The sequence below is a fragment of the Croceitalea sp. W27 genome (assembly GCF_055693185.1).
In genome coordinates this window covers 1,210,711-1,326,053 of the sequence record NZ_CM146327.1, presented here as the reverse complement: position 1 = coordinate 1,326,053, position 115,343 = coordinate 1,210,711, and the positions used below count along the sequence as shown (strand labels likewise).

General features: G+C 36.2%; 99 protein-coding genes and 2 tRNA genes (2 of these 101 only partly in view). 63 read left to right on the top strand and 38 right to left on the bottom strand.

The features are described 5' to 3' along the window. A protein-coding gene (locus ACZ1GR_RS05915; protein WP_472611281.1) for a sensor histidine kinase crosses the window boundary here: on the top strand, positions 1-1,328 show its 3' portion. 193 nt of this gene lie to the left of the window's left edge; the window shows 1,328 of its 1,521 coding nt (coding positions 194-1,521); its start codon lies beyond the left edge, outside the window; its stop codon occupies positions 1,326-1,328. Position 1,329: 1 nt separating this feature from the next. After that, positions 1,330-1,746, top strand: coding sequence for a response regulator (locus tag ACZ1GR_RS05910; protein ID WP_472611280.1), 417 nt, complete (start codon positions 1,330-1,332; stop codon positions 1,744-1,746). On the opposite strand, the gene ACZ1GR_RS05905 is transcribed toward ACZ1GR_RS05910, so the two are convergent. Next, the gene (locus ACZ1GR_RS05905) at positions 1,743-2,174 is read right to left on the bottom strand and encodes a carboxypeptidase-like regulatory domain-containing protein (RefSeq protein ID WP_472611279.1); all 432 of its coding nucleotides are present in this window, start codon (positions 2,172-2,174) and stop codon (positions 1,743-1,745) included. The genes ACZ1GR_RS05910 and ACZ1GR_RS05905 overlap by 4 nt on opposite strands. A 165-nt stretch (positions 2,175-2,339) precedes the next feature. Here ACZ1GR_RS05905 and ACZ1GR_RS05900 point away from each other — a divergent pair, with 165 nt between their 5' ends. Then, the gene (locus ACZ1GR_RS05900) at positions 2,340-3,419 is read left to right on the top strand and encodes an OmpA family protein (protein WP_472611278.1); all 1,080 of its coding nucleotides are present in this window, start codon (positions 2,340-2,342) and stop codon (positions 3,417-3,419) included. Positions 3,420-3,471: 52 nt separating this feature from the next. Beyond that, positions 3,472-5,091, top strand: coding sequence for an amidohydrolase (locus tag ACZ1GR_RS05895; RefSeq protein ID WP_472611277.1), 1,620 nt, complete (start codon positions 3,472-3,474; stop codon positions 5,089-5,091). A 179-nt stretch (positions 5,092-5,270) separates the two neighbouring features. Here ACZ1GR_RS05895 and ACZ1GR_RS05890 read toward each other — a convergent pair whose 3' ends face one another. Continuing rightward, positions 5,271-5,810 carry a DUF2911 domain-containing protein gene (locus ACZ1GR_RS05890; RefSeq protein ID WP_472611276.1) on the bottom strand — a complete coding sequence of 180 codons (540 nt, stop codon included), beginning with the start codon at positions 5,808-5,810 and terminating at the stop codon, positions 5,271-5,273. A 241-nt stretch (positions 5,811-6,051) separates the two neighbouring features. Between ACZ1GR_RS05890 and asnB the strand changes: the two genes are divergently transcribed. From asnB to ACZ1GR_RS05875, 3 genes are all read left to right on the top strand, one after another. Then, positions 6,052-7,722: an asparagine synthase B gene (gene asnB / locus ACZ1GR_RS05885; protein ID WP_472611275.1), complete on the top strand. Its 1,671-nt coding sequence runs from the start codon at positions 6,052-6,054 to the stop codon at positions 7,720-7,722. A 320-nt stretch (positions 7,723-8,042) separates the two neighbouring features. After that, positions 8,043-9,971, top strand: a complete 1,929-nt coding sequence (gene gyrB / locus ACZ1GR_RS05880; protein WP_472611797.1) for a DNA topoisomerase (ATP-hydrolyzing) subunit B — start codon at positions 8,043-8,045, stop codon at positions 9,969-9,971. Positions 9,972-10,042: 71 nt separating this feature from the next. After that, a complete protein-coding gene (locus ACZ1GR_RS05875) occupies positions 10,043-11,074 on the top strand; it encodes a DUF6588 family protein (RefSeq protein ID WP_472611274.1) in 1,032 nt (343 codons plus the stop codon). A 94-nt stretch (positions 11,075-11,168) separates the two neighbouring features. Here ACZ1GR_RS05875 and ACZ1GR_RS05870 read toward each other — a convergent pair whose 3' ends face one another. After that, complete coding sequence (locus ACZ1GR_RS05870; protein ID WP_472611273.1) at positions 11,169-11,540, bottom strand: hypothetical protein; 372 nt, start codon at positions 11,538-11,540, stop codon at positions 11,169-11,171. 231 nt (positions 11,541-11,771) lie between these two features. Here ACZ1GR_RS05870 and ACZ1GR_RS05865 point away from each other — a divergent pair, with 231 nt between their 5' ends. Together ACZ1GR_RS05865 and secDF are read left to right on the top strand one after the other, a co-directional pair. Next, positions 11,772-12,698, top strand: a complete 927-nt coding sequence (locus tag ACZ1GR_RS05865; RefSeq protein ID WP_472611272.1) for a malate dehydrogenase — start codon at positions 11,772-11,774, stop codon at positions 12,696-12,698. 160 nt (positions 12,699-12,858) lie between these two features. Then, the gene (gene secDF / locus ACZ1GR_RS05860) at positions 12,859-15,813 is read left to right on the top strand and encodes a protein translocase subunit SecDF (protein WP_472611271.1); all 2,955 of its coding nucleotides are present in this window, start codon (positions 12,859-12,861) and stop codon (positions 15,811-15,813) included. A 100-nt stretch (positions 15,814-15,913) separates the two neighbouring features. On the opposite strand, the gene ACZ1GR_RS05855 is transcribed toward secDF, so the two are convergent. The 7 genes from ACZ1GR_RS05855 to folE all read right to left on the bottom strand — a co-directional run bounded on the left by ACZ1GR_RS05855 (position 15,914) and on the right by folE (position 21,749). Beyond that, complete coding sequence (locus ACZ1GR_RS05855) at positions 15,914-17,167, bottom strand: ABC transporter ATP-binding protein (protein ID WP_472611270.1); 1,254 nt, start codon at positions 17,165-17,167, stop codon at positions 15,914-15,916. A gap of 41 nt (positions 17,168-17,208) precedes the next feature. After that, positions 17,209-17,733 carry a GNAT family N-acetyltransferase gene (locus tag ACZ1GR_RS05850; RefSeq protein WP_472611269.1) on the bottom strand — a complete coding sequence of 175 codons (525 nt, stop codon included), beginning with the start codon at positions 17,731-17,733 and terminating at the stop codon, positions 17,209-17,211. After that, positions 17,733-18,221: a DUF192 domain-containing protein gene (locus ACZ1GR_RS05845; protein WP_472611268.1), complete on the bottom strand. Its 489-nt coding sequence runs from the start codon at positions 18,219-18,221 to the stop codon at positions 17,733-17,735. Before ACZ1GR_RS05845 ends, ACZ1GR_RS05850 begins: the two co-directional genes overlap by 1 nt. A gap of 4 nt (positions 18,222-18,225) precedes the next feature. Beyond that, the gene (lgt, locus tag ACZ1GR_RS05840; protein ID WP_472611267.1) at positions 18,226-19,185 is read right to left on the bottom strand and encodes a prolipoprotein diacylglyceryl transferase; all 960 of its coding nucleotides are present in this window, start codon (positions 19,183-19,185) and stop codon (positions 18,226-18,228) included. 179 nt (positions 19,186-19,364) lie between these two features. After that, positions 19,365-19,586 carry a membrane protein insertion efficiency factor YidD gene (yidD, locus tag ACZ1GR_RS05835; RefSeq protein WP_472611266.1) on the bottom strand — a complete coding sequence of 74 codons (222 nt, stop codon included), beginning with the start codon at positions 19,584-19,586 and terminating at the stop codon, positions 19,365-19,367. Position 19,587: 1 nt separating this feature from the next. Beyond that, positions 19,588-21,069: a cysteine--tRNA ligase gene (cysS, locus tag ACZ1GR_RS05830; RefSeq protein ID WP_472611265.1), complete on the bottom strand. Its 1,482-nt coding sequence runs from the start codon at positions 21,067-21,069 to the stop codon at positions 19,588-19,590. Further along, positions 21,069-21,749 carry a GTP cyclohydrolase I FolE gene (gene folE / locus ACZ1GR_RS05825; RefSeq protein WP_377765556.1) on the bottom strand — a complete coding sequence of 227 codons (681 nt, stop codon included), beginning with the start codon at positions 21,747-21,749 and terminating at the stop codon, positions 21,069-21,071. The genes cysS and folE overlap by 1 nt, the downstream gene beginning before the upstream one ends. Before the next feature lie 134 nt (positions 21,750-21,883). Between folE and ACZ1GR_RS05820 the strand changes: the two genes are divergently transcribed. Both ACZ1GR_RS05820 and ACZ1GR_RS05815 read left to right on the top strand, forming a co-directional pair. Continuing rightward, on the top strand, positions 21,884-23,686 hold the full coding sequence (locus ACZ1GR_RS05820) for a T9SS type B sorting domain-containing protein (RefSeq protein ID WP_472611264.1): 1,803 nt from the start codon (positions 21,884-21,886) through the stop codon (positions 23,684-23,686). Positions 23,687-23,819: 133 nt separating this feature from the next. Then, positions 23,820-25,256: a T9SS type B sorting domain-containing protein gene (locus ACZ1GR_RS05815; RefSeq protein ID WP_472611263.1), complete on the top strand. Its 1,437-nt coding sequence runs from the start codon at positions 23,820-23,822 to the stop codon at positions 25,254-25,256. 44 nt (positions 25,257-25,300) lie between these two features. On the opposite strand, the gene ACZ1GR_RS05810 is transcribed toward ACZ1GR_RS05815, so the two are convergent. Together ACZ1GR_RS05810 and ACZ1GR_RS05805 are read right to left on the bottom strand one after the other, a co-directional pair. Next, a complete protein-coding gene (locus ACZ1GR_RS05810; protein WP_472611262.1) occupies positions 25,301-26,809 on the bottom strand; it encodes an OmpP1/FadL family transporter in 1,509 nt (502 codons plus the stop codon). 24 nt (positions 26,810-26,833) lie between these two features. Next, positions 26,834-28,195 (bottom strand): hypothetical protein, encoded by a 1,362-nt coding sequence (locus ACZ1GR_RS05805; RefSeq protein ID WP_472611261.1) that lies wholly within the window; start codon positions 28,193-28,195, stop codon positions 26,834-26,836. A gap of 97 nt (positions 28,196-28,292) precedes the next feature. Here ACZ1GR_RS05805 and proS point away from each other — a divergent pair, with 97 nt between their 5' ends. The 4 genes from proS to rpsT all read left to right on the top strand — a co-directional run bounded on the left by proS (position 28,293) and on the right by rpsT (position 30,418). Beyond that, positions 28,293-29,771 (top strand): proline--tRNA ligase, encoded by a 1,479-nt coding sequence (proS, locus tag ACZ1GR_RS05800; protein WP_472611260.1) that lies wholly within the window; start codon positions 28,293-28,295, stop codon positions 29,769-29,771. Positions 29,772-29,883: 112 nt separating this feature from the next. Beyond that, positions 29,884-29,955 (top strand) — tRNA-Glu (locus ACZ1GR_RS05795). A 68-nt stretch (positions 29,956-30,023) separates the two neighbouring features. Continuing rightward, positions 30,024-30,095: transfer RNA gene (locus ACZ1GR_RS05790), tRNA-Glu, on the top strand. A gap of 71 nt (positions 30,096-30,166) precedes the next feature. After that, complete coding sequence (gene rpsT / locus ACZ1GR_RS05785; protein ID WP_472611259.1) at positions 30,167-30,418, top strand: 30S ribosomal protein S20; 252 nt, start codon at positions 30,167-30,169, stop codon at positions 30,416-30,418. Positions 30,419-30,482: 64 nt separating this feature from the next. Here rpsT and ACZ1GR_RS05780 read toward each other — a convergent pair whose 3' ends face one another. From ACZ1GR_RS05780 to rho, 4 genes are all read right to left on the bottom strand, one after another. Further along, positions 30,483-31,160, bottom strand: a complete 678-nt coding sequence (locus ACZ1GR_RS05780) for a hypothetical protein (protein WP_472611258.1) — start codon at positions 31,158-31,160, stop codon at positions 30,483-30,485. 9 nt (positions 31,161-31,169) lie between these two features. Beyond that, positions 31,170-31,853, bottom strand: a complete 684-nt coding sequence (locus ACZ1GR_RS05775; protein WP_472611257.1) for a hypothetical protein — start codon at positions 31,851-31,853, stop codon at positions 31,170-31,172. A 2-nt stretch (positions 31,854-31,855) separates the two neighbouring features. Continuing rightward, positions 31,856-32,494: a hypothetical protein gene (locus tag ACZ1GR_RS05770; protein WP_472611256.1), complete on the bottom strand. Its 639-nt coding sequence runs from the start codon at positions 32,492-32,494 to the stop codon at positions 31,856-31,858. A 137-nt stretch (positions 32,495-32,631) separates the two neighbouring features. After that, complete coding sequence (gene rho / locus ACZ1GR_RS05765; RefSeq protein WP_472611255.1) at positions 32,632-34,224, bottom strand: transcription termination factor Rho; 1,593 nt, start codon at positions 34,222-34,224, stop codon at positions 32,632-32,634. Between the two features lie 191 nt (positions 34,225-34,415). Between rho and ACZ1GR_RS05760 the strand changes: the two genes are divergently transcribed. Continuing rightward, positions 34,416-34,826: a DUF4293 domain-containing protein gene (locus tag ACZ1GR_RS05760; protein ID WP_472611254.1), complete on the top strand. Its 411-nt coding sequence runs from the start codon at positions 34,416-34,418 to the stop codon at positions 34,824-34,826. A gap of 98 nt (positions 34,827-34,924) precedes the next feature. Here ACZ1GR_RS05760 and ACZ1GR_RS05755 read toward each other — a convergent pair whose 3' ends face one another. From ACZ1GR_RS05755 to ACZ1GR_RS05745, 3 genes are all read right to left on the bottom strand, one after another. Beyond that, complete coding sequence (locus tag ACZ1GR_RS05755) at positions 34,925-35,788, bottom strand: DUF6503 family protein (protein ID WP_472611253.1); 864 nt, start codon at positions 35,786-35,788, stop codon at positions 34,925-34,927. 68 nt (positions 35,789-35,856) lie between these two features. After that, on the bottom strand, positions 35,857-36,795 hold the full coding sequence (locus tag ACZ1GR_RS05750; RefSeq protein WP_472611252.1) for an MBL fold metallo-hydrolase: 939 nt from the start codon (positions 36,793-36,795) through the stop codon (positions 35,857-35,859). A gap of 2 nt (positions 36,796-36,797) precedes the next feature. Further along, entirely contained in the window at positions 36,798-37,292 is a 495-nt protein-coding gene (locus tag ACZ1GR_RS05745; RefSeq protein WP_472611251.1) for a metallophosphoesterase family protein, read from the bottom strand. Between the two features lie 88 nt (positions 37,293-37,380). Between ACZ1GR_RS05745 and truA the strand changes: the two genes are divergently transcribed. Together truA and ACZ1GR_RS05735 are read left to right on the top strand one after the other, a co-directional pair. Further along, positions 37,381-38,124 (top strand): tRNA pseudouridine(38-40) synthase TruA, encoded by a 744-nt coding sequence (gene truA / locus ACZ1GR_RS05740; RefSeq protein WP_472611250.1) that lies wholly within the window; start codon positions 37,381-37,383, stop codon positions 38,122-38,124. Then, positions 38,121-39,896: an ABC transporter ATP-binding protein gene (locus ACZ1GR_RS05735; protein ID WP_472611249.1), complete on the top strand. Its 1,776-nt coding sequence runs from the start codon at positions 38,121-38,123 to the stop codon at positions 39,894-39,896. The genes truA and ACZ1GR_RS05735 overlap by 4 nt, the downstream gene beginning before the upstream one ends. A gap of 1 nt (position 39,897) precedes the next feature. Here the strand turns inward: ACZ1GR_RS05735 and ACZ1GR_RS05730 are convergent, their stop codons facing one another. From ACZ1GR_RS05730 to folP, 3 genes are read right to left on the bottom strand one after another with little or no spacing between them, the layout of a single operon-like run. Then, the gene (locus ACZ1GR_RS05730) at positions 39,898-40,635 is read right to left on the bottom strand and encodes a DUF3667 domain-containing protein (RefSeq protein WP_472611248.1); all 738 of its coding nucleotides are present in this window, start codon (positions 40,633-40,635) and stop codon (positions 39,898-39,900) included. A gap of 26 nt (positions 40,636-40,661) precedes the next feature. After that, the gene (gene cdaA, locus ACZ1GR_RS05725) at positions 40,662-41,447 is read right to left on the bottom strand and encodes a diadenylate cyclase CdaA (RefSeq protein WP_472611247.1); all 786 of its coding nucleotides are present in this window, start codon (positions 41,445-41,447) and stop codon (positions 40,662-40,664) included. Between the two features lie 41 nt (positions 41,448-41,488). After that, positions 41,489-42,325 carry a dihydropteroate synthase gene (folP, locus tag ACZ1GR_RS05720; RefSeq protein WP_472611246.1) on the bottom strand — a complete coding sequence of 279 codons (837 nt, stop codon included), beginning with the start codon at positions 42,323-42,325 and terminating at the stop codon, positions 41,489-41,491. An 89-nt stretch (positions 42,326-42,414) separates the two neighbouring features. On the opposite strand from folP, the gene ACZ1GR_RS05715 reads away from it, so the two are divergent. The 18 genes from ACZ1GR_RS05715 (at position 42,415) to ACZ1GR_RS05630 (ending at position 69,757) form a co-directional block, all read left to right on the top strand. Next, complete coding sequence (locus tag ACZ1GR_RS05715) at positions 42,415-42,951, top strand: DUF1599 domain-containing protein (protein WP_472611245.1); 537 nt, start codon at positions 42,415-42,417, stop codon at positions 42,949-42,951. Then, on the top strand, positions 42,951-44,615 hold the full coding sequence (locus tag ACZ1GR_RS05710; RefSeq protein ID WP_472611244.1) for a BT_3928 family protein: 1,665 nt from the start codon (positions 42,951-42,953) through the stop codon (positions 44,613-44,615). The genes ACZ1GR_RS05715 and ACZ1GR_RS05710 overlap by 1 nt, the downstream gene beginning before the upstream one ends. Positions 44,616-44,649: 34 nt before the next feature. Beyond that, positions 44,650-45,399: a triose-phosphate isomerase gene (gene tpiA, locus ACZ1GR_RS05705; protein WP_472611243.1), complete on the top strand. Its 750-nt coding sequence runs from the start codon at positions 44,650-44,652 to the stop codon at positions 45,397-45,399. Positions 45,400-45,409: 10 nt separating this feature from the next. Then, positions 45,410-46,240, top strand: coding sequence for a 50S ribosomal protein L11 methyltransferase (prmA, locus tag ACZ1GR_RS05700; protein ID WP_472611242.1), 831 nt, complete (start codon positions 45,410-45,412; stop codon positions 46,238-46,240). Positions 46,241-46,326: 86 nt separating this feature from the next. Beyond that, a complete protein-coding gene (locus tag ACZ1GR_RS05695; RefSeq protein ID WP_472611241.1) occupies positions 46,327-47,187 on the top strand; it encodes a zinc-dependent metalloprotease in 861 nt (286 codons plus the stop codon). Between the two features lie 136 nt (positions 47,188-47,323). Next, complete coding sequence (locus ACZ1GR_RS05690; protein WP_377765515.1) at positions 47,324-47,602, top strand: ATP-dependent Clp protease adaptor ClpS; 279 nt, start codon at positions 47,324-47,326, stop codon at positions 47,600-47,602. Positions 47,603-47,663: 61 nt separating this feature from the next. Continuing rightward, positions 47,664-50,474, top strand: coding sequence for a helix-turn-helix and ligand-binding sensor domain-containing protein (locus tag ACZ1GR_RS05685; RefSeq protein ID WP_472611240.1), 2,811 nt, complete (start codon positions 47,664-47,666; stop codon positions 50,472-50,474). Between the two features lie 266 nt (positions 50,475-50,740). Then, the gene (locus tag ACZ1GR_RS05680; protein WP_472611239.1) at positions 50,741-53,935 is read left to right on the top strand and encodes a glycoside hydrolase family 2 TIM barrel-domain containing protein; all 3,195 of its coding nucleotides are present in this window, start codon (positions 50,741-50,743) and stop codon (positions 53,933-53,935) included. Positions 53,936-53,946: 11 nt separating this feature from the next. Beyond that, positions 53,947-55,350 (top strand): glycosyl hydrolase family 16, encoded by a 1,404-nt coding sequence (locus ACZ1GR_RS05675; RefSeq protein ID WP_472611238.1) that lies wholly within the window; start codon positions 53,947-53,949, stop codon positions 55,348-55,350. A 22-nt stretch (positions 55,351-55,372) separates the two neighbouring features. Beyond that, positions 55,373-56,200 (top strand): glycoside hydrolase family 16 protein, encoded by an 828-nt coding sequence (locus ACZ1GR_RS05670; RefSeq protein ID WP_472611237.1) that lies wholly within the window; start codon positions 55,373-55,375, stop codon positions 56,198-56,200. A gap of 30 nt (positions 56,201-56,230) precedes the next feature. Next, positions 56,231-59,353, top strand: a complete 3,123-nt coding sequence (locus ACZ1GR_RS05665; RefSeq protein ID WP_472611236.1) for a carbohydrate binding domain-containing protein — start codon at positions 56,231-56,233, stop codon at positions 59,351-59,353. 150 nt (positions 59,354-59,503) lie between these two features. Then, on the top strand, positions 59,504-62,920 hold the full coding sequence (locus tag ACZ1GR_RS05660; RefSeq protein ID WP_472611235.1) for a hypothetical protein: 3,417 nt from the start codon (positions 59,504-59,506) through the stop codon (positions 62,918-62,920). A 26-nt stretch (positions 62,921-62,946) separates the two neighbouring features. After that, a complete protein-coding gene (locus ACZ1GR_RS05655; RefSeq protein WP_377765503.1) occupies positions 62,947-64,224 on the top strand; it encodes a glycoside hydrolase family 17 protein in 1,278 nt (425 codons plus the stop codon). 92 nt (positions 64,225-64,316) lie between these two features. Then, on the top strand, positions 64,317-65,756 hold the full coding sequence (locus ACZ1GR_RS05650) for a glycoside hydrolase family 30 protein (RefSeq protein ID WP_472611234.1): 1,440 nt from the start codon (positions 64,317-64,319) through the stop codon (positions 65,754-65,756). 33 nt (positions 65,757-65,789) lie between these two features. Beyond that, positions 65,790-67,355, top strand: coding sequence for an MFS transporter (locus ACZ1GR_RS05645; RefSeq protein ID WP_472611233.1), 1,566 nt, complete (start codon positions 65,790-65,792; stop codon positions 67,353-67,355). Positions 67,356-67,381: 26 nt separating this feature from the next. Further along, a complete protein-coding gene (locus ACZ1GR_RS05640) occupies positions 67,382-68,290 on the top strand; it encodes a glycoside hydrolase family 17 protein (RefSeq protein WP_472611232.1) in 909 nt (302 codons plus the stop codon). 100 nt (positions 68,291-68,390) lie between these two features. Then, positions 68,391-69,047 carry a hypothetical protein gene (locus ACZ1GR_RS05635; RefSeq protein WP_472611231.1) on the top strand — a complete coding sequence of 219 codons (657 nt, stop codon included), beginning with the start codon at positions 68,391-68,393 and terminating at the stop codon, positions 69,045-69,047. A 110-nt stretch (positions 69,048-69,157) separates the two neighbouring features. After that, positions 69,158-69,757 (top strand): Crp/Fnr family transcriptional regulator, encoded by a 600-nt coding sequence (locus ACZ1GR_RS05630; RefSeq protein ID WP_472611230.1) that lies wholly within the window; start codon positions 69,158-69,160, stop codon positions 69,755-69,757. Between the two features lie 3 nt (positions 69,758-69,760). On the opposite strand, the gene ACZ1GR_RS05625 is transcribed toward ACZ1GR_RS05630, so the two are convergent. Beyond that, positions 69,761-70,630, bottom strand: coding sequence for a bile acid:sodium symporter family protein (locus ACZ1GR_RS05625; RefSeq protein ID WP_472611229.1), 870 nt, complete (start codon positions 70,628-70,630; stop codon positions 69,761-69,763). Positions 70,631-70,763: 133 nt separating this feature from the next. Between ACZ1GR_RS05625 and ACZ1GR_RS05620 the strand changes: the two genes are divergently transcribed. Genes ACZ1GR_RS05620 through ACZ1GR_RS05560 form a run of 13 tightly spaced genes read left to right on the top strand, consistent with a single transcriptional unit; the run spans position 70,764 to position 83,221 of the window. After that, positions 70,764-72,575: an acyl-CoA dehydrogenase gene (locus ACZ1GR_RS05620; RefSeq protein ID WP_472611228.1), complete on the top strand. Its 1,812-nt coding sequence runs from the start codon at positions 70,764-70,766 to the stop codon at positions 72,573-72,575. A gap of 19 nt (positions 72,576-72,594) precedes the next feature. Further along, complete coding sequence (locus ACZ1GR_RS05615; RefSeq protein ID WP_472611227.1) at positions 72,595-73,368, top strand: SDR family NAD(P)-dependent oxidoreductase; 774 nt, start codon at positions 72,595-72,597, stop codon at positions 73,366-73,368. 9 nt (positions 73,369-73,377) lie between these two features. Then, positions 73,378-74,595: an acyl-CoA dehydrogenase family protein gene (locus tag ACZ1GR_RS05610; protein WP_472611226.1), complete on the top strand. Its 1,218-nt coding sequence runs from the start codon at positions 73,378-73,380 to the stop codon at positions 74,593-74,595. Between the two features lie 2 nt (positions 74,596-74,597). Continuing rightward, positions 74,598-75,677, top strand: a complete 1,080-nt coding sequence (locus tag ACZ1GR_RS05605; protein ID WP_472611225.1) for a phosphotransferase family protein — start codon at positions 74,598-74,600, stop codon at positions 75,675-75,677. 5 nt (positions 75,678-75,682) lie between these two features. Then, positions 75,683-76,069 carry a hypothetical protein gene (locus ACZ1GR_RS05600; RefSeq protein ID WP_472611224.1) on the top strand — a complete coding sequence of 129 codons (387 nt, stop codon included), beginning with the start codon at positions 75,683-75,685 and terminating at the stop codon, positions 76,067-76,069. A 15-nt stretch (positions 76,070-76,084) separates the two neighbouring features. Then, positions 76,085-76,840 (top strand): SDR family NAD(P)-dependent oxidoreductase, encoded by a 756-nt coding sequence (locus ACZ1GR_RS05595; protein ID WP_472611223.1) that lies wholly within the window; start codon positions 76,085-76,087, stop codon positions 76,838-76,840. Between the two features lie 3 nt (positions 76,841-76,843). After that, a complete protein-coding gene (locus tag ACZ1GR_RS05590) occupies positions 76,844-77,617 on the top strand; it encodes an enoyl-CoA hydratase/isomerase family protein (RefSeq protein WP_472611222.1) in 774 nt (257 codons plus the stop codon). 11 nt (positions 77,618-77,628) lie between these two features. Beyond that, positions 77,629-78,630, top strand: a complete 1,002-nt coding sequence (locus ACZ1GR_RS05585; protein ID WP_472611221.1) for an NADP-dependent oxidoreductase — start codon at positions 77,629-77,631, stop codon at positions 78,628-78,630. Next, a complete protein-coding gene (locus ACZ1GR_RS05580; RefSeq protein ID WP_472611220.1) occupies positions 78,630-79,607 on the top strand; it encodes an NADPH:quinone oxidoreductase family protein in 978 nt (325 codons plus the stop codon). Before ACZ1GR_RS05585 ends, ACZ1GR_RS05580 begins: the two co-directional genes overlap by 1 nt. 6 nt (positions 79,608-79,613) lie before the next feature. After that, positions 79,614-80,351, top strand: a complete 738-nt coding sequence (fabG, locus tag ACZ1GR_RS05575) for a 3-oxoacyl-ACP reductase FabG (RefSeq protein ID WP_472611219.1) — start codon at positions 79,614-79,616, stop codon at positions 80,349-80,351. A 4-nt stretch (positions 80,352-80,355) separates the two neighbouring features. Next, entirely contained in the window at positions 80,356-80,820 is a 465-nt protein-coding gene (locus tag ACZ1GR_RS05570; protein WP_472611218.1) for a MaoC family dehydratase, read from the top strand. Positions 80,821-80,869: 49 nt separating this feature from the next. Then, on the top strand, positions 80,870-81,376 hold the full coding sequence (locus ACZ1GR_RS05565) for a DUF4442 domain-containing protein (RefSeq protein WP_472611217.1): 507 nt from the start codon (positions 80,870-80,872) through the stop codon (positions 81,374-81,376). Between the two features lie 21 nt (positions 81,377-81,397). Then, positions 81,398-83,221: an AMP-dependent synthetase/ligase gene (locus ACZ1GR_RS05560; RefSeq protein ID WP_472611216.1), complete on the top strand. Its 1,824-nt coding sequence runs from the start codon at positions 81,398-81,400 to the stop codon at positions 83,219-83,221. A gap of 348 nt (positions 83,222-83,569) precedes the next feature. On the opposite strand, the gene ACZ1GR_RS05555 is transcribed toward ACZ1GR_RS05560, so the two are convergent. Genes ACZ1GR_RS05555 through ACZ1GR_RS05545 form a run of 3 tightly spaced genes read right to left on the bottom strand, consistent with a single transcriptional unit; the run spans position 83,570 to position 85,980 of the window. Beyond that, positions 83,570-83,947 (bottom strand): hypothetical protein, encoded by a 378-nt coding sequence (locus tag ACZ1GR_RS05555; RefSeq protein ID WP_472611215.1) that lies wholly within the window; start codon positions 83,945-83,947, stop codon positions 83,570-83,572. Between the two features lies 1 nt (position 83,948). Continuing rightward, positions 83,949-84,851 carry a M28 family metallopeptidase gene (locus ACZ1GR_RS05550; RefSeq protein ID WP_472611214.1) on the bottom strand — a complete coding sequence of 301 codons (903 nt, stop codon included), beginning with the start codon at positions 84,849-84,851 and terminating at the stop codon, positions 83,949-83,951. A gap of 10 nt (positions 84,852-84,861) precedes the next feature. Next, positions 84,862-85,980, bottom strand: a complete 1,119-nt coding sequence (locus ACZ1GR_RS05545) for a serine hydrolase domain-containing protein (protein WP_472611213.1) — start codon at positions 85,978-85,980, stop codon at positions 84,862-84,864. Between the two features lie 205 nt (positions 85,981-86,185). On the opposite strand from ACZ1GR_RS05545, the gene ACZ1GR_RS05540 reads away from it, so the two are divergent. After that, positions 86,186-86,986 carry a sensor histidine kinase gene (locus tag ACZ1GR_RS05540; RefSeq protein WP_472611212.1) on the top strand — a complete coding sequence of 267 codons (801 nt, stop codon included), beginning with the start codon at positions 86,186-86,188 and terminating at the stop codon, positions 86,984-86,986. Then, positions 86,983-87,660 carry a LytR/AlgR family response regulator transcription factor gene (locus tag ACZ1GR_RS05535; RefSeq protein WP_472611211.1) on the top strand — a complete coding sequence of 226 codons (678 nt, stop codon included), beginning with the start codon at positions 86,983-86,985 and terminating at the stop codon, positions 87,658-87,660. Before ACZ1GR_RS05540 ends, ACZ1GR_RS05535 begins: the two co-directional genes overlap by 4 nt. Before the next feature lie 579 nt (positions 87,661-88,239). Here ACZ1GR_RS05535 and ACZ1GR_RS05530 read toward each other — a convergent pair. Next, a complete protein-coding gene (locus tag ACZ1GR_RS05530) occupies positions 88,240-89,601 on the bottom strand; it encodes an ATP-binding protein (RefSeq protein WP_472611210.1) in 1,362 nt (453 codons plus the stop codon). A gap of 469 nt (positions 89,602-90,070) precedes the next feature. On the opposite strand from ACZ1GR_RS05530, the gene ACZ1GR_RS05525 reads away from it, so the two are divergent. From ACZ1GR_RS05525 to ACZ1GR_RS05505, 5 genes are all read left to right on the top strand, one after another. Continuing rightward, positions 90,071-90,406: a single-stranded DNA-binding protein gene (locus ACZ1GR_RS05525; protein ID WP_472611209.1), complete on the top strand. Its 336-nt coding sequence runs from the start codon at positions 90,071-90,073 to the stop codon at positions 90,404-90,406. A gap of 71 nt (positions 90,407-90,477) precedes the next feature. After that, a complete protein-coding gene (locus ACZ1GR_RS05520) occupies positions 90,478-90,927 on the top strand; it encodes a JAB domain-containing protein (protein ID WP_472611208.1) in 450 nt (149 codons plus the stop codon). 610 nt (positions 90,928-91,537) lie between these two features. Continuing rightward, positions 91,538-92,065, top strand: coding sequence for a BfmA/BtgA family mobilization protein (locus ACZ1GR_RS05515; protein WP_472611207.1), 528 nt, complete (start codon positions 91,538-91,540; stop codon positions 92,063-92,065). After that, on the top strand, positions 92,066-93,094 hold the full coding sequence (gene mobB / locus ACZ1GR_RS05510; RefSeq protein ID WP_472611206.1) for a MobB family relaxase: 1,029 nt from the start codon (positions 92,066-92,068) through the stop codon (positions 93,092-93,094). Positions 93,095-93,189: 95 nt separating this feature from the next. Beyond that, the gene (locus ACZ1GR_RS05505) at positions 93,190-94,527 is read left to right on the top strand and encodes a type IV secretory system conjugative DNA transfer family protein (protein WP_472611205.1); all 1,338 of its coding nucleotides are present in this window, start codon (positions 93,190-93,192) and stop codon (positions 94,525-94,527) included. 125 nt (positions 94,528-94,652) lie between these two features. Here the strand turns inward: ACZ1GR_RS05505 and ACZ1GR_RS05500 are convergent, their stop codons facing one another. The 5 genes from ACZ1GR_RS05500 to ACZ1GR_RS05480 form a co-directional block, all read right to left on the bottom strand. Then, a complete protein-coding gene (locus ACZ1GR_RS05500) occupies positions 94,653-97,424 on the bottom strand; it encodes a carboxypeptidase regulatory-like domain-containing protein (RefSeq protein WP_472611204.1) in 2,772 nt (923 codons plus the stop codon). Further along, positions 97,421-98,140 carry a GLPGLI family protein gene (locus tag ACZ1GR_RS05495; protein ID WP_472611203.1) on the bottom strand — a complete coding sequence of 240 codons (720 nt, stop codon included), beginning with the start codon at positions 98,138-98,140 and terminating at the stop codon, positions 97,421-97,423. Before ACZ1GR_RS05495 ends, ACZ1GR_RS05500 begins: the two co-directional genes overlap by 4 nt. Positions 98,141-98,523: 383 nt before the next feature. Next, positions 98,524-99,021, bottom strand: a complete 498-nt coding sequence (locus ACZ1GR_RS05490; RefSeq protein WP_472611202.1) for a hypothetical protein — start codon at positions 99,019-99,021, stop codon at positions 98,524-98,526. 60 nt (positions 99,022-99,081) lie between these two features. Then, positions 99,082-99,750 (bottom strand): hypothetical protein, encoded by a 669-nt coding sequence (locus tag ACZ1GR_RS05485; RefSeq protein WP_472611201.1) that lies wholly within the window; start codon positions 99,748-99,750, stop codon positions 99,082-99,084. A 16-nt stretch (positions 99,751-99,766) separates the two neighbouring features. Next, the gene (locus ACZ1GR_RS05480) at positions 99,767-100,897 is read right to left on the bottom strand and encodes a hypothetical protein (protein WP_472611200.1); all 1,131 of its coding nucleotides are present in this window, start codon (positions 100,895-100,897) and stop codon (positions 99,767-99,769) included. A 248-nt stretch (positions 100,898-101,145) separates the two neighbouring features. Here ACZ1GR_RS05480 and ACZ1GR_RS05475 point away from each other — a divergent pair, with 248 nt between their 5' ends. Further along, positions 101,146-103,329, top strand: coding sequence for a lantibiotic dehydratase family protein (locus ACZ1GR_RS05475; RefSeq protein WP_472611199.1), 2,184 nt, complete (start codon positions 101,146-101,148; stop codon positions 103,327-103,329). After that, entirely contained in the window at positions 103,322-104,185 is an 864-nt protein-coding gene (locus ACZ1GR_RS05470) for a thiopeptide-type bacteriocin biosynthesis protein (RefSeq protein WP_472611198.1), read from the top strand. Before ACZ1GR_RS05475 ends, ACZ1GR_RS05470 begins: the two co-directional genes overlap by 8 nt. Positions 104,186-104,193: 8 nt before the next feature. On the opposite strand, the gene ACZ1GR_RS05465 is transcribed toward ACZ1GR_RS05470, so the two are convergent. The 6 genes from ACZ1GR_RS05465 to ACZ1GR_RS05440 form a co-directional block, all read right to left on the bottom strand. Next, entirely contained in the window at positions 104,194-104,346 is a 153-nt protein-coding gene (locus ACZ1GR_RS05465; RefSeq protein ID WP_472611197.1) for a hypothetical protein, read from the bottom strand. A 5-nt stretch (positions 104,347-104,351) separates the two neighbouring features. After that, complete coding sequence (locus tag ACZ1GR_RS05460) at positions 104,352-105,629, bottom strand: HlyD family secretion protein (RefSeq protein ID WP_472611196.1); 1,278 nt, start codon at positions 105,627-105,629, stop codon at positions 104,352-104,354. Positions 105,630-105,640: 11 nt separating this feature from the next. Then, positions 105,641-107,827: a peptidase domain-containing ABC transporter gene (locus ACZ1GR_RS05455; RefSeq protein WP_472611195.1), complete on the bottom strand. Its 2,187-nt coding sequence runs from the start codon at positions 107,825-107,827 to the stop codon at positions 105,641-105,643. A gap of 14 nt (positions 107,828-107,841) precedes the next feature. Beyond that, on the bottom strand, positions 107,842-109,359 hold the full coding sequence (locus tag ACZ1GR_RS05450; protein WP_472611194.1) for a S8 family serine peptidase: 1,518 nt from the start codon (positions 109,357-109,359) through the stop codon (positions 107,842-107,844). A gap of 135 nt (positions 109,360-109,494) precedes the next feature. Then, a complete protein-coding gene (locus ACZ1GR_RS05445) occupies positions 109,495-109,650 on the bottom strand; it encodes a hypothetical protein (RefSeq protein ID WP_472611193.1) in 156 nt (51 codons plus the stop codon). Between the two features lie 71 nt (positions 109,651-109,721). Beyond that, a complete protein-coding gene (locus ACZ1GR_RS05440) occupies positions 109,722-111,416 on the bottom strand; it encodes a helix-turn-helix domain-containing protein (protein ID WP_472611192.1) in 1,695 nt (564 codons plus the stop codon). Positions 111,417-111,641: 225 nt separating this feature from the next. On the opposite strand from ACZ1GR_RS05440, the gene ACZ1GR_RS05435 reads away from it, so the two are divergent. From ACZ1GR_RS05435 to ACZ1GR_RS05415, 5 genes are all read left to right on the top strand, one after another. After that, positions 111,642-112,478, top strand: coding sequence for an RteC domain-containing protein (locus ACZ1GR_RS05435; protein ID WP_472611191.1), 837 nt, complete (start codon positions 111,642-111,644; stop codon positions 112,476-112,478). A gap of 241 nt (positions 112,479-112,719) precedes the next feature. After that, a complete protein-coding gene (locus ACZ1GR_RS05430) occupies positions 112,720-112,998 on the top strand; it encodes a helix-turn-helix domain-containing protein (protein WP_147743721.1) in 279 nt (92 codons plus the stop codon). Positions 112,999-113,166: 168 nt separating this feature from the next. Continuing rightward, positions 113,167-113,535, top strand: a complete 369-nt coding sequence (locus ACZ1GR_RS05425; RefSeq protein WP_472611190.1) for a hypothetical protein — start codon at positions 113,167-113,169, stop codon at positions 113,533-113,535. Further along, a complete protein-coding gene (locus tag ACZ1GR_RS05420) occupies positions 113,532-114,194 on the top strand; it encodes a DEAD/DEAH box helicase family protein (RefSeq protein WP_472611189.1) in 663 nt (220 codons plus the stop codon). The genes ACZ1GR_RS05425 and ACZ1GR_RS05420 overlap by 4 nt, the downstream gene beginning before the upstream one ends. Positions 114,195-114,343: 149 nt before the next feature. Then, positions 114,344-115,343 carry the 5' end (the start) of an ATP-dependent nuclease gene (locus tag ACZ1GR_RS05415; protein ID WP_472611188.1) on the top strand. 1,031 nt of this gene lie beyond the right edge of the window, so 1,000 of the gene's 2,031 nt are visible here — the first part of the coding sequence; it begins with the start codon at positions 114,344-114,346; the stop codon falls past the right edge of the window.

Here is a 115,343-nt window from a genome sequence, read left to right as displayed (position 1 = left end):
TTGTTTGCACAATTCTAATGATTATTGGTCTCATTCTGTCACCGGTTGCCGTTGAAGAAGATATTGATCGTATATGGGGGGTAAATTTTATTATTTCTTTGATTGTACTATGGGTTTCCGTTGCTTTGGTCTCTGCCGCGAAAAAAGGTTATGAAGGCGTGCAAAACACGCTTGATTCCATGGAAGAAAAAGTAATTGAGCGTACCAAAGAACTTTATCAGAGTAAAAAAGATTTAGAGGTAAGCGAAAAATTATATCGCTACCTATATGAACACGCCAATGAAATGCATGTAAGCGTAGACCCAAAGACGGCAAAAATTATAAGATGTAATGAAACCATAGGTATAAAACTTGGTTACACAAAGGAAGAACTGATTGGTGAAGAAGTATTTAAGGTATATCATCCAGAATGCATGGCGGAAGTACATAAGGCATTTAAAAAATTTCAAAGAACCGGAACAATCAAAAACGCTGAACTACTATTAAAAACCAAAACAGGAAAGAAAATAGATGTAATACTTAATGTCAGTTCGGTCAAAAATGCAGATGGCGAAATTTTGTATAGCCGATCAAGTTGGACGGATATTACTAAATTGAAACGAACAGAACGGCAACGTATTCTCTATGCCGAGAAATTAGAATCACAAAATAAAGAATTGGAACAATTCGCTTTTATTGCTTCTCACGATCTTCAAGAGCCCTTGCGAACAGTGACGAGCTTTACCGATTTGTTGGCAACCGAGTATCAAGATAAGTTTGATGAAACAGGTTCAAAAAGCCTGCAATTTATATTAGAAGCCACAGGCAGAATGCGCAATCTGGTCAAAGGGCTTTTAGATTATAGCAGAATTGGCAAAGATACCGAGAAGACCATTGTAAATATTAAAAAAACGGTAGATGAAATAGAACAAGACCTAGGCGTCAAAATTGCTAAGGCCAAGGTTGAAATAATGAAACAGAATTTACCTGTAAAAGTGATAGCCTTTGAAACAGAGATAAGACAATTATTTCAAAATTTAATTAGTAATGCGATCAAATTCAGAAGAGAAGGTGTTCCGCCAAAAGTGGTAATATCCTCAAATGAATCGGCAGAAAAGCACTTTTTTTCCATAGCCGATAACGGAATTGGTATTGCAAAAGAGCATCATGAGAAGGTTTTTCAGATATTTAAAAGACTTCACAATAGAAGTGATTATGAAGGAACCGGTATTGGATTGGCACATTGCCAAAAAATTGTCGACCTTCACGGAGGTAAAATTTGGATGGAATCCGAACTGGAAAAAGGAACAACATTTCATTTTTCCATACCAAAACAATTAAAATCATAAAATGAAAAAAAAGCTGAATTGTATTTTGTTGATAGACGACGATGAAGCCACCAACTTCATTCATGAAATGGTCATTAAAAAGAGTGGTTGTGCAGAAAAGATAATGGCGGTACAAAGCGGATATGATGCCCTTGATTACTTAACGGAGACAAAAAATGGAATCTACCCGCAACCAGATGTTATTTTTTTGGATATCAATATGCCCGGTATGGATGGCTGGGAATTTTTAGAAGCCTACGAAAAGCTTGAAGATGGACAGAAAGGCCATATTGTCGTGGTAATGCTTACTACCTCGTTAAATCCTGATGATGAGAAAAAGGCCCAAAGTCTCGGGCTTATCAAAGGTTTTAAAAATAAACCTCTAAAAGAAGAGATGATACACGATATTGTTGCCGAACATTTTCAGCATTACCTCTAATTGCCTACAGGCTTAACAACAAATGTTACTGCCAACTCTTTTTTTGGTTTTTTGAATAAGAATGGTTTTTGAAACGGGTTTAGAGGAAATCTTGGTAATAGACTCGAAGAACCTCCTAATAATTTCTTCATTTCTGCATCATACTCGAGCACCAAACTTTCCGTTTTACCGCCACCTAGCACAAAAAAAGATTCCGATTTATAGCCTTTTGATTTGATATTCACTTTCCAATGAAAATCCTTCTTGCTGGTAAGTGTAAACTCCCCTTCATAATTGGTATAGGTAATGTCGTCTGTTTGGTCAATTTCAACAGACGCCATATAAATTGGCAGACCTAGCTCATCAACAACTTTTCCAGATATGGTATTTTGGGAAATACCAAAAAACGGAATATAGGTTAATAGGAGCACAAGGGTTAATTTGTGCATTTCAATAAGATTTGGACTAGTATAACGTATTTTATTGATAATTAGTATGTTTTTGCAGTCTTGGTTGCAGGTAATGTTATCGCTACAAAAGTTTGTAGACAAACAATAATACCATAAAACCAGCGTTTTTTATGCGGAACGAGAACCAAAAATTAACATAGAGGTATGGTGCATTTTTATTCTCGTCTAGTATTAGGGTTCATTTTTTTATCAAGTATTTCGCTCTCAGCGCAAAACTTGATTCTTAATCCAAGCTTTGAAAACTACAAAGCGTGTCCTTCTAACATTACCAATTTTAACACTCTTGTCGAAGATGTATCATTGCCAACTTCCAGTTCGGGCGATTACTTTAATGAGTGTGGTACCGGTGATTTTTCGGTTCCTGAGAATTTCAAGGGAGCACAAAAGGCTGTTGAAGGTAAAGGATACGCCGGGCTGTATTTTTATGCATTGAACGATTACCGTGAATATATTCAGTTAAATACGGCAAAAACCCTACGAAGTAAATTCCCTTATAAGGTTTCTTTTAAGGTAAGTCTTGCCGAAGCATCAAGTTTGGCATTAAAGGGTATGTCAATAGTATTGACCAATGCAAAGGTTAGAGTGCCTAACAGTTCTGCACTTACCCCTTCAAAATTGGATTTACAAGAAGGTGTAGAATTTTATGAGGTAAAGCTCACCCCGAATAACTCAATGGCAGATACCGAAGGTTGGGTAACATTATCTGGCGAGTTTGAGGCAAAGGGCTTTGAAGAACATATCATTATAGGTAATTTTCAAAATAACAATAGCACGGCACTCTTAAATAAAACAGGGCCTGTTTTATCCAAAGATTTCTCTTATTATTATATAGATGATTTTATGCTTGAAGAACAGCCGAGAATCAACTACGAAAAAGATAAAATTTACGTTTTAGAGCGTAACCCATTTGAACCTAAAGGCTATGAGCTCGATAAAGAAGCCGTGGCCAGCGTAAAGAAAATCTTTAAGTTTCTTAAAGAGAATGCTGAGGTGCAAATGAAGATTACCGGGCATTCTGATAATGTTGGAAATCCTGAATACAACAAGTTTATTTCTTCACTAAGAGCTAGAGCGGTTGCACTATATCTTAAAAAGTTAGGTATTGATGACAATCGTGTTGTTTGGGAAGGTGCAGGTGATACAAAGCCCCTTAGAAACGGAAAGATTAAGGAAAAGGCTAACCGTCGCGTAGAATTTGTGATGACCACCATAGAGAACCAATAGAAAAAGCTAACATTATATCTGATTGTGTATTTTTGGGGAAAGTCAATTCCTAATGAAAATACACATTCTTTCTTTTTTATTTTTAGTCCTATTTTTTTCTTGCAATTCAAAAGAAGAAGTCGACCTTATCGTTTACAACGCCAATATTTATACGGTGGATGATAGTTTTTCGACAGCAAATGCCATAGCCATAAAAGATGGTGAATTTGTAGCGGTTTCCGAAGATAATTTGGAAAACTACATGGCCAAAGAAGAAATAGATGCAAAGGGCAAAACTATAGTTCCAGGTTTATTTGATGCGCACTGTCATTTTTATGGTTTGGGATTAACCCAACAAGTTGTCAACCTGCGAGGAACAACTAGTTATGATGATATTCTTCAAAAAGTTGCCAATTTTCATAAAGAAAAGCCTTCAAACGTTATTCAGGGTCGTGGCTGGGACCAGAATGATTGGGAAGAAAAGGAATTCCCGACAAAAGACAAACTAGATAAATTATTCCCAGATACCCCTGTAGTACTAGAGCGTGTAGATGGTCATGCCTATTTGGTCAATCAAAAAGCTTTGGATTTAGCAGGAATAAACAATGAAACCAACGTGGAAGGTGGCGAAATAGTTAAAGACAATAGTGGAAATATCACTGGAGTTTTGGTAGACAACCCTATGGGTTTGATAGACGCCGTAATTCCTAAACCCACAAGGGCAACACAGATTCAGGCGCTAAAAGATGCGCAAGAACTTTGTTTCGATTATGGTTTGACTACGGTTAACGATGCAGGTCTAAACAAAGAGACCATAGAATTAATAGATAGCCTACAGCAAGCTGGTGAATTGGATATTCGGGTGTATGCCATGATCAGCAATAACAAAGAAAATTTAGATTATTACTTATCAAAAGGTATCGTAAAAACGGATAAATTAAATGTACGTTCTGTAAAAGTATATGGTGATGGTGCTTTGGGGTCGCGAGGAGCTGCCTTACGTGAACCCTATTCAGATAAACCTGGGCATTTTGGAGCCATGATTACTCCTGTAGATACCATTGAGTCATTGGCAAAAAGGATAGCTGCTTCAGATTACCAAATGAACACCCATGCTATTGGAGATTCTGCAAATATTGCGGTATTAAGGGCCTATGCGAAAGCCTTGCCCGATGGTGCCGATAGAAGATGGAAAATAGAACATGCACAGGTAATTTCTGAGCCTGACTTTCAATATTTTAGCAGTGGTATTATTCCATCAATACAACCCACACATGCCACTAGCGATATGTACTGGGCAGAAGATAGGTTAGGCGAAGAGCGTGTAAAAGGAGCTTATGCTTTTAAGACACTGCTTAATAATGCCGGGATGGTTGTTTTAGGAACTGATTTTCCGGTAGAAAAAGTAAGCCCGTTTTTGACATTTTATGCCGCGGTGGCAAGACAAGATTTAGAAGCTTATCCCGATGGAGGATACCAAATGAAGGATGCTTTGTCTAGAGAGGAAACTTTAAAGGGAATGACGATATGGGCCGCCTATTCTAATTTTGAAGAAAACGAAAAAGGAAGCATAGAAGTGGGTAAAAAAGCAGACTTCGTGATTTTGAGTGATAATATTATGGAAGTTCCAGCTTCGCAGATTCCAAATCTAAAAGCGGAACAGGTTTTTGTTGGGGGCGAGAAGGTGAAATAATAAAGTTTTGAGAGTTTATAAAGGGTCATTTCGAAATAAAATTCGAAGCATTGATTGAGAAATCTGTTAAGCTGAATAAGATTTCTCATATGCATTCGAAATGACAAAAAGTGAAAGATTGTTACAAAAAAAGCCCCCAAACAACTGTCTGGGGGCTTTTCGATTTTATAAAATTTCGCTTAAAACATAATCGGTGTAGCTACACGTGTAGTGCCCCAACCCATTACGAGATGTGCTCCGCCCTTTACTTCTTTAAAAGCGATAGAGAATGCTTCTAAAGATTCAGAATCAGAACTCACTTTAGAACTAACTCGAACCACATCGGCAGCATTATCATAAGAATAAGCGCCCCATTGGTTTAAATTGTTGCTTAAAATTACGGTCCATTCACCGTTTCCAGGTATAGTAAACAAAGCATACGTACCTGCTTTTACACTTTTACCTCCAAAGCTAACGTCTTTGTAAAATGTAATTTCAGGAGCCTCGTTTGCTCCAGTACGCCATACTTTACCGGCAGGTGCCAAGTCAGACATGGTACGTCCTTTTAATTGAGGTCTGCCATAGGTAACTTTTACAGCTTTATCAGATACTTTGTAACTGGACGGAAAAGCGGCAATGTCTGCGGGGCTTTTATCCAAGCCACCAAATTTCTGGGCTCCGGCTTCGGTACTAAAAATTAAGGTCATTGCAAAAAATGCAATAGCAACTATTTTTTTCATAATTAAGATTATTTATTAAGTTTCAAAACTACCTGATATTTTGGGCCACTTGCTATAAAAAGAAGTTAAAGTTTGGCTTCTTCTAAAATGAAATATTTTAGTTTTTTTCATTCATTTATTGTTCCGGATAATGTATAAAAGTTATTTTTTAGTTATAATATGTAAGTATATTTTAATACTATGTTTTATTAATGTAATAATTAGGTGATTTTTGTCTCTTAATTGTTATCAAGAAAAGATTATGTGTGGTATTGTTTGTGCATTTGATGTAAAAGAGCCCGTTGAGTTGCTTAGGCCTCAACTATTGGAGATGTCAAAGAAAATTAGACATCGTGGTCCGGATTGGAGTGGAATATTTGCTAACGATAATGCTGTCATGGCTCATGAACGGCTAGCGATTGTTGATCCGGCATCCGGAAAGCAACCTTTATTGAGTACTGATGGAAAACTTGTTTTGGCCGCTAACGGAGAAATATATAACCATACCGAGCTGCGAGAACAATTTCAAGGAAAATATGATTTTAAAACAGCATCCGATTGTGAGGTCATTCTAGCCTTATATCAAGAAAAGGGAGTTGATTTTTTAGATGAAATGAACGGTATTTTTGGTTTTGCGATATATGATACAGAGAAAGACGAATATTTTATCGCCAGAGATCATATGGGTATAATTCCGCTATATATCGGATGGGATAAGAACGGAACATTCTATGTAGCTTCAGAACTTAAAGCTTTGGAAGGGACTTGCTCCAAGATAGAGTTGTTTCCTCCCGGTCATTATATGCATAGTGCTAACGGTGAATTTGTGCGATGGTACAAACGCGATTGGATGGAGTATGAAGCTGTAAAAGAAAATGAAACCAGTATTCAAGAGATTCATGATGCTTTGGATGCCGCGGTGAAAAGACAGTTGATGTCAGATGTGCCTTATGGCGTTTTACTTTCCGGAGGTTTGGATTCTTCCGTTACATCGGCACTAGCAAAAAAATATTCACAAAAACGAATTGAATCAGGTGGTACTAAAGATGCTTGGTGGCCACAACTGCACTCATTTTCTGTTGGCCTAGAAGGCTCTCCGGATCTTGCTGCTGCACAAAAAGTGGCGGACCATATTGGCACGGTACACCATGAGATAAAATTTACCATTCAAGAAGGTTTAGATGCCATAAAAGATGTCATCTACAACCTAGAAACTTATGATATAACGACAATAAGGGCTTCCACACCTATGTACTTAATGGCACGTGTCATAAAATCTATGGGTATAAAAATGGTACTTTCTGGTGAAGGGGCCGATGAGCTTTTTGGTGGGTATTTATATTTTCACAAAGCTCCAAGTCCAAAAGATTTTCATGAAGAGACGGTTCGTAAATTGGACAAGCTTCATATGTACGATTGTCTAAGGGCCAATAAATCGCTCGCTGCTTGGGGCATTGAGGGTAGAGTTCCGTTTTTGGACAAAGAATTTATGGATGTTGCCATGCGTATCAATCCCAAAGATAAAATGATCAATGGCGAGCGAATGGAAAAATGGGTGGTTCGTAAAGCATTTGAAGCTTACCTGCCAGAAAGCGTAGCCTGGAGACAGAAAGAACAGTTTTCTGACGGCGTGGGCTACAGTTGGATAGACACCTTGAAAGAGGTGGTGAATGCTGAAGTGAGCGATGAGCAATTGAAGAGTGCCAATTTTAGATTCCCTATCCAGACACCAACTTCTAAAGAAGAATATTATTACCGTTCTATTTTTGAAAGTCATTTTCCGTCAGATGCGGCAGCATTGAGCGTTCCTCAAGAACCTTCAGTGGCTTGCAGTACTAAAATCGCGCTTGAATGGGATGAGGCATTTAAGAACATGAACGACCCTTCGGGCAGAGCTGTGGCCAATGTGCACGATGATGCCTATGTAAAATAATTTGTTTTCATATGTGAGCGTGAGAACATCATTTTTATTAGCTAATAAGAAGCGACAGATACTGTCGCTTCTTTTGTTTTAGAAGTATTTTTTCTCGGATAAATTTCAACGAAATATAGCATAATATTTTCCACAATCATTGTTAATAACTTAGAGGTGTCAAAATATCACAAACCCCTAATTCTACTGGGTATTGGTTATATTTGTAAGATTTGAAAAACGCAAGATAATTTAGTTATAAAACTATGAGCGAAGAAGCTAAAAACGAAGACGAAGAAATCAAAAAAAATAGCGATTCTGGGCAGAAAGATGACACTCCTATGAAAGACTATTCCGCAGACAGTATTCAGGCTCTAGAGGGTATGGAACATGTGCGAATGCGTCCGTCCATGTATATTGGTGATGTTGGAGTTAGAGGATTGCACCATTTGGTATATGAAGTAGTGGATAATTCCATAGATGAGGCCATGGGAGGGCATTGTGATACCATAAGCGTCACCATTAATGAAGATAACTCCATAACAACTAGGGATAACGGTAGGGGTATTCCTGTTGGTATACATAAAAAAGAAGGCGTTTCGGCACTTGAGGTTGTAATGACCAAAATTGGTGCAGGTGGTAAATTTGATAAAGACTCTTATAAGGTATCAGGGGGTCTGCATGGTGTTGGTGTATCTTGTGTGAACGCATTGTCAAGCAAATTGAAGGCCACGGTTTTTAAAGAAGGCAAGATTTGGCAGCAAGAGTATGAGCGAGGTAAAGCAATGTACCCTGTAAAGACCATTGGAGAATGCAAGGAGGAAGATAGGGGTACAGAGGTTACTTTCTTGCCCGATACCACTATTTTCACACAAACTATTGAGTATAGCTATGAAACGCTTTCAAATAGAATGCGTGAGCTTTCTTTTTTGAACAAAGGGGTTACCATTTCGATTACCGATAGGCGTCAAAAAGACGAAAAAGGAGAATTTGTTTCTGAAGTATTTAGCTCTACGGAAGGTTTAAAGGAATTTGTTAAGTTTTTAGATGCCACTCGTGAACCGTTGATTCAGAGTGTGATTTCGATGGAAGGAGAGAAAAACGGAATTCCTGTTGAGGTAGCTATGATCTACAATAATGGGTATTCTGAAAATTTACATTCCTACGTGAATAATATCAATACCCATGAGGGAGGAACACACTTATCTGGTTTTAGAAGGGGATTGACTTCTACTTTGAAGAAATATGCCGATAATTCTGGAATGTTAGATAAGCTTAAGTTCGAAATTCAAGGTGATGACTTTAGGGAAGGGCTTACGGCCATTGTTTCTGTTAAGGTTGCCGAACCTCAGTTTGAGGGTCAGACCAAAACAAAATTGGGTAACAGAGAGGTTTCTTCGGCAGTTAGCCAAGCAGTTTCTGAAATGTTGACCAATTATTTGGAAGAACATCCTGATGATGCGAAAATTATTGTACAAAAAGTAATTCTTGCCGCTCAAGCAAGACATGCCGCAACAAAGGCCCGTGAAATGGTACAGCGGAAAACCGTAATGAGCGTTGGCGGCTTACCGGGAAAATTATCTGACTGTTCTGAGCAAGATCCTGCACTTTGTGAAGTGTTTTTGGTAGAGGGTGATTCTGCAGGTGGCACTGCTAAGCAAGGTCGCGATAGAATGTTTCAGGCTATTCTGCCTTTAAGGGGTAAAATCCTTAACGTAGAGAAAGCTATGCAGCATAGGGTTTTTGAGAACGAGGAAATAAAGAATATCTACACGGCCCTTGGTGTAACCATTGGTACTGAAGAGGACAGTAAGGCATTGAATCTTGAAAAATTGCGTTACCATAAAGTGGTAATCATGTGTGATGCCGATGTTGATGGTAGCCATATTGAAACTTTGATTTTAACGTTCTTCTTCCGTTATATGAGAGAATTGATAGAAGGAGGTCACGTTTACATTGCTACACCTCCGCTATATTTGGTCAAGAAAGGCTCTAAAAAGCGTTACGCTTGGACGGATGCCGAACGTGACGAAATAGTAGAATCAATGAACGGCGGAGCGGGTATTCAGCGATATAAAGGTCTCGGTGAGATGAATGCGGAGCAATTGTGGGATACCACTATGAATCCTGCTTTTAGAACGCTAAGACAAGTTACTATTGATAATGCTACCGAAACGGACCGTATTTTCTCCATGCTAATGGGTGATGAGGTACCTCCGCGAAGAGAGTTTATAGAGAAAAATGCCGTTTATGCGAACATTGATGCATAGATAACGACAGTTCACAACAAAAACTCGCTCCTACAGGGCGAGTTTTTTAGTTTTAGGAAAAATTTTACAAAATGAAGAGAATAATTCTTTTTGGTATAGTAGGTGTTTTTTCCTTAGGGCTAAGTGCGCAATCAGATTTTAGTGATGTTTTCGCTGCTGGTGTAGAAGATGCCGAACGTTTTAGTAACGATTATTTCGGGCCTATGTCCGAAGCCGCCATTTATAGTATGGCGAACGGATGGTATAACTCTGCAGATTCAAAACCGCTCGGCGGATTTGAAATCTCGCTTGTGGGTAATATCACCGGTTTTAAAAATAAAGGGGATAAGAAAGCATTTTTATTTGATGAAGCAGATTACACCAACTTGCAATTGGTTGGGGGCAATGATACAAGAACCGACACCCAATTGGTTTCGTCAGTACTTGGTGACATCGAAGGAGTGCGTGTCTTTGTTGAAGCAGAAATAGCTCCGGGTGTTACGGAGACCAGTGAATTTACCTTGCCTTCTGGACTTGCCTCCGAAGGGTTGAATTTTGTGCCTTCGGCATTTTTACAGGCTAGTGTTGGCTTGGTAAAAGGCTTGGAAGTAAAAGCTAGATTCTTGCCAAACATAAATTTTGATGATGATGTTGAATTTGGGCTTTTTGGTGCAGGATTACAATATGATTTTACAAAAATTCTACCAGGAGATAAAATTCTACCTGTTGCCTTATCCGCAGTTATTGGGTATACCAATTTGAATGCTTCCTATGATTTTACCGATCAAGGCTTGCTAGCAGGAGAAAATCAAAGAATAGAAACAACATTCAATACATGGACTTTTGCCGCGGTGGCATCCACTAAATTACCTATAATAAATTTTTATGGTGGTTTAGGCTATATTACAGGAAACTCTGAAACAGATGTTTTAGGCACTTACCAGGCAGGTTTTGGCCCTTTTCAAGAAACGGTAACCGATCCTTTTTCTCTTCGAAGAGAAGTAAGTGGTGTTACGGCCAACGTGGGAACCAAATTAAAATTAGGGTTCTTTAGGTTAAACGTAGATTATAACATTGCAGAATTCAATACGCTAACAGCTGGTATAAACTTTGGTCTTAGGTAGGTTAAGGTAGAAGAATTTAAAACAAAAAATAAGAAGAAAAGCCCATAGTAATTAAACTAAGGGCTTTTTCCTTCATTCGCATCCAGTGTCTATGCTATTCCCTAATGGCAAATATATCTCCGTCTTCAAGCGCCAGCTTTTCTGGTGTAGCTGCTTCTTCAAGATTTACCTGTACCTTAGGTTTATCCGTTCCGGTATAAATTATAGTGTAGGTTTCACCTTCTAAGCTCCAACTAAAATCTGTGTAGAAATCTAAATCACCGTTGGTGTAATTGTGGTATCGGCCTAGGTAGGCATCGTTGAAAATCCATTCTTGTCGAACCTTTTCTCCACTTTCTTCACCTTCCGATGCAATTTCTGATTTGGACCAAATGCCTAGAATAGGGTCGTTGTTTTCGGGTATTTCCGAACAATTGCTCACAGCAATAAGGGCCAAAATGGCCAATAATGAAAAGAACTTTTTCATGATTAAGTAGGTTATGTCTTTTAATTTGGGACTATTAGAACGGTCAGAATCGAGTAGGTATTGCAAAAATTCGATGTATGACCACTTTTAGACAATTTCTTCGTTAAAGGGTATTTTTTTTTAACATATCTATGAAATTATGTAGTCTTTAATAATCAAAGTCTTCACCTATTTTGACCTAAAAAATCCATATTTTTGCCCCAAATTCAAGAACTTCTTAAAAACACACAAATGAAAGTTACCGTAGTTGGAGCTGGAGCAGTTGGCGCAAGTTGCGCTGAATACATAGCTATCAAAAATTTTGCATCAGAAGTAGTATTGTTAGATATTAAAGAAGGTTATGCCGAAGGTAAAGCCATGGATTTAATGCAAACCGCTTCTTTGAATGGATTTGATACTAAAATTACAGGAAGCACAAGCGATTATTCTAAAACCGCAAACAGTGATATTGCAGTAATCACATCTGGTATTCCTAGAAAACCGGGTATGACCCGTGAAGAATTGATAGGTATCAATGCAGGTATTGTAAAAACAGTATCGCAAAGTTTAATAGCGCATTCTCCAAATGTGATATTGATTGTGGTCAGTAATCCGATGGATACAATGACCTACTTGGTTCATAAAACCACGAACCTTCCAAAACATAAAATTATAGGTATGGGCGGGGCACTGGATAGTGCACGTTTTAAATACCGTTTGGCTGAAGCTTTAGAAGCTCCTATTTCTGATGTAGACGGCATGGTAATCGGAGGCCATAGTGATAAAGGCATGGTACCTTTAATTAGTCACGCTACGCGCAATAGTGTAAAGGCTTCAGAGTTTTTATCTCAAGACAAATTAGATTATGTAGTTCAGGAAACTAAAGTCGGCGGCGCTACCTTAACAGGTCTATTGGGCACTAGTGCCTGGTATGCACCAGGGGCAGCGGTTTCTGGTTTGGTACAAGCGATTGCTTGTGACCAGAAGAAAATGTTTCCATGCTCTACCTTTTTAGAAGGTGAATATGGCCTAAACGATATTTGTATCGGGGTTCCTGTAATTTTAGGGAAGAATGGTATCGAAAAAATCGTAGCTATCGATTTAAGTGATGCCGAAAAAGCGAAGATGCAAGAAAGTGCCGAAGGGGTTACAAAGACTAACGGATTGTTGCAGTTGTAATAAAAACAATTGTTTAAAAAATAAATGCCATTTCAAACCCAAAAGGGTATGAGTGGCATTTTTGTTTGTTGCACAGCTCGTTACAAATAAGAGAATTCTATTGGCAAATCCTATTTGAAATGATATATTTGCACGCTGTTTAAGAAAAATATCGTAATCAATGCAGAATAAAGGACTTATAAAGCTTTTCGCATTCCTTTTTGGTTTGGTGAGCATCTATCAATTATCATACACTTTTATCACAAGCAAGATTGAAGGTGACGCCGAGACCTATGCGGTAAATCAGATTTCAGAGGGAGAAGAAGACTATGTAGCAAAGAGAGAAGCTATCGAAACTTCTTATCTAGACTCCATTGGTGCAAATCCTATTTTAGGATACACCAGCTATGATGATGCCAAAAAACGTGAACTCAACAAGGGTCTTGACCTTAAAGGTGGTATTAACGTAACCCTTCAGATATCCGTAAAGGACATTTTAAAAGGATTGGCAAACAACACCAAAAGTCCAATTTTTAATAAGGCCATTGCTGATGCTGACGAAGCTTCAAAAAGCAGTGATGACACCTATTTGGATTTGTTCTTTGACGCTTTTGACAATGTAAAGGGAGATTCAAAACTTGCCTCTCCAGACATTTTTGCCAATAAGGGACTAAGTGATGTAATCAATTTTCAAATGTCAGATGATCAGGTTAAACCTGTTATCCGTAAAAAAATTGATGAATCTATCGTTTCTGCATTTGAGGTTCTTAGAGAACGTATCGATGGTTTTGGGGTAACACAACCGAATATTCAAAGAGAAGGTAATTCTGGACGTATTTTGGTAGAGCTGCCTGGAGCACGTGATATCAATCGTGCACAAGAACTGCTTTCAAGTACGGCACAATTAGAGTTTTGGGAAACCTACCCACAGAACAATCCAAGTTTAGGTCAGTTTTTTGTCAGTGCTAATGAGCGTCTTCGTGATATTCTAAAGCCCGAAGAAAAAGAACAAGAAGTAGCGACCCCAGAAAGTGAAATAGATTCTTTGCTGTCGGATGTTGCTCAAGATTCTTTGGATTTGACTACAGAAGCCAATCCGCTATTAAGCAAACTATTGCCAGGCACAAACAATGCAATAGCTAGAGTTGCCATTTCTGATATGGAGGCAATTGATTCATATTTAAAAATGCCGCAGATTAGAAGGTTGCTTCCTGCTGATATTCAATTCGTAAAGTTTGCATGGGAACGCCCTGCTGCAGAATCTGAACTTGTAGGCCTTTATGCTTTACAATCCAATCGTGATAATACACCAAGAATTAGTGGTGATGTGGTTTCTGATGCGCAGGATACATTTGACCAATTCAATAAGCCTGCGGTTAGCATGACCATGAATACCCGTGGTGCCAAAGAATGGGAACGTTTAACAGGTGACGCTTTCAATAACCAAACTGGCATTGCAATTGTTTTAGATAACAAAGTATATACTGCACCAGGTGTTTCTACCGGGCCAATCTCTGGTGGTCGTTCAGAAATAACAGGAACCTTTACAGTTAACGAAACAAAAGATATTGCAAACGTTTTAAGAGCGGGTAAATTACCGGCTTCAGCAGAAATTATTCAATCAGAAGTTGTTGGCCCTTCTTTAGGTCAAGAAGCAATTGATAGTGGTTTTATGTCATTTATGATTGCAATGGCCTTTGTTTTACTATGGATGATTTTCTACTATGGTAAAGCTGGTATTTTTGCCGACATTGCCCTGATTTTCAACATTGTGCTGATTTTTGGCGTATTGACCAGTTTGGGCGCTGTATTGACCCTACCTGGTATCGCGGGTATTGTCTTGACCATTGGTATGTCGGTTGATGCCAACGTACTTATTTTTGAACGTATTAAAGAAGAGTTGGATAGAGGTAAAGGCAAGGCGCAAGCCGTAGCCGATGGTTTTAGTAACGCGCTTTCTTCAATTTTAGATGCAAACATCACAACAGGTTTAACAGCAATTATTCTTTTCATATTCGGTTCCGGACCCATCAAAGGTTTCGCAACTACTTTATTAATAGGTATTGTAACCTCACTGTTTACTGCGATTTTCATTACAAGATTGTTAGTTGACTGGTATATCTCTAAAAAAGGAAGGGACCTGCAATTCTCAACCGGTATTACCAAGAACTTGTTCAAGAACATGAACATTAACTTCTTAGGCAAAAGAAAGATTGCATATGTTATCTCTTTAATTTTAGTTGGTGTTGGTGCGTTTTCGTTAGTAACAAAAGGCTTACAGCAAGGTGTTGATTTTGTTGGTGGACGTTCGTACCAGATTCGTTTTGAACAGGCAGTAAATCCTTCCGAGATTGCATCTGAATTAAATGATGTTTTTGGAAGTGCTACCGTAAAAATATTTGGAGAATCAAACCAGATAAAAGTTACTACGGCATATAAAGTTGATGTTGAGGGTATTGAAGTTGACTCGGAAATTCAGAATAAGCTATACACATCACTACAGAGCTATTTGCCCGAGGGCACTTCTTTTGAAGACTTTACAGTTGGTGCATCAGAAAAGTCAATAGGAATTTTACAGTCTGTAAAAGTAGGTCCTACCATTGCTGATGATATCAAGAAAAACGCATTATTGGCTATTATCGGATCGCTAGCGGTAGTATTCTTATACATTTTACTGCGTTTTAGAAAATGGCAATTCTCATTAGGGGCTGTTGTTGCGGTTTTCCATGATGTTATGATAGTATTGGGCATATTTTCTCTTACAAGCGCTATAATGCCTTTTAATATGGAAATAGACCAAGCATTTATAGCGGCTATTCTTACTGTAATCGGTTATTCCTTAAATGATACTGTGGTCGTTTTTGACCGTATTCGTGAGATTGTGAACCTAAAGGGATGGAATAAAGGTAACAATGTGAATGAGGCATTGAATAGTACGCTGAGTAGAACATTAAATACTTCATTAACGACCTTGATAGTGCTTTTAGCCATTTTCATCTTTGGAGGTGAATCGCTTAGAGGATTCATGTTTGCCATGATCGTTGGTGTAATTGTAGGTACCTATTCATCGGTATTTATTGCAACGCCAATTATGTTCGATGCACTTAAAAAAAGAATTTCTTCCGGTAAGGAATAGATTATACTAGCTAACTCAAATAAATGGCCATCTGCAATGCAGATGGCTTTTTTGTTTTGTGCATTCCCTTTCTGACTCGAATACGTTGTTCTACTCCTTACTATTTAAAGCTCTTGATTTTCCCGGTAAAACCATTTTCTGTTGGTATCAATTCAAACATCTTTTTTGGGTTTAGCCCTTTTTCTTCTCTGTGAGAAACATAAACAATAGCGGTAGTACTATCATAGACTATCTTATTTACAAGGGATACAAAAAGAAGGGCGCTTGAATCGTCAAGGCCCGAAGTTGGTTCATCTAACAATAATAATGGAGGGTGCTTTATCATTGCCCGGGCAGTAAGCAACAATCTTTTTTCAGTAGTAGGTAATTGGTGAAAGTACTGCGTTTTTTTTGCGGATAGCTGCAATAGCTCAAGCCAATCAGATGCCAATCTTTTTTCGATTTCGGTAGGTTTTACATAGAGCCCGATGGAGTCATGAAGCCCTGAAATTAGCATATTTTCTAGTGTATGATAGCCTCTGAATTTGTCGGTCATAGCTGGTGTGAAATACCCTATATTCTTTTTGATGTCCCAAACACTTTCACCACTCCCTTTTTTAATGCCAAACAGGTACAGCTCTTGCCCGTATCCTTTTTGACTATCACCAGTTATCATGGCCAGCAAGGTACTTTTTCCGCTGCCATTAGGGCCTTTTAATTGCCAAAAGTCTCCTGAATGAATCTGCCAGCTGATGTTTGACAAAACGGGTTTATCATTAAAACTGACCGATACATTTCTAAGCTTCACTAGATTATTGCCCGTAAACGATTGGGTGTTTAAAGGTCTGGGAATATTAAATTTAGAAAAAGTACTTTTTGTTTTGACAGTCTTGCTTAAAAGATGTGTTTTACTATCAAAGTGAATTAGCTTATCACCCTCTAACTTAGCGTAATTTGCTGCTAACGGTAAAAAGTCCTCAACTCGATTTATGATTTGGATTATAGGTAAATCTGCAGCTAGGGTCAGCAGTTTTCCCTTAAGTTCTTTTTGATAGTGATAATCTAAATTATCAAACGGATTTACTACTATCAAGTAGTCTGGTGAGCTTTCTAAAGTATAATTGAGCAATGCTTTTTTTCGTTCACCACTGCTCATGGTAATCAAAGATTGCGATGTGTTTTTTGTAATTAGTTTTATGCCATGTTTTTCTTCTTTATCAAGATAATGGGCAATTTGTGAGCTTGAAAATAAACTACCCGTTTTTCCTGCCAATTCACTAAAATTAGGAAGTAATTTATCGTTTAACAACAGATTTAGAAAAGTATCGGTCTGTGAAGTACTATCAATAAGAATGGTGTAATGGACGATATTCATCTAAACTATATGTTTAAATTATCGAGAAAAGTAACGAATATTCATTTGTTAACCCTAAAAATATGCACTGGGTTTTCTTTATAAGTGGTGGTTTTGTCCAATTGCATTTTATTTTTTAAGGCTACTTTTTGAGAGGGAATGTTATCAACGTGAATAATAGAGATAAGTGATTCGGTCAAATCGTTTTGAAAGGCATAATCCCTGCATTTCTTGGCTGCTTCAAACGCAAAGCCTTTGCGCCAATATTTGGGTAAAACAGAATAGCCAATTTCTAATTCTGTTACATTATCAACAGTTTGAATTAATAAGCCGCACATACCAATAAGCTCATTGGCGGTTTTAAGGACTAAGGCATTCATGCCTCCTAAATGTTGCTCGTATCTTTCAAAAATCCTTTCAAATTGTTCTTTGCAGGCTTGTTCCGGATTTTCAGGTAGTCCATCCCAGTATTGCGTTGAAACTGGATTTTGATAAAAGGGCAGCCAAGGTTGATAATCTTCTGGTGTTATCTTTCTAAAATATAGGCGTTCACTTTTTTGATCTTCTAAAAGATAAGGTGATACCATTATTTTCTGGTAAAAATGACACTATCCTTAACTTCTAACAACCATTTTTCTGCAAGTCCAGCATTTACCTCCAGTACGTATTTAATAGGTACTTGTGAAGACAGACCTACTTCATTGTAGGGCTGCGCATTTTCTTGAAAACTGGCAATTTTCAGGTTTTCATCAATAAAGACAATATCTAAAGGAAACTCGGTATTCTTCATGTAAAAAGAATGCATGGCCACATCAGGAAAAATAAAAAGCATTCCCTGTTTTTCTTCCATAGATGACCTGTACATTAATCCTGTCTCTGTTTCGTAATCGGTTTCGGCGATTTCAATATCAAGATTGACCAAAAGCGAATCTTTCTTGAAAATCGCTAGTTCACCCTCTTTAGTGAAATCAATAGTTTCCGTCTTTAACTCAGTCTTTTTCTCTCCTTTACAAGACGTAAAAAGTATAAAAAACACGGACAAAAAAATTGTACAATACTTAAAAAAATATTTCATCTTACTACTTACTACTTACAGGTCTGAACATAAAATACAAGCCAACTAAAATCATAGGGATACTTAACCACTGCCCTGTTGTGAAAGTGCCCCAAGTATCTTCAAAACCTCCCTGACTTTTCTTAAAGTACTCTACAAAAAACCGAGCCGACCACAAACCGAGCATAAATAGCCCAAATAAGAATCCAGGTTTTTTACTTTTATCAGTTTTCCAATAAAAGAAATACATAATTGCAAATAGAATTAGGTACAAGAAAGCTTCGTATAATTGTGCAGGATGTCGGTAGGGTATACTCTCTAGAACGCTGGCATACTCAGGATTGTTCTCAATAGCTTTGTAAGCAGCACTGGCTGTTTTTTCCTTGGTCAACCCCATTGCTTTATACGTGGGCATATCGTCAGAATCTCTAACGAAACGCGTTGCAAAAGCAAAAGACTGGTCAACAACCTTGCCGTTGATTTCTGAATTAAAGAAATTACCTAACCTAACAAAAGCGGTACCTATTGAACTCACTACTGCAACTTTGTCTAAAAGCCACATAAAGCTCATATCCTTAAATTTTCTAGAGAGCAAATACAATGCTATAAATGCTCCGATAGTTGCTCCATGACTGGCCAATCCCGTAAAACCCGTAAACTCCCAACCATTAATGATTCCGAGTAGGGTGCCATCAGCGCTCTCGCGTATCGGGAGTAAAATTTCAAGAAGGTGGTCTTGGTAGTAATCCCAATCATAAAAGATGACATGTCCCAATCGAGCGCCCAGCATAATTGAAACTACTGCATATACAAAGAGAGAGTCGAGCTTTTCTAAAGACTTATTTTCTTTTTTGAAAATCTGTTTCATTAGATACCATCCAACAACAAAAGCTAAAATCCACAACAGGTTGTAATACTTGATTTGGACAAAGCCTATCTTGAAAAGAATATCATCTGGATTCCAGTTGAAAGCTAAAAAATGCATGCAAATAATTTTTGGACTAAGATAAATAAATAGAAATTAGACCGCTCCGCTTTTAGATATTAGATTTCAGAAAATTGTAGCTCATGGTTTGAGTTTGAATCTTTCACATAAACTTTGTCAAACTGAGCCTGTCGAAGTTTTGAACTTGACTCTTAAATTTGATGCTTGAACTTGTATTTCTAAGGCACCGGGTCATAGCCTTTTCCACCCCACGGGTTACAGCTAAAAATACGTTTTATAGCGAGCCATCCACCTTTAAAAAGCCCATGTTTTTTTAAGGCTTCTAGTGTATATGCAGAACAAGTAGGGCTATAACGACAAGTCGCAGGCGTATAAGGAGAAATTAACAGCTGGTAAGCACGTACTAAAAATACAAACGGAGCTATCAATATTTTTTTCAAACTAGTTTAAGCTAAAGGTTGTTCCGTCTTTACCATCTTTAAGCTGAATTCCCAGAGCGATAAGCTCATCTCTTATTTGGTCTGAGGTAGCAAAGTCTTTGTTGGCTCTTGCCTTATTTCTAAGTTGAATTAAGAGTTGCACGACCCCCGCTAAAGTATCCGATTTCCCTTCTTTTGATGTTGGGCTTTCCAATCCGAGAACATCGAAAATAAAATTGTCGAAAGTAGTTGTGAGAAACTTTTTATCGGCCTCAGAAATTGTCTCACTGCCATCTTTAATTAGGTTTATTTGTTTTGCGGCATCAAAAAGATGTGCAATCAAAATAGGCGTGTTAAAATCATCGTTCATGGCATCATAACACTTTTGTTGCCATGCTTTATAATCAAAAGAGCCTGGGTTTCCGGTTTCTAGATTTTCTAAAGTTTTGTAGGCTTCCATTAACCGGTAATACCCTTTTTCAGAAGCTAACAAGGCATCATTGCTTAAATCTAAAATACTAGTATAATGTGCTTGTAGCATAAAAAAGCGAACCACCGATGGCGCAAAGGCTTTGCTTAGTATGTTGTTATCGCCACTAAAAATTTCATTCGGATAAATATTATTGTCGGTAGATTTTGACATTTTTTTACCGTTTAGGGTCAGCATATTGGCATGCAACCAATAATTAACGGGCGTATGTCCATTGCTTGCCTCTGCCTGTGCTATCTCACATTCGTGATGCGGAAACTTTAAATCCATTCCACCACCGTGAATATCAAAATTCTCTCCAAGGTATTTAGTGCTCATAGCGGTACATTCTAAATGCCAGCCAGGGAAACCGTCGCCCCAAGGCGAAGGCCAGCGCATAATGTGCTGCTCCTCTGCTTTTTTCCAAAGTGCAAAATCTTGCGGATTCTTCTTATCACTTTGTGCGGTGAGCTCACGCGTGTTTGCGATCATATCCTCTAGCTTACGTCCACTAAGCTTACCATAGTCATTGGTTTCATTGAATTTGACAACATCAAAATATACAGAGCCATTTATCTCATAAGCAAAGCCTTTTGCTAGAATCTCCTTGATAATCTCTATTTGTTCAATAATGTGCCCCGTGGCAGTCGGTTCAATACTGGGGGGTAAAAAATTAAATTTTTGTAAAGTTTCATGAAAATCTACCGTGTAACGCTGCACTACTTCCATGGGCTCTATCTGCTCAAGTTTCGCTTTTTTGGCAATCTTATCCTCACCTTCGTCCGCATCATTTTCTAAATGCCCTGCATCGGTGATATTGCGAACGTATCGCACTTTATAACCAAGATGTTTAAAATAACGAAAGATCATATCGAAAGACATGAAGGTGCGGCAATTGCCTAAATGCACATTACTATAGACCGTGGGGCCACAAACATACATGCCAATGTACCCTTCTTTCAAAGGTTTGAACAGTTCTTTTTTTCCTGTAAGTGAATTATAAACTTTTAGAACTTGGCTACTGAATAATTGCATTAAAATTCGGTATCTAGGTTGATGTAATCTAAAAACTCCCTGCGCAGCGCTTCTTCTTTAAATTTACCGCCATATTCCGCAGTTACAGTACTACTTTCAATATCACGAATTCCGCGAGAGTTTACACATAAATGTTTTGCATCTATAACGCATGCTACGTCTTCGGTACCTAAAACGCTTTGTAGTTCTTTTACTATCTGAATATTCAAACGCTCTTGTACTTGAGGTCGTTTTGCAAAATAATCAACGATACGGTTCATTTTAGAAAGACCAACAACAGTGCCGGCAGAAATATAGGCTACATGAGCTCGGCCTACTATTGGCAATAAATGATGTTCGCAGGTAGAATAGAGTGTAATATTTTTTTCGACCAACATTTCGCCATATTTGTACTTATTGTCAAAAGTTGATGAATTTGGTTTTTTATCAGGATTTAATCCTCCGAAAATTTCTTTTACATACATTTTGGCGACCCTATTTGGTGTGCCGCTTAGGCTGTCGTCTGTTAAATCAAGACCTAAAGTATGCATGATGTCACTGACATTCTTCTTTATGCGCTCAATTTTTTCTTCATCGCTCAACTCGAAAGCATCTTTTCGCATGGGGGTGTCCGCAGATGAACCGACATGGTCGTTACCAACATCTTCATAGTTATCTTCCAATACTTGCTCTATTTTCATTTCACACCTAATAAAGGTTGCAAAGATATACATTAATGCAGTATTTAACATCGCTGTTCTAGCCTTTGACAACATAAATTCTTGTTAACGGTGGTAGCAAATTAAATTTGTAACACCCCAATTAATAAGTACTTATGCCTAAGCGGTATGCGTTTTTTATTTTATTGATCAGTATTGGCGGTCTTTTGAACGCCCAAGTTTCAAGCGACTGTTCAAGTGCTGTGCCCATTTGCTCGAATACCCCGGCAAATGGTGGTGCAAACGGCTTTGGTCTTGACGATTTTAACGGAGCTACGCGCAGTGGTTGTCTCGAAGCCACAACAACCGGGGCAATAGAATCGAATTCTTCTTGGTATCGATTTAGAACAAGCGCTTCTGGTCAATTAGGATTTAACATAGGTCATGATGCCCAAGAAGATTGGGATTTCGCATTATATCTGGCAGATGATTGTAATGATTTAGGAGAGCCTATCCGCTGTAATTTTTTTGATAATCGAGATGAAAATCAATTTATCGGAGTAGGAGAAGACCCGACAGGAAATACGGCATCATTACAATATGAAGATTGGGTCAATGTTGAGCCTGGTCAAAACTATTATTTGTTAATTAATAATTTTTCAAGTTCTGATTCAGGATTCTCAATTCAGTTTACAGGGGATATTTTTAATACCAACCCTACCGATGCCTTAGATTGCTCAATAATTAGTAATCTCTTAGGTGCTCCGATTGTAGCATGTGAAAATGAAACAGTGCAATTAGACGCTACAACAAGTAATGCTGCAAGTTATAGATGGTATAGAGATTTTGGTAGTGGTTTTCAATTGATACAAAACCAATCAAATTCAACTTTAACCATTAATATAGCAGCTTTGTACCGGGTTGAAGTCATAACTAGCGCAGAGACTATTATAAGTGATGTTCAGGTCGCTTTTTCTTCACGACCGGTTGCAGGGCCTTTGGTTGATGAGGTTGTTTGTGTGAGTGCAGATGTGCCTTATGACCTAGGCCAGAAAGATATGGAAGCCTTAAACGGGCAAGACGCCGATAGTTTTTTAGTTGGTTATTATAGTTCTTTGGCCGACGCTCAAATGGGTATACACGAACTGCCTAAACAATATGAAAAAACAGCAGGGGTAGAAACCATTTTCGTAAGAGTAAGTTCTTTAGAAAACCCAAATTGTTATGATGCATCTCAAAGTTTTGAATTTGAAGGTATTGCGGCTCCAATTCTTGGCCTAGATCAGCAACTATTTCTTTGCGAAGATGGCTCTACCGCCACTATTGGCCAAGCAACATCAAACCCGAATTATGTGTATTCATGGAATACGGGCCAAACAACTCCTTTTATTACCGTATCGGAACCAGGAACTTATATTCTTACCGCTACTACCTCTCAAGGTAATGTAAACTGCGTACGTACCAGAACTATCGAAGTAATCACCTCAATTTCTCCTGAAATTAGCGCTGTTGAGATTGATGGTTTTAGCATCTCTAACACAGTAACTATACTAACCGAGCTCGATGGTGATTTTGAATTTCGTTTAGATGATGGAGAATTTCAAACAGAACCGATATTTGAAGATGTATTACCTGGAAATCATACGGTTTTTATGAGAGATTTAAATGGTTGCGGCGTGGTTACCGAAGAAATAGCAGTTGTGGGGTACTTCGCTTATTTTTCCCCTAACGGAGATGGTATAAATGATAGTTGGCACATTGAGGGAATGGAGTATTTGAATGAGCCTGTGATTTCGATATACAATCGTTACGGGAAATTAATTAAACAATTAAATGCAAACGATTCCGGTTGGGACGGTACCTTTTCTGGTCAACAAATGCCGGAATCTGATTATTGGTTTAAGCTGAGTTATTTAGACGATAACGGTACTAGACTTGTGGATAAATTTTTACGGAAGAATTTCTCGTTACGACGATAAAATGGCTCGCTTTAAAATAGCTAGAATGCATTTTATCGATTAACTGTATTTTTTTTCGGTTAAAACATACTAAATGGTGCACTTTGGTAGTTATGTAAGATAACTGAAAGCATAACATTAGCCCCACACTACTATGCGAACACTATTTAGTGCTACTTGCTTTTTTTTCCTTTTTTCAATAGGATTAACTGCCCAAACCGCAAATTCTGGAGATTGCCGAACGGCCATACCCGTATGTGCCGATGGTGAACCTATTATGCCATTTGTTGATGGTAGTGGCGATATCGATGAATTTGATGCCGATGTAATACGACAAACAGGTTGTTTAGAAAAAGGTAGCGTAGCTTCCGCCAATATAGAGAACAATACCTCTTGGTTTGTTTTTAGGGCAGGCACGGACGGTCAGATAGGTTTTGACATTGAAACATTGTCCGCCACGGCAGAGTGGGATTTTGCACTTTACGGGCCTTTTGATCAAACAGATGGTCAAAATTATTGTACGATTATTGGCGACGGTACGGCACAGCCAATCCGTTGTAACTACGAAGTGAACTCCACAGGCTTTACCGGTATTGGTGTTAACCCAGGAAACGGACAAGTTGGTGCGCCCTTTGTAAAAGGAAGTCAAAATACATATGATGAGTGGCTAGATGTGGTTGCAGGAGAACTCTATTATTTATTCATAAATAACTACAACACCAATTTTGATGGTGATCCAGAACCATTTTCTTTGACCTTTACAGGTTCGTCCGTAGATGCAGATCAAGATACTGCCTTGGATTGCACCTTGAGAGATGAGTTTTTAGGATTGGACATTATTGCATGTGAAGGCGACCCAGATATCGTGTTGAACGCTAGAAATTCCCCTGCAGGACCAAATGTAAACAATGTTACTTGGTCTGTAGATACCGATGATGACGGTACCATAGATAATGCAAATCTTTTAAGTGGACCGGCCGAATTTGAGTATACGGTTACCAGTCCTAATTCGGGGCGTTATTTCGTAACAATCGAAACACCTTTTGGAGATATTGTAGATGATATTTTAATTACATTCTTCCCCTCACCAGAACTTGATGAGGTTATTATTGTTGAAGATTTAAGGGATAATCCTGAGGTGGATACCTATGACATTGAGATAACGACACTTACAACAGGTGATTATGAATATGCCATAAATGGTGGTGAGTTCCAAGATGAAGCAATATTTCTTGATGTACCCCCAGGTTTAAATACCGTAATCATAAATGATAAGAACGGCTGTGGTATGGTAGAGGAGGACTTTTTGGTAGTTGGTTATCCCAAATTTTTCAGCCCTAACGGTGATGGTATATATGATGAATGGCAGATATTAGGTATTTCGGAGTTATCAAATCCTGATGTATTCATTTTTGACCGTTACGGAAAATTGTTAAAACAAATAGATGAAAATTCACCTGGTTGGGATGGTACTTTTAATGGGCGCGCACTTCCTTCTTCCGATTACTGGTTTAAACTAGAATATGACAGAAATGACCAAGGGGTAGTAGTCGCAAGCACAACACGAAGACATTTTACGCTTTTGCGATAAAAAAAAGGCCAGCAAAGTAGCCGGCCCGTTTCAATAATCTTTCTTTAGAATTTCATTGTAAAACCTAGGCTGACGTTTGTATTGATACGATTAACCATGGCGGAATTTGATGCTCCTGAATCAAAGAAAAAAGCATTGGTATCCTGTTCCGTTCTATTATAGGCCAAGTCTAATCGGTTGGCACCAAAACTATAACCAATACCCCCAGAATATCCGGTAAGGTCCCCCAATATCAATTCATTCTCATATGGGCTTTCTTCAAAACGGTAGCCTGCTCTTAAGCTTACACGTTCAATTCTATACTCACCGCCAATTCTATAGCTATTAACGTTTCTTAGTTGCTCGGCTATTAAATCGTTTTCACCAGCAAAAGCAGGGTCAGAAGTGGGCCTCAGTTCAGCCTTCGACATATCTTGGTAGCCATAGTCGAAACTTAACAAGCCTTCTTTTCCAAATACAATCGCGGCACTACCTGTAAGTTTAGATGGTGTTTTGATATTGTAGTCAGGAAATATGCTGACTAGATTAAAATTAATTAAATCCAAATTAGGATTCGCCACCGGTGAAGTCACACTGATGCGTTGTGAAATATTGTCGGTTAGGCTATACCATGTAGGCGATTGGTAACTACCGCCGACTCTAATATTATCGTTCAATTTCGCAATAGCACCTAAACTGAACGAAAAGCCGTTTCCTTCGGTCTGTAAAAAGTTATCAAACGCTGCAAATTGTACATCAGAAGCTGAGTCATAGCCGGTTTCACTGAACGTTGTTAACTTCTCGTAAAACACGGAGTGAAAATTCAATGAAGCGCCCAAATATAGATTTTCTTGATACTGACCGGCTAAATTTAAGGTAAACTTACTGTTATAACCGCTAGTTACCTGTGTGTAGTCTTGATCTAGATTAGCATACTGCGCATTTGAAAAGTAGCCAGTATTTTCATCAACATCCTCATTTGGCTCGATCAAGCCCGATTGAAAACCTAAAAAAGCCTGTTGGGCCCCAAAACCTAATGAAGAACCGATGTCTAAATAGGCATCATCAGCTCGTTCGCCATCAAATGTTCTGAGGTTTCCAAGTTCTTGCCCTTGTGCAAAATTTAAGAAGTAATTATCTAATCCCTCTGTAGAACTTCCAGCAGCGCTGAACTGGTTATCAAAGTTTTGTACCAAGTCATAATTCACGGCTAAGGATATTTTTTTCCACGGATTGTCATCAGAAGCCTTAAATACAAATACAGCGCCTACTTGATTAATTTCAAGTGAATTTAAGTCTGTATTCAACGTTCTATTTCCATAAATAGCACTGTTGTCACGATTGTAATTGGAACCTGTGACGGTAAACTCACTAAAATTAAAAACAGCAGAACCCGCAGGATTTATGTTTAGCGATGACAAGTCACCTCCTAATGCTCCAAATGCGCCTCCCATTGCCTGAAATCTAGCGGTTCCTTGAAGATTGTCACTGCTATATCTTACTACGTCGTTTATATTTTGGGCACTCACGAAAGTGCATAGCATTCCCATGCTTAAAATAAATAGCTTTCTCATTGCTCTAAAATTTGTTTGATGAATTTAGTTTCTTCTTCCGCTGCTTCTTCCTCCTCCAGAAGATCTTCCGCCTGAAGATCTAGAACCTCCAGATGAACTTCTAAAACTTCCGCTACTGCGCGATGAGCCACCTGAACTTCTAAAACTTCCGCTGCTTCTTGAGGAGCTTCCTGAACTTCTGTATCCAGAACTTCTTGAGCTGCTACCAGAACTTCGATAGCCTGAGCTTCGCGAACTGCTTCTAGAAGAACTTCTGTAGCCGCTACTTCTTGGTGCAGTTCTTCCTGAAGATTGGTATCTTGAAGTACTTCGTCCTGTCGCTGAGCCTCTATACGAAGGGTTTCTACCCGAAGTAGAACTTCGATATCCGCTACTTCTTGGGCTTGTACTTCTGTATGTTTGATTAGAACGTGTAATACCGCTATATCTAGGTACAGATCTTGTACTACGGCTACTTCTAAAATTTCTATTTCTAGCGATAGCATCTGAACTTACAGACCTTCTAGCAGAAACATGACTTCTAGAGCTTCTTGATGTTGCCGTGTTGCTTCTTGTGACACTAGAACGACCTGAATTCGAACGATACCTGTTTGAAGAACCAGTTCTGGCACCTAAATTTGATCTTCCACGTAAAGAATTGCTAGCAACCCTGTTGTTATTGTTGTAACCTCTTCGGGTTCTATTATACGCATAGTTGTTGTAAAATCCGCGGTTGTTGAAGTTGTTGAATCTATTCCATCCATAATAACCGCCCCAGCCAAAGCCGCCATTCCAGCCCCATCCGAAGCCTCCATTCCAACCCCAGTTGTTCCAGCCCCAGTTGTTCCAGCCGAAGCCGCCGCCCCAGCCCCATCTGTTCCAACGGTTCCATCTCCATGGATTGTTCCAACCCCATCCAAATCCACCATTCCATAACCAAGGGTCGTTCCAGCCCCAACCGAAGCCTCCGCCCCAGCCCCAGTTGTTCCAACCATTATCATAGACGTTTATATTTATACTTGTAGGATTATCGCCCCAACCTGGATTTCCCTCATAATTGTTATTGTAGGCAAAATAGTCGGTTTGTTCGCCTACTTGAAGTGTATCGTTTACCCCATTACTAGTGTAACCATCAATATCTGTAAAAACCTCACTATCCAAAATTTCGGCATACTGATCTGCTCTTTGACCGAAGTATTCTCCATAGGTGTTAGTTTCCAATTCTTGGGTTCTAACCGCTTCTGGTGATCTCTTTTCTACTGCTACGGTACGATTTCCGCTGGCGTAAATACCATCATTCTCATAATAGGATGCTTGTTGGTACGAACCACAAGACGCTAGAAAGAGGACGCCTAACAATGAAGTTAGGACGAATTGAAATTTTTGGCGGGGTAAAGTATTATCCATCTTTTAAATTTTATTGTTGAACATAGTAAAAATAGTTAGTTTTACCGCTCTATTTTTCTGTTAACTTAATCACAAGTTTTGTGCCAAACTATAATTAATGAGTAAAAATTTAACAAGCAGAGCGGAAGATTATTCCAAATGGTACAACGAACTTGTTGTAAAAGCTGACCTTGCCGAAAACTCTGGCGTACGTGGCTGTATGGTCATTAAACCCTATGGTTTTGCGATATGGGAGAAAATGCAGGCCCAGTTAGATAAAATGTTCAAAGAGACGGGGCATGAAAACGCCTATTTTCCACTTTTTATACCAAAATCGTATCTCAGCAAAGAGGCAAGCCATGTAGAGGGTTTCGCAAAAGAATGCGCTGTTGTTACGCATTATAGACTTAAAAATGCCGAGGATGGAAGTGGAATTGTGGTTGATGAAGATGCAAAATTAGAGGAAGAGTTAATAATAAGACCCACTTCAGAAACTATTATCTGGGATACGTATCGCAGATGGATACAATCGTATCGTGATTTACCACTATTGATTAACCAATGGGCCAATGTTGTGCGTTGGGAAATGCGTACACGCCTCTTCTTACGTACTGCTGAATTTTTGTGGCAAGAGGGTCATACTGCACATGCGACCAAAGATGAGGCAATGCAAGAAGCTGAGCAAATGATGCATGTATATGCCGAGTTTGCGGAAGAATTTATGGCCGTCCCGGTTATTAAGGGTACAAAAACAGAGAGTGAGCGTTTTGCAGGTGCCATTGAAACATTTTGTATCGAGGCTTTAATGCAAGATGGAAAAGCACTTCAGGCAGGTACTTCTCACTTTTTAGGACAGAATTTTGCCAAGGCCTTTGATGTTAAGTTTGCGAATAAGGAAGGAAAACAAGATTATGTTTGGGCTACTTCGTGGGGAGTTTCCACACGTTTGATGGGCGCGTTGATCATGACGCATAGTGATGATAAAGGTTTGGTGCTTCCACCAAAACTAGCTCCGATTCAAGTGGTGATAGTGCCAATATACAAAGGAGAAGAGCAATTAGATGCAATATCTGAAAAAGTGAATCCTTTGGTAAAAGAACTTCGTTCTAAAGGAATTTCGGTGAAGTTCGATAGTAGAGATACACATAAGCCCGGGTTTAAGTTTAATGAATATGAGCTTAAAGGGGTGCCGGTGCGTTTGGCAATTGGTCAACGCGATATTGAAAATGGGACTTTTGAAGTTGCCAGACGCGACACTTTTGAGAAACAGTCAGTGCCAGCAAATGAGGTGGTAGAAAGGGTAGTATCACTTATGGATGAGATTCAGAAAAACATTCATAAGAAGGCTTTAGACCATAGAGCAAGTCATATCACGGAGGTTGATTCTTATGAAGAATTCAAAAAAGTTTTAGAAGAGAAAGGTGGTTTTATTTCTGCTCATTGGGATGGTACTATAGAGACCGAAGATAAAATTAAGGAAGAGACAAAGGCTACAATTCGATGTATCCCCATCATTGATGTAAAAGAAGATGTTGGAGAATGTATGGTGACAGGAAAACCTTCTCCTTATCGCGTATTGTTTGCGAAAGCATACTAAAAAATATATTTAGCTCTTGCAATAGTTAAAAATAGTTGTATTTTTGCACCCGCCTTTAGAATAAATTGATATTTTTAGGCTTGCAGCAATGCACCCACGTTCTAATTATAATGGCCCGTTCGTCTAGGGGTTAGGACGCCAGGTTTTCATCCTGGTAACAGGGGTTCGATTCCCCTACGGGCTACAAATAGTTTTAGTTTATAGGTTTGGCTTTTGTTCGAACCAAGAACTAAAACGATTTGAAATCTTAATGGCCCGTTCGTCTAGGGGTTAGGACGCCAGGTTTTCATCCTGGTAACAGGGGTTCGATTCCCCTACGGGCTACTAATAAAAACTATAAACGAGGTATAAGTTGATTTTTTTTCGATTTGTATTTCACATTTTAAATAAAAGTAATGGCAAACCATAAGTCAGCATTAAAAAGAATTAGAAGAAACGAAGCAGTACGTTTACGTAATAGATACCAGCACAAAACAGTGCGTAATGCTATCAAGAAACTTCGTAGTGAAGAAGATAAAAAGGCCGCAGAGACTTTGTTGCCATCAGTAGTTAGTATGATAGATAAATTGGCAAAACGCAATATCATTCACTCTAATAAAGCTGCTAACTTAAAAAGTAAATTGATGACAAAGGTTGCATCATTGTAACGCTTTATCATCTCAATATTTAGAGCCCTAACTACTTAGTTGGGGCTTTTTTATTGTCCATCTATTACCTAAAATCACGTCGTTTACTTTTAAGAAAACCAATACAGAAAAGCGTGTACATAATCACAATGAATACCTGCAGAATTTTTCTAAAATTATAGGTTATCCAGATTTCTGGAAATTCGAAGCCTACAAAGAATAAATGCGGAAAGACAAGGTAAAAAATAAAGAGTCCTAAACTTACCCAAAACATGAGGTTTCTTTGTTGAATTAAAGGAAAGCCTTTTGCCTTTTTATCTTTAAAGTACAATACGATGGTCAACAAAAGGGAATAGGAGGAAATTAGATCCGCAAAATATAACCCCGTATGCATGGGGTCTTGAAGTAAGGCATTTAGTATAAATGAAACCGTAGTTAGTAAACAAAGAAAAAGAATAGTCTTTTTATATTTTTTATTGAATACTAATTTCCAATACATCCAGAAAAAAAATAGAAAACTTAAAATAGAATAGATGTTATAAATTATAACATTGTGCCAGGCATATTCTTTTTCTTCAAAAAAGCTAAATTCTTCAAAGGTCAAGATAAAGTAACCTAAGGTCTCTGTGAAAAAAGTATAGGCAATAAAAATGGGAAAAAAACGCATTACCGTATCGAAATACTTTTTATAAGTAAGCATTGAGATAATCCAGGCAATAAAATATACCGGAATAAAAAAACTACTTATTAGAAATTCTATCAAATCTTTGATTTAACGAAAAGCTCTTCTCTTGCTTATAATAAAACCAGTACTAAATAAGACATACATTACAACAATCATTACTAAATGAAATTGTCTTAAAGGTATGTATAACTCAAAATAAAATTCTCGTAATATTTTCAATGGTAAATATGTGGTGTGAAATATAAGTAAACCTAAACTTACCCAAAAAAATAAGCTATATTTTATGATAGAAAATCTATTCTCTTTGAATACTCTTGAAAAATATGAAAGGGTGCAGTAAATGAGGTGGATTGTTCCAAAAATATATGCATATTTTGAAGAATTTGTTAGTGGATTTTCAGCAATAAGATTCAAAAAGTTAACTATTATGAAAAGAAAACTACCATATTTAATTATATTTTTTTGCTTTTTATCACTTGAGCTTTTCCAGTAGATATAAAAGAAAAAGAGAAAAAAACAAGGGTAATAAATATTATAAACAATGTATTGAAGATTTTTTTGTTCATAGCCAAAAACTAGTTGGATATTTTCATTTTGCCCAACCAAACTACCTAATAATTCCGAAAAAAAAGTATAAGCTATAATGATTGGGAAGTATTTTAAAAGAGTGTCAAAATACTTTCGGTAGGTAAATACTGAAATAAACCAAGTTATACCGTAAACTACAACGAAATAGTTTGTTTTAATAAAATCTAGTATAACTTGGCCCATTCTTAATTAAAATCTGTATGCGGAGGAGGTCCATTACTACCATCGTTTAATATTAAACTTTGGTCTTGATAAAGGCTCAAGTTCATAGAGGGTAAGAAACCAGCCTTAGACTTTTGATCTATGCCTTGTCCACCATCTGAGTTTTCTGGCCAGTAATTACGAATAAGTTTGGCTTTGCCATCAGCTCCTATATAAAAACCTCCATGTTCACCATCTATCGTTGCCGTTGGTAAAATAAATACGGTATTTCTATTGGGGTCTTTACCATCTTTGCCATAGTTGCCCAAATAAATACGAAGACTATCTGGTCTTACTTTAGCTTTTCGCGCTTTTTTTTCCACGTACTTGATATACTTCTTCATAGTCCGTAAATCAAATTCGATAAACTGGGTAGGAATGAACGTTTTTTCCGGGTTTTGGGCCATTTCAAACTCCAAAATTGGCTTTGCTCTTCGAGTTTCATAGTTTTCGCATAGCTCTTTAGCTTCCCCAAGAGTAATAATACCATCAGGCGCTTTTGTTACCTCGGGTTCTTCATGTTTAGGATCTTCGTTACCCTCTTTTGTTTTTTCTTGGCAAGATATAAGTGCTAAAAATAAAAGAGCGCAAAATACCAAAGCCCATTTTTGAGTTGTTTTCATAATTGCTTGGTTAAATGTTTATATTAAGCCGGGGAAACTTACCTTAAAGATATAGGTTTTTCTTTAAAGAGAAATCAAGAAAAAACCCTATTGACATCAGGCCAATAGGGTTAGTTAAATTATTTTGAAATTGAGTTCTAGTTGTTCATGGTGAGTAAGAACTCCTCATTGTTTTTAGTTTGTTTAAAACGTTGCTCAATAAACTCCATTGCTTCCACAGGGTTCATATCCGCAAGGTATTTGCGCATGATCCACATACGTTGAATTGTAGCTTCGTCTAAAAGTAAATCGTCTCTACGAGTACTGGAAGAAGTAAGATCAATGGCAGGGAAAATTCTTCTATTAGAAATTTTGCGATCTAACTGAAGTTCCATGTTACCTGTACCTTTGAATTCTTCAAAGATAACTTCATCCATTTTAGAGCCAGTTTCAGTTAAAGCAGTAGCAATAATTGATAGAGATCCACCATTTTCTATATTACGGGCAGCCCCAAAGAAACGTTTCGGTTTGTGCAGCGCATTTGCATCTACACCACCACTTAATACCTTACCAGAAGCTGGTTGTACCGTGTTGTATGCTCGTGCCAAACGCGTAATGGAATCTAAAAGAATTACTACATCATGGCCACATTCTACCAAACGCTTTGCTTTTTCAAGAACAATGTTGGCAACACGAACGTGTTCTGTCGCTTCTTTATCAAAAGTAGATGCCACTACTTCGCCTCGCACATTACGTTGCATGTCGGTAACCTCTTCGGGCCTTTCATCGATCAACAATATAATCTGATAAACTTCTGGGTGATTGGCCGCAATGCCGTTGGCAATGTCTTTTAACAACATTGTTTTACCGGTTTTGGGCTGAGAAACGATCATACCACGTTGTCCTTTTCCGATAGGTGAGAACAAATCGATGATTCTTGTTGAAATAGAAGCCTGACGTTCCGCTAGTTTAAATCTCTCTTGAGGGAACAATGGTGTCAAATGCTCAAAAGAAACACGGTCGCGAACAACTTTTGGATCAATACCATTAATTTTGCTTACCTTAATCAGTGGAAAATACTTTTCACCTTCCTTCGGTGGTCTTACATTTCCTAAAACGGTATCCCCAGTTTTTAATCCGAATAGACGAATCTGAGATTGCGATACATAAATATCATCTGGTGATGATAAATAGTTGTAATCCGATGATCTTAAAAAACCATATCCATCTTGCATGATATCAAGAACACCTTCGCTTTCAATGATACTATCGAATTCAAATTCTGGTTCTTTGTATCTGTTTTTTAAATCTTTATCAAAATTGCTGCTCTTTTTCTCGTGCTGTGGCCTAGGGTTAGGCTTGCGATTTTGATTTTTGTGTTGTGGATTGGGTTTGTGTTGTTCCCTTTTTTGATTGGGATTATTTTTTTGTGGCTCTCGTTTTTCTTGAGAAACCTCTGTATTATCTGAACTAGGGTTGTCTGTTTTAACAGCTTCTTTTGCTTTGGTCTCGGTTTTTTCAACTGGCTTTTTTGCCTGTCGAGGTCTTGGTCTCGGTTTTGGTTTTTCTTCTTTAGTATCTGAAGAAGGGGCAGCTTGGGCTACAGCTTTTGGGTTAGATGCTTGTACATCTAAAATTTGGTAGACCAAATCCAGTTTTTTGGTGGTCTTGAATTTAGGAATATTTAATCCCTTTGCTATTTCCTGTAATTCAGGAAGCTTTTTTGCTTTTAGATCTGAAATCTCGAACATTAAGTAATCAATAAGTTAAACTTGTTATCTAATTTTGAAGTAAATTGTTATTGGAATATTACAATTAGGAAAGATGTTCCCGGGTAAGTATACTTGATAATAACAGTACAATGATACAAATTATTTTTAAAGAAGGACTGTTATTTATCGAAAAGACACGTATTTTTGCCCTTCAGAAACTGAAATAAGCAATGATTCAGAGAATTCAGACGTTATATTTGCTGTTTGTGGCGCTTTTGGCAGGTGTTGTGCCGTTTTTTTTAAACCTGTGGGTAGAAACTGAAAACGGTGAAATTTTTGCTAAAAACGATATGTTGATTTCTATTGCCTTTTATGCAATTTCGCTAATGGCAATCATAGCTATATTTCTTTTTAAGAAAAGACAAAATCAATTTGTACTGAACAGATTGAATATGATATTAAATCTTTTTTTACTAGGATTTTTCGTTTACCGGTCGCTAAATTTATCCGGAGAGACGGCGGTCTCTGAGAAGGGTATTGGGATGCTGATTCCTGTATTTTCTATCGTTTTTCTAGTTCTGGCCAACAGAGCTATCAAAAAGGATGAAGATCTTGTAAAATCTGTTGATCGTTTGCGTTAAACCTAACATCTTAGTAGTATTAGTGCGTAAAAACCCCGATGGTAACATCGGGGTTTTTTGCTTAAATATTATAAGGTAATCGGAGCTTAGGACCAAATTTAATCGGCAGAAGCCATTAAATTTTCTACTGTGAAACCATTGTCAAAAGAAATGTTGGTAAGTGTTTGAACAAGATTAGGAGCTTTTGCATAGCCATTCTCGCTAGGCATATAATAACTGCGTTTGGTCGCTATCATTTGACCTTCAACATCTTTATATTCATAATCTGCAATTATTAAAGGTTCGTTGACACCCATAAAAGGGAGTGAAAAATAAAAACGGTCTATTAATTTGGTTTCGGGGTTTACATAAAGCACATAGCTGTCGTTTTGAGTTTTACCTGTAATCTCTGGGTCATAGGTCACGTTTAATTTATCATATGTTGTACCGTTTAACGCTTCTTGACCTAAATAGGTAGTAATTGTACCCTCGTCATTTAATTTGTAGGGCATTACAAACCAGAAATAATTGGCTTTTCTTAAAAAATCGCCTACCACATTTGCTTGCTGGTCTTCTGTTACGGTACCATCGACTAGAACCATGGTTTCTTTACCGTCTAAACATTGTGTTACTTCACCTGAGACACCTGGTATTACATTGATTTCGTGCTTGGTGTAATGTCCGTAAGAAGCCTCAGAACTAAAAATATAGCGTTCGGTAGAAATATCCGTTTTATTCGCATCTGTGCTGTGGTAGTTGTATGTGTATTGCACATCTTTCTTTTTCCAGAGGTCTCCCCAACCACCATGGGCATATTCAATGGCGGCCAATATGCTTTGTGGGTCGGCCGTGGTATATTCAGGGGCAGTCTTTGTTTCGACGATAGCTTCAACTTTTTCACTGGTTTTCTTTGCTTTTTCTGAGCACGAAGCAAGCATAAAAAGAAAAGCAATTGCAATAAATCTTAAATTTTGTGTTTTCATGTTTTGTCTAAAATTGTTTGACATCTTAGACGACAAAATTGTCTTTTCTTACAAAAGGGTATTACAATTTATAAACGAATTCTTTGCCCGAATTGCGCGATGTGAAAACCTTGATTTAAGACTGTAGATGTTTGCCTACTTTCTTCATTTAGAACAGGATTTGTGTGATTAAAGTGGATGAAATGGATTTTATCTTTTTCCGCTTTTGAAAGCTTTTTAAAAAGCTCTAAACTTTCGATAATAAAAGGGTGCGGAATTTCCGATATATCACGATTGTTCAGTTCCGCTCCATCATAAAAGGTAGCATCCAAAAACGCAAAATCGACATCTTTGATTTCGTCGATAATATTTATGTCCCATTTAGACCATTTGTTAATATCCGGAATAAAAAGAATGGATTTATTAGGGCCAATAATTTTGTAACCCACCGTCTCAGAAAATTCATCTCTGTGGGGCACCAAGAATGGAATTACCGTAACATTTGAAGTTAACTTCACTTCTTCGTTGTGCTGTAGCCCTTTTAGTTCGATGTTCTCTAAGTTTATCAACTGGCTCCACGGGCCATTATTTTCGATAAATGACTTCATCTTTGGCATGGCATATACAGGAACATTTTGAGCGCCGAGGGCTTCCCTTCCTAAATACATTAAGCCAGTATAATGCCCAATATGGGCATGTGTAATAAAAATACCCGATGGTGTTTCTGAAGCAATTTGAGCGTGCTCTTTCAATAATTTCAACTGCGCTGGCATATCTGGGGTCGCCTCAAATAAATAGGTATTCTCATGCTCATGGTCAATTAACCCCAAAGAGACGACCTTTCTATTAAAATCTGGATTTTGAAACAGCTTAGAACAGCATGTTTTTTTGCACCCTATATGAGGGCTGCCAGCATCTTGGATAGTGCCTAAAACCAAGACGGTCACCGTTGATTCAGAGATGGCAGTAGTCTGCCCGTTACAGGCACAAAGCATCAAAAAATATAAAAGTGTCAGTAGTTTTCTCATACCTATCTGCTGCCTAATTCAATGACTTCTAGGTCACTTATTTTTTTTTCATCAATGATGAACCTTAGCATCGTACGAACCTGGTGAAAACCGTATTTTCCACAAGCACCGGGGTTCATATGGAGCAAATCGAGCTTTTTGTCGTTCATCACCTTAAGAATATGAGAGTGCCCGCAAATGAAGAGCTTTGGAGGGTTCTTTCTAATCTCTTCCCGAACACGGGTGTTGTACTTAGTTGGGTAGCCACCAATATGGGTTATCCAAACGTCAACGCCCTCACAAAAAAAACGATTATTTTCAGAAAATTCTTTTTGAATGATATGATCGTCAATATTACCATACACTCCACGAACCGGTTTCACGCTTTTTAAAGTGTCCGTGACTTCTAAGCTGCCGATATCCCCGGCATGCCAAATTTCGTCGGCCTGTCTGGCATATTTTAAGATATCATTATCCATATGGCCGTGGGTGTCTGAAAGCAATAGAATTCGTTTCATAACGCTAAAAATATGCTAAAAAGACTTGGTATTATCTGCCATGCGACAGATTCAAGTATCTTTGTTGTGCTAAAAATAGCTGTTTGCCTTGAGATATTTTATCCAATTCTCTTATTTCGGAAAAGCTTATCATGGTTGGCAAAGACAGCCCAACGCCATTACGGTGCAGCAAGTGTTAGAAGAGTCGCTTTCTATGCTTTTGCGAGCAAAAGTTGATATAGTAGGTGCTGGCAGAACAGATGCTGGGGTTCATGCAAAGGAGATGTTCGGTCATTTTGATTTTTCTGAAATAGAAAACAGGGCTGATTTAGTAAATAGGGTAAATAGTTATCTGCCCGCGGATATTGCCATTACAGATATTTTTCGAGTAGCTAATAGTTCTCATGCTAGATTTGATGCAATTGAACGTACTTACGAATATTGGATTACCCAAGAGAAGAATCCCTTTTATATTGAAAGCAGTCATTTTATATGGTCGACCTTAGATGTTGATGCAATGAATAGGGCTGCTGAAATTTTAATGGAGTATAAAGATTTTGAATGTTTTTCAAAATCACATACCGATGTAAAAACCTTTATTTGTAAATTAAAGAAGGCAGTTTGGGAGAAAAAGGGGGATAAGTTGGTGTTTACAATTACGGCGGATAGATTTTTAAGAAATATGGTACGCGCAATAGTGGGTACCCTTTTAGAAGTAGGCCTAAAAAAAATAGAGCCAGAAGGCGTCAGAGCAATAATCGAAAGCAAAGATAGAAGCCAGGCAGGGGCTTCAGTGCCTGCAAAAGGGCTATATTTGACCAAGGTTTTATATCCAGAAAATAGAACTAAATGAGCCAAGATAAAGAAACCGGAAAAGCATTTGATTTTAGATTGTTCAGGCGTGTCTTTCAGCACACGAGACCTTATAGAATTACTTTTTATGGGGTTGCTTTCATTGCAATTCTACTTTCGGCCTTTTCAGTATTTACGCCACTTATTATTGGCGACGTCGTTGATAACGCAATAACCAATAGAGATTCTGAGCGGCTTCTATTTTTAGTAATGGCAATGTTGGGGGTGCTTATTGGTGAAGTTACCTGTCAATTGCTGTTTACCTATTATGCCAATCTTTTGGGCGAATCTGTTATTAAGGATATAAGAATACGTTTGTTTGAAAAAATAATGGGTTTTAAAATGACCTATTTTGATAACTCTTCCATAGGTATTTTAGTAACAAGGGCCGTTGCGGACATGCAGCGTATAGGGGAAATTTTTAGTCAAGGTTTTTTTGTTATCGTAGCCGACCTTTTAAAAATGCTTGTTGTAGCCATAATTATGCTAGTGATGAATTGGAAACTGGCACTAATTGTTTTCGCAATTCTTCCACTTATTCTATATGCGACCCGATTATTTCAAAAAGCGATGAAATCTGCTTTTATAGAAGTGAGGGCACAAGTATCCAATTTAAATTCTTTTGTACAAGAACGTATTGCGGGCATGAAAATCGTGCAATTGTTCAACAGAGAAGAAATTGAGAAAGAAAAGTTTAGGGAGATTAACGAAAAACATCAAAACGCATGGTTACGAACGGTATGGTATAATTCTATATTCTTTGCAGTAGCGGAATTATTGGGTGCGGTTAGTATTGGTCTCATCGTATGGTTCGGAGGGCTTCAAAATGTCACCGGAATTAACGCGGAGGAGTATGGCGATATTTTTACTTTTATCCTTTTTTCAGGCATGCTTTTTAGGCCATTGCGCCATATTGCTGATAAATTCAATACACTTCAAATGGGTATGGTGGCCGCAAATAGGGTTTTTAACATTCTAGACACTGAAAGTAGAATTTCAAATGAAGGAACGCTTGAAAAGGAAAGCATGAAAGGTGATATTAAATTTTCTGACGTACGTTTTGGGTATATTGAAGACGAGGAAGTACTTCATGGAATTTCCTTTGAAGTTAAAGCAGGGGAAACCATAGCCATAGTTGGTTCCACCGGTGCCGGAAAGTCTACCATTATAAATCTTTTAAACCGTTTCTATGAAATAAACTCAGGAACAATTCTAATAGATGATATCAATATTCAAGAATATTCCCTGGAGTCACTTCGTTCACATATCGCGGTTGTGTTGCAAGATGTTTTTCTTTTTGCAGATACCATCGCAAACAATATATCCTTAAAAGATGAAACCATAGACGTTAATGATATTGAAGCTGCCGCAAAGCAGATTGGAGTTCATGAATTTATTTCTAGTCTGCCAGGTGCTTATGAATACAACGTGAAAGAACGTGGAACAATGCTTTCTAGTGGACAAAGACAGCTAATAGCTTTTTTAAGGGCTTATGTAAGTAATCCTAGTGTTTTGGTATTGGATGAAGCGACATCTTCTATAGATACGTATTCTGAACAACTCATACAACAGGCAACAGAAAAGATAACCGAAGGAAGAACTTCCATAATTATCGCGCACCGTTTGGCAACGATCAAAAAGGCGGATAAAATTTTGGTTATGGATGCAGGGCAAATCGTTGAAAGTGGCACGCATAAAGAACTTCTTGAAAAAGGAGGTTATTATAGCGATTTATATGAAGCTCAATTTTTAGCTGAGGAAGAGGTCGCTTGATTTACTTTGGTCTAAAATCTTCTAGACTCAGATTACCGGAAATAAATCCGATTAGAACAACAAGAATTCCAATGCCTATAAAGACTATAAGCATCATAAAGAAATAGGCAAAGGCCCTTAAAATGGTACTTCCGATTCCGGTTTTATGGATTCTTTTAAAAACATAAAATTGGTAGATAATAGAACCCAATAGAAAAAACCAATTAAAGGTTTCAAATTGTAAATCAAATATGCTAAAAAGGATTAAGCCAAGAGCAACTTGAACAAAAGAAGCCTGCCCCGTGGTATATGCATTAGTGACCAAGTGTTCTGTATAATTAAGTTTGTTTTTATCTAAAAACAGCAACCAAGTAAGTACAGCATATATTGGAACATTTAAATACGAGAGAATGGCTTGATAGTCAAACACAAAATCCATATTTGGTGAGTCAGCATTGCTGAAACTGCTTTTTGTGATATCTATTTCGTAAACATCTCTCAAAACAAAAAATAAAACTCCTGAAAGGGTAATTGCGATGGCAAAAAAACTAACAGGGTTCATGTACTTTTTTCGAGCGCCGGATATATAACTTTCTACAACCACTTCGGGTTTTGTAAAAAGGTGCTTAAAAGTTTTAAGTAGGGTATTGTCTAAATCAAAAACTTGAAACTTTAAATCTTCCCAAATATTTTTTAAGGTCAATCGATTACGAATTACCTTTCCTCCGCAGCTTGGGCAATAGCTAAAATCTGATCGCAAACTATTTTCACAAGTTTTACAAACCATTATTCCAAGTCTTTTTTAATCATTTCTGTAAGCTCTTCAAGACTCTTATAAAGAACAAATTCTCCGTTTTTAATATAAGACACAAGTCCGGTTTCTTCACTTACAACCAAACATAGCGAGTCTGTTTTTTCAGTGATGCCAACAGCGGCACGATGACGAAGTCCAAAACGCAAGGGAATATTACGACCATTAGATACCGGTAAAATGACCCTAGTTGCGGTAATGTAATTGTCTTGAATAATGGCCGCGCCATCATGTAACGGACTATTTTTGTAAAAAATACTTTCTATGATAGGCTGAGTAATCTCAATGCTCATTTTGTCTCCAGAAGATTTTACAAAATCAAGACTGTTGTTCCGTTCAATGACTAGAATAGCTCCTGTTTTACTTATGCCCATTTTTTCACAAGCACTTATAATAGCGTCAACATTTGTTTCCGTAGGAAGCCCTTCTTGACGTAAGAACTTGAAATGTTTGATGAAGTTTCGCTTTGATGCAAAATTGGTAGAACCGATCATCAAAAGAAATTTGCGAATTTCTTGTTGAAAAACAATGATAAGGGCAATTAACCCAATATTCATAAAACCACCTACCATGCTGCTTATCATTTTCATTTGAAGCAATTCGGTAAGCTTCCAGAGGGCCCAAACAATAACAATACCTATGAAAATATTTATAGCAACGGTACCCCGTACGAGTTTATAGACGTAATATAAGAGCACAGCGACCAAGATAATATCAATTAAGTCTGTGATTTTAAATTCAAGAAAGTTTAGGAAATCCAAACGCTGTGTTTTTGTAAAATTAACAATTTTAAGAGAACTACTTACGAATCGTGCGACGCCTTTAATTCGTTAAAAAGATCAATACATTCCATCGCTTCTTTAACGTCGTGAACCCTTAAAATATTGGCACCATTGATCAGTGCTTGCATGTTTAAAGCTGTCGTGCCGTTTAACGCGTTCTGCGCTGTTAAGCCGAGCGTTTTGTATATCATCGATTTTCTGCTAAGGCCAGCCAGAATTGGTAAATCAAAAGTCTGTACTAAATCAAGATTCGCCAATAATTTAAAGTTTTGTTGAATTGTTTTGGCAAAACCGAAACCAGGGTCTAAAATAATATCATTTATTTTTTTGAGCCTAGCCTCTTTTACGCTTTCAGAAAAATAGAATAGCACTTCTTGAAGTAAGTCTTCGTAAGCGGTCATTTCTTTCATGCTCTGCGGAGTTCCTTTCATGTGCATCATTATATATGGAACTTGATGCCTTGCAACCGTATCCATCATTGTAGCATCTAATTTTCCAGCAGAAATGTCATTTATAAGGGCCGCGCCAATAGATAAACATTCAGTGGCTACCCTACTGCGAAAAGTGTCTATCGAGATCAATAGCGACGGAATTTCTTTTAGTATGAGTTGAACAATAGGTGTAATTCTTTGCAATTCTTCTTCGACAGAAATAGCTGTAGCCCCAGGTCTAGAACTATATGCCCCAATATCAATAAAGGTGGCTCCTTCAAAAAGCATTTTTTCAACTTGCTTTAGTATTTCGGATTCATCTTTATACTTTCCGCCGTCGTAAAAAGAATCCGGTGTTAGATTCAATACCCCCATTACTTTCGGTTTAGATAGGTCTACAAGCTTTCCTTTACAGTTTATGGTCATAAAAAATGTACGCTTTACAAGGTTTGTTTATCTTTGGCGAAGTGCATATGCACTGATAAAAGTCGAAATTTACGCAAATAAGCGCTTACATGCAGCAGACCTCTAAACAGTACGATGCGGTAATAGAATCGTGTAGAGAACTATTCCTCAAAAAAACGAAAGATTACGGTACCGCTTGGCGAATATTACGATTACCTTCTTTAACCGACCAGATTTTTATTAAGGCCCAACGTATTCGAGGTCTTCAAGAAAATGCCGAACGTAAGGTTGATGAAGGGGAACAATCTGAGTTTATTGGAATTATCAACTACTCTATCATGGCCTTGATTCAGATAGACAAAGGTATTTCTGAACAGCCAGATTTAAGCTTAGAAGAGGCCGTTCAACTGTACGACGAAAAGACCTCTCTTACCAAAACCTTAATGGAGAACAAAAACCATGATTATGGTGAAGCATGGCGAGAAATGCGTGTTAGTTCTTTAACCGATTTAATTTTACAAAAGCTATTACGCGTAAAACAAATAGAAGATAATAAAGGTAAGACCTTGGTTAGCGAAGGTATTGATGCCAATTATCAAGATATTATAAACTATGCAGTTTTTGCACTAATTCATTTATCGCAATAATGAAGTACTTAGTTGGTTTTTCAAGAATTTTTGTTGGCGTTCTGTTTATTATAAGCGGCCTCATAAAGCTTAACGACCCGGTTGGGTTTTCCTTTAAGTTGGAGGAGTACTTCAGTCAAGGTGTGCTTGATCTACCTTTTTTTGAACCCTATGCTTTGACAATTGCAATCGTTGTGGTGATAATAGAAGTATTATTAGGTGTAATGCTTTTGATAGGATATAAGCCCAAATTTACGGTTTGGAGTTTGTTGATAATGATTGTGTTCTTCACGTTTTTGACCTTTTATTCGGCCTATTTTAATAAGGTTACGGACTGTGGTTGTTTTGGTGATGCCGTAAAACTAACGCCATGGGAGTCTTTTAGCAAGGATATAATTTTATTGGTATTGATTCTAGTTTTGGTGGCAGGATCAAAATTTATAAAATCGATATTTAGAAATGCTACTGGTGCAGTAGTAATGGTGCTTTCGCTTTTGGGCTGTATTATATTCTGCTATCATGTTTTAAATCATTTACCGGTAAAAGACTTTAGACCTTATAAGATTGGGGTTAACATTGAAGAGGGAATGCTCGTTCCTGAAGATGCGCCAAAGGCATTATATGAATATGCCTGGCGATTTAAGGTCGATGGTGAAGATAAGATTGTGGTTACTAACGGTGATTATCCAAGCGTAGAGGGGGATTTTATAGATGTAGAAACCACTGAAATTCAAAAAGGATATGAGCCTCCAATCCATGATTTTGCTATAGAAAAAGATGGCGAAGACTTTACATCAATTTATTTGGCTGAGGAGCGATTGGTTGCGGTTATTGCCTATGATTTGGCGAAAAGTAATTCTGAGACTTTTCATAAAGTGAAAGAAGTTACTGATGAAGCAATTAGAAGGGGTTACAAAGTGATCGGCATGTCGGCCTCTGGAGAAGATAGGTCAAATGAATTTATTGAAGAATACGGATTAAATTTTGAGTTTTACTTTACAGATGAAACCACATTAAAAACTATAGTGCGTTCAAACCCAGCATTGTTGGTTATTGAAAAGGGAACTATTTTGCAAAAGGTACATTATAATGATTTAGATGAATTGAACCTAAAAGAGCCAAAAAATGGTATTTATTTCAATCTTGATTTAAAGAAAAGTTTGGATAGTGTAATGGTCTTAGATCAAAAATATAGGGCTAACTGGACCCCAGATAACTGGTCAAAACAGATTGAAATTGATAGTTCAAATCTAGATTACGTAGAAAAAATAATGAAAGAGCATGGCTATCCGGGAAAAAGTATGGTCGGAGAAAAAACAGCTAGTGCAGCATGGTACGTAATTCAACATTCTGATAAAATTGACGTTTACATAGATGAAATAAAACAGGCCGCTGACAACGGTGAACTTCCTTTTAGACTATACGCAATGATGCTAGACAGGCATTTAATGTATAACGATAAGGCGCAAATATATGGAACGCAGGGTTCATCTTATTTTATAGGTTCACCCAAAGAAATAAATTTCATTTGGCCAATTCAAAACCCCGACTCCGTAAATATTTTGCGAAAAGGAGTATTTGGAACTACGGTTGAAGAATACGGAAAAGATTTGTTTGGTGACGATTTTGAGTTCAAGAATATCACCATTGAAGAAGCTCTAAAAATAAAGAATAGTGTAAACTAGAAAATTTAAAGTCTGTACAATAAACTTAAAAACTATGAGAACCAAAATAGTTGCAGGAAACTGGAAAATGAATAAGACGCAACAAGAAACAGAAACGCTTGCGGTAGAGCTAGCGGCCAAACTACCTGATACAGGTGCAGAAGTTATTGTTGCCCCTACCTTTGTAAATCTTACAAATGCGGTACGGAGCTTAGAGAACTCTGTTATTCAGGTAGCCGCACAAAACATGCACTTTGCTGAAAGCGGCGCTTACACAGGAGAGATTTCAGCGGATATGTTATTGGATATTGATGTTGATGTGGTCATTCTTGGTCATTCTGAAAGACGTTCACATTTTGGAGAGACCGATGATATGCTTGCTAAAAAAGTAAATACAGCCCTTGATAAGAATATGCGTATAATTTTCTGTTTTGGTGAAGAATTGGAGGATCGTAAATCTGACAACCATTTTGCGGTCGTAGAAAGTCAGCTAAAAAATGCGCTTTTTAGTTTAAAAGCTGAAGCATTTAAAAATATTGTTCTTGCTTACGAACCTGTATGGGCTATCGGGACCGGAGAAACAGCAAGCCCAGAACAGGCACAAGAAATGCACGCTTTTATTAGGGAAACAATGGCTGCTAAATACGATGGAGCAGTTGCCAACAACATATCAATATTATACGGAGGAAGCGTAAAACCGGCCAATGCGAAAGAAATTTTTTCCAAACCAGACGTAGATGGCGGGTTAATAGGTGGGGCCGCTCTAAACGCTGATGATTTTATTGCAATAGTAAGGGCAATATAATCATACTTGCATGACCTATTTAGAGTTTAATTTTAAGGTAATACCGTTAGAAGTTGGCACTGAAATCCTCATTGCCGAATTAGGTGAAGCAGGTTTTGAAAGTTTTGTAGAGAACGATTCAGGCTTTCTTGCTTATATCTTAAAATCGGACTTTGAAGAAAGCAAACTTAAAAACCTTCAGCTTTTAGGCAATTCTGAATTCGCGATTACATGGAGCTTTAAAGAAATAGAACAGCAAAACTGGAATGCCGCATGGGAAAAGAGTTTTAACCCGATTAGGGTCGGTGACAAATGTATGGTAAGGGCTCCTTTTCATAAACCAGAGAAGGTAGATTTTGATATTGTTATAGAACCAAAAATGAGTTTTGGTACGGGGCATCATGAAACTACTCATATGATGTTGCAGCACATTCTTGACCATGATTTTAAGGATAAATCTGTTTTGGATATGGGCTGTGGTACCGGAATACTGGCCATTCTGGCCGAAATGAAAGGCGCTAAACGAATAGAGGCAATAGATATAGATAACTGGTGCTATTTAAATTCTATTGAAAATGTTGAACGTAATAATTGTGAGCATATCGAGGTGTTCGAAGGTGACTCGCGTTTGTTGGCTGCAAAAAATTATGATATCATCATCGCAAATATTAATAGAAATATTTTAATAGATGATATCCCAAAGTATTCAGAATGTTTGGCTAAAGAAGGTTTATTATTCCTTAGTGGGTTTTATAAAGAAGACTTAAATATTATTTCTTCAACATGTAATTTACATGCTTTAGAGTATTCTGGCAATCTTGAAAGAAACGATTGGATCGCTGCAGTTTATCGAAAAAGCTAAACAATTATGCATTTTACGAAATCGTTTTCGTAATTTTTTTCCTCATTGAAATAACCACTTAATTTTTAACCCTAAACCTTTTTACTATGAAAGATTTAAGAATCTTATCATGCGCTCTAGCGTGCGCATTTATTTTATCCTCTTGTGAGAAAGATACTGTTGACGAAACAGTGGTAGAAGCCAATAACGAGGGAGTAGTGCTTGATGTCGACTTATCACTTACTGAAGATGTGATGACTACACTTAAGACCAGTAATTTTAATACAAGTGAAGTCGGTATTATAGATTTTCATCTGCCTGATGGTTCAATTCAGAAGAGATACCAATTAGAAGGAGACATAGCTTTGTCAAAAGAACAAATGAATCAGTTTATAGAATTGGAAAGCAATAATGATCGAAACTATCATACCAATAATCTGGTAAACCCGAGAACCTTGTCAATAATTGGCTATACTGGCGGTAATTTTGCTTTGAGCAATAAAGAACGTACAGCGCTGCAGTGGGCTGTAAATAATTACAATCGATTGAATTTGGGGATTCGTTTTAACCTAACATTCGGAACGAACTTTCAGAATAAGGATATGGTTGTTTATAACAACACGATAAATAACCCTGGAGTAAGTGGTGGTGTTGCTGGTTTTCCAAGTAACGGTAACCCTAACAAGTTCATTCAAATTTATGGTTTAAGCAGTTTTTCTACGAATGTCAATGAACATGTTATAACGCATGAAATGGGGCATTCGGTAGGTTTTAGACACACGGATTGGTTCAGCAGGCAAAGTTGTGGAGAAAACATTAATGAAGGTGCCGGGAGTATCGGTGCAAATCCGATTCCTGGAACTCCGGCGGGATATGACCCAACTTCACTGATGTTGGCTTGCTTTAGTTCATCGGTAGATGGTGAATTTAACAGTAATGACGTTACAGCACTTAATTACCTGTATTAATCATTTCAATTTTTATAATAATCATGGTTATGACAATGTAGAAGAAGCGCCCATTAGGGCGCTTCTTTAATTTTTGATGTTCTTTTTTGGGTCAAAAGGTTTATTTCAATACATTTATTCAAAAAGAAGGGTAATCATGTTTAGTACTAAAGAAAAGGTTTCCGAAGAACTACTGCTAGAAGAAGAAACTGTAAAGCAAAGCGAAATCGTACTTTTTAATGACGATGTCAATACTTTTGATCATGTAATAGACACCCTTATTGCTGTCTGTGAACACACCCCAGAGCAAGCTGAACAGTGTTCTTTAATCGTTCACCATAATGGTAGGTGTACGGTGAAAACTGGCGAGTATGACGATTTAAAACCTAAATGCACTAGACTTTTGCAAGCCGGTCTAAGTGCTGAATTGGTATAAATCTTTTGCGATTTTCGTTCGCATTATTTTCTTTTCCTATATTTAGACAAAGCTGTCTTCTATGCGTGAGCAATTTACGTTTGTATCCATTTTAGCATTATTTCTGCTAAATTTCAAATTTGTTTCTGCTCAAGAGAATTATCCCATCCAAAATTTTCTGCCATCTGAATATGACGGGGAGAACCAAAACTGGTCGATATCGCAATCTGCCGATAAATTAATTTATGTAGCTAATAGTAAGGGGTTGTTAGAATTTAACGGTGCAAGTTGGGCGCTTTACCCATCGCCCAATGAAACCATAATGCGTTCTGTAAAAGTTGTAGAAGATAGAATCTATACAGGTAGTTTTATGGAATTTGGGTATTGGACGAAAAACGACTTCGGTACTTTAGAGTATACTTCACTATCTAAAAACATAAATGTTGATTTAATTGAAGACGAAGAGTTTTGGAATATTATAAGTGTTGATGAATATATTGTGTTTCAATCATTGAAACGTATTTATATCTACAATATAAACGAGAACACTTTAAATACTATTGAGTCTAATAGTACGATTACAAAGATGTTCAAGGTCGGTCAAAAAATATATTTTCAAAGAATTGATAAGGGACTTTATAAAATTGAATCTGGCAAAGATTTTTTGGTTTTTGAAGATGATATCGTTCGAAACGATGAGGTAATAAATCTATTCGGTAATGAAGAAGCGCTATTAATATTAACCAAGAACAATGGATTCTATGAATTAGTTGACGGAGGGTTAATTCCGTCCAGCGGGTTTCCCAATGATTTTCTAGCTGATTTCAGTCTATATGATGGGCTTCAATTAGATAATGGAAACTATGTTTTAGGAACAATCGCTGATGGTTTCGTCTATCTAAGCGATGAAGGAGAATTGCTTTCGCAAATTGATCAAAACTCTTCGTTATCTAACAACACCGTACTATCACTTTTTGAAGATTTAGAGCATAATATATGGTTAGGGCTCGATTACGGAATAAGCTATATAAATATTGATTCGCCCTATAAGGTTTATAATGATACTAGAAGTTCACTGGGTAGTGTTTATGCATCGGCTATTCATAACAACAATCTGTATTTGGGAACCAATCAAGGGTTATTTTATAAAAAATTGGATAGTAAGAATGATTTTAGCTTCATTCCTGGAACTCAAGGCCAAGTATGGTGTTTAGAGGTTATAGATGATAGTTTGTTTTGCGGACACAACTCCGGAACCTATGTGGTTAATGGAAATCAAGCCAAAAAAGTATCCAATGTACAAGGCACCTGGAAAATAGCTAAGTTGACTAATAGACCTAATCTTTTACTACAGGGTAATTATGACGGACTATACGTATTGGAGAAGCTTAATAATACTTGGCGGCTTAAAAACAAGATAAAAGGTTTTGATAATTCATCTAGATATTTTGAGACGCTCGGTAATCAAATATTCGTGAATCATGAATATAATGGTGTTTTTGAGCTTACTGTAAATGATTCTTTTTCAGCAGTTGAAAATGTACGTATAGATACCATAATAAAAGGCTCCAATTCTGGTATTGTAAAGTACAATGGAGACTTGTTATATGCTTATAAAAAAGGCATACTAAAATACAATCGAAACAAAAAAGGCTTTTTTAAAGACAGTTTGCTTAGCAGTATATATAATGAGTCGGAATATGAGTCGGGCAAATTGGTTGTTGACAATAATGCCAACCGGTTATGGGTTTTTAACCAATCAAATATCAGCTATGTGAGTCCCGATGGACTAACCAATACACCTAAGATTAAAAGCATTCCATTAACAAAAGAGATGCGAGACGGAATTTTAGGCTATGAGAATATCATAAACCTCGATAACCAAGGAAACTATTTGTTAGGTAATACCTCGGGTTATATTGTCATTAATACAAACGGTTTGAGGGCTAAAAGCTTTGAGGTTAAGATTGATGAAGTAAGTAACGGCGGTATTTATACGGATAAAAAAAACTATAGTCTTATATCGGATGGTAGTTATAATAGTAAAGAAAATGATTTCAATTTTTCATTTTACGCCCCAGAATACAATAAATTTTCAGTAACACAATATCAATACAGGTTACTAGGAAAATATGAACAGTGGAGTGAATGGTCTGCAAAAGCCGAAGTACTTTATGAAAATCTTCCCGCTGGCGATTATGTTTTTGAAGTAAAAGGAAAAATAGGAAATGATCTTTCCAAGAACAAAGCTTCGTATTCTTTTGAAATAGCTAAACCTTGGTACATCAGCAATGTAATGGTCGTGCTTTATGTTTTAGGTGTATTGCTTTTTTCATTCTTCATGCATAATATGTACAAGCGGTATTATAAGAAACAACGTGAAAAATTAATTGAAAAAAATAAGCGTGAATTAGAATTCACACAAATACGTAGTGAAAAAGAAATCATTAGAATTAAAAATGAGCAATTAGAACTAGAAAACAAGGGTAAGGGTAAAGAATTGGCGGCCTCTACAATGAGCATAATTAAGAAGAATGAATTGTTATCGACCATTAAAGAAGAGTTGAATAAAATAGCTGATCAAGAGGCGCTTAAACCAGTAGTTAAGATTATTGATAAAAGTTTAAAGCGCAATGATGATTGGGAACTTTTTCAAGAAGCCTTTAATAACGCCGACAGTGAATTTTTAAAGAAAGTAAAAAACTTACATCCGTCTTTATCTCCAAACGATCTTAAACTATGTGCATACCTAAGATTAAACCTATCGTCTAAAGAAATAGCACAACTTTTGCATATCTCACCAAGAAGCGTCGAAATAAAGCGCTATCGATTGCGTAAAAAGCTGGATTTAAAGCACGAAGAAAACTTGGTCAACTACATTTTAGGACTTTAGTTAGTACATCATTTCTCAATTTAGCCTCAACACTTAGAATTAGAACCTCAACATTACCTATACAGTCCATTTTTAACGGTATTTTTTTTGTCTAGCGATAATAAAGAAATACGTGCCTTTTTGAGTTTTTTATTAAACAAAAGGGGGTTCATATGGTAAATTCCTAAAATTTACACCCTAAAAATGTTATGTATACTTTTTGTAGGGGTTCATTTTATGGAATTCGTATTCTTTCCATATATATTGGACCAACCAAAAAAAACTAAATGGATACACTTCAGAAAAAATTACTCCAACTAACGTTTTTATTATATACTTCATTTGCATTTAGTCAAGCAGCGAATGTTTCTGTTGTTAATGATGATAATGGGACGAAGCTAGTAGTCAATGGGGAGGACTTTATGATTAATGGTATGAATTGGGATTACATTCCAATTGGAACCAACACCGTTAATGCTAATTTTTGGAAAAAGTCTGATGACGTAATCAAGGCAGGTCTTGATACGGAGATGTCACTTTTAAAGAATATGGGTGTTAATGTGATAAGACAGTATACCGGTGTCCCTGCAAAATGGATTCGGTATATCTATGAAAACTATGGTATCTATACCATGTTGAATCATTCTTTTGGGCGCTACGGCTTAACGTTGGATGGTGTTTGGACTCCGGTAACCATTTATGATGATGAGAAGACAGCTGCTTTTCTGATGGCAGAAATGGAAGAGCTGGTTAAGGGCTATAAAGATACCCCTGGACTTCTAATGTATCTTTTAGGAAATGAAAACAACTACGGTTTGTTTTGGGCTGGGGCGGAAACAGAAGATTTTCCTGATGATGAAGGAGAAAAGCAATTTATTGGTGAAAAACGGGGTCGACCTATGTATCGACTAATGAATGAAGCCGCAAAGCTTATGAAAGCTGCTGACCCATCTCACCCCGTAGCTATTTGTAACGGAGATGTACTCTTTATTGATATAGTTGCCGAAGAATGTAAAGACGTCGATATCTATGGAACAAATACGTATCGCGGGGCTTCTTTTGGTGACATGTTTCAAGTTGTTAAAGAAAAGCTTAATAAACCTATAATGTTTACCGAGTTCGGTGCCGATGCGTTTAACGCGGTTGAGAATAAGGAAGATCAATATTCTCAGGCCTATTACATGGTAGAGAACTGGAAAGAGATTTATCAGAATGCCCCTGGTTTGGGTAAAGCCAACAATTCTATTGGTGGCTTTACATTTCAATTTAGTGATGGATGGTGGAAATTTGGTTTTGACGATAGAAAGAATGCCGATGTTCACGATAATAATGCATCCTGGTCCAATGGTGGTTATGCAAGGGATTTAGCATCGGAAGGGGCGAATAACATGAATGAAGAATGGTTTGGAATTTGTGCAAAAGGCGCTACAAACCCCAGAGGTCTGTATGAACTTTACCCTCGGGCGGCCTATTATGCTTTACAGGATGCGCATCAATTAAATCCGTATGATGAAGGAGTTAATCTTGATTTTGTAAACAATCATTTTAAAAATATTCAATTGATGGATGCCGTGCTCAAAGCACGTGGTGATAAAGCTGCCTTAACATCAGAGCAAAGTGATTTACTTCGGCTAAGTAACCTTCAAGCGAAGTTCTCAACCTTTAGCACTGGTGGTAATTTACTAACTACACCTAATAATGCAGATCCTGATGACCCGAACACCTTTCCTAATCAACTAGGTTTTGACCATATGCAATCTTACTTTATTGGTGTTGAAGGAAAACCGGCACCGAATATGAGAGCTGAGGTCAATATTAATGTTGTGGGTAATGTGGCACAAAATCCTATAAATGAAATTTTTTATGAAAATAATTCTAGACCTATAGAAGTCAACACAGATCAAGGTAATGTTCTTGTTCAAGATGTAAATAGAATAAGAGTATATCAAGCAGAATTTGAATGGAATGCGAAAGAGTTTGATTTAAGAGGTTTTTACAGAACAGGTCATTACCATTGGGGTTACGAAGGTGACTTTTTCGGTTTTTATCCTGAAGCTAATTATGGACCTAATCTTGACATTTATAATGGTGAGATCTTAGGTATGGAAGTTGATGGTAAGGGCGCTTTAAAAGGTCTAAAAGCCGCAATTGGACCTCAACTATGGTGGGGTGCTAACCCTACAATGCTTTTTAAGTACAGCACCCACCTAGGTAAGTTCGGAGTTACCGGTATTTACCATAGAGATTTCGAAAAAGACGTCGTTCTTGATGATAACGGAAGACGTTTACTAGATGTAAACCAAACGCGTAGTGGGGTTATACCCGCATGGCCTACAGAAAGAGCTTCTATCGCTATCGAAAGGGAATTTGGCAAATTTGGGATTGCTCTTGGAGGAATCTGGAGTGGTAGTCCACTTAACGATATTGCCTTTCAAGATGTTAGAGGTGAATCCGGCAATTATGTGGTGTTTGAAGATAGAATTCAATCAACGGACAACTGGGGCGGTAAGGTTAAAATAACCTATGAAGGCGGAAAGTTCAACTGGTACGGCCAAGCGGCTGCCATGGGGCTCATCGCGAACGGGGGTGCAGACCAAACATTGACCTTTACAGGTTGGAAATTAAGAGATTCAGGTAGCGGCAATCAAACGAACGTTTTATCGGGCTTTACATTTGCTACCGGTAATTTTCAAATTGCACCAAATTTCTTGTGGCAAAAGCCTCTGGTAAATGCAATGCCAAATGATGTTCAGGGCCCCGGTCGTTTAAGAAATATAATTGATGACCCATTTTCGGTACGAGCAAACCGTGAGACTGTAGGTGGGGAGATATTGCTGACCTTTGATCCAACACCAGGAACATGGATGTATGAGTGGGATAATGATAGATCAGAAGACGCCAAGTTCGCAGCGAATTTAGGTTTTGTGTATCGTCACCTTCCTACAACGCAAGATGCGGCTATTGGATTTTTGGCGAATCGTACTTTTTTCGCTTTTCCAAACTCTGCTCCGGCCGAAGACTTATGGGAAGTGCATTCAAGAATGGTATCTAAGCTAGGGTCCGATTTCGGAATAATCGGAAACTTCTATTACGGTAATGGTCAAGCAAATGGAGACAGTGATCGATTGATAAGACGTTTTGGTGGAGACATTAGAATGCTTTATAAAAAATGGAAAGTACAGTATACCCAGAAAATTAATGATTGGGGACCATTTGATTATCACCGCGATTTCAACCTAACCTATCCTGTACAATTGATGTTGGATATATCTACGACTCTTGGTAAACCAGATTGGTTTATTCTACCAAGCACGCAAGTCGGTATTAGAGGTACATGGCGTTCCTTGAACGAGTTTTCACCAAGGTACCTTCCTAACAATGCTCTAGAATTTGCTACGGAGCCAATTATAAGTCCGGTCGGATTTGGAAATGGTAGCGAATGGGAAATAATGACTTACGTACACATCAATATCGGGAAATAAAAGAGAAAAAAATGGAGAATAAAAAATATATCAATTTACGTTTTATAGTTCTTTTAAGTTTAGGGATTAGTATTTTTTCCGGCTGTGAAAGAGGACTCTCAGATGATGTAGAATTTGCAGAATTTCCGTCTAATGGTGATGTTTTTTTAGATGCTTTTTCATCGGGATTGGATTACTTCCCTTTTGTTGATGCAGGGGCTGATCCTGAAGCATTTAGTGTTGAAACTGAGGAGGTTTTTGAGGGAGATGCCGCCATGCGATTTGATGTACCTTCCTTTGGTAATGGTTTTGTAGGGGCTACCTTTAATACAACGGCCAAGAGAAATCTTTCGGAATTTGATGCCCTAACCTTTTATGCAAAAGCTTCACAAGCTGCATCAATTGATGCTATAGGTTTTGGAATTTCCGGAGAAACAGGTAATCAATTTCAAGTAACACTTAACGGTTTGCAAGTCAGTACAAGATGGCAAAAGTATGTAATACCGATACCAGACGCATCAAAACTAATCGCAGAAACAGGTTTGTTCTGGTTGGCGGAGGGTGCTTCTTTTGAAGGAGATGAAGGCGGTTATTCCTTGTTTTTTGATGAAATTCAATTTGAAAACCTAGGTACTATTGCCCAGCCTAGTCCTGCTATTTTTGATGGTCAAAACGCTGTAGAAAACACCTTTACTGGTTCTAGCCTTGCTGTTAGTGGACTTACCCAGACATTCAATTTAGAAAGCGGAGTCAATCAAACTGTAACCGTGGCCCCATCGTATTTTGATTTTACATCTTCTAATACCGATGTGGCTATAGTTAATGAAAGAGGCGAGATTTCTGTTGTAGGTGAAGGAACGGCTGAAATATCCGCAATTCTTGCAAACGTTGCCGCAAGTGGTAGTTTAGAGGTTATATCAGGTGGTGGATTGCAAGCAGCCCCGGCACCAACGTTACCGCAAGCAAATGTAAGTTCTATTTTTAGTGATGCCTATGTAAATGCGACTGAAAGCAATTTTACTCCTGGTTTTGGTGGCTCCACTACAGAGACTACAACAACCTCCGCCAATGGCGACGCAGTACTATCATATGTCAACAACAACTTTACCGGAATCATTTTCGATAATACTGTCGATGGCTCCGCAAGAACTTTTTTACACGTTGATGTATTTGCTCAAGAAGCAAACGTCGAAGTAGGGCTACAAATTAGAGACGTTGGGGCCAATCAAACCATAGAATCTGATAACAATGGTTTTCCAATAGCAGATGATGTCGATTTTAGGTTTACGCTGAACAACTTAACAGTTGGTGAATGGACTTCTTTTGACATTCCACTTTCAGGAGATATAGCAAATCAGAAAAATAATTTGGGGGCAATCATTCTTGTGGGCGGACCAAATTTCTTATTGGATAACATCTATTTTTTTAACGAGTAAAAGAAATTTTAAAACAGAGAAAATGAAATTAGAAAATAGATTACATAAAGTAGTAGCAACCATTGTTCTTGCAGTTTTCATGTTTGCTTGCGAAACTGAAGACGAACAAAGGGTCGTAAACTTTACACAACTCGTGGTTGCGGATGAATTTAATATAGATGGCGCGCCCAACAGCAATATCTGGGGTTTTGATATTGGTACCGGAGAAAATGGTTGGGGTAATAATGAACTTCAATATTATACGGATAGAACAAGCAATGTTAAGGTAGAAAACGGCGTGTTGGTTATTACTGCGCAAAGAGAAAATTTTGAGGGTTCTGCTTTTACTTCTGCTAGATTGCTCACTAAAGATAAATTTGAACAGCGATATGGTCGTTTTGAAGCTAGAATTCGACTTCCGTTCGGGCAAGGAATATGGCCTGCATTTTGGATGCTCGGCGCAGATATCGATGAAAATCCATGGCCGGCCGCAGGTGAAATAGATATTATGGAATACAGAGGGCAAAACCCTACTGTTCTTATTGGTAGCGTGCACGGACCTGGATACTCTGGAGGTAATGCAATTTCAAAGGAATATATTTTAGAGAATGACAGATTTGATACCGGTTTTCATGTATTTGGCGTAGAATGGGGTCCAGAAGCTGTTAATTTTTATGTGGATGATGTCTTATATAATCAAATTACACGAGAGGATGTTACCGGAGAATGGGTTTTTGATAAGCCCTTCTTTATGTTAATGAATCTTGCCGTAGGAGGCTCTTTTGTAGGCTCACCAAACGAAGAGACCATTTTTCCACAATCCATGTTGGTAGATTATGTTAGAGTCTATGAAAACACAAACGAGAACTAAAAAACAAACTAATACTAAACTATAACTATTATGAAATATTTAATGAATAAGACCAAATATATCTTCTTATTTATTTTAAGCATTTCCTTTTTGGGGTGTGAAGAAGAAGATGAGGCTAATCTACCGGAAGTAGTTGCGGGTTTTACTTTTATACAAAGTGAAACCACGGGGACCGTTACATTTACAAATATCTCGGAAGAAGCTCAGCTTTATGAGTGGGATTTTGGGAACGGTACTACTTCAACGGAAATTAATCCGATTAGAACTTTCGCTGAAGGTACTTTTACGGTTTCTTTAAAAGCTTCAAATATTGCTGGTGCATCTAATACATTTGAAGACCAGATTACTATTGATATTCCGGATACTATGCCCGATTTTGACTCCGGCTTGTTGACCAACGGAGGCTTTGAAGCAGGTGGTGACTCCTGGACTGGTAATGCATTGAACGTGCAAACAGAGGGTGGTAATAGTTTTAATTTGGCCAATGTTGAAACGGCAGGAAATCCCTTTGACGTTAATTTAAGCCAGGTCGTTGCGATTACTCAAGGCACGAACTACATTTTAACTTTTGATGCAAGTTCCGACCAAGCAAGAACAATGCTGGCAGGTATAGGATTGAACGAGGCACCATTTACCAATACGACTGTAGAGGTAGACTTAACAACCGATATGCAAACATTTACATTACAATTAAGTGCTGCGGATTTCGGTGGGGCCAATAGTCGTGTATTATTTGATATGGGAGCTGATGTTGGTACTGTAGTAATTGACAATGTATCATTAGTTGAAGGTGGAGATGGCAGTGATTCTAATACTGGAGGAAGCAGCTTTGATTCCGGCTTGTTGACCAATGGAGATTTTGAAGCCGGTGGAGAACCTTGGATAGGTAATGCATTGAATGTACAGACAGAAGGAGGCAATAGCTTCAATTTTGCTAATGTAGAAACAGCTGGAGATGCTTTTGCTGTAAACTTAAGTCAGGTCGTTGCGATTACCCAGGGAACGAACTATATTTTAACTTTTGATGCAAGTTCCGACCAAGCAAGAACAATGTTGGCTGGTATAGGATTGAACGAGGCACCATTTACCAATACGGCACCAGAGGTCAATTTGACAACCGATACCCAGACTTTTACATTGCAGTTGGCCGCCAATGACTTCGGCGGAGCCAATAGTAGAGTATTGTTTGATATGGGGGCAGCCGTAGGTACCGTGGTAATTGACAATGTATCATTAGTTGAAGGTGGAGACGGCAGTGATACCAACGGTGGAGGTTTCGATTCCGGTTTGTTGACCAATGGGGATTTTGAAGCCGGTGGAGAACCTTGGATAGGTAATGCATTGAATTTACAGACGGAAGGAGGCAATAGCTTCAATTTTGCTAATGTAGAAACAGCTGGAGATGCTTTTGCCGTAAACTTAAGTCAGGTTGTAGCAATTACCCAGGGCACGAACTATATCTTAACTTTTGATGCAAGTTCCGACCAAGCAAGAACAATGTTGGCTGGTATAGGATTGAACGAGGCACCATTCACCAATACGGCACCAGAGGTCAATTTGACAACCGATACCCAGACTTTTACATTGCAGCTGGCCGCCAATGACTTCGGCGGAGCCAATAGTAGAGTATTGTTTGATATGGGGGCAGCCGTAGGTACTGTAGTAATTGACAATGTATCATTAGTTGAAGGTGGAGATGGCAGTGATACCAACGGTGGAGGTTTCGATTCCGGTTTGTTGACCAATGGGGATTTTGAAGCTGGCGGAGAACCTTGGATAGGTAATGCATTGAATGTACAGACGGAAGGAGGCAATAGTTTTAACTTTGCAGATGTACAAACTGCAGGAGACCCTTTTGCCGTAAACTTAAGTCAGGTTGTAGCAATTACCCAGGGAACGAACTACATTTTAACTTTTGATGCAAGTTCCGACCAAGCAAGAACAATGTTGGCCGGTATAGGATTGAACGAGGCACCATTTACCAATACGGCACCAGAGGTCAATTTGACAACCGATACCCAGACTTTTACATTGCAGCTGGCCGCCAATGACTTCGGCGGAGCCAATAGTAGAGTATTGTTTGATATGGGAGCAGCTGTGGGTACAGTTGTTATAGACAATGTTTCTCTTGTAGAAGGTGGAGATGGTAGTGACACCAATGGTGGGGGAAGTAGTTTCGATTCTGGCTTGTTGACGAATGGGGATTTTGAGAATGGCGCAGCTCCTTGGATCCAAGGGGTCGACGACAATAATCCAGCACCGGTTGTTACAGAAAATGGAAATACTTTTTATTCCATAAATGTAACGAACCCTGACCCAGGAGCTCCTTTTGTAGTCAATCTCAGTCAAAAACTTGAAATCACGCCAGAAGCAACATACACTTTAACATTCGATGCGTGGTCAGATACAAACAGGTCTATAATTGCTGGTATTGGTTTAAGTGGTGGAGACTTCTCAAATACAAATGAAGCTGTAAATATTACCACGACTAGAGATACCTATTCTGTGACCTTGACAGCGACAGGCTTTGGAGATGCTACTTCTAGGGTTTTATTTGATTTAAATGCTGAAGCGGGTCTTGTAAATATTGATGATGTATCATTAGTATTGGATAACTCTGGATCTGGCGGCGGCGGTACTTGTACACCTCCCGCTGCAGGTGAGTTTATTACTGATGGAGGTTTTGAGCAGAATGCAGGATGTTGGCAGTTGATCAACAACGGTGGAACCGTTACAATTTCTACAACGGTTAATAATGGAGGTAGTAATTCTGGTCAAATCAAAACAACACCAGGTAGCAATCCGGCCCTTAAACAAGAACGTGTTGGAGCAGGAACCATAACTCCTAATACAACTTACGTCGTGCAGTTCGACATTCAGGCAAGTACAACCGATCTACCTGCAGATGGTGCTGTTTTTCAAGCATTCACTTTTTCTGAGCCAGCCGAAGGTTCAACTGATCCGGCGGTACAGCATGTTCTAGTGACAGGTGACGCTAGTTTTCCAACGACATGGGAAACCAGAACATATACATTTACCACGGCTGCTAGTGTAGATGGTGGTGTGTCCTTACTATTAGAACTAGTTTGCGGCGGTGCAGGAACATGCACTGGAACAATTAATATCGATAATGTTTCTATTACGGCTCAATAGAATAGAAGAGTATCCTATCGTTGATACGACGGATATAGAATAGATGTAAAATAAAAGGCTAGTTAGAAATGTGTTCAACTAGCCTTTTTCAACCAAAATCAATCAAAAAGAGGTGTCACCTTGTGGTACTTTAAAAAGTTGAACCAATCAATGAGTTCCAAAGAAATTACAGGCAAACAAATCAAGTTCGAAAATGAAAATTTTTATAAAATTTCGAATAGCGATAAAATGCGACCATTTTTTATGAGCATTGTAAGTGATTCCAATCACTGGATGTTTATTTCTAGTAACGGGGGGTTAAGTGCCGGGCGAAAAGATAGTGATAACGCGCTTTTTCCTTACTATACGGACGATAAGATTACCGAGTCTTATGATAACACAGGAAGCAAAACAATTTTTCAAGTAACGGTATCTGATACCATTAGAATATGGGAGCCATTTTCTGAGCGATATACAGGGGTGTTCGCAATAACGCGAAACTTATATAAAAACGAGTTTGGAAACAAAGTAGTTTTTGAAGAAATAAATCATGATTTAGGGCTAACTTTTCAATACCAATGGAATTCAAGCGACCGTTTTGGCTTCGTTAGAAAAAGTAAAGTAGTTAACCATTCTGGTAAGGCTATTCAGATTAAGGTTTTAGACGGAATTCAAAATATTATGCCTTATGGTGTTGGGGCCAGCACCCAACAGGTGAGTAGTAATTTGGTCGATGCTTATAAGCGAAGTGAGCTGATACAGGATTCCCAACTCGGAATTTTTGCGCTTAGTGCTATAATAGTGGACAAAGCTGAACCAAGTGAGGCCTTAAAAGCGAATGTAGTTTGGAATTTAGGTCTAGATAATCCCAAAATCCTTTTGTCCTCATTACAACTCAATGCCTTTAGAAGCGGAAACATCGTTCATGAAGAGATTGATGTAAAAGCCGAGAAAGGAGCTTATTTTATTGTTACCGACTTTAAACTTCAAGCCGATGAAGAAAAAAAATGGGCACTAGTTGCCGATGTGAATAAGAGTTCAGCAAAGGTTCTTGATTTATCCAAAGAACTGGTAAAAAATAAAAACCTAAATAAAGAGGTTTTTGAAGACATAGCTCTTGGTACTAGAAATTTGATAAAGCTTACCAATGCTTCTGATGGAAAGCAGCTTACTGCCGATAAAAGAAGTAATACGAGACATCATTCCAATGTGATGTTCAACATCATGCGCGGCGGAATTTTTGATAGTAACTATACGATTGAAAAAGACGACTTTCAGCATTATCTGGAAAAAGCAAATAAAAATGTTTTTTCGAGCAAAACAGAAGTTCTAGATGAGCTGCCAACTCATTTTTTATATAAAGAATTAAAAGAACTTGCCGAAAAAAATAATGACAGCAATTTTAAGAGGCTATGTCTTGAGTACTTGCCTTTAAAATTTAGTCGAAGACATGGCGACCCAAGTAGACCATGGAATAGATTTTCAATCAATACCACTACGGAAGAGGGCGATAAAGTCTTAGACTATGAGGGTAACTGGCGCGATATATTTCAGAACTGGGAGGCTTTGGCACATTCTTACCCCGAGTTTATAGAGGGTATGATACATAAGTTTTTGAATGCTTCCACTTTTGATGGTTACAATCCCTATCGAGTGACCAAAGATGGTTTTAATTGGGAAATTATTGAACCAGATGATCCATGGTCATACATTGGTTATTGGGGCGATCACCAGATTATATACCTATTAAAATTCTTGGAGTTTAGCGAAAATCACTATCCTGGTGAATTGGCTAAATATTTTGGCCAAAAAATCTTTGTATATGCCAATGTACCGTACAAGATTAAGAGCTACACCGATATCTTAAAAAATTCCAAGGACACTATTGTTTTTGATGAAGAATTAGATACTCAAATTAATAAAGAGAGAATTAAAGTAGGTGCCGATGCTGCACTTTTAAAGAATCAAAATTCAGAAATCTATAACGTAAACCTCCTTGAAAAACTCTTGGCGACAGTGTTGGCAAAGGTATCCAACTTTATTCCTGAAGGGGGTATCTGGATGAATACCCAGAGACCGGAGTGGAACGATGCAAACAACGCCCTAGTGGGCAATGGAGTGTCTATGGTGACTTTGAATTACCTAAGAAGGTTTTTGAGTTTCTTTGAAAAATTGATGGAAGAAGCTCCTTCGGAGCACTATGAGGTTTCCAAAGAAGTAATAACTTTTTTCAATGAAGTCAGGTCGACCCTGAGTGCAAATATCTCCAAGCTTTCTGGAAAAATATCCAATGCTGATAGAAAGAAAGTGATGGATGGTTTAGGCAATGCAGGAAGTGATTTTCGGAATCTTATTTACAAAAAGAGTTTTACTTCCAAAACAGGAAAACTTACCAAAGAAGATGTTTTACAGTTCATTCAAATAACGTCAATACATTTAGAACATAGTATACGAGCCAATAGAAGGGATGACAATCTCTATCATGCCTATAACTTAATGACCGTTGAAAATGAAACTGATGTTTCCATTTCGCACTTATCCGAAATGTTAGAAGGTCAAGTAGCTGTATTGAGTTCTGGTTATATTTCGGCGAAAGATTCGTTAGCGTTATTAGATGGCTTAAAGCGTAGTGCTTTGTTTAGAGAGGATCAATATAGTTATCTACTTTATCCTAATAAGGAGCTGGCCAAGTTTGTCAATAAGAACAATATTCCCTCAGATAGTATTGAAAATTCGGCTTTAGTACAGCGACTTTTAAAAGATGGGAATTCAAAAATTGTCGAAAAAGATAATGATGGAAATTACCATTTTAATGGTTCGTTCAATAATGCCGACAGCTTGAAAGAAGCTTTAGCAGCCTTGCCCAAAGAACTTTATGGAGAACTGATTCAAAAAGACAGAGAATTATTGTTGTCAGTCTTTGAAGAAATATTTGATCATAAATCTTTTACAGGTCGATCAGGAACTTTCTTTGGTTATGAAGGTTTAGGGTCCATTTATTGGCATATGGTCTCTAAATTGCTTTTGGCTGTTCAAGAAACTTGCCTAAGGGCTATCGAAGAAAAAGAAGATGAAGAGACCATAGGTAGATTATTAGAACATTACTACGAAATTAATGAAGGTATTGGTGTACACAAATCTCCAGAATTATATGGCGCTTTCCCTACCGACCCTTATTCACATACTCCTGCAGGTAAGGGAGCACAACAGCCAGGAATGACAGGTCAAGTAAAAGAAGATATCTTGAGCAGGTTTGGTGAGCTTGGTGTTTTTGTTAGACAGGGGAGGGTAGTTTTTAAACCAAATTTGTTACGAAAAGAGGAGTTTTTGAAAAATCCGTCAACTTTTGAATATCTCGCCATAAATGGCAAAGAAGATAAGATTGAATTAGAAAGAAATGAGCTTGCATTTACGTATTGTCAAGTGCCAGTAGTATATAAAACTGCCGGTAAAGATAGTTTGATTGTCTTTTTTAATGACAACTCAAGAGCTGAGTTTACTAATTTGTCATTAGATGTGCCAACGAGCAAGAAAATTTTCGGAAGAACTGGTGAGGTCAAGCAAATTCTCGTCGAGATTAAGAAGTAAATATTGAACTGAAAAAACAGAAAATTATGAAAAACTACTTTAAAATAGTCACCTTTATCATTATGACATTGGTAGTTTTTTCATGTAAAAAGAATACCAATTCAGAAAGTAAAACAACCACAGTGAGCCAAGAATTGAGCAAAAGTGCAGAAGATATTTTAGGGAACCCTAAATACCTAGCTATGTCATATGGAGGATATAGAGAAGTTGATCATGATATAGAACCGACCATAGCGCAATTAAAAGAAGACATGAAGATTTTGAGTGCTATGGGCGTTAAAATATTGCGAACCTATAAAGTGCATCTACCACATGCATCAAATGTTTTAAAAGCAATTAGTGAACTAAAACAAGAAGATGCAAGCTTTGAAATGTATGTAATGCTTGGTGCTTGGATTGACTGCAAAAATGCTTGGACCGATATGGAGCCGGACCATAATCAGGAAAGTGAACGTAATGCCGTCGAGATTAAAGAAGCGGTAAGGTTGGCCAATAAATATCCAGATATTGTTAAGGTTATTGCCGTAGGCAATGAGGCCATGGTAAAATGGGCCGCTAGTTATTATGTGCAGCCATGGGTAATTTTAAAATGGGTGGATCATCTTCAAGAGTTAAAAAAATCTGGAACGCTTTCAAAAGACCTTTGGATTACCAGCTCAGATAACTTTGCATCTTGGGGCGGTGGAGATACCGAATACCATGTAGAAGATTTGAATAAGTTGATAGCAGCGGTAGATTTTCTTTCAGTGCATACCTACCCAATGCATGATACACATTACAATCCTGTTTTTTGGGGTGTTTTAGAATCTGAAAAAGAATTGTCGGAGGTAGAAAAAATTGATGCGAATATGCTTAGGGCGAAAGAATATGCCATGTCTCAGTATAATAATGTTCGAAATTATATGAAGAGTTTAGGTGTAGATAAACCTATTCATATTGGAGAAACGGGTTGGGCAACTACGTCAAACGGGCACTATGGTCCAGAGGGTTCTAAGGCTACCGACGAATATAAAGAAGCATTGTATTATAAGCATATGAGAGAATGGACCAATGAAGAAGGAATAGCGTGTTTTTACTTTGAAGGTTTTGACGAACAGTGGAAGGATGCTGCCAACCCTTTAGGTTCAGAAAATCATTTTGGATTGATAAACCTTAAAAGTGAAGCTAAATATGCTATTTGGGATTTGGTGGATAAAGGAATTTTTGAGGGTCTCACTAGAGATGGTAAACCAATTACTAAAACTTTTAATGGAGACAAAGATGAATTAATGAAAGAGGTTTTAGTTCTACCTTACAAACAATGAGCAACAGGCAATCACATAACAATATTGTATCCTTAAAAGCGAATGGAATTTGCTTATTAATTGTCTTCATAACCTTAATGCTAATTGGTTGTATGGATAAAGAAGAAAAATTGCAAGTCACGGTATATGAGACAAATGCTAACGGTAAAAAGTTAGAGAAAACAACAGAATTTTCAAACGCTGATAATGCTATACAACTTACAGTATTGCCAAATGAAGAATACCAAAAGATTACTGGTTTTGGAGGCTCTTTTACCGAATCTTCAGCACATCTATTAAATCAACTAGGAAAAGAAAATAGGCAAGAAATCATAGAAGCTTATTTTGGAGAGAACGGGGCAAAATATTCTTTGACGCGAACCCATATGAATTCTTGTGATTTTTCCCTAACTAACTATTCCTACGCGCCGGTAGAAGGTGATTTAGAGTTAGAGCATTTTAGTATTGCAGAGGATAAAGACGATATTATTCCTATGATTAAAGATGCTATGAAGGTGTCAAAAGAAGGTTTTAAAATTCTATCCTCACCTTGGACGGCTCCACCATGGATGAAAGATAATAAGGATTGGAGAGGTGGAAAATTACTGCCAGAATACAATGACACTTGGGCGCTATTCTTTTCAAAATATATTGAAGCCTATAAAAATGAGGGTATTGATATTTGGGGATTTACTGTTGAAAACGAACCTCTCGGAAACGACAATAACTGGGAGAGTATGCATTTTACCGCTCAAGAAATGACCCAGTTTGTACAAAACCATTTAGGGCCAAAATTAGAAAGTGAAGGGCATAAAGTTAAGATATTGGGCTATGATCAAAATCGCGAGCACCTAAATGAATGGGTAGATACGATGTTTGCAAGTGAAAATACTTCAAAATATTTTGACGGAACCGCTATTCACTGGTACGCCAGTACCTATGAGGTTTTTCCAGAAGCCTTACAGTATGCACATGAGAAAGCGCCTAATAAACATTTAATACAGACAGAGGCTTGTGTAGATGCAGAAGTGCCAAAATGGAAAGATGATGCCTGGTATTGGCAGAAGGAAGCTACTGATTGGGGTTGGGATTGGGCACCTGAAAAAGATAAACACCTACACCCAAAATATGCGCCAGTCAATAGATACGCAAGAGATATTATAGGTTGCTTAAACAATTGGGTAGATGGTTGGATAGATTGGAATATGGTGTTAGATAAACAAGGCGGACCAAATTGGTTTAAGAATTGGTGTGTTGCCCCGGTAATTGTTGACCCAGAAAACGATGAAGTTTATTTTACACCTATCTATTATACAATGAGCCATTTTAGCAAGTTTATACGACCGGGTGCCACAAGAATAGGTTTAACTATGACGGACGATTTAATTATGGCAACGGCTTGTAAAAACCCTGATGGTTCTATTGCTGTTGTGATATTTAATCAGGATGAAGAAAAAAAAGACTTATCAATTTCTTTAGGTGAAAGAAATACCACTATACAAATAGATGCTAAAGCTATTCAAACGATAATTATAAATGAGGTAACCAAATAGCAATTATTTACGCTACCAACTAAACAAACAACTATGAGTCAAGTAAAAACCCTTTCAAAAGATAAAGTCCCCATGGGGCAAAAAGCGGCCTTCGGAGCTGGTCACTTTATATTGAATATCTTACCAGGAACACTGGGAGTGTTTATCCAGTTCTTTTTACTTACAGCCTGGGGCGTAGACCCTTTGTGGGCTGGACTGTTAGGGGGCTTGCCTAGAATATTCGATTCTATAACAGATCCGATAATGGGTTTCATTTCTGACAATACAAAATCAAGATGGGGCCGAAGAAGACCTTATATTTTTATAGGTGCCATTATAAGTGGAATACTCTTCTTTTTAATGTGGCAGATTGATGACAATGCTTCACAATCTTATATTATTTGGCATGTAATGGTACTTCAATTGTTATTTCTTATCGGTAATACCATGTTTGCAACTCCACTTGTTGGACTGGGTTATGAAATGACTTCAGATTATAATGAGCGTACACGCTTAATGGCCTTTTCGAATACTATGGGCCAAATAGCTTGGATTATTGTGCCATGGTTATATGTCATTATTCCAGATACAAAAACATTTAATACACAAACAGAAGGTGTAAGAACAATGGCACTAATTGTTGGGGCAATGTGCATCATATTTGGTATTCTGCCGGCGATATTTTGTAAGGGTATAGACTCTGCAAATATGGAAAATCGCGTAGCAATAAATTTTAGAACCTTAGCATCTAATTTAAAAGAGTTATTAAAGGGCATCGTTCAAGTTTCAAAGAATAAACCTTTTATGAAGTTATGTGGAGCCACTTTTTTAGTCTTTAATGGATTTCAGTTGGTAGCAGCTTTTGGGGTTTTTATCATAGTATTTTATATGTATAGCGGTAGCTATGAGTTGGCAGGCACATGGCCAGCTTGGTTCAATACCATTAATGCGATGATTACGGCATTTTTAGTTATACCTATTATTTCTAGAATGGCGAACAAATGGGGAAAGCGAAAAGCGTTTATCATATCTACAGTTTTATCCATTATTGGGTATATCTTAAAATGGTGGGGCTTTGATAAAGAACTAAATAGTGAGTTCAACCAAACGGGATTAGGTGAAAGTTTAAACTCTGGTATTGGTTCTCTTTTCGAGTGGTTGAATCCTACTCTTGATAGTATTGGCATGTCATGGTTTTCAATAGATCCTGGGAGCGAAGTACCATGGTTAATTTTTGTACCAATTCCATTAATTGCTTTTGGTATGGGAGGTTTATTTACGTTAATGATGTCTATGACTGCTGATGTATGTGATTTGGATGAATTGAAAAACGGTATGCCAAGAAAAGAAGGCACTTTTGGCGCTATCTACTGGCTAATGGTTAAAATAGGGCAGTCCATCGCACTTGTTTTAGGTGGTGTTATTTTGAGTATTGTAGGATTTGATCCCAATGTAACGGAACAAACTCTTGACACTATGACCAATCTTAGAATAGCAGATATAGTAGTACCTTCTGTAACTGCTGCATTGGCCGTATGGGTAATGTGGAAGTATAGTCTAAACGAATCTAGGGCCAAAGAAATTAAGGCTGAATTAATAGAGCGTAGAGGAGAATTGTAATCTAATTTTTAACTAAGAACACCATAATGTCATATAGAGAAGGTCATCATTTTTCACTTGCAAAGCATACTTATAAAGGACATGCAGGAGTAGATTTCACTAAAATTTCTGAAGATGAGTTGCGTAAATTATGGATAGAGACCATGCAAAATGGAATGCACGGCCTTTGTTTTAGTATGTATGAAGATGGCCAGAAGCCAGGTGATGTTATTACAGTAGAACAAGTACAGCGTAGGATAGAAATAATTAAGCCATATACAAAATGGGTTCGTTCATTTTCGTGTATTGAAGGAAACGAGCACATACCGCGGGTTGCCAAAAAGAATGGTCTTAAAACTTTAGTTGGGGCCTGGTTGGGCGATGATTTAGAGATGAACGAAACGGAGATTGAGGCATTAATAGCCTTAGCTAAAGAAGGCTGTGTAGACATCGCAGCAGTTGGCAACGAAGTTTTGTATAGAAACGATTTAACCAAAGAGCAGCTTTTAGGCTATATAAATCGTGTAAAGCAAGCTTTGCCCGATGTTCAAGTTGGGTATGTGGATGCGTACTATGAGTTTACGCAACATCCTGAAATTGTAGATGCTTCCGATGTTATCTTATCCAATTGTTATCCCTATTGGGAGGGCTGTCCAATTGAACACTCTTTAGGGCATATGCAACAAATGTTCGGTCAGGCAACCGATGCCGCCAGGGGCAAAAAGGTTATAATTACCGAAACAGGTTGGCCAAGTCAGGGGAGCAGCTTAAAAGGAGCTGTTTCAAATGCCGAGAATGCCATGAAATACTTTATAAACACTCAAGTTTGGGCTGCAAAAGATAATGTTGAGGTATTTTATTTTTCATCTTTTGATGAATCTTGGAAAGTAGGAGCAGAGGGCGATGTAGGAGCATATTGGGGACTTTGGGATAAGAATGAAAAACTAAAGTTTTAAATTTCAAAGGTCTTTTTAGATCGAAATTGGCTTTTCATAAATATTTATTGGAGTAAAATGATTTTCAGATTTAAGATTCAATTAAATTTGTAAAACCATTATGAGTTTCCCCATAAATTTTTCGATTGCCCAACCAACAATGAGCGGATTTTTCAAAGCTGAACTAAAGGATAAGTTTTTGCATTACGCCTCAGAAAGAGACGATTATTTTGAAATGCAATTGCTTTATGACGAGTTTTTACGGCCCAATTACAGTCTTGAATTTGCTGAGAAATTAGTTCGTGAGATTATCGATTTTAATCCAGAACTTTTGGATATCATGAGTGGTAATGGCGCCAAAATATTCATGCTCTCGGCAACGGCCATTACAGAAGATTTTGTTGAAGAGGGTGGCTTTAAAGACATCTATATCGCAGAAGAAGAAAAATGGGATGTGTTTTTAGAGCAACTATCAAATACTCGAAAACTCAGCATAGCCGAAAAAGTAGATCTTGGAAAAACAGAGAAAACCTCATATGGTAGAGAGCGCAAGCTATTATTTATGCTAGTCGGCGCTGTAGTGATAAGTTTTTTATTTACGCTTTTTAGTATTTTTAAAAGTGTCTTTTCTGAATCGGAACAAATTTCTTCAGATGAGTTAGAAGAGCGATTAGTAGAGATGCAGCTTCAAAATTACAAAGAACAAGAAAAGCTTAAACAAGAGATTCAATTTTTAAAAGAAAAGATTGAAGATAAAGCTGTGCTGAACCAACAATAAAGTCATTGAAGTTTCTAGTTTTCAGTAGTTTTTGGTAAACAAACTTGGATGGCTTTAAAAAATAATCTAAACACTTATATTTAGGTCTATCATATAATCTCAAATCTTTTATGTCAAGGGAGCTTGAAGAACACTACCTAAATAATCTAAAACACAAGATTTTATCTTACACCAAAGTTGATGAAGAGTGGCTTTCGCATGAAATGCAGTACTATAAAAAAATTGAGTTGGGTAAAGGCGACAACTTGATTTCTGAAGGGCAACTGGTAAAACATTTCTATTATGTAGCTAAAGGTTGCATCTATTATTATAAAATTGAAAACGGCGAAAAGAAGGTATTGGAATTTTATACCGACAATGTTTTCTTCACTGATGTTCCAGCTTATGTTAAAGGCACCCCTTCCAATTATAACCTAAGTGCTACTGAGCGTACAATTCTTTATGGCATTAAAAAAACCGATGCAGAAAGTTCTTTTGATAAATCACATCAATTAGAACGTTTTGGAAGACTGTCTATGCAAGAAGCTTTTATAAAATCATTCAACCGTATTGAACGCTTAAATAGTAGGAGTAATGAAGAACGTTATGTAAGGCTGTTACAAAAAAGACCAGATTTATTCCAAAGGGTGCCACAATACCTAATAGCCTCGTATTTAGGGCTTACGCCTGTTGGTCTTTCCAAAATCAGGAAACGCCTCGGCAAAGGATAGCACTTAATTTTTGATTTGCTCACTAAGTTTTTTGTTGCTCCAGTAAATAAATACTCCTGCGGTAAAAAACATAATAATGCCATATACGGCTGGTGTAAGTGCGTAAGCTGTATTTTGTAATAGAATGGTAGCGATACTTATGCCCAATGTTCCATTTTGGATACCTCCTTCAATCGCAATAGAAATGCGCTGTTTTAGAGATAAATGGAATGCATAGCCCAAAAAATAACCAACTCCCATGGTAAGGATATTCAATGTTAGTGAAACCAAACCAGCTTGTTGTATATACGAAAAAAGCAATGCCCTTTCTTTAGCGATAACTGCCACTAGCACTAAGACAAAAAAGATACCTGAGGCCCTTTTTACAGGTTTTTCCATTTTTTGGGCAAAGTCCGGCTTTTTAGCTTTTAATAACATTCCAAATGCTACAGGAAGTATCACAATAATAAAAACCTGCATTATGGTGGCTGCTATATCCAGCTGAATTAAGGTGCCTTCACCCAGAACATATTCTAGCCCAAGATTAATTATAAAAGGGATTGTGATTAAGGTAATCAGGCTACTTATCGCCGTAAGGGAAACCGATAATGCAGTATCCCCATTTGCCAAATGCGTAATTAAATTTGAGGTAGGGCCACCAGGGCAGGCAGCCATAATAACTACGCCAATTGCTACTTCTGCAGATAGCATAAAAACAGTGATTAGCGAAAAACCGATAATTGGTAGTAGTACTAGTTGGCATACCAAACCGATCAAAACTGCTTTGGGGCGAACAAAAACCTCGACAAAGTCTTTGGTGCTCAATGATAATCCCATGCCGAACATGATTATTATGAGTGATAATGCAAGAATAGTATTGGAAATATTGTCCATAAAATTTTACGATTAGCGATACTCCATTCTAAATATAGGCATCTTTTAAGAACCGTATTTTATTATACTAGTTTAATGAGATTGGCATAAAATAATTTTAACTTGAAGAACTTATAATTTAAGAAATACAGCTATGGCAAACCAATATGTTGATTTAGATACCCTAAAGTTTTTGTTGTATAAGGTGCATAATTTAGAAGAAGTTCTTCAACAGTCTAAATACGAAGATTATGACAAAGATTCCATAGAACTATTATTGAATTCGGTAAAGGAGTTCTCTGATAAAGAGCTGTACCCATATTTTCGTGAAATGGATGAAAATCCAGCTCATTTTAAGGATGGTGAGATTGTAGTGCATCCACAGGTTAGAAAATATATGAAAGCAGGGGGGGAGATGGGTTTTATCTCAGGTGGTTTTCCGTATGAAGATGGCGGCATGCAATTGCCTTCAATGGTTATAAATGCATCTGCTTTTATACAGGATGCAGCAAATAATCATTTACCAGGTTATATAGGGCTAACTGTAGGTTCGGCCGAGTTGATCACACATTTTGGGAATAAAGAATTGAATGAAATCTACGTTCCTAAAATGCTGGAGGGTACTTGGGGCGGAACAATGTGTTTAACGGAACCTCAGGCAGGTAGTTCTTTATCTGATATTATTACATCTGCAACCCCAGATGGGGATGCCTATAAAATTCATGGTCAAAAAATATTTATTTCAGGAGGAGACTATCAGGGCGCTGAAAATATTGTCCATTTAGTATTGGCCAGGGTAAAAGGTGCTCCTGCTGGTACTAAGGGCATATCCTTGTTTGTAGTCCCTAAAAATAGACCTGATAAAAACGGAACCCTTACACCAAATGATGTACAGACAGTTGCAGATTTCGAAAAAATGGGACAGCGCGGATACTGCACTACCCATCTCTTTTTTGGAGATAAAGAAGATTGTAAAGGTTGGTTGGTCGGTGAGGAGAACAAAGGCCTTAAATACATGTTTTTAATGATGAACGGGGCAAGAATAGCTGTTGGCAGGGGTGCTGCGGCAATAGCTTCGGCTGCCTACCAGGCTTCTCTTAATTATGCCAACGAACGGGCGCAGGGTAGAAAGTTGACCAGTACGGGCAAAAAAGATGCCAATGAAGAGCAGACCTTGATTATTAATCATCCAGACGTCAGACGAATGCTATTACTGCAAAAAGTAGTAACGGAAGGTTCATTAAGCCTAGTGTTTTTAGCGGCAAAATATCACGATTTATCACAATCACATGCCGATAAAGAAGAGCGGGAGAAATATAATTTATTGCTTGAGATTATGACTCCTGTCGTAAAAACATATCCATCTGAAATGGGTAGGATAGCTGTTGATAACGGATTGCAAATTTTAGGGGGATATGGTTTCTGTTCAGATTATGTATTGCAGCAATACTTTAGGGATATTCGTATTTCAGCTTTGTATGAAGGCACCACAGGAATTCAATCACAAGATTTGTTAGGCCGAAAAATAACGATACATAATGGAAAAGCATTACAGTTGCTTTCAGAAGAAATAACAAATTCCATAAAGGCAAGTATGGCTCACACAGCATTAGCTCCTCATGCAAAAAAACTAGCTGAAAAGTTAGAGTTGACCCAAAAAGTACTCAAATCACTAATGGGGTATGCAATGAAAGGTGATTATGAACGCTTTTTGGCAGATGCAACACCCTTTATGGAGTTTTTCAGCAACATCGTATTGGGCTGGGTATGGTTGGGTATCGCCGAAGAAGCCCAAAATGCATTGCTAACCGGCAGCAAAGAAAATAGCGTGGAGTTTTACGAAAATAAGATTCATGCTATGCGATTCTACTTTAAATATGAATTGCCAAAAACAAACGGATTGGCCGAAATATTAATGGATGAACAGGCTCTAACGGTCGGAACTAATGAAACCATTTTCAAATAATAAAAGGACTTAGGAAAGTATGGGTATAAAACAAAAATTTGAACTCACGGGGAAAGTAGCAATTGTAACAGGTTCAAGCAAAGGTGTTGGACTTTCAATTGCTAAAGGATTGGCAGAGAATGGTGCCAAAGTGGTCATTAGCAGTCGAAAGCAGGAGGCAGTAGAAACCGTTGCCAAAGAATTTAATTTGGCTGGTTTGGAAGCTATTGGAATAGCTTGCCATATTGGTGATGAAGCGCAGCGCAAAGCATTGGTGACAAAAACTATAGAAGAGTATGGACGAATTGATATTTTGGTAAACAATGCGGCGATCAATCCATTTTACGGGCCTTTAGAGACTTCAGGGGAAGAGGTTTTTGATAAAATAATGAACGTTAATGTTAAGGCACCCTGGTTGCTTTCCAATCTCGTGCAACCATACATGAAAGAAAATGGAAGCGGCAGTATTATAAATATTTCTTCTGTTGAAGGTATTCACCCTGGCTTTAGATTGGGCCTATATAGTATGACCAAATCAGCGTTGATAATGCTCACTAAAAACCAGGCAAAAGAATGGGGCAGATATGGTATCCGTTCAAATGTGGTCTGCCCGGGGCTAATTAAAACAAAGTTTAGCGAAAGTTTATGGTCCAATGAAAAACTGGTCGCCGGTTATAACCAAATGGTGCCGCTACAACGAATGGCAGAACCAGATGAGATGGCTGGGTTGGTGATGCTTTTAGCTTCTGATGCGGGTTCTTATATGACAGGCGGAGTATATGCCGCTGATGGGGGGTATTTAATTTCAGGATAAAAAGCGAATATGAATTTTGAGTATAGTGAAAAGTCAGTTGCGCTTCAAAAAAAATTGGAGCAATTTATTGCCGATTACATCACTCCAGTTGAAAAGGAGGTTGAAACATTTCATTTAGATCCTGCCAATGCTTGGAAAAGATGGCCTGGTCTTGAAGGGTTAAAACAAAAAGCTAAAGATGCCGGTTTGTGGAATTTATTTCTTCCGAAGTCTTATGGCGATTTAAGCCCTGGACTGACGAATATGGAATATGCGCCTTTAGCAGAGATTATGGGCCGTATTTTATGGTCTTCAGAAGTATTTAATTGCAGTGCTCCCGATACCGGTAATATGGAAGTGTTGGCAAAATATGGCACACCTGAACAGCAAGAGCAGTGGCTAAAACCACTGATGAACGGAGCAATTCGTTCGGCTTTTTTAATGACAGAACCAGATGTAGCTTCCTCCGATGCTACCAATATTGAAACTTCAATTGTTGCTGACGGCGATGATTATGTGATTAATGGAACAAAATGGTGGTCGTCTGGTGCAATGGACCCAAACTGTAAAATTGCTATTGTCATGGGAAAAACAGATTTTGATGCCCCAAGACACTTACAGCAAAGCATGATTTTAGTGCCTATGGATACTCCTGGGTTAGAAATTGTAAGACCTCTTAAAGTTTTTGGTTATAACGACTCCCCTGAAGGCCATGCCGAAATAATATTAAAAAACGTGCGTGTCCCAAAACAAAACCTATTGGTCGGTGAAGGACAAGGTTTCGCGATTGCACAAGGACGCTTAGGTCCTGGTAGAATACACCATTGTATGCGATTAATAGGTATGGCGCAGCGCTCATTAGAAGTAATGTCTGCTCGTACTACCGAACGTAAACCTTTCGGTAGGACTTTGGATACGTATAGCAGTATTCGGCAAGACATCGCAAATTCTGCCTGCGAGATAACTCAAACACGATTACTGGTATTGTCCGCTGCCGATAAAATGGACCGTTTAGGTAATAAAGAGGCTAAAGATTTAATCGCAATGATCAAGATTGTCACTCCAAATATGACCTTACGTGTGGTGGATAGAGCCATACAGATTATGGGTGGTAGGGGAGTAAGTAGCGATACGCCCTTAGCACACTTTTTTGCAGCCGCAAGAATGCTGCGTTTAGCGGATGGCCCCGATGAAGTACATATGAGTCAGCTAGGTAAGAATATTATTAAAAAATATGCCAAAGGATAAAAATGGGTCATAATCAACATACAAAACCAGTTAGGGAAGGAGAAGAGTTAAATGCAAAAAATTTAAAGGACTTCTTGCGAAATCACGACCTAATAGAAGATGAGAAAAGTGAATTAAAGGTTTCTCAATTTTCTAATGGCTTTTCTAATCTTACCTACCTTTTACATATTGAGAACAAGGAATATGTTTTAAGGCGCCCACCCTTTGCGGCTCCCAAACGAGGTCATGATATGGGTAGGGAATATAAAGTGATTCATAAACTCAATGCCGTTTTTGAAAAAACCCCAAAAGCGTTTGCTTATACGGAGGATAAAACGATTATTGGAGCTCCTTTTTATATAATGAGTAGGGTTTCTGGTGAGATTTTAACGGCAAAGGAAGCACATAAAAGAAGTGTTGGTCTAACCGAATTTAAGACAATTTCAAACACATGGTTAGATACATTTGTTGCCTTTCATGATATAGATTATAAGGAAGCAGGATTAATAGATTTGGGAAAACCAGAAGGTTATGTAGAGCGACAAGTCACCAATTGGGGTAAGCAATATTTGGCCGCAGCTACCCATGATGTGCCAGCTGCGAAAAAAGTAATGCAATGGATGAAAGATAACCAACCCACAGAATATGACCATACAATTATTCATAACGACTTTAAGTATGATAATGTGGTATTTAAAGATGATTCTTGGAGAGAGATTTCGGCTATTTTGGATTGGGAAATGTGCACATTAGGAGACCCTTTAATGGATTTAGGAACTTCTTTGGGATATTGGACAACCATATCAGACCCAGATTTTATGAAGCAAGGTCTGCAGTCGCCAACGGTAATGGAGGGCAATCCGTCGCGAACAGAGATTGTTGAGCAATACGCACTCAAGAGTGGTCGAAATATAGACAATCTGACTTTCTATTATGCTTACGGATTATTTAAGATAGCGGTGATCGCACAACAAATTTTTTATAGGTATAAACATGGGCATACTAGTGACCCCAAGTTTGCTTATTTGGATAAAGCATCAGAATTATGTTGCAACACCGCTTGGCAAGCAATTCAGAAAAACCAAATAGACAGTTTATTTTAAACCCTATGGCGAAAGAATCTTTTTTAGAAATTAATAAGGCGCAATTTCAAAGGTTTATGAAATTGCCAATGGATACTCCGGTGGTTATGTTGAATTTATTGAAGTTTAAGGAAAAAGTTTCTGAAACAGGCTTGTCTGGTGAAGCTTCCTATAAAGAATATATGAAAGCAGCGACTCCTTTTTTTGCCAAAGCTAATGCAGAAGTTCTTTTTATGGGAAAACCCGAGACAATGCTTATCGGTCCAGAGAGTGAAGGTTTGTGGGACAAGGTACTATTGGTGAAATATGATACCATTGCCGGTTTTCTTGGTATGGTACAGGCAGAGGGTTATCCTAGCCATTTAAGAGCAAATGCATTGCAAGATTCGAGATTAATTCATTGTAAATGGTAATTGAAGACATAAGATATGAACCTAGATACTAAAGTAGTGATAATAACAGGTGCGGGCAGCGGTATTGGTGCCGCTACTGCAAAGCTTTTTGCGACACATAATGCGAATGTAATTGTCTCGGACATCAATTTAGAAAGTGCCCAAATGGTCGTTGATGAAATCATTGCTGAAGGTGGAAATGCTTCGGCGATTAAAACTGATGTTACCCAATTTGAAGAGGTAGAAACTTTAATTAAAAAAACCGTTGAGCATCATGGCAGACTAGATGTTATGGTTAATAACGCGGGCATTGGCGGTAAAAACCAATTAAGGACTGCAGATCATACCCATGAAGATTGGCATAATGTAATCGCCGTTAACCAAACGGGAGTATTTTATTGTATGAAACTGGCACTTCAACAAATGGTAAAGCAGCGAAATGGGAATATAATCAATGTGGCCTCGCTAGCGGGTTTAAAGGCCTCGGGAAACAATCTTTCATACAGTGCTAGTAAATTTGCGGTTGTGGGAATGACCAAATCAGCTGCATTGGAATATGGTAGAAAAAACATTCGTATTAATGCCGTCTGCCCTGGTTTTACCAACTCTGCACTTCTAGACCAATTGCTTTCGGTCAGTCCTGATATGGGTGATAAGTTAAAACGATTTATCCCCATGGGAAGATTTGGTGAAGCGACTGAAATTGCTGAAGCAATTTGCTGGTTGGCATCCGAAAACTCAAAATTTATAACTGGTCAAACAATCACCTTAGATGGTGGAACATCCTTATAAAATATGGAGAATATAAATCTGATAAAAAAAGAAGGTTACGCCATAGTTCAAATGAACCGTGGAAAAGTTAATGCTATCAATCGTCAAATGGTTCTTGAGCTGCAAAAAACATTTGAATCCTTAGCGTTAGATTCTGATACAAAGGGTGTTATTTTAACAGGGCAGCCCAATTACTTTTCAGCTGGCTTAGACTTAATTGAATTATTTCAATATGATAAAGAAGAAATTACAGAATTCTTTAGCGCATTTGGCAGTTTGTACCTGCAATTAGTCCAATTTAAAAAGCCCTTTATTTCAGCAATTACAGGGCATTCGCCAGCTGGAGGTACCGTTTTGGCCGTAACAAGTGATAACCGATACATGGCACAAGGAGAAAAATATGTTATCGGTTTAAATGAAGTTGCGGTAAATATTCAAATCAGTCAAAACCTAACTGAAATATATGCTTTTTGGATGGGCGATGGGTTATCGAGCAGGTATATCCTTGAGGGTAAATTATTGAATGGTGGCGAAGCACTAGCAGCTGGTTTGGTTGATGAGTTGGTCCCGTTGGAAAATGTATTGGATAGGGCAGAAAAGAAAATGAGACACTATTTAAAGGCCGATCAAGAAATCCTACTAAATACGAAAGCGAAACTTAGAAAACACCTTTGGGACAAACTGGATTTGGACGCTGAAAATTCTTTAAGAGAAGCATCCGAGCTTTGGTGGAAACCTGAGATCCGCGCTAAAATGAAGGCGTATGTCGAGAGTTTTTCAAGTAAAAAGAAATCATAGAAAACACAAAAATGAATAAGCAATTATTATTTGTAAAACGCCCAATCGGGGCTGCAGATGCCGCTACATGGTCCTTAGAAAAAAATCCTATCCCCGAAATTAATGAAGGGCAAATTTTGGTAAAACAACACTATGTGTCCCTAGATCCTGCCATGCGCGGCTGGATGAACGAGGGAAAATCGTATATCGCACCAATGGAAATTGGTTCGGTAATGCGTGCCGGTTCGGTTGGTGAGGTTATCGCTTCTAAAAACCAAAAATTTGATGTTGGTCAGTATGTTGCAGGAACTGGAGGTGTTCAACAATACGCAGTTTCGGATGGAAAAGGTTTTTATCAAGTAGATCCAAAGTTAGCTCCGTTACCCATGTATATCGGTACCTTGGGTATGCCAGGTATGACAGCTTATTTTGGAATTACCGAAGTAGCCAAGGTAAAAGAAGGTGAAACCGTTTTGGTGTCGGGTGCAGCAGGCGCAGTTGGTAGTATTGTGGGGCAGGTTGCCAAAATAAAGGGTTGTAAAGTAGTGGGTATTGCCGGAGGACCTGATAAATGTAGGTATGTTGTAGAAGAGTTGGATTTTGATGCATGTATAGATTATAAAAATGAGAATGTAGCATCACGATTTAAAGAAGTGTGCCCCAAGGGGATTGATATTTATTTTGATAATGTTGGAGGTGAAATACTAGAAATTGCATTGACAAGGCTTCGCATGCATGCGCGTATCGTTATATGTGGCGCCATATCTCAGTACAATACTAAAACAAAGATTAAGGGTCCGAGCAATTACTTGTCATTATTGGTAAATAGGGCAAGTATGACAGGAATGGTGGTTTTTGACTATGCAGATAGGTATAAAGAAGGTGCTCAGGTTTTAGGAGGATGGCTCGCACAAGGAAAACTAAAAAGTAGGGAAGATGTTTATGAGGGCATAGAAAACTTTCCTGAGACCTATAACCGCTTATTTTCTGGTGATAAAATGGGCAAACTAGTATTAAAAGTGATTGAAGATTAATGAAAGCAATTAGATGTAAGGCATATGGTCCACCAAATTCTCTGATTTTAGAAGAAGTTGAAAATGTAACACCAAAAGCAAAAGAGGTTTTGGTAACGGTTAGGGCTTGTGGTCTTAATTTTCCGGATACCTTAATTATACAAGGCCTATATCAAATTAAACCCGAATTACCTTTTACCCCTGGTAGTGACGTTGCAGGGGTGGTAAAGGAAGTAGGTGAAGGTGTTTCGCATGTAAAAGCTGGTGATGAGGTTTTTGGTTTTGTGGCACATGGTGCCTTGGCAGAAGAAGTTATAATCCCCTCAAATGCCTGTTTTCCAAAACCTTCTCAGATGGATTTTCCAATTGCAGCCTCTTTTATGATGGCATACGGAACTTCTTATCATGCCCTGAAGGATAGGGCAAAGCTTAAAGAAGGAGAAACCTTGTTGGTTTTAGGGGCTTCCGGTGGCGTGGGTTTGGCGGCGGTAGAACTTGGAAAATTGATGGGGGCTAGAGTTATAGCTGCTGCTTCCAGTGATGAGAAGTTGGCAATATGTAAAAAATATGGAGCTGACGAACTTATTAATTATAATACTCAGGATTTAAAATCTAAACTAAAAGAATTAACGAAAGGTGCCGGGGTCAATGTGGTTTACGACCCCGTTGGAGGTGAATATTCAGAAGCTGCATTGCGTGCAACAGCCTGGAACGGTAGATTTTTAGTGATTGGGTTTGCCGCAGGCGATATTCCCAAAATACCTCTTAATCTACCTCTGTTAAAAGGAGTTGCCATAGTAGGTGTTTTTTGGGGAGGATTTGCAATGAGAAGCCCTAAGGAAAACAGTCAGAATACCATGACCTTGATGCAATGGTATGCTGAGGGAAGATTAAGACCACATATTCATGCTATTTATGATTTGGAAGATACTTCCAAAGCACTTGAAGAAATGATGAATAGAAAAGTAAAGGGAAAACTAGTGATCAAAATTAATTAAGAGCATATGAGATTAAAAGATAAAATAGCAGTAGTCACCGGTGGCGCTAGGGGTATAGGGCAGGCAATAGCAGAATTATTTGCAAAGGAAGGAGCAGTGGTCATAATTGTGGATCTGTTACCTCAAGGTGAAGAAGTTGCAACTGCAATAAACAATACAGGCGGTAAAGCTGAATTTCATGCAGTTTCGGTAACTGATAAAAAAGCTGTAACGCAACTTTTTGCTGATGTTCACACCAAACACGGTAAGTTGGATATCTTGATCAATAATGCAGGAATCACTCGCGATAGAACCCTTGAAAAAATGAGCGAAGAGGAATGGGATTCGGTCGTAGATGTAAATTTAAAAGGGGTTTTCATTTGTACTCAGGCTGCTGTTCCCTACATGAAAGCAAATAACTATGGCAGAATTGTAAGTGCGGCATCCAATGTTGGCTTACGTGGAAATTTTGGGCAGACCAATTACGCGGCCACCAAGGCTGGGGTTATTGCTATGTCCAAAACATGGACTGTTGAATTTGGAAAATATGGAATAACGGCAAATGCGATCGCACCAGGATTCACCATGACGGATATGGTCGACAAAATTCCAAAAGAACACATTGAAGCGATCAAGGCAAGTATTCCCTTAAAAACTGCTGCACAGCCCATTGATATTGCCTATGGATATTTGTATTTGGCATCAGATGAAGCAAGATTTGTTTCCGGAATATGTTTAACCATAGATGGGGGAACTTCAAGATAGAACTATGGAAAAATTAGTTGTAGCCGACTTTAATGCTTTTAAAAGTTTAAAAGGTGAAAAATTACCCACCGGAGAGTGGTTAACGGTAACACAGCAAATGATAAACGACTTTGCCAAGGCAACGCACGATTTTCAATGGTTACATGTTGATGTTGAAAAAGCTAAAAAACACTCCCCTTTCAAAAAGCCTATTGCACACGGTTTTATGTCCATAGCATTATTGTCGAAGATGTTGATGGATATAATCCATGTAGAATCATCTAAAATGGGTGTGAATTATGGGTTGAATAAAGTACGTTTTCCAAGCCCACTTTTGGTAGATAGTAAGATTCGTATTCATAGTGAAATTTCAAACATTGAGGAGTATGGTGAGAATGGCTTGAAAATTATATGGAACTGCAGTGTAGAGATCAAAAATCAAGAGAAACCGGCATGTGTGGCAGAGTTTTTAAGTCTAATGTTTGAATAACATGTTTTAACTAAATCAAGAAGGTAAAAAGATGTCCATATATCAAAAAATGACAAAAATTGGTTCTAAACTTATGGGTTGGGACAAGCTTTTTAAATATGGGTTTAATCTGTCACCAATGTATAGAAGAAGCACTGCCAGAATCATTGATACTTCTAAAGATTTAGCAAAAGTCACCATTAAGCTTCCAATATCCTATAAGAACAGAAACTATGTAAGTTCCATTTTTGGAGGAAGTATGTTTTCTGCAGTTGATCCTATACCAATGGTACAATTAATTAATATCTTAGGAGAAGATTATGTGGTTTGGGATAAATCGGCTGAGATTTTTTTTAAGCGTCCCGCCCGTGAAAACCTATATGCTGATTTTGAATTTACTCTAGAGGAAGTGAATGAAATAAAAGCTGGCGTCATTCAAAAAGAAGAAATTGAAATTATAAAAACTACCCAGCTTACCAATAAGACAAAAGACAAAGTGTTTTGTGAAGTACGTAAAACGATTTATATCGCTGACAAGAACTTCTACAAAGAGAAGAGAAAGAATTCAAAGAAGTAAACCGAACCAAAAACCCATACCATGACCAGACTATTTGACCTTCTTGAGCATCAAATAAAAAACCACCCGCTTGATAAATCTGTAAGTTATCGTGATGCATCGGGTAATTGGAAGTCATATAGTTCGCAGCTGGTGCATGAGATGGCAATGCAAGCAGCCTCTGGGTTATTGCAGCTAGGTTTAAAAAAAGGTGATAAAGTAGCGGTCGTTTCTTATAAGAATAGGCCTGAATGGCTTATCATGGATTTTGCAATTCAGATGGCAGGATTAATCAGTATTCCCCTATATCCAACAATTAGCTCCAAAGAGTATGAATATATCTTGAATGAAGCAGAGGTGAAAGTAGCTTTTTGTGGAGGTGGTGATTTACATGATAAACTTGCGGTTAGCCAAAAAAACACCAAAACCCTTGACCATATTTATACTTTTGATCAAGAAAAAGGGAAACCGTATTGGGAGACCATTTTTGATACTGCAAACCAGAACGCCGTTGAGGAGGTTAAAAAGACCATTACAGCAGATGATCTGGCAACGATCATTTATACCTCTGGTACCACGGGCAACCCAAAAGGTGTGATGTTAAAGCATAGTAACATCATGCATATTGTAACTAAAACTTCAGATTTACTCGAGGCAAATGCAGGGGAAAAGGTCTTAAGCTTTTTACCGTTATGCCATATTTATGAAAGAACAGTGTCATTTGCATACTACTATAAATGTGTTTCCGTCTATTTTACCGGAACGGATAACCTGAGCGGTCCAGAAGGTGATTTGGCACTTGTTAAACCAGTGATGTTTACCACAGTGCCCAGATTATTGGAAAAAGTTTATGAAGCCATTTACAATAAAGGACTTGCCCTAGAAGGAGTAAAAAGGAAGTTATTCTTTTGGGCATTGGCACTAACGGATGATTTTGATATTGACAGAAAACTATCTTTTGTACAAAAGCTCAAATGGAAAGTTGCCGATAAACTAATTTTTAGCAAATGGCGAGCGGCTTTAGGAGGTAATATTAGAATGATTATTACCGGGGCGGCCCCCTGCCCAGTAAAAATATTACGTGTTTTTTGTGCTTCGGGTATTAATGTAAGGGAAGCCTACGGGCTCACCGAAACATCACCGACCTTAACTGGTAATACGATGAAGCCCAATGGAACATTAATAGGTACTGTCGGTTACGCAATTGATGGAGTAGAATTATATATAGATAGCTCAGATGGAGATTATAACGAAGGTGAAGGTGAAATACTAGCCCACGGACCAAATGTAATGGTTGGCTATTATAAGAAACCAGAGGTTAACGCTAAGGTGTTTAAAGAAGTAAACGGGAAGACGTGGTTCTGCACTGGGGATATAGGAAAGCTAATTAAAGGCCCGGGGAATAGGGAATTCCTTAAAATTACCGATAGAAAAAAGGAGTTGCTTAAAACCTCTGGTGGAAAATATGTTGCTCCTGCACCTATAGAAAATAGGGTTAAAGAAGATTTTCTTATTGAACAGATGATGGTTGTTGGCGACAAACAAAAATTTGTTTCCGCTTTAATAGTACCGGCTGAAGAAGCACTAAAAAATTGGTGCCTTCATAAAAAAATGAAATGGACTACCTTACCCGAGATGGTGAAGAAAAAGAAAGTTATTGCCAAGTATGAAAAAATAGTGGCCATTTACAATTCGGAGTTTGGTCATATTGAACAAATAAAAAAAATCAAACTAATTTCGACCCCTTGGTTGCCCATACATGAAGATGGTTCAGATGCAGAATTAACACCTACTTTAAAACTAAAGAGAAGGGTTATCAGAGAAAAGTATAAAACGGAGATAGCGGCTATATACGCCGAATCTTAGTCCAATAAAAAGCTCACAATATGTGAGCTTTCTTATTTTATGTGACCTCGATAGGATTGACTTCGTCCTTCCTGATAAAGCTCCGCTTTGAAAATCAAAATCCTTCTAAAACAAAAAAGCAAGCTATTTGTTTTAGCCTGCTTTTAATTTATTCGTGACCTCGGCAGGATTTAAACCGCCTTTAGTGACCACAGCAGGGTTTACAATAATATTGCTGGTTTCCCAAGTTTCATAGTTATTTTTAAAAACCTTACAAAGTCTGTTGACCGAATTGTTGACGGTTTATTTGATTGCAAATGATATCATTTGGCTTTCAATTATAAAAATAACAAATCAGAGAAATTAAGTTTAATAATCATTAGCATATTTTTTTCTTCGACAAAGCCAAATACCAGAAAATAGCACAAACACCGAAATGGAAAAATACCAAATATCAATTTGAAAATAAATGTCAGACGGAACGCTATTACCAGCAAGTAAAACCAATACTAATAGAACCAAACGAATGATCCCATAACCTATTAGAAGGATAGCCCAAATTTTAAGAAAAAATGCCGACTTAATAATTCTCAGTTTCCAAAAAGCAATAGATATGCTTACCAACAATAACGTAAATAATAAAGGAAAATAAGAATATGCAATGAGGTGTTGTGTGACATGAACCAATAGTGGCAAAAAGCTAAATGATAAAACAGCTTGGTTGTTTTTAATTCTGTCTTTATTCATCTTATTTATTATTTTCTAGAATTTCTGCGAGCACGCTTCCAATGTAATTAGTGGTGTTTGCCAAAAACTCAAAATTGACAGTTTCATAGCTGTCTTCCGGACTGTGATAGTACGGAGTTCTGTCATCAAGTTCCTCAAAAGGGTGGACTGTGGTATATTCTGCTTCAAGAAAAGGTTTGTTGTCTGACCCAGCACCACCAATAATTTGCATAGGGATGTTATCTTCCTTAGCTTTTCTTAAATAGATATCCTCCAAAAGAGGTGCGGGTGATTGCAGTGTTAAGGCAAAGTCACCGTCTGAATCATGACCTATCAAATCAAATATATGTACAGAATGCACTTCAAGGTTTTCTTTTTGAATCTTTTCTACAAATACTGTGCTACCCACTTCATCATCTTCTTCCTGGTCAAAAAAGACAATAAAAACATTGTATTGCTTGTGTTTAAATTGTTGTAATTTTTTTGCAAGAGCCAGACATAAAGCCACACCACTAGCATTGTCTACTGCACCAGGCGAATTTCTTTCAGAATCGTAGTGAGCACCTAGTATAATATGTTTCTTTGTTGGTTTTGAAGCTAAAAGTTTTCCCACTACGTTGATACCCTTATTTGGACTGAAAAACATATCCAAAAAATAATTACTCTGAGGAGTTTGGTATTTTTGAAATTGAACTAACCATCCAGACCTTATAAGCTCGCTTGCCAAATATTCAGCGGATATAACACGTTCTTCATAGCTTGCTCTTTGTCTCAAAAAGCGATTTTTTGCAATGGTATTTTTACCTGTCAATTTTGCCATGACCTCTTTTTGGTAGTTTATGATACTAGTTGCAGTGTCTTTTTCTTGTGCGATACAAGATGAAATCGAGAGTAGTAAATAGAAAGTGATGATAGTTTTAAGCATGGGCTTATTTTTATTGGGTCATTCGCCATTTGGCCCAAGTTTGTAGTGTGTTCATAGCAACTTTTTTACCATTAGAGCTGTTGGTAAGAATGATGATGCCATCCTTTTTCTCAAAATCCATCATAAAGCCAGCTTCCCAACCTGTATTCGTTCCTGCGTGACCTGTAACTTTAATGGGCCCAAAATTATATGTGGCATAGCCCAAACCATAGGCACTTCTTTTCGTTTTGGTTATTGGGATAATTTGTGTCATTTCTTGAATAGTCACTTTACTTAAAACTATATTTTCCGAAAATTGAGCTTTTGCGAAAGTGGACATATCGTCAAGAGTTGTATGGAGACCAGCTGCGGCCTTTGCAGTAAATCGTTCATAATAAATTTCGTCACCTTCCTTGTCATAAGGTTTTGCTGAATATTTCTTTATTTCATCATCAATGATGAAACTAGTGTTGTCCATATGGAGTGGTTGGAAAACGTTCTTGCGCATATAGTTTTCAAATTTTTGCCCTGTTACTTCTTCGATGACAAGCTGCAATATGGTATAGCCACCACCTGAATATTTGAATTGAGTTTGTGGTTCCAAAATAACTTGCACAGCTTCATTTTCTCCCATGGGTCCATTCTCTCCATTTAAAGATGCCTCCAAAGTTGGTAATTCATCATCGGGATGAAAACCGGGATATCCGTGTACAGATAATCCTGCGCTATGGCTTAATATTGATCTTATCGTAACTTTACTGTGGTCAAATTCAGATTTAGGTAATTTCCATCGTGTTAGGTAGCTTTCGACAGGCACATCAAGTTCAAGTTTGCCATCTTCAACTAAATTCATAACTGCCCAAGCAGTAAACAATTTTGAAATAGAGCCGATGTTGAACCCGGTAGTTGTGGTTATCTTGGCTTTATTTGATTTATCAGCATAGCCATATCCTTTTTCATAAATAATCCTACCATTTTCAAGAATGGCAACAGCGATTCCTGGGACGTTATTTTCTTCAATTAAGGATGGAATTTTAGGGTCCATTAATTGGTCAATGGATTTTGTTTTTTCAATTGTTGGTGATTGCGCCATTAAACTTGTATTGACCCAGAGTGGGGCAAGCAATAGCATTGAGATAAAGGTTTTCATTACATAGTATTTTAAAGTTGTAGTAAACTTAGTTTTATGAAGGATAATTAAATAATAAGATTGATTGATAACCCATGTAATACTTTAATGAGCACTCTTTGAATGTCTAATACCAGTTGTTTAGGATTTGATGTTGTTCATATTGAAAAATCAGTAATCCGTCAATTAAATTGTAATCAGTTTTTTATTCAAATACCTTTGTACCATGGTTTCAATAGAAAAGAAATACCTGTCTTATTTTGTAGTAATGATCTTATTTGTAGGTTCAAGTATAGGTATGGTTCACTATAAACAATTATTGGAAAGTTCTACAAAAGCAGTCTATGAAACTTATTTTTTGATTTTTCAAGTATTGTTTTTTTCTGTCATAGGCTATTTGCTCTTTTCTTGGATGTTCAAGTTGATACGCAATTATAGGCTGCTGAAAAATGAAAAGTTAGAGGCTGAATTAAGCTTGTTGAAAAGCAAGATTGACCCACATTTTTTTTTTAATACATTGAACAATTTGTATGGACTCGCCATAGCCAAATCGGACAAGACTCCAGAGGTGATTCAAAAACTGTCTGAAATAATGCGGTACACCATTTATGAGGGGGAGAAAAATGAAACCTCACTTAAAAGTGAAATCAACTATCTAGAAGAATATATTGACATTCAAAAAATAAGATACCAGAAAAATGTCGACGTACAGTTGAAAACAGATATAGAGGATGATTCGATATTGGTTGCACCACTGCTCTTTATTATGTTAGTTGAAAATGCATTTAAGCATGGTATTGAAAGTCTTACAGAAAATTCTTTTGTCAATATTGATATAATTCAAAAAGAATGTAAGGTTACTTTTGAAGTTATCAATAATTTTGAGTTGAAACCTAAAATAACGGGTGGTTTAGGTTTGAAAAACCTAAGGAAACGACTGCAACATTTATATCCGAAAAGACATAGTTTGGTTTTAGAAGAAGATGAAAATATATATCGCGCTAAAATTACATTATTGGCCAAATGATTAAATATGCTATCATAGACGACGAACCAATTGCTCATAATATCATTGAAGAGTTTGCTAAAGAGATTATGAGCTTGCAAAAAGTGGGTAACTGCTATGATGCTTTTCAGGCTATTGAATTATTAAAAAAAAAGAAAATAGATGTACTGTTTCTAGACATTAATATGCCAAAACTTACAGGTTTTGAAATGTTGAAAACGCTCAAAAATCCACCAAAAATTATTATCACCACTGCGTATAAGGAGTTTGCCTTGGAAGGCTACGAATTTCAAGTATCGGATTATTTATTGAAGCCATTTACATTTTCGCGTTTTCTTAAGGCAGTTAATACAGTTTTGGAATTTAAGGAAAACACTCCCAAACCTGCGGATATTTTATCTGACTTTATTGAAATTAAGGTAGACAAGAAAAGGCATCGTGTGAAATTATCGGAAATCTTGTTTATTGAAGCTCAAGGTAACTATTGTAAAGTAGTTACTAAAACTAGGAATCTATTTACATTGAGGGGCATATCTGATATGCAGTCAGCACTATCTGAACAATTTTTGAGGATTCATAATTCGTTTATAATCAATAAAGATATGGTTACTGCAATTGAAGGAAATCGAATTTATATTGGAAAGGAGATAATTCCAATCGGAAGGACACATAAACACAGGCTTAAGGATTTATAATTTAGATAAGTAAAGGTTTTTGTTTAAATACAAATGTGTTATCATCTTTAAGATTAAATAGTAAGATGAAAGTCAAGTAAAGAATAGCCTGTGTTTTGCTATATGGTCAACAGTTTTGACGATTAAAAATCTGTTGACCTTTTTCTAATAAATTTTGATTTCGATTGTGCCTTGTTAAAACGCAAAGACCCTTTAAATGACAATATTTGAAGGGTTTTAATTTTGTTTGGTGCTCTTGACTAGAATCTTGCTGGATTCAAACCTTGAACCTTCAGTGACCTCGGCAGGATTGACTTCGTCCATCCTGACAAAGCTCCGCTTTGAAAATCAAAATCTTTCTAAAACAAAAAAGCAAGCTATTTGGTTTAGCCTGCTTTTAATTTATTCGTGACCTCGGCAGGATTCAAACCTATCTTGTAAGTTATAGTGTTTTAAGGTGTTTAAGAATGTCAAAGAATAAGAGGTAACTAAATAACTTCCTTTTTCATTGAACTAGATTGTTGTATAATGATTTTCAATCAAGATAAAGGTATGGATTTATCTCATCAAAATGATATAAAAAAAATGAAATATAACGGGTTATGATAACTGATTACTTTTTATAAAATAATTGATATACTCGGGTATCAATGTGCCTAAATAATAAGGTAAATTCATTAGTAAGTATCTAGTCCCATTAGGTGTTTTTGTTTCTTGTATGGAAAACTTACCTGCATATATTCTGATAGCGTAAGGATGATTGGTACGCTCTATAAATTGATGAAGTGATTTTAAAGAACCTGTACTTCCAGATTTAATTTCAATAGGGATTACCTTTCCGCCCATAGCATAAACCAAATCAACTTCTGAAGATGCTTGTTTCTTTTCTCTAACCCAAAAATTAGGAAGTTCAGATGTATTACTTTGAATAGAAATTAATTCTTGTGTGATGATATGAGGTATAATAGCTCCCTTGTAACTTTGGCTTAAATCTTCCAGCATTAACATTTCTGCACTAATACCTAATATATGGTTAAGTATTCCAGTATCTAAAAATTGTAATCTAGGCGATTTTTTTAGGTCTGGAATTATTGGTAATTCAGTAGTAGTAGTTGGATAAATAAGCTGAATGATTTTAGCTTGATGTAAATTTCGCATAGCTTCTCCAACCTCTCTTGACCTATAGTTGGAATTACCAAAATTTTGAAATTTTATACGTTCATCAACTGAATATGCAGCTGTAGCCATAATATGTTTAAGTACATTCTTTGCTGTGGTATTTGTTGTGTACTTTTCAGAATCACTAATATAAGAACTCCAAATGCTTTCATATATGGACGATAAATCAATGACACTTTTAGTATTGACATATTGGCCAACTACCTCTGGCATTCCTCCTATGATGGTATATTGATTGAATAAATCAAGCAAGGTTTTATGTGCAACAGATTTTATAGGAATATTTTTTAATTGTTCCAGACTTGTATGATGACCAATCGCTTCTAAATATTCTATAAAATTAAAAGGGTAGAGATATAAAAACTCGACTCTTCCCACAGGAAAACTTTGAACATCTTTAAGAGCAAATTCAAGTAAAGACCCCGCAGCTATTACATGAAGTTCTGGAGTTTCTTCATAAAAATATCGTAAGAGCTGTATGGCTTTCGGCTGCTCCTGTATTTCATCAATAAAGAGTAATGTATCGCCAATATCTTTGGAAATAATATTATTAGAAATAAACAGAGCTTCAATAATTGTCTGTACATTATCTGTTTGCTCAAAGTACTGACGATCTACTTTTTTCTCTAAGTTAAGATGTATTGTGTGCTTATACGTTTTTGCAAATTCATTGACCAAAGTGGTTTTCCCAACTTGTCTTGCACCCCTAACGATTAAAGGTTTTCGGTTGGGTTTGCATTTCCACTTATGTAATTGTCTTGAAAGGTTTCTTTTTAGTGCCAAAATGATATTTTTTGTAACAAAGTAAACGCAAATATATTATTTTATTGTAACAAAGTAAATGATGATTTGATTGAATTTTGTATTAAAGTAAAGAATGGCATTAAAATTTTGTTCCTCTCCCTTCCATTTTAAGTTTCCCTTTAATCTTTTAATTCGCTTACCGAGCCCTCGCTTCTACATTTTTTTGTCAGCAAAACAACAACATTCAGTTTTGAACTACGGCATAAACCAGGCTCATACTTCGCACTTTTTAATACGTCTTATCAAATCTGAATATTGAATCACCGGGGCATCAAAAAAAGGTAACAACGAAGGCTCTAGGGGAAGTAAATCAAAGTATCGAATTATGAAATCATCTCAAAATACCCAAAAAGTAAGTGGAAACAAAAAAATCAAAAAAGGAAAACACTCTGGATATAATAAGTAAATCACTTAAAAAAAATGAATATTAATTTTTAAATATATAGTTATGAGTAGTATTAAAAATCATGTACAATTAATTGGGAATGTTGGGCAAGAGCCTTCAGTAACCAAACTTGAAAACGGAAAGAAAGTAGCTCGTTTTTCGTTAGCAACAAATGAATATTACAAGGATTCTAAAGATGAAAAGCATACCGACACTAATTGGCATGCAGTTGTGGCTTGGGGTAAAACGGCGGAAATTATTGAGCAATATGTAAGTAAAGGAAAAGAGATTGGAATAGTCGGAAAACTTAAAACTAGAAGCTATACTACAGATGATGGAAACCAACGCTATGTTACCGAAGTGGAAGCAAATGAAATTCTACTCCTAGGCAGTAAATGAAAAAAGAAAGAGGACACACACTACCACGCGTTGCCCTCTTTTTTCATTATTAATCTCTTAAAAAAGAAACAATGAAAGACAAAGTTAATGAAATTCAGATAAGTTACAAGGATAGAATTTGCATATCCAAATCACCTAGCATTAAAAGCTCATCGGATGCTGCAGAATTACTATTCGAGTATTGGGATAAGAACACCATAGCACTATATGAAAATTTTAAAGTTGTCCTTTTGAACAACTCGAATAGGGTTAAAGGGATTTATGAACTTTCAAAAGGTGGGATTACAGGAACTCTAGTGGACATAAGAATCTTATTTGCTACAGTATTAAAATCCCTAACTGTGGGGATTATTTTATCACACAATCACCCATCGGGAAAATTGCAAGCAAGTAATGCTGATATTCAATTGACCAAAAAAATACAGAAAGCAGCTCAGTTTTTTGACATAGCAGTTTTGGATCATGTAATCATTACTCCAAATGGCAACTTCTATAGTTTCGCTGATAATGGAATGTTATAATTGGATAGTTATGATTTACATAAAATTTCAGGATCTAAGCGAAGAAAAGCAAGTGGAACTATTGAAGGTTTCTAGAGAGCATGTTACCTACCTGTTTGGGATTCCATTAAAAAATATGTGGATAAAACAGGAGCAGATTTTGAACGTTTGATAGATGAGGAAACCATTAAAAACCTCTATACCTACGATTACGTTTTTAATATCTAAAAAGCTAAAACAGCACAAAAAGACCTTTCTATTATGAAGGGTCTTTTTTTAGTTTAAACCCTTAAATTTTGTAACTTCATCAAGCTGAAATATAGCAGGGTTACTGTATGGTCGATGACTATTTTGATTTGACTTTCCTAAGACCATACACATCAAAAACAAATAATAAAGGAATCGTATTCCGATAAAGAGCAATTGTCCTTTTTGGTCAAATTGTGTGATTTTTTGTCCCGTTTGCGGGACGAAAAGGAGCAGCAAGAGGGTAACACGCATAGCGATGTTAGGAATTATAAGTATTTGAAAAACAGTTAGATATAAATTTAATAAACCGAAATGTTTTTTGGATTTGCAGCAAATTGCTTCAGAACTCCAACGAATAGGCATTTTTTTACAGCAAAAAAGCATGGAAGAATTTTCAAAATATGACTTTTCGGCCATTAACATCAAGAAAAAAGTAGCTGTTAGATTTAGAAAGTTTTCCAAGGAAATTTCAAAGTCCAATACAGAGGCATTAGCAGCGATGCTTAATTTTTTTGATTGGAACGACCTTTCCCCAAACGATAACTTGGGTGTTAAAAATGAGCGAACCAATAAACGGATAAATGCAGTAATTGCCATTCTTAAGAACATTGAAAAGCACCAGACCAAACCGATGACTGCCATGTTGCAAACCCTATTTGAAGAAACCACCAATCTTGAAAAAGAAGAGGAATCTTTTGGTTTTGAAACTCCCCTAGTTACTTCGGAGAACGAAGAACTGGAGTATTATCGTGAAGGATATTATAACCTTAAGGAAAAGTACCACACATTAAAACTTCAGATGGATGATATCCTGTCAAAAGTAACTTATGTGAAAAGTAATTTTGGTAAAGGTTCTTTCAAATTAGATATAGACATAACAACCTTGAAAGAATTAAAAAAACAGTTATAGATGTACATCACCATTTCCCCTCAAAAAATCAGTGGAGACTATTCGCAAAGCGTTGGTGATTTTGTGTCCTATCTTGAAAAGGAAAATGAAGGGAAATCAGCTTTGGAACAAGAACACTTTTTTAACCAATATGGCGAGGAAATCACGGGTAGTGAAGTCATCAAAGAAATTGACGGTAATACTGCCAAACTTAAAAAGAAGGAGCCCAAGTTTTACTCAATCACCATAAATCCTAGTAAAAGGGAGTTGAAACAATTACAAGACCCCAAAAGAGATTTAAAAACCTATACCCAAGAACTTATGAAAGATTATGCCACGGCATTTCATAGGGAAGTCAATGGAAAGGCAGTATCTGTAAATGATATTAAATATTTTGCCAAAATTGAATATCAACGATCTTTCAAGGGAACGGACAAAGAGATACAGGAAAACCAACCCTATGCCACAAAAATATTGTCGTTCAAACATGAAATTCGAGCTATCGAGGAAGGGAGGAACACGGGAAACATCAAAAAACTGGAAAACCAAATTTCTCGACTTGAAAAAGAGGCCCCGCATCAACAAAATGCGAAACGTATTGTTAGAGGGATGCCCAAAGAAGGATCACAGACCCACATTCATATTATTGTAAGCCGAAAGGATATGAGTAATTCAGTAAGCTTGTCCCCAGGAGGCAAACATAAAGCTTCGGAAGTAATGATGCACGGTAAAATAGTAAAGCGGGGGTTTGATAGGAATGGATTCTTTGCAGCCTCAGAAAAGACGTTCGATAAGTTATTCCATTATAAGCGAAATTATGTGGAATCCTATAAGGCAAGAAAAACACTTTTAAAGAACCCTAAAATCTACTTTTCAATCCTATCAGGATTACCAACCAATGAAAGAGCAGTAGCCTATAAGCTACTTTCAAAATCCGGAGTTCCCATTATGAACATACCAACAAATAAATTGCAATTGACAGTAAAAGCCATTAAGAAAATAAAACAAGGTTTTGACAAGGCCATTCAATCCAGTTCCATAGGTATATGAATTCTTCATTGGCTCATATCGTTCTATGCACAATCATTCCCTTGATTACCCTTGGGCTTCTTTTCTATGTCTTTTTCTATACGGAAAAATCCGAAATGAAGGACAAGAAGTATCGAGTACCGTTTAAATTGAAAACAGGCAAATTTCAAATTGGGAATGTTAAAAGGGGAGTTTCCATCATTGGTTCTGCGGGTAGTGGAAAAACGGAGAGCGTTATTTACAATTTTCTGAAACATTTCAGTAAACATGAATTCTGTGGTATCATACATGATTATAAAGATTTTGAGCTGACTGAGATTGCCTATCCGCTTTTTAAAGACAAAGAGGTTAAATTTTATACCATATCATTCGATGAAATCCATTTTAAGGTCAATCCAATTACTCCAAGATACTTGCCAAATGAAGAAAGTGTCAATGAGGTATCAAAAGTGCTAATTGAAAATTTATTGGAACAAAACCTTTCTGAAGCATCAGGGAGTAATAAATTCTTTTCGGACGCCGTCGAAGGTTTGTTGAGTGGATTGATTTGGAAATTAAAAACAGCACACCATAAGTATTGTACATTACCTCATTTGATTGCGCTCTTTCAATCGATGAACACTAAGAAATTAGTTGCTTTTTTAAGTTCCGATTTGACTTCAAAAGCGATGGCTAGTGCCTTTATAAATGGTATCGAATCAGAAAAGCAGACTGCTGGTGTAAAAAGCACCTTGGCGAATGCCCTCAAGAAAATTAGTTCACAGAAATTGTTCATGATACTCTCGGCAGATGAAGTTCCATTAGATATTAATAATTCCAAAAATAAAGGAATCATTTCCATAGTAAATAATCCCAAATATGAATCAGCTTATTCCCCAATCATTGCCACGATTATGCATACGGTTATAAAACAAATGAGCGTGAGAAACCAAGAATCTTCCTTTATATTAATGGAAGAAGCCCCAACAATTAAATTACTCAATATGCATCGCATTCCCGCAACCTTAAGGAGCTACGACATTACCACAGTTTATGTTATGCAAGATAAAATCCAAAACGATATGCTATATGGAGAGAAAGCAAGTAAAGCTATTCTAAGTAATTTGTCGTATCAGTTTTTTGGTAAAGTGAACGACCCAGATACTGCCAAATATTATGAACGCTTTTTTGAATTTATAAAAAACCCTACCAAAAGCATTAGTAAAGGAACCGGGCTTTCTTGGGATGCCAGAATAACTAAAGGTGAGAAAGAAGTTCCAAAACGTAGGGCAAATATTTTTTTTAGGTTAAAGCAAGGTGAATTTATTGCTTTTGCAGATGGAAAGGATAAGAAGCTGAGACTAAGGTTGCAAAAAAGCAAGAAAGAAAAACCTATGCCAATGATTTATTTAAATGAAAAGGAGTTAAAGTTCAACTATGAAAAAATTTATCGAGAGATTAAAACAATACTATAGGAATTAGTTTTATTTAAATGTATTTAGTCAAAAACCTGATTGGTTCTGGGAAAAGCTAGATATAGAGATATTCTCATTTTTATTCGTTTTAAATTTAAGAAAACTAAAGAATAACCTTTGACTATCTACAACTTATATGAAATTTTAAAAAGTAGAACTCTAGGGATAATAAAAGTGGTTTGGTCACTTATAAGAAAATCTGAAAAAGAATTTTGTCTTCTGAATTGACTGTCAAACAGATTAGTAACTGAAATTTCCAGTCCCCACGGACTGTCCTCCTTATGATAAAGTAGGGATGCATTTGTTAGGTTGAATTTATTAGAAATTCCTTGATTACGATTTGAGTAATTTATCTGTTTAAAGTCAGTATATATCTTAAAATCCTTTAAGAAGTCATATGATAGTATGCCGAAAAATTCTCTATTAAGGAATTCATTGGTCACAGCAGAAGTCTCAAATGTTGTAGGCTCAAAAGAATAGCCTGTTTCTAGATTGGGAAGTTTATCAAAAAATGTTTCCACTTTACCAGTTATGGATAAGGATTTTGAAATATTTTTAGTAATATTTTCATTAACTAATTGAAAAAATTCATTGTAATTTCCTGAAGCGTCAATACCCAGTTTTACTTTCCCTTTCCTTTTGCTAAACTTTAAATCACCTGTAAATGAGTTTTCTGGATTGTTGAACATAGTAAAAGTTACAAATTGCTCAATACCATTTAAAGATGTGCTGTTTTTAACGGTTTGGGTTTTGCGATTATAGGTGATGAAGGTATTGAGATTAAGCCCCCTAAAAAGGCTAAACTTATTATAGTTTAAAGAAACCGTATGAAAACGCTCATTTTGTAGATTTGGATTACCTAAAAACACACTGTTAAAAGAATTTATGAGAAAATTATTAAATAGGCGATTGCTTTTTGGAAAACGTAAATGTCGCTGATATCTAAGTTGTAGTTTTTCATTGTTATTAAATTTCACTTCTGCATCGAATTTGGGCAAAAGTACTGAGGTTGTATTATTAACAGAATTTTCAAATTGTGAGTTGTCCCAAATATAATTGTGGTAAAACAACCCTGATTTTAAAGTAAAAACACCCCTAAGAAACTTATATTCTAGACCTAAAAATGTATCAGTAAGCCGATAATCGATTTGGTTTCCAAAACCATTATTAGAAAAATCGTTAAGATTGCCGTCACTCAAGGTTTGTATTTCTTGGGTTGAGCTTGAATCAAAGAATAGGTTAGCACCCAAGGTGGTGTATACGTGGTTAAAATTGTCAAGCACCCAGTAATCCTTAGCTATTAAATCAATTGTGGTACTTCGCCTTTCTAATTCTTGAAGGATATCAATTTGGTTTTCCTGTTGTATGGGAATAAGGTCTTCTAAAAATGATTGACTTGTAACCCAATTGTTAGCAGAACTACTTTCAAAAAAGTTAACCGTAGATTCTAAACTAAGGGTTTGCTTACGAGAAAAGCGTTTACTGTATTCTAAGTTTTGCTTTATATCAATAGCTTTAAGATTGGAATTAGTAGTAAAGAAATTCTCTATATCAAAGCTCTCGGTTAGCAGACTTCCTTCGGTATTGTTCTTATTTAATTTGACAAATGTATTGGCTGAAAAATCTTCTTTACTATTCGGTTCATAATCAAAGGTCAATTTCCCCAATAAAAAAGAATTGTCTATTAATTTTGAGTCAGTTCTATTTTCATCGAAAGAGGTATTGTTATTATTAAAGATATTCAAGGTGTTTTCCTGCGTTTCAATATCACTAGCACTTACAATTAAAAAACTGTTAATATCCGTCTTATTAGAAACTGATTGCCTAAAATTCAATGCTCCAAAACGATTTATATTAGCCTTAAAATGGGTATTAGATAAGAATCTCGAAAAATTGTCACTGGCAAGTGATAAATATCCTCGAATATCAGTTATTAGCTTTCCAAATCCCCCATTAAATTCAATATAATCATCAAATTCAAACGACTTGGTTCCTATATTGTTAAAATCACCGATAAAGTTTAGTGTCGTTTTAGGGCTGTAATAAAATAGGTTAGGATGTGCTAAATAGCGATCTTCCAATCCACCACCAACCTCCATATCTCCAAAGGCAAACTTTTTTTTATCTTCTTTTAGTTTTATGTTCAATGCCAAATCACCAGAATCCCTAAGACTTTTTAAAAAACCTATTTCATTGTAGTTGTCCAGAACTTGCACCTGATCGACTGCGTCTGCTGGAATATTATTGACTGCTAATTTACTATTGCCTGTAAAAAACACCTTGTCCTCTACCAAGACTTTAGTTACTTCTTTTCCTTGAGCTGTTACATTGCCCTCACGATCCACTTCAATTCCTGGAAGTTTTTTTAATACCTCACGTAGTTTTCTTTCTTTTCCGTTTACAAAGGCATCAGTTTGATAAGTAATCGTATCTTCCTTTACTACGATAGGAATTTTATATTCCAAGATTACTTCTTGCAATAAGTTGGTTTTAGGTGTTAACGCCAAATTCAGAGTATCATCTTTAAAACCACTATATCTAAAAACTAACTCTTTATAACCCAAGTAACTAATTGTAACGGTATAGTCGATGCCCTTTTCGAGCCTTAGCTGGTATTCACCTCCTTTATTACTTATTGCGAAAGAGGTTTTGATATCATTGCTTTCTGCAAATGCTAAAATGTTAGCGTTCTGCAGAGGACCATCTATTTTTGAAGAAACTGTTCCTCTAATTGTTATTTTCTGAGAAATAACATATCCATTTGTCATGACCATTAGAAAAAACAAGATATATATTTTCTTGTAATGGCTTGATTTAATTAGACTACTCGATGGGGAGTATTTTATTTTTATGATTTCTGAACTTAATAAATAAATATACCATATTTTCTCTGTCAACCTCTCTTTTTAATTTCAGCCATTTTTGAATCTAGTATCTCATAATATTGCTCAAAAGTCATTTTTTTAGAGCCTTTAGGGAGATTGATCTTGACAGTTTTCTCTTTTATCTCTTTGAGTTTGTAAACTACTCTATCCCGATACATTTCAAGAATTAAACCAGGCAATCCGTTATAACCTAATGGTCCAAAAGAAAAAGGAAGTTCCGGCGCAAACCAAGCTACAACTTTCTCATTATATGTTCCCAATTTTCTTGTGGTTGTAGCTTTTATGACCTTGAAATCTCCAATGATTTTAGACTCGTTCGTTATATCCCATTTTATGTCTTCATCTAAGGTTAATACCGTGGGAGGATTAGAATTCAGTAGGGAAATTAGCTTATTAGAGTCCCCCTTTTTTGTGTACCAAATCTCATTTCCCGAGCAAAAACCTGATGCTAATTCATACATTAATGGATTAATGTCGTCTCTAACCATTTGCTCTGATTGTTTAAAAATTGATTCATTATTATCAATCAATAGTAGAAATTCTAAATCGGCCATAACCTCTGCAACCATGCTTGCCATTGTCTGCGCTTCTGCATGTTGGGTTTCTTTTAAATCATCGAATCTTGAATCAATTGTATAAGAAACACTAAGTGATTTTTGACTAAAAATATTCCCGATAAAAGACAGAAATAAAAAAAAAGTTATCAATCTATAATCTAATAATTTCATAAAATAAGTTAAAGGGAAGATTTTTTAATCTTCCCTAATTAAAATTAATAAATGGTCATTTTAATTACAAATTGCAATCACATCTTTGTCTAATACAGTAATTGTATGCAAGTCCAAATAAATCCGGACGGTCTTTGGTTAATTTACTAGCAATGCTAACGCAAGATTCGAAAGCAATTTCTTCATTTGTACTCGTTTTTGCTTCTACGTGTATACTGTTTGAAAAGGCGAAAAACAATATAAGGATTCCAATAATTTTTTTTGTTTTCATAATTTTAAATTTAATGAGTTATAATAATTTAAATCTGGGTAATTTTCTCTTACAAGCTTATTTTGGCAATAGAATAAGTTTCATATAAGTCTAAATAAACTCTAATAATCTATTAAAACTTCCATTTTCCCCCGAGAGAATAGACTTCTTTCATTGGAACTAACAGTTCGCCATATGGCCCCCAGTTAGTATCATTTAGCTGAATATTCCCTTTGGCTTCAATTAGAAAATTTCTTTTTACATCATAGCCTAGAATACCATTTATAGAGCTTCTAGGTCTTGTGTTCCACATATTGGTGAATTTGTCTTTCGCAAATTCCATCTCTATGCCGCCAAAAAAATAAATCTTATCAGAGATATATTGTTTTAGACCTATTGAAGTTCTTAATCTATCTTCTAAAGCATATGTGTCAAAATGGTTTTGAAACTCTAAGTCAAGACTATTTGTTAAAGGGTAACCAACTCTAAAATAGGAGTGTTTTTCGTATTCTAACGGATATGTAATATTTTCAAATTCAAGTTTTGAAGAAGATTGCACCTCTTTTACTTGGCAATTTATTTTAGAAACTGCAAGGAAAATAAAAAAGAAAATAATTCTACCATTAGACATATAGATCGTTTTAAATACAAACAACCCCTACACTAATTAGCAGGGTTGTTTGTATAGGTTTTACTTTTTTAGTACAAAACTAAATTTAGCAAACGGTACAATGAAAGACGTGGTCTCATCAAAATAGTTTGTAGTATTCGACGAAGTTATGCCTAACCCAATTTTATAGTTATCAATAACATAACCAATTTCATACCTACTTGCCCAGTAACTAAAGTTTTCATTAGTAAAAACAGAACCAATCAAATTATTTTCTTCATCAAAAAATGACTGCTTGGCAGTGAAATCACTATTGGTGTTAAGTCTCGAAAACCCAGCACTTAGAAAAAAGTTACCTTTTTCAAATAATTTAAAGTGATAATTTAAGTACAAATGGTAATCAACGAGTAAGCCATAAGTATTACTTGCAACCCCAAAATCAGGTTCTATATTACTTTGTCCGGATACAATATAATCGTATCGGATAGTATTCATGAACCCAATTGAAAAATTATTACTTATAAAGTATTCCACTCCTAAATTAATACCTATTCCTGCATTCTGTAAATCTGGATTTACAAACGAAGCAAAATTATTTTCGCTCACAAAAAAAGAGGAAAGGGGATAAATAGGAGTAATTCTATACTCTAATCCCATTTCAAATTGTAAACTTCTTTTATTAGATAAACGAGAAGTTTGTGAGTAAATGCAGATTGGAATTAAAAAAAGTAAAAAGGTTATTTTTCTCATTTAGTTTTATTTAAATCTAGCGAATTTCATAAGAAATAACATTGTTCGATTTAGAAAAATTAGTAATGTTAGGAACACCTGGCTGATTTTCATTGACATTCAATAGCTGATGATTATAATCTCTATTCCATGACCTCCAGGTAATTTTAAAGGTGCTACCATTAGGGCCTGGAATTACGCTAGACTGTATTACTGCAGGCCAGTTGTCATGTTCAAAAATAACATGCTGTAAAACTCCTGAGGCACTTCTGCTTGCAAGAACTTCATCGACACTCAAATTCTCATTTAATTCACTATTCCTAACTTTTCGTATTTCGAATCCTGAAGGATTGTAATTTTTATTATCATAGAATACATTGGGTTGAACAAAGTTCCAAAAAACCTTCGTGTGGTGAATATCCGCTCTTTCCCATTTACTTTCTTTTTTATCTTTAATATTAATAGTTTTCAATTTGTATGTAGTTGGAGCCCCACCACCACCTGTGCCACCACCGCCAGATCCGTCTCCATCACAACTTACAGCAATTTTTTCAATGTTCTCTCCACCAATCGGGCAGAGGGCTAACTCTAGTGTCATTAAAGAGGGGGACGCTTTCCCTGAAGCATATAGACTATCATACATTTCATCTGTAAATTCATCTGCAAAAAGCTCTAGTTCACCACTATTAAGTTTGTAAGCTCTAGAAATTTCTTTTTCAGAACTTTCATCATAACTATTTACTAAATAGATACCATCCACAGGAGCGCCTTTGTCTTCAATTATTCTTAATACTGGATACCATGTGCCACCTTCGAGATCATTAAAAGCTCCTAGTGAAGCCGCCGTGTCATCGTCTGATTTACTATCTAACCCAGAAACTTTCAAAAGACTTTCGATGTAAAATCGAGGTTGATCTTCTTTACTGGACTTTAATTCTTCCAATTGGTTAAAATTAGGGTTAACCTCAAGAACTTTTTCCATTAAATTAGTTAAATGAAACTGCTTGTATGCTAATTTTTCCTTAATTGTTGCACTAGCCATCAATTCTTTACTTAATATTTCTGAAGAATTTTCTTCGCTAATGATATTACTATTTTCTTTTGAGCATGAACTCACTAATGAGGAAACACAAAAAATGATTCCCAATACTTTTCTAAAATGTAACATGTGGTTGTAATTATAGTTTTGTTTACTCTTTTTTAAATAGGCTTTTCAACTTACACCTATCATTATCGCGATTATGATGTTCCCTAAAGTAGTATGTTGATTTTTTAAGATTCTATTAATTAGCTGTATCTAACCTCAAATTCTATGAATCTTGGCTAAAAGCCTTCTCAATTTTCATAGAATTTGGACCTTTTTACTCTCTTTTGGTTTAAATTGTACTCGGTCATTTTATTTTAATAACATAACATATGTCCCAAATTCTAGAATATGGTATTCTTAATTCTTTTGTCCTTAGAGAACCATTTATGCCAGTTAGTTTATTTGTGGATTTGATTTCAGATAGGGAAAAGGTTTCAGATGAGGATTTAATGAATATATTAAAAGACCCCCAAGTAGAGGAAGCTTTGTTTTTAGCCTCCCATTCTTTTTGGAATCGAATAGAAAAATGGAAAAAAAATAAGATAAGCGGAGAGAAAGAAAATGAAAAAATAAAATTATCAATACTAAAGTACATCGCAAGATTTTGTACTAGATCTACTCCATTTGGATTATTTGCTGGTTGTTCCTTAGAAAGGTTTGGTTCAAATAACAAATATGAGGGATTAAGCAGAAAAACAGAATTAGATGCGAACTTAATAGGTGATATTCTACAAAAAGTTAACGAAACATATAGCGATAGTCCTAGTATCAGGTTTAGCGCCAATAATACAATTGTTGATTTTTATGATAAGTATAGGTATGTGAAGCCAATTCAAGAAAAGGGAAAAACAATTTTCGTAATTGAAGAAGTTTCAAAAACTGACGAATTATCTAAAATACTGGGTGAAGCTAAACGCACAAAAAACATTAAACAGCTTTGTAGTACTATTGCTAACAAAGAAATATCTGTCCGAGAAGCTAGGCAGTATATCGATTTGCTAATCAGAGAAAAGTTACTTCTACCCGAATTACAAATTCCTTTAACAGGAGAAAATTGGTTTTCTAAATTATTGTTTATTTTAAAAAAACACACCCACGATAACTTAAATAACTTAAATCATGCTTTAAATAAAATTGACCAGAATAAGGTAAACGGAATCAATAATTATAAGAAGGTTATTGATTTAACGAAAAAGTTAGATTTTGATATTAAATCTGAATTTTCTTTTCATGTCACTTCCTTTAAAACAAATAGTTTTGAACTAAACCATTCTCATAAGAGAGATTTTCTAAATGCTTTAAAAATTCAAAGGCTTTTAAGCCAAGGTAATACTAATGGTAATCTCGAAAACTTTAAAACTCAATTCAAAAAAAAGTTTAAATCGAGAAGCATAAAACTATTAAAGGCACTAGACCCTGATTATGGCATAGATTATCTTTCCATTAATAACTCTAATGGAGTTGTTGAAATTTTTGATGGTATCGAAATTGTAAAACCAGATACCGACTCAGAAATACGGTTAAACCAAATAGAGTTAAAAGTTTCTAGAATTATTGCAAATGCTATTCAAAAAAGGAAACGAGAAATAGAATTAAGTGACAAAGATTTTATTGATTTTAAACAAGATTATAATGAATTAGCCGACACTTTTTCAGGAATATTTGAAATTATAAAAACCAAAAAAGGAAATTTGGTAAGATTAAAAAACCTTGGAGGAGCATCAGGTTTAAATTTGATAAGTAGATTTACAAGAGATAATATTGATTTTAAGGGCTACGCTAAAAAAATTTCTGAGATAGAAGATGCGTTAAGACCAAATCAAATAATTGCCGAAATAATACACCTACCTGATAATAGGCTAGCTAATATTTTAAAACGAGAAAGCTATAGAAGTTATGAAATCCCTGTTTTTACTAATTCTTATAGTGCAAATATTATTTTATTAGAGGATTTGTCGATTTCCATGAAAAATGGAAAATTGATTTTAATTTCAGATAGTTTGAATAGGGAAGTAGTTCCTCGACTGAGTACCGCACATAATTTTACTACTAGTAACCTTCCAGTGTATAGGTTTTTATGTGACTTGCAGACTCAAGACTTAGATTTCGCACTTTCACCTAACTTTTCTTTTTTAAGTGCAATATTTCCATTTATCCCACGCATTACTTATAAAGGAGTGATTGTTTCTCCTGCAATTTGGGAATTACAAGAAGAGTGTTTTAAAGTTTTATTTGATTCGCTTTCAAATTCTGAAATCCTTTTGAAAAAGTCAAAAATTTTACAAAAGGAAAATAATTTGCCAATGTTGGTTTTATTGATTCAAAATGATAATGAAATTTTAGTCAATTTAGATAATATAGATTGTATCAAATATTTTTTGCAACTAATCAAAAATAGAAGCAAAGTACTGCTACAAGAATTTTTATTAGACTTGGAGACATACAGGAATAAATCTCCAAATTTTGCAAATGAAATTGTTGTCACTTTTTATAAAAACAGACCTAATGAATAAAAGGGAGGTCAAAATTCAAGAATCCTTTTTTCCTGGTGATAAATGGATTTGTTATGAAATTTATTGCGGAATTCAGAATGCCAATAAATTTTTAGGCGACTATTTTTTACCCGTTGCTGTTGAACTTCAAGATTCCGGGATAATTAGCAAATGGTTCTTTCTAAGATATAGCAATCCTGATTTTCATTTAAGACTTCGTTTTGAGACACGGAGTAAATCAAATTTTCATAAGGTTATCTCCGCGATGAACAATTGCTTTATGAAAGAATATTGCAAAGAAGTAATATGGGAAGTTCAGCTTAATACATACCATAGAGAATTAGAACGATACGGAAAGATAACTATAGAATTAGCTGAAGAAATTTTCTGGTTAGATAGTCAAATAGTTATTTTGATATTAAAACATCCTAACTATAAACTAGACGGGTTTGAGTGGAAAACAGCAATATTTATGATGCTAAAATATCTGGAAGGTTTTTATAATAATGTTAATGATAAGCTTCTATTCGTGGAGAAAGTAAGGGGTAAATATCAGAGTGAGTTTAAGCCAAACAAGCTGACAAAAATTCAGATGTCAAAAAATTATAGGATGTACTCTCGGGAGATAGATAGCGTAATCGATAATTTTCATCTTCCGATTTCCAACCAGAGTTGTTTAGATATGCTTTCTCTAAAATTAAAGGAATACAATAATAAGAACTTTGATGGAGACACAAAAGATCAGATACTCTCAAGCTTAATACATATGTCTCTCAATCGATTGTTTATTAATAGAAATAGAGAACAAGAATATTTGTGTTATGATTTTCTCCAAAGAATATTAAAAAGCAGAGATGCAAAGAGTATTGATATTTAAGTAAATACTTATAATTTATCTTTTAAACTCTTATTGTAAGCCTTTATGGCCAATCGAATATGATGTGCAATGGATTTTTGCTCTTTCAACTTACTGTTTAAGAGACTGAGTTCATTTAAATCATGGTCATTTAAGTGATAATTTTTTCTTATTAGTGCCATTAAAATTAGTATTTGTTCATGCTTTTTAGTGAGAATAAAAGTTTTTCAGCCAAGCTAGTTTTGTCTGTTATAATTTCTGCTTGCCCTTTCATTTCTTGAGTAAATAGAATTTCTTTTTTATAAGAAGTGGATAAGCCATTGTTGAGAACTGCATCAAGAATATAACTGCCGTCTTCCTCTGGAAATAATGGAACATTTGTAATAGTGCCAAGTAGATAACCATTTTCATATGCTGGATAATTATCTAAATCAATATTTACTAAACAATCTTTTTTAATTTTTCCTAGACCTTTTTGAACTGTTTTAACCTTAAGAATATAATCCGTGTCTTTTGGTAGAATTGTACAAACCAAATCACCTTTATTCAGTGTTTTTTTAGAGCTCCAGAATTGATTGAAATTTACTCTTCCATCGATAGTAGATTGGATGAGATATTTTTGCTTCCAATTTCTTATTGCTCCCTCAAATTTTTTGTAATTCTGAATTAAACTGTTTCTTAAATATAATTGTTGGCGCTTTAATATATAATCTGAATCTGTTTGGTTGAATTTTGCAGTATTCTTTGTTTCCTTAACACTTAAAATTTCCGAAACTATTTCTGTAAGTTTTTTTTCTGAGTTTAAATATTCAATTTGTTTTGACTCATATTCTGATAATGAGACTACCTTTTTACGATATAGTTCACTGTAACGATTCAAATTAGTCTTGAAGAAATCAACTTCTTTTTGTTGCTGCAGTTTTTGTTTATTGAGTACCGTCAACCTATTTTCAATATCTAAAATAGAACTCTCCCTTGCATTTACTTTGTTCTGCTCTGGTGAGTAAACCGTATGGATTTTAAAGTCTAGATAACTGTTTTCAAATTCTGAGTATACAAATTCCAAGTCCCCTAAATTGAGGTTAGAAATAGAATCCATTTTACTGAAGAAGCTATCATTATTAAAATTAAAAGTTTCTAGAAGTCTCGAGATTTCAAAAATATCATTGTGATTAGCGTTATTTTCTAAAATAGCTATAATATCACCTTTATTAACAATATCATGGTTAGAAACAAATAGGGTATCTATTTTACCAAAAATTGTCGCGTAGTGTTTTTCAGGGGGAACATAAGTAGTGATTAAAACCTCACCCTCAATTACATCTGGATATTTTACCAACCAAGTTAGATTGAATAAAAGGCATAGAACAATAACAGTTATGGTACTGCCCCACCTTATTGTCCATGATGGAGTTTTATTTATTAATGTTTGTATGTCTTCTGAAATGTAGTATTCATCATTCATAACTAAACAAATTAGAGCTCAAGTTGGTTTTTTATAAGGGAATGGTACGCTCCCTTTAATGCAACTAGTTGTCGGTGTGTTCCCTGTTCACAAATTTTACCCCTATTTAGAACGATAATATTATCAGCATTTTGTACCGTACTGAGCCTATGTGCAATAATAACTACCGTTTTGTTCTTGTAAAATTCTTCTAAATTTTCCATTATTTTTTTTTCACTAGTTGAGTCTAAAGAAGATGTGGCCTCATCTAGAAACAAGAAATTTGGATTTTTATAAATAGCTCTCGCAATCAAAATACGTTGTTTTTGTCCCATGCTAATGCCCAATCCATTTCCCCCTATTTTAGTATTTGTACTCAGCGGTAATTCTTCTACAAATTCTTTTATATTAGCCGTCTTGATAGCATATTCCAATCTTTCAGAATTAATTATTTCTTGACCTAAAGCTATATTTCGGGCAATGGTATCATCGAAAATAAAACCGTCTTGCATTACGGTTCCACATTGACTTCTCCATATATCCTGAGCAATCGTATTTAAATTTTTATCACCAATATTGATATTTCCCATTACTGGTTCGTAGTATTGTAATAATAATTTCATTAGTGTAGTTTTACCACTACCGCTTTCACCTACAATTGCTGTAACTTGCCCATATTTAATATGCACAGATAAATCATCTATTACGAATTTTTCTGTGCCCAGATACCTAAAAAAAACTCTTTTAAGTACCATTCCCGATTCCCGTGGTACATGTCGACTTCTATTTTCATTTATTTTTTTTTCATCGACCATATTGTGAACTTCTAGTATTCTTGTTATGGACATTTTTGCATCCTGAAAATAAAGCACAGATTCTATCAATTGAGATATTGGAGAATTAAGCTGCCCTACAATGAAGCTTATTGCTAACATCATACCTAAAGTAATTTCACCATCGATTACCAGTTTTGCTGCTAGAATTGTTATTATAATATTTTTTAATTCATTTATAAAATCAGAACCTATCAATTGTTGTTGAGTAAGTAATAGGGTTTTAGTTTTAAGATTAAAAATCCTTGATTGGATAAAATCCCATCCCTTTCTTTTATATATTTCAGCATTATTCAACTTTGTTTCTTGCATTCCATTAATTATCTCCAATAACTTATTATGTTCCGAGGTTTCTTCTAAAAATTTTGCATCGTCGAGTCTTTCTCTTTTGCCAAGAAATGATAGGAGATAGGAAAAATAAACTACTGTTCCAAGTAGGAATACAAGAAAAATTTTGATGCTATAAAATGCCAAAACCAATCCAAATAGTATGAATGTTACAATCGAAAAGATGGCGTTTAGGGATGAATTTTTTAGTAATAATTCTATTCGTTGATGATCTTTTATTCTCCTTAAAATATCTCCTGACTGTTTTTTATCATAATAGGCCAATGGTAAATCCATTAGCTTTATAATAAACTCTGATAAGAGAGAAACATTTAGTCTAGATGCAATGTGCAATAGCTGCCAGCCCCTTATAATTTCAATAATTGTTCTTCCAAAAAATAAGGATACTTGGGCGATTAATATTAGATATATGAAATTTAAATCTTGATTTTTTATACCAATATCTACTATATTTTGAGTGAGAAAGGGAAATGCTAGTTGAATAAGACTTACTCCAATAAGACCTATAAATAACTGGACAATAACCTTTCTTTGTCTTTTTAGGTAGGGTAGAATAAAACGCCATCCATTTAAGGAATTATAAGTGTCTGATTTAGTATTTTTTAGCTTGGAGGTAGGTTCTAGTAACAGGCAAATTCCTTTAGATTCATTTTCAACATTTTTACTCCCAATCCATTGTATACTGAACTTATTGATATCGAGTATTTCCTTTCTCGTCGCAGGATTAGAGATGTAAAATTTATTCTTTTTTATTTTATATAAGACTACAAAATGATTTTGATTCCAGTGTAAAATGCAAGGTAATGGAGCTTGTTTAAGTTCATTAATTGTTATTTGAACAGCTAAGGACTTAAATCCGATTTTCTCTGCAGCTAAACCCAAAAATTTTAGGTTACTTCCAGATCTTGTTGTTTCACTTAAATTTACAAGATGTTCGATTGAAATATCGCACTCATAAAAGTGCGAAATAGTTTTTAAGCAAGTAGGACCACAATCTTTAGTGTCTCTTTGTTTAAAGTGTGGAAAAGACCTACTCATTATGTTAGAAAAGTTTATTTTTTTGAAGCTAGTTCAAAAGCATTTTTAACATTTAAAACACCTCCGGATTCACTAAGCTCGTTAAAGGATATTTTTGCATTGCCTTCTTCGTCTAAAAATATATCATCGTTATATTTTGAGACTGATTGGATTAGAATTTCCCGTATTTCCTTTGCATTAAGTTTTGGGTAATATAATTTCATTGTTGCACAAGTGGTTGAAACTATTGCTGATGAAATTGAGCTACCAGAAGTTTTATAAAATTCATCTTTAGGATTAGTAGTTAAAAAATCGGTACCAGGTGCAAATAGGTCAACAGTATTTTTTCCGTAACTTCCGCGAACTGGCTTTAAATTGGGACCAACAATAGAGTCACTAAGTCCAACCATAATTAGGTTGGAAAGACTATATTTTTTATATTTTTTACGAGGATGCGTAATTACTTTGTCTAAATTAAAACCGGTGTTCCCAGCACTTGTTACAAATAAGACATTATTTTTTTCTGCATATGAAAGTGCTTCATATACCAGGCTTGGCTTTAACAGAAATCTAATGCTTGAGCTGTAATTGATAATATCCGCTCCATTATCTACAGCATAGCGAATAGCCGCAGCTAAATCTTCTTCAAATTCTGCCCCACTTTCTGGAAATATTGAAATTGGCATAATCTCAATATCTTTATTTGTTGAAGGCAAGTTACTAGTAATTGCTTTGTAGGTTTTTACGATTACCCCACCTATTTGTGTTCCATGTTTTTCATGTTCAATATTTATATCCAATTTATTAGACCCCAATTTTGAATTGTTTTTCCTAGGGTTTTCAATTAAATTTTCATTTAGAGCGTAATTTTTATTTCTGTTTAAGTATTCTAGGGAGAGTTTGTAATCTTTTTGTCTATTATTCTTTAGTTTATCTAATAAAAAATAGATTAGTCGCCCTCGTTCTTCATCATTTCCTTTGGTATAAACTTCATTGAAAAGACTATCTAGTACAGAAACTTTATAGGGTTTTGTTAAATTATAGGTGAGTAAAAGACTATCTGAAGCAATTTCAGATTCCTTATACCATTTTATATATTCTTCATATGGAACTAGTCGTTTTTTTTCTTCTTCAATAGTTCTTAAAGCATCATTATAAGTATCAATGAAATCTAGTTCTTTAGAATTAAGCTTGCTTACTTTTTTGCTTAATTTTTCATACTTCTTTTTAAATGTTCTTGTAAAGCGAATTGAGGTGTTGTTTGCATGTTTAATTAGCTTTTTGTCACCTTGTGCTAAAAAATTCCATCCATTGACGTCGTCTATATAACCATTTTTGTCATCATCTATTTTGTTTCCTATGATTTCATTAGTATTTGACCAGATGTAATTACTTAAATAACTGTGATTTACATCTATATCTGAATCAATCAATGCAATAATGACTTTATTCTTATCACTCAGGGGTAAAGTACCATGAATTATATCACTACTTACTCCTGAGAATTTGTCTTTTCCAAACTGGTCATATTGCCAGTAAGGAACACTATCCATTATGCTAGACGCCTTATGTTGAGCATTGGTAATACAATTTAATAGAATAAAACCAAAAAGTAATGGAAGCCTCATATATTGAATTTAAAGCCTTGATTTGAATCAAGGCTTTTATAAAATGGTTTAAATAGTATTTTATTTTTTTATAGGAGTTGGAAAACATTTAGCACTTTTTGGTGGTGGTGGATCTGTTTCTCCACCGCCATCACCTCCTTGAATTTTGTTCGTGTCCTTTAGTTTGGCAACTGTGAAGTTGTCCAATGTCAATTTTTTACTGTTCTTAGTTTTCATCTTATTTAATTTTTAATTTGCCCTAAACTAGATAAAAAAACAAAAGGTGTGTATAAATACCAACACACATTCTATGAATTTGAGGTACTGATTATACGCTTTATAAAGTATGATGGTTTTAATTTTGTTTCTTTCTCAAAAGCACTTGAAAATGAATTGGGATTGTTAAAACCAACTTCTTGGGCAATAGCTTTTATGGTGTAATTTCTGAATTGTTTTTCTTTTTTTAATTTATTTACTGCATAATTAATTCTAAGATTGTTGATGTAAGCTATAATACTTTGTTCTTTATGCTGATTGATAACTTTAGATAAATATTTTGAGTTTGTTCCCAATTTTTCGGCGAGCAAATGAGAATTGATCTTTGGATTTAGAAAACCTTCTTCATCTTCGAATTTGGTTAAATTCGATAAGATTTGCTCTACAATTTGATTAGGCACCCCGATATCATCACTATTCTCATTTAGAATTGTTTTATTTGCTTTTTCAACTTGCGAAGTCATAATTTGATTAAATCTACTTTTATAGATTTGTTGTTTTCTGTAATATAATATTGTACTTCCTAATAATAGAAAACCAATTATAGTTGATAGAGTTATATATAGATTAGATTTTTTGTTCTCTTGTTGTAAGTTTAGTATAAGTTCTTCTCGTTCTTTAAAAATTTGTTTTCTATCATACTTTATGTCCATTAAATCTCTAATGTCCTTATATTGATTGATGTACATGCTATCTAGTTTCATCAGATTTTCAATTGTATTTAACTGCTTTGGTTTATTATCTAAACTTTTATAATGATTTACCAAATAGTCAAAACCTTTTCGCAGTTCAATATTAAAGATGTCATTTTTTTGAAAAATTGAATCCATTAGTTTGTAATGGTAAAGTGCTTTTATCTTGTCCTTCTTTTTAAGGAATGAATTTCCCAAATGATAATGGGATAAACTTAGGTTTGCTAAATCTTTTTGATTTAGAAAATAATTCATAACCGATTCGATGCTATCGATAGCGGCAGTTGGATCTGATTCGTTTAGACCTTGATTGAAGATAAAACGATTTAGATAGTTGGTGCTTTTAAATCTTTTGGCTTTGCTATATCCTAGATTATTATAAAAAGTTGCAGAATCAGTAAGCCCCAGTTTTCTATAAATGTCTCCAAGAGCGAGTAAGGATGAAAGATAATCTTCAGGTTCAAACTTATTTTCCGGTTGTTTTTCAAAATAGTTATTTACCTCTTTAACCATTTTTAAGGCTTCTTCCTCTTGGTTAATCCTTTCTGATTTTATAAGGCCAATAAGTAGTTTGAAAACATTTATATAGTATAATTTTTCATTCTTAGTAGCGACTTCTGTACCCTCTAACAAAATTTCTAGAGCTTTACTGAAATCTCTTTTTTTATAATACCAATGCGCTTTATTGTAGTAAGCAACTTCTGGAAATTGAAGGTATTTATGTTGGTCTAAATTCTTTCCGTATTTATAAATTATGGAATCTAAATATTTGACTCTTTCTTCCCCTATGCTGGAATTGGCTAAGTAGAGATAACCGAAGCAAAGATATTCGTCATTTTTAATTTCTTGAGCCTTGTTTTTTAATTCTAAAGCATATTTTTTAGCTAGTACTTGATTATCTATATTTTCGTAATACTTCTCATAGATTTGAGCAATACTATTTAATTGTTTTAGGCTATCCGTTTCTTGTTGAGCAGATATCCATGCACTAATTAAAAAAATACTACAGTAAACTAAAAGCTTGATTCTCAACATAAATATTTCTAAAGTGTTAAAAATATGAATTATACACACCTTTTGTTAAAATTTACCATCAATTATTTGTTTTGTTCTCTGAACTTTGAAAACGGATGTTCAAATTCAATGAATATAGATTCTAATTCATTGAATATTAGTAGGTAACATTTTTAAACCTCTACCTAGAGTAATATATTGTTTGAAAGAACTCAAGTATCTGGAAAGAATTAAACTTAAATCACCATGTTCTATTCCTCAATATTATCTGATTTTCATAAGGAACTTAATACTATTGAAAAAAGGGATAACGATATTTTAACGCAATGCAATTCGGCAAAACATGTTTGTATAAGAACACTAGAGTCAATGCGTGAAATTGTAGAAAAGAAAGGTTTTCAATCCTCAAAAAATGAGATTGACTTCTTTAAAAATATTAAGACTGTTCCGATGTCTTATTTGGTTAATTATTCTAAAATATCCAAGTTGGAGTTTAGGGAACCGAGATTAGGTTTTGATTCACGTAAGAAATATTTACAATTTCAGATAGATAGAGTTAATAGGTCTTTTAAAAAAGAAAGGGCTTTGTTGCAATATATGGAAACCGGTTCTACACATTTTGACTATCATTATTTTACAAGAGATAATATTTATCAAGTTGCATTAGATTCGCCTGGCTTTCCGTATTACAAAGATTCCATGTTTAATACATCGCATGATTTTAAATGGGCAGAATTAAAAGGGCTGAAAATGTTCGCTAAATACATTGAGAAAAAGTATCTGAGTTTTAAAAACTCGAAATCAGAGAATAGGATGTCAAATTCTATGAGATGGACTGGCAGCTCAGCTGCTTTTGTAGAATTTGTTTATGGATGTCATGCATTGGGTTACTTTAATGGAGGTAATATTACAGTTGCCAAAGTATTCCAAGAGCTAGGCGAATTTTTGAAAGTACCTAGTAATAATTCATCAAGAACCTATAATGAGATTAAAAATCGAAAATCTTCACGAATCAAGTTCTTTAAAGAAGCTGGTGAAAAACTACTCGAAAAAATGGATAAGGAAGATGGTTTTGATGTATAAGATATACCAAACTCGGTTCAGACTCGGTTTCTCCATTTTTGCACGTAATAATCTTAAATTTCAATATTGTATTTTATTATAATATAATAAATCCCTCCAGAATTTATTTGACCGAACTCGGTATGCACTCTGCAAAAGTTATCTTTTGAAATATCAGTTTTGTGGAACGAAAGTCAAATCATTGCAAAGCCGTCATTTAAAAAAGTAAACCTTGGCGGCTTTGTTTTTAAAACTGAAACAAATGGGAGCAACTATTATTACTACAGAAGATCTTCGAGAGTTTAAAATGGAACTACTCGATGACATAAAACAATTACTAAATAATCAATCTGGTCATTCTTCTAAAAAATGGCTAAAATCTCCAGAGGTTAGAGAATTACTTGGAATCTCTCCAGGGACACTACAAAACTTGCGTATTAACGGCACATTACCCTACACCAAAGTAGGTGGTGTATTGTACTACGATTATCAGGAAATCATGCAAGTGTTGGAAAAGAACAGGATTCATAATAAGTTTTAATCCGCTTTGGAAGACATAAATTATATCAAGCACTTGAATGGTGTTTTTCTTCAATTCTCAATCGATACTCGCTTAAATCCAACACATATAAGCTTATACGTGGCATTATTCCAAATTTGGAATACTCACTTTTTTAAGCAAGAGTTCTATATCAACCGAGCGGAAGTAATGGAATTTTCAAAGATTGGTTCAAAGTCTACCTATCACCGATGTATCAAAGAATTAAGTCATTGGAAGTACTTGCTCTACACACCATCTCACAATCCGTTTAAAGGAAGCCGAATCAAGATGTTCGATTTTGGGACAAGTACCGAACAAGCAGTGTACCCAAACATTACCAATATCGGGACTAGTACTGGACAAGCATTGGTATCTATAAACAAACATATACAAACTATAGAAAACGGTAAAAACATAAACAAACGGGAAAATTTAGAAAATTTAAATTCTGAAAACAAAGAAAACCATCTGACAAGTGTCCCATATCAGGACAACTTAAAGACCAGTTCGGATAAAAACTATGATGACCCTTTATGAGCAATCCAAAACCACATATCATTGTTGAAGGAACTGTGCAGTATTCTTTGGGCACGATGCGAGGAAACCAGATTTTGTATGATTTTGATAAAATGTTAGTGTATCTGGATGCTAAAGGAAAGTTGTTGTTTGGGAAGAAATTCAAAATTTACAAGGAAGACAGAGACATACTCTACAAACTATGCCTGTATTTTATTCAGGATAGAATCGCTTGTAAAGAATTTGAGATTGATATTGATAAAGGTATTTTACTTTCTGGACCAGTAGGCTGTGGTAAAACTTCTTTGATTCGTTTATTGAAACATCTAGTGCCGCACCGAAAGTCCTATGAAGTTGTACCCACTCGCAATATTGTCTTTGGATTTAATCATATCGGTTACAAGACCATTGAAGATTATGGTAACACCCAATTTTTTTGTTTTGATGATTTAGGGGTCGAGCCTATGGGCAGGCATTACGGCAAAGATTGCAATGTGATGGGTGAAATACTGCTATCCCGCCATGACTTATTTCTAAATAGGAAAATTAAAACTCATGCAACTACCAACCTAAATGCTGCAGAACTGGAAGAGCTTTACGGCATTCGTGCTCGTAGCCGTATGCGACAGCTTTTTAATTTAGTGGCTTTTGATAGGGATAGCCAAGATAAGAGAGTATAATCTTATAAAACAGATAATTAAATGTGAGAATCCGTAAGAAATTATGTTAAAAAATTAATATATTTATGAACGATTACACATAGAAAAATGTTTGAGAAAGCTGATGAGTATTCATTGGCTTTTTTTATGAAAATTAATATTTAAAAGAAATGAAAATCAAAAATATTGGAGTCAAAAACTTTAGACTATTGTTTGATGTTTCAATAAATCTAGAAGATGATACGACACTAGTTATTGGTAGAAATAATAGCGGAAAAACTTCATTATTTTCTATCCTCAAAATTTTTTTGAAAGACAGCAGTCAATTTTATTTTGAAGATTTTTCAACTAAATCATATAACTTTTTCAGTAAATCTTATGAACTGTTTGTTAAGTATACTAAGAAAAAGAAGGAGCAAGAAATAGATGAGAAAGAATTAGAAAAATTGCAGAAAAGTATTCAAGAAACCATTCCCAAGATTGAACTAATTATTGAATTTGAATTTGAATATGATAAAGATAAACCAGATAGTCTTGTGAATCTTTCGTCATTTATTGTTGATTTAGACCCCGATAGGAATGATACATTGATTAAGTTTTCTTTCTCACCCGTAGATAGTTTGAAACTTTTTGAAAGTTTTGATGCAAATAAGGATGAATATGATGGTAATGATGATAAAAGTAAGTTGATAGCTTTTTTACAAAAGAATATAAGGGGTCTGTATAGGGAAGATTTTTATGTTCTGGATAAAAAATCTGACTATAAAAGAAAAATTGAAAGAGGCTACAAAACTAAACTTGAAAAGCTTTTTTTGCTAAAAGAAATCAAGGCCCAAAGGGATTTAGACGATGACTATAAAGACAATAAGGAGAATCTCTCCAAGGGATTTTCAAGTTACTACTCTCACAGGGATAGAAATAATACTGATGTTGAAGATTTAGAAAGTGAGTTAATTAAAATAAGAGAGACTTTAAGGCAAAAGTACGGTAAGATTCTGAAAGACATTTTGAAAGACCTAAGTGATTTCGGTGCTGAAACTCCTACAAGAATACCTGAGATTTTTATAGAGTCAGAAATGGATTCTCAGGAAATTATTCGTAAAAACATTAAGTATTTATATAAAAATGAATCTGGAGTCAACCTACCTGAAAGATATAATGGCCTTGGAT

Coding starts and splice junctions, on each gene's coding strand:
- ACZ1GR_RS05910 (WP_472611280.1), top strand. CDS start 1,330: ATGAAAAAAAAGCTGAATTGTATTTTGTTGATAGACGACGATGAAGCC.
- ACZ1GR_RS05905 (WP_472611279.1), bottom strand. CDS start 2,174: ATGCACAAATTAACCCTTGTGCTCCTATTAACCTATATTCCGTTTTTT.
- ACZ1GR_RS05900 (WP_472611278.1), top strand. CDS start 2,340: ATGGTGCATTTTTATTCTCGTCTAGTATTAGGGTTCATTTTTTTATCA.
- ACZ1GR_RS05895 (WP_472611277.1), top strand. CDS start 3,472: ATGAAAATACACATTCTTTCTTTTTTATTTTTAGTCCTATTTTTTTCT.
- ACZ1GR_RS05890 (WP_472611276.1), bottom strand. CDS start 5,810: ATGAAAAAAATAGTTGCTATTGCATTTTTTGCAATGACCTTAATTTTT.
- asnB (WP_472611275.1), top strand. CDS start 6,052: ATGTGTGGTATTGTTTGTGCATTTGATGTAAAAGAGCCCGTTGAGTTG.
- gyrB (WP_472611797.1), top strand. CDS start 8,043: ATGAAAGACTATTCCGCAGACAGTATTCAGGCTCTAGAGGGTATGGAA.
- ACZ1GR_RS05875 (WP_472611274.1), top strand. CDS start 10,043: ATGAAGAGAATAATTCTTTTTGGTATAGTAGGTGTTTTTTCCTTAGGG.
- ACZ1GR_RS05870 (WP_472611273.1), bottom strand. CDS start 11,540: ATGAAAAAGTTCTTTTCATTATTGGCCATTTTGGCCCTTATTGCTGTG.
- ACZ1GR_RS05865 (WP_472611272.1), top strand. CDS start 11,772: ATGAAAGTTACCGTAGTTGGAGCTGGAGCAGTTGGCGCAAGTTGCGCT.
- secDF (WP_472611271.1), top strand. CDS start 12,859: ATGCAGAATAAAGGACTTATAAAGCTTTTCGCATTCCTTTTTGGTTTG.
- ACZ1GR_RS05855 (WP_472611270.1), bottom strand. CDS start 17,167: ATGAATATCGTCCATTACACCATTCTTATTGATAGTACTTCACAGACC.
- ACZ1GR_RS05850 (WP_472611269.1), bottom strand. CDS start 17,733: ATGGTATCACCTTATCTTTTAGAAGATCAAAAAAGTGAACGCCTATAT.
- ACZ1GR_RS05845 (WP_472611268.1), bottom strand. CDS start 18,221: ATGAAATATTTTTTTAAGTATTGTACAATTTTTTTGTCCGTGTTTTTT.
- lgt (WP_472611267.1), bottom strand. CDS start 19,185: ATGCATTTTTTAGCTTTCAACTGGAATCCAGATGATATTCTTTTCAAG.
- cysS (WP_472611265.1), bottom strand. CDS start 21,069: ATGCAATTATTCAGTAGCCAAGTTCTAAAAGTTTATAATTCACTTACA.
- folE (WP_377765556.1), bottom strand. CDS start 21,749: ATGAAAATAGAGCAAGTATTGGAAGATAACTATGAAGATGTTGGTAAC.
- ACZ1GR_RS05820 (WP_472611264.1), top strand. CDS start 21,884: ATGCCTAAGCGGTATGCGTTTTTTATTTTATTGATCAGTATTGGCGGT.
- ACZ1GR_RS05815 (WP_472611263.1), top strand. CDS start 23,820: ATGCGAACACTATTTAGTGCTACTTGCTTTTTTTTCCTTTTTTCAATA.
- ACZ1GR_RS05810 (WP_472611262.1), bottom strand. CDS start 26,809: ATGAGAAAGCTATTTATTTTAAGCATGGGAATGCTATGCACTTTCGTG.
- ACZ1GR_RS05805 (WP_472611261.1), bottom strand. CDS start 28,195: ATGGATAATACTTTACCCCGCCAAAAATTTCAATTCGTCCTAACTTCA.
- proS (WP_472611260.1), top strand. CDS start 28,293: ATGAGTAAAAATTTAACAAGCAGAGCGGAAGATTATTCCAAATGGTAC.
- rpsT (WP_472611259.1), top strand. CDS start 30,167: ATGGCAAACCATAAGTCAGCATTAAAAAGAATTAGAAGAAACGAAGCA.
- ACZ1GR_RS05775 (WP_472611257.1), bottom strand. CDS start 31,853: ATGGGCCAAGTTATACTAGATTTTATTAAAACAAACTATTTCGTTGTA.
- ACZ1GR_RS05770 (WP_472611256.1), bottom strand. CDS start 32,494: ATGAAAACAACTCAAAAATGGGCTTTGGTATTTTGCGCTCTTTTATTT.
- rho (WP_472611255.1), bottom strand. CDS start 34,224: ATGTTCGAGATTTCAGATCTAAAAGCAAAAAAGCTTCCTGAATTACAG.
- ACZ1GR_RS05760 (WP_472611254.1), top strand. CDS start 34,416: ATGATTCAGAGAATTCAGACGTTATATTTGCTGTTTGTGGCGCTTTTG.
- ACZ1GR_RS05755 (WP_472611253.1), bottom strand. CDS start 35,788: ATGAAAACACAAAATTTAAGATTTATTGCAATTGCTTTTCTTTTTATG.
- ACZ1GR_RS05750 (WP_472611252.1), bottom strand. CDS start 36,795: ATGAGAAAACTACTGACACTTTTATATTTTTTGATGCTTTGTGCCTGT.
- ACZ1GR_RS05745 (WP_472611251.1), bottom strand. CDS start 37,292: ATGAAACGAATTCTATTGCTTTCAGACACCCACGGCCATATGGATAAT.
- ACZ1GR_RS05735 (WP_472611249.1), top strand. CDS start 38,121: ATGAGCCAAGATAAAGAAACCGGAAAAGCATTTGATTTTAGATTGTTC.
- folP (WP_472611246.1), bottom strand. CDS start 42,325: ATGACCATAAACTGTAAAGGAAAGCTTGTAGACCTATCTAAACCGAAA.
- ACZ1GR_RS05715 (WP_472611245.1), top strand. CDS start 42,415: ATGCAGCAGACCTCTAAACAGTACGATGCGGTAATAGAATCGTGTAGA.
- ACZ1GR_RS05710 (WP_472611244.1), top strand. CDS start 42,951: ATGAAGTACTTAGTTGGTTTTTCAAGAATTTTTGTTGGCGTTCTGTTT.
- tpiA (WP_472611243.1), top strand. CDS start 44,650: ATGAGAACCAAAATAGTTGCAGGAAACTGGAAAATGAATAAGACGCAA.
- prmA (WP_472611242.1), top strand. CDS start 45,410: ATGACCTATTTAGAGTTTAATTTTAAGGTAATACCGTTAGAAGTTGGC.
- ACZ1GR_RS05695 (WP_472611241.1), top strand. CDS start 46,327: ATGAAAGATTTAAGAATCTTATCATGCGCTCTAGCGTGCGCATTTATT.
- ACZ1GR_RS05690 (WP_377765515.1), top strand. CDS start 47,324: ATGTTTAGTACTAAAGAAAAGGTTTCCGAAGAACTACTGCTAGAAGAA.
- ACZ1GR_RS05685 (WP_472611240.1), top strand. CDS start 47,664: ATGCGTGAGCAATTTACGTTTGTATCCATTTTAGCATTATTTCTGCTA.
- ACZ1GR_RS05680 (WP_472611239.1), top strand. CDS start 50,741: ATGGATACACTTCAGAAAAAATTACTCCAACTAACGTTTTTATTATAT.
- ACZ1GR_RS05675 (WP_472611238.1), top strand. CDS start 53,947: ATGGAGAATAAAAAATATATCAATTTACGTTTTATAGTTCTTTTAAGT.
- ACZ1GR_RS05670 (WP_472611237.1), top strand. CDS start 55,373: ATGAAATTAGAAAATAGATTACATAAAGTAGTAGCAACCATTGTTCTT.
- ACZ1GR_RS05665 (WP_472611236.1), top strand. CDS start 56,231: ATGAAATATTTAATGAATAAGACCAAATATATCTTCTTATTTATTTTA.
- ACZ1GR_RS05660 (WP_472611235.1), top strand. CDS start 59,504: ATGAGTTCCAAAGAAATTACAGGCAAACAAATCAAGTTCGAAAATGAA.
- ACZ1GR_RS05655 (WP_377765503.1), top strand. CDS start 62,947: ATGAAAAACTACTTTAAAATAGTCACCTTTATCATTATGACATTGGTA.
- ACZ1GR_RS05650 (WP_472611234.1), top strand. CDS start 64,317: ATGGATAAAGAAGAAAAATTGCAAGTCACGGTATATGAGACAAATGCT.
- ACZ1GR_RS05645 (WP_472611233.1), top strand. CDS start 65,790: ATGAGTCAAGTAAAAACCCTTTCAAAAGATAAAGTCCCCATGGGGCAA.
- ACZ1GR_RS05640 (WP_472611232.1), top strand. CDS start 67,382: ATGTCATATAGAGAAGGTCATCATTTTTCACTTGCAAAGCATACTTAT.
- ACZ1GR_RS05635 (WP_472611231.1), top strand. CDS start 68,391: ATGAGTTTCCCCATAAATTTTTCGATTGCCCAACCAACAATGAGCGGA.
- ACZ1GR_RS05630 (WP_472611230.1), top strand. CDS start 69,158: ATGTCAAGGGAGCTTGAAGAACACTACCTAAATAATCTAAAACACAAG.
- ACZ1GR_RS05625 (WP_472611229.1), bottom strand. CDS start 70,630: ATGGACAATATTTCCAATACTATTCTTGCATTATCACTCATAATAATC.
- ACZ1GR_RS05620 (WP_472611228.1), top strand. CDS start 70,764: ATGGCAAACCAATATGTTGATTTAGATACCCTAAAGTTTTTGTTGTAT.
- ACZ1GR_RS05615 (WP_472611227.1), top strand. CDS start 72,595: ATGGGTATAAAACAAAAATTTGAACTCACGGGGAAAGTAGCAATTGTA.
- ACZ1GR_RS05610 (WP_472611226.1), top strand. CDS start 73,378: ATGAATTTTGAGTATAGTGAAAAGTCAGTTGCGCTTCAAAAAAAATTG.
- ACZ1GR_RS05605 (WP_472611225.1), top strand. CDS start 74,598: ATGGGTCATAATCAACATACAAAACCAGTTAGGGAAGGAGAAGAGTTA.
- ACZ1GR_RS05600 (WP_472611224.1), top strand. CDS start 75,683: ATGGCGAAAGAATCTTTTTTAGAAATTAATAAGGCGCAATTTCAAAGG.
- ACZ1GR_RS05595 (WP_472611223.1), top strand. CDS start 76,085: ATGAACCTAGATACTAAAGTAGTGATAATAACAGGTGCGGGCAGCGGT.
- ACZ1GR_RS05590 (WP_472611222.1), top strand. CDS start 76,844: ATGGAGAATATAAATCTGATAAAAAAAGAAGGTTACGCCATAGTTCAA.
- ACZ1GR_RS05585 (WP_472611221.1), top strand. CDS start 77,629: ATGAATAAGCAATTATTATTTGTAAAACGCCCAATCGGGGCTGCAGAT.
- ACZ1GR_RS05580 (WP_472611220.1), top strand. CDS start 78,630: ATGAAAGCAATTAGATGTAAGGCATATGGTCCACCAAATTCTCTGATT.
- fabG (WP_472611219.1), top strand. CDS start 79,614: ATGAGATTAAAAGATAAAATAGCAGTAGTCACCGGTGGCGCTAGGGGT.
- ACZ1GR_RS05570 (WP_472611218.1), top strand. CDS start 80,356: ATGGAAAAATTAGTTGTAGCCGACTTTAATGCTTTTAAAAGTTTAAAA.
- ACZ1GR_RS05565 (WP_472611217.1), top strand. CDS start 80,870: ATGACAAAAATTGGTTCTAAACTTATGGGTTGGGACAAGCTTTTTAAA.
- ACZ1GR_RS05560 (WP_472611216.1), top strand. CDS start 81,398: ATGACCAGACTATTTGACCTTCTTGAGCATCAAATAAAAAACCACCCG.
- ACZ1GR_RS05555 (WP_472611215.1), bottom strand. CDS start 83,947: ATGAATAAAGACAGAATTAAAAACAACCAAGCTGTTTTATCATTTAGC.
- ACZ1GR_RS05550 (WP_472611214.1), bottom strand. CDS start 84,851: ATGCTTAAAACTATCATCACTTTCTATTTACTACTCTCGATTTCATCT.
- ACZ1GR_RS05545 (WP_472611213.1), bottom strand. CDS start 85,980: ATGAAAACCTTTATCTCAATGCTATTGCTTGCCCCACTCTGGGTCAAT.
- ACZ1GR_RS05540 (WP_472611212.1), top strand. CDS start 86,186: ATGGTTTCAATAGAAAAGAAATACCTGTCTTATTTTGTAGTAATGATC.
- ACZ1GR_RS05535 (WP_472611211.1), top strand. CDS start 86,983: ATGATTAAATATGCTATCATAGACGACGAACCAATTGCTCATAATATC.
- ACZ1GR_RS05525 (WP_472611209.1), top strand. CDS start 90,071: ATGAGTAGTATTAAAAATCATGTACAATTAATTGGGAATGTTGGGCAA.
- ACZ1GR_RS05520 (WP_472611208.1), top strand. CDS start 90,478: ATGAAAGACAAAGTTAATGAAATTCAGATAAGTTACAAGGATAGAATT.
- ACZ1GR_RS05515 (WP_472611207.1), top strand. CDS start 91,538: ATGGAAGAATTTTCAAAATATGACTTTTCGGCCATTAACATCAAGAAA.
- mobB (WP_472611206.1), top strand. CDS start 92,066: ATGTACATCACCATTTCCCCTCAAAAAATCAGTGGAGACTATTCGCAA.
- ACZ1GR_RS05505 (WP_472611205.1), top strand. CDS start 93,190: ATGAAGGACAAGAAGTATCGAGTACCGTTTAAATTGAAAACAGGCAAA.
- ACZ1GR_RS05495 (WP_472611203.1), bottom strand. CDS start 98,140: ATGAAATTATTAGATTATAGATTGATAACTTTTTTTTTATTTCTGTCT.
- ACZ1GR_RS05490 (WP_472611202.1), bottom strand. CDS start 99,021: ATGTCTAATGGTAGAATTATTTTCTTTTTTATTTTCCTTGCAGTTTCT.
- ACZ1GR_RS05485 (WP_472611201.1), bottom strand. CDS start 99,750: ATGAGAAAAATAACCTTTTTACTTTTTTTAATTCCAATCTGCATTTAC.
- ACZ1GR_RS05480 (WP_472611200.1), bottom strand. CDS start 100,897: ATGTTACATTTTAGAAAAGTATTGGGAATCATTTTTTGTGTTTCCTCA.
- ACZ1GR_RS05475 (WP_472611199.1), top strand. CDS start 101,146: ATGTCCCAAATTCTAGAATATGGTATTCTTAATTCTTTTGTCCTTAGA.
- ACZ1GR_RS05470 (WP_472611198.1), top strand. CDS start 103,322: ATGAATAAAAGGGAGGTCAAAATTCAAGAATCCTTTTTTCCTGGTGAT.
- ACZ1GR_RS05465 (WP_472611197.1), bottom strand. CDS start 104,346: ATGGCACTAATAAGAAAAAATTATCACTTAAATGACCATGATTTAAAT.
- ACZ1GR_RS05460 (WP_472611196.1), bottom strand. CDS start 105,629: ATGAATGATGAATACTACATTTCAGAAGACATACAAACATTAATAAAT.
- ACZ1GR_RS05455 (WP_472611195.1), bottom strand. CDS start 107,827: ATGAGTAGGTCTTTTCCACACTTTAAACAAAGAGACACTAAAGATTGT.
- ACZ1GR_RS05450 (WP_472611194.1), bottom strand. CDS start 109,359: ATGGATAGTGTTCCTTACTGGCAATATGACCAGTTTGGAAAAGACAAA.
- ACZ1GR_RS05445 (WP_472611193.1), bottom strand. CDS start 109,650: ATGAAAACTAAGAACAGTAAAAAATTGACATTGGACAACTTCACAGTT.
- ACZ1GR_RS05440 (WP_472611192.1), bottom strand. CDS start 111,416: ATGTTGAGAATCAAGCTTTTAGTTTACTGTAGTATTTTTTTAATTAGT.
- ACZ1GR_RS05435 (WP_472611191.1), top strand. CDS start 111,642: ATGTTCTATTCCTCAATATTATCTGATTTTCATAAGGAACTTAATACT.
- ACZ1GR_RS05430 (WP_147743721.1), top strand. CDS start 112,720: ATGGGAGCAACTATTATTACTACAGAAGATCTTCGAGAGTTTAAAATG.
- ACZ1GR_RS05425 (WP_472611190.1), top strand. CDS start 113,167: ATGGAATTTTCAAAGATTGGTTCAAAGTCTACCTATCACCGATGTATC.
- ACZ1GR_RS05420 (WP_472611189.1), top strand. CDS start 113,532: ATGAGCAATCCAAAACCACATATCATTGTTGAAGGAACTGTGCAGTAT.